112 protein-coding genes, 4 tRNA genes, 2 pseudogenes and 1 other annotated feature (2 of these 119 only partly in view) are annotated in these 112,102 nt (G+C 59.9%); of the genes and pseudogenes, 42 read left to right on the plus strand and 76 right to left on the minus strand.

From position 1 onward, the window contains the following. The 13 genes from rplP to rpsL all read right to left on the minus strand — a co-directional run. Positions 1 to 387, minus strand: the 5' portion of a protein-coding gene (gene rplP, locus I2G20_RS05305; RefSeq protein WP_196258632.1) for a 50S ribosomal protein L16. It extends 27 nt beyond the left edge of the window; 387 of the gene's 414 nt are visible here — the first part of the coding sequence; it begins with the start codon at positions 385 to 387; its stop codon lies off the left edge, out of view. A gap of 15 nt (positions 388 to 402) precedes the next feature. Beyond that, the gene (rpsC, locus tag I2G20_RS05310; RefSeq protein ID WP_196258633.1) at positions 403 to 1,113 is read right to left on the minus strand and encodes a 30S ribosomal protein S3; all 711 of its coding nucleotides are present in this window, start codon (positions 1,111 to 1,113) and stop codon (positions 403 to 405) included. Next, complete coding sequence (gene rplV, locus I2G20_RS05315; RefSeq protein ID WP_196258634.1) at positions 1,113 to 1,493, minus strand: 50S ribosomal protein L22; 381 nt, start codon at positions 1,491 to 1,493, stop codon at positions 1,113 to 1,115. Before rplV ends, rpsC begins: the two co-directional genes overlap by 1 nt. Before the next feature lie 2 nt (positions 1,494 to 1,495). Continuing rightward, positions 1,496 to 1,774, minus strand: coding sequence for a 30S ribosomal protein S19 (gene rpsS / locus I2G20_RS05320; protein WP_196258635.1), 279 nt, complete (start codon positions 1,772 to 1,774; stop codon positions 1,496 to 1,498). Positions 1,775 to 1,779: 5 nt separating this feature from the next. Further along, positions 1,780 to 2,619 carry a 50S ribosomal protein L2 gene (gene rplB / locus I2G20_RS05325; RefSeq protein ID WP_196258636.1) on the minus strand — a complete coding sequence of 280 codons (840 nt, stop codon included), beginning with the start codon at positions 2,617 to 2,619 and terminating at the stop codon, positions 1,780 to 1,782. 18 nt (positions 2,620 to 2,637) lie between these two features. Further along, positions 2,638 to 2,931, minus strand: coding sequence for a 50S ribosomal protein L23 (locus I2G20_RS05330; protein ID WP_196258637.1), 294 nt, complete (start codon positions 2,929 to 2,931; stop codon positions 2,638 to 2,640). Beyond that, positions 2,928 to 3,548 (minus strand): 50S ribosomal protein L4, encoded by a 621-nt coding sequence (gene rplD / locus I2G20_RS05335; protein WP_196258638.1) that lies wholly within the window; start codon positions 3,546 to 3,548, stop codon positions 2,928 to 2,930. The genes I2G20_RS05330 and rplD overlap by 4 nt, the downstream gene beginning before the upstream one ends. Further along, positions 3,548 to 4,249 (minus strand): 50S ribosomal protein L3, encoded by a 702-nt coding sequence (rplC, locus tag I2G20_RS05340; protein ID WP_196258639.1) that lies wholly within the window; start codon positions 4,247 to 4,249, stop codon positions 3,548 to 3,550. Before rplC ends, rplD begins: the two co-directional genes overlap by 1 nt. A gap of 89 nt (positions 4,250 to 4,338) precedes the next feature. Further along, the gene (gene rpsJ, locus I2G20_RS05345; protein WP_014130837.1) at positions 4,339 to 4,647 is read right to left on the minus strand and encodes a 30S ribosomal protein S10; all 309 of its coding nucleotides are present in this window, start codon (positions 4,645 to 4,647) and stop codon (positions 4,339 to 4,341) included. Between the two features lie 71 nt (positions 4,648 to 4,718). Next, complete coding sequence (gene tuf, locus I2G20_RS05350; RefSeq protein ID WP_196258640.1) at positions 4,719 to 5,909, minus strand: elongation factor Tu; 1,191 nt, start codon at positions 5,907 to 5,909, stop codon at positions 4,719 to 4,721. 55 nt (positions 5,910 to 5,964) lie between these two features. Then, positions 5,965 to 8,055 (minus strand): elongation factor G, encoded by a 2,091-nt coding sequence (gene fusA, locus I2G20_RS05355; RefSeq protein WP_196258641.1) that lies wholly within the window; start codon positions 8,053 to 8,055, stop codon positions 5,965 to 5,967. 12 nt (positions 8,056 to 8,067) lie between these two features. Further along, positions 8,068 to 8,538 (minus strand): 30S ribosomal protein S7, encoded by a 471-nt coding sequence (gene rpsG, locus I2G20_RS05360; RefSeq protein ID WP_196258642.1) that lies wholly within the window; start codon positions 8,536 to 8,538, stop codon positions 8,068 to 8,070. Positions 8,539 to 8,552: 14 nt separating this feature from the next. Further along, entirely contained in the window at positions 8,553 to 8,924 is a 372-nt protein-coding gene (gene rpsL, locus I2G20_RS05365; RefSeq protein ID WP_196258643.1) for a 30S ribosomal protein S12, read from the minus strand. 478 nt (positions 8,925 to 9,402) lie between these two features. Between rpsL and I2G20_RS05370 the strand changes: the two genes are divergently transcribed. Continuing rightward, positions 9,403 to 10,602, plus strand: a complete 1,200-nt coding sequence (locus I2G20_RS05370; RefSeq protein ID WP_196258644.1) for a Bcr/CflA family efflux MFS transporter — start codon at positions 9,403 to 9,405, stop codon at positions 10,600 to 10,602. Between the two features lie 77 nt (positions 10,603 to 10,679). Here I2G20_RS05370 and rpoC read toward each other — a convergent pair whose 3' ends face one another. The 8 genes from rpoC to secE all read right to left on the minus strand — a co-directional run bounded on the left by rpoC (position 10,680) and on the right by secE (position 22,633). Further along, complete coding sequence (gene rpoC, locus I2G20_RS05375) at positions 10,680 to 14,885, minus strand: DNA-directed RNA polymerase subunit beta' (protein WP_196258645.1); 4,206 nt, start codon at positions 14,883 to 14,885, stop codon at positions 10,680 to 10,682. 92 nt (positions 14,886 to 14,977) lie between these two features. Then, positions 14,978 to 19,123 carry a DNA-directed RNA polymerase subunit beta gene (rpoB, locus tag I2G20_RS05380; RefSeq protein ID WP_196258646.1) on the minus strand — a complete coding sequence of 1,382 codons (4,146 nt, stop codon included), beginning with the start codon at positions 19,121 to 19,123 and terminating at the stop codon, positions 14,978 to 14,980. Positions 19,124 to 19,359: 236 nt separating this feature from the next. Next, the gene (rplL, locus tag I2G20_RS05385; RefSeq protein ID WP_196258647.1) at positions 19,360 to 19,737 is read right to left on the minus strand and encodes a 50S ribosomal protein L7/L12; all 378 of its coding nucleotides are present in this window, start codon (positions 19,735 to 19,737) and stop codon (positions 19,360 to 19,362) included. Between the two features lie 64 nt (positions 19,738 to 19,801). After that, entirely contained in the window at positions 19,802 to 20,317 is a 516-nt protein-coding gene (rplJ, locus tag I2G20_RS05390) for a 50S ribosomal protein L10 (RefSeq protein ID WP_196258648.1), read from the minus strand. A 327-nt stretch (positions 20,318 to 20,644) separates the two neighbouring features. Beyond that, positions 20,645 to 21,340 carry a 50S ribosomal protein L1 gene (gene rplA / locus I2G20_RS05395; protein WP_196258649.1) on the minus strand — a complete coding sequence of 232 codons (696 nt, stop codon included), beginning with the start codon at positions 21,338 to 21,340 and terminating at the stop codon, positions 20,645 to 20,647. 5 nt (positions 21,341 to 21,345) lie between these two features. Beyond that, positions 21,346 to 21,774, minus strand: a complete 429-nt coding sequence (rplK, locus tag I2G20_RS05400) for a 50S ribosomal protein L11 (RefSeq protein ID WP_196258650.1) — start codon at positions 21,772 to 21,774, stop codon at positions 21,346 to 21,348. A 99-nt stretch (positions 21,775 to 21,873) separates the two neighbouring features. After that, a complete protein-coding gene (nusG, locus tag I2G20_RS05405; RefSeq protein WP_196258651.1) occupies positions 21,874 to 22,404 on the minus strand; it encodes a transcription termination/antitermination protein NusG in 531 nt (176 codons plus the stop codon). Between the two features lie 34 nt (positions 22,405 to 22,438). Further along, a complete protein-coding gene (gene secE, locus I2G20_RS05410) occupies positions 22,439 to 22,633 on the minus strand; it encodes a preprotein translocase subunit SecE (RefSeq protein ID WP_196258652.1) in 195 nt (64 codons plus the stop codon). Positions 22,634 to 22,983: 350 nt separating this feature from the next. Here secE and aqpZ point away from each other — a divergent pair, with 350 nt between their 5' ends. Then, a complete protein-coding gene (gene aqpZ, locus I2G20_RS05415; RefSeq protein ID WP_196258653.1) occupies positions 22,984 to 23,682 on the plus strand; it encodes an aquaporin Z in 699 nt (232 codons plus the stop codon). 22 nt (positions 23,683 to 23,704) lie between these two features. Here the strand turns inward: aqpZ and I2G20_RS05420 are convergent, their stop codons facing one another. After that, the gene (locus tag I2G20_RS05420; protein WP_196258654.1) at positions 23,705 to 24,013 is read right to left on the minus strand and encodes a hypothetical protein; all 309 of its coding nucleotides are present in this window, start codon (positions 24,011 to 24,013) and stop codon (positions 23,705 to 23,707) included. A 159-nt stretch (positions 24,014 to 24,172) separates the two neighbouring features. Between I2G20_RS05420 and I2G20_RS05425 the strand changes: the two genes are divergently transcribed. Continuing rightward, positions 24,173 to 24,550 carry a DUF2147 domain-containing protein gene (locus I2G20_RS05425; RefSeq protein ID WP_196258655.1) on the plus strand — a complete coding sequence of 126 codons (378 nt, stop codon included), beginning with the start codon at positions 24,173 to 24,175 and terminating at the stop codon, positions 24,548 to 24,550. A gap of 52 nt (positions 24,551 to 24,602) precedes the next feature. Here I2G20_RS05425 and I2G20_RS05430 read toward each other — a convergent pair whose 3' ends face one another. The 5 genes from I2G20_RS05430 to I2G20_RS05450 form a co-directional block, all read right to left on the minus strand. Further along, on the minus strand, positions 24,603 to 24,809 hold the full coding sequence (locus tag I2G20_RS05430) for a cold-shock protein (protein ID WP_196258656.1): 207 nt from the start codon (positions 24,807 to 24,809) through the stop codon (positions 24,603 to 24,605). A gap of 221 nt (positions 24,810 to 25,030) precedes the next feature. Beyond that, a tRNA-Trp gene (locus tag I2G20_RS05435) sits at positions 25,031 to 25,106 on the minus strand. Between the two features lie 155 nt (positions 25,107 to 25,261). Further along, on the minus strand, positions 25,262 to 26,452 hold the full coding sequence (tuf, locus tag I2G20_RS05440; RefSeq protein WP_196258640.1) for an elongation factor Tu: 1,191 nt from the start codon (positions 26,450 to 26,452) through the stop codon (positions 25,262 to 25,264). A gap of 109 nt (positions 26,453 to 26,561) precedes the next feature. After that, positions 26,562 to 27,791: a TadE/TadG family type IV pilus assembly protein gene (locus tag I2G20_RS05445; RefSeq protein ID WP_196258657.1), complete on the minus strand. Its 1,230-nt coding sequence runs from the start codon at positions 27,789 to 27,791 to the stop codon at positions 26,562 to 26,564. Between the two features lie 115 nt (positions 27,792 to 27,906). Continuing rightward, on the minus strand, positions 27,907 to 28,887 hold the full coding sequence (locus tag I2G20_RS05450; protein ID WP_246472850.1) for a class 1 fructose-bisphosphatase: 981 nt from the start codon (positions 28,885 to 28,887) through the stop codon (positions 27,907 to 27,909). A gap of 145 nt (positions 28,888 to 29,032) precedes the next feature. Here I2G20_RS05450 and I2G20_RS05455 point away from each other — a divergent pair, with 145 nt between their 5' ends. From I2G20_RS05455 to I2G20_RS05495, 9 genes are all read left to right on the plus strand, one after another. Next, entirely contained in the window at positions 29,033 to 30,859 is a 1,827-nt protein-coding gene (locus tag I2G20_RS05455) for a sensor histidine kinase (protein ID WP_196258658.1), read from the plus strand. After that, the gene (locus I2G20_RS05460) at positions 30,852 to 32,213 is read left to right on the plus strand and encodes a sigma-54-dependent transcriptional regulator (protein WP_196258659.1); all 1,362 of its coding nucleotides are present in this window, start codon (positions 30,852 to 30,854) and stop codon (positions 32,211 to 32,213) included. The genes I2G20_RS05455 and I2G20_RS05460 overlap by 8 nt, the downstream gene beginning before the upstream one ends. Before the next feature lie 243 nt (positions 32,214 to 32,456). Beyond that, the gene (locus I2G20_RS05465; RefSeq protein ID WP_196258660.1) at positions 32,457 to 33,416 is read left to right on the plus strand and encodes a TAXI family TRAP transporter solute-binding subunit; all 960 of its coding nucleotides are present in this window, start codon (positions 32,457 to 32,459) and stop codon (positions 33,414 to 33,416) included. Between the two features lie 3 nt (positions 33,417 to 33,419). Beyond that, the gene (locus I2G20_RS05470; protein ID WP_246472852.1) at positions 33,420 to 33,917 is read left to right on the plus strand and encodes a DUF1850 domain-containing protein; all 498 of its coding nucleotides are present in this window, start codon (positions 33,420 to 33,422) and stop codon (positions 33,915 to 33,917) included. Next, positions 33,911 to 35,941 carry a TRAP transporter permease gene (locus I2G20_RS05475; protein ID WP_207747542.1) on the plus strand — a complete coding sequence of 677 codons (2,031 nt, stop codon included), beginning with the start codon at positions 33,911 to 33,913 and terminating at the stop codon, positions 35,939 to 35,941. Before I2G20_RS05470 ends, I2G20_RS05475 begins: the two co-directional genes overlap by 7 nt. A gap of 279 nt (positions 35,942 to 36,220) precedes the next feature. Then, positions 36,221 to 36,850 carry a gluconate 2-dehydrogenase subunit 3 family protein gene (locus I2G20_RS05480; protein ID WP_196258661.1) on the plus strand — a complete coding sequence of 210 codons (630 nt, stop codon included), beginning with the start codon at positions 36,221 to 36,223 and terminating at the stop codon, positions 36,848 to 36,850. Positions 36,851 to 36,869: 19 nt separating this feature from the next. Then, positions 36,870 to 38,630 carry a GMC family oxidoreductase gene (locus I2G20_RS05485; RefSeq protein WP_196258662.1) on the plus strand — a complete coding sequence of 587 codons (1,761 nt, stop codon included), beginning with the start codon at positions 36,870 to 36,872 and terminating at the stop codon, positions 38,628 to 38,630. Continuing rightward, entirely contained in the window at positions 38,627 to 39,871 is a 1,245-nt protein-coding gene (locus tag I2G20_RS05490) for a cytochrome c (RefSeq protein ID WP_196258663.1), read from the plus strand. The genes I2G20_RS05485 and I2G20_RS05490 overlap by 4 nt, the downstream gene beginning before the upstream one ends. Then, positions 39,871 to 40,338 (plus strand): hypothetical protein, encoded by a 468-nt coding sequence (locus I2G20_RS05495; RefSeq protein ID WP_196258664.1) that lies wholly within the window; start codon positions 39,871 to 39,873, stop codon positions 40,336 to 40,338. Before I2G20_RS05490 ends, I2G20_RS05495 begins: the two co-directional genes overlap by 1 nt. 20 nt (positions 40,339 to 40,358) lie before the next feature. Here I2G20_RS05495 and I2G20_RS05500 read toward each other — a convergent pair whose 3' ends face one another. Together I2G20_RS05500 and I2G20_RS05505 are read right to left on the minus strand one after the other, a co-directional pair. Beyond that, positions 40,359 to 41,210: a fumarylacetoacetate hydrolase family protein gene (locus I2G20_RS05500; protein ID WP_196258665.1), complete on the minus strand. Its 852-nt coding sequence runs from the start codon at positions 41,208 to 41,210 to the stop codon at positions 40,359 to 40,361. Between the two features lie 22 nt (positions 41,211 to 41,232). Further along, a complete protein-coding gene (locus I2G20_RS05505) occupies positions 41,233 to 41,964 on the minus strand; it encodes an SDR family oxidoreductase (RefSeq protein ID WP_196258818.1) in 732 nt (243 codons plus the stop codon). A gap of 123 nt (positions 41,965 to 42,087) precedes the next feature. Between I2G20_RS05505 and I2G20_RS05510 the strand changes: the two genes are divergently transcribed. The 4 genes from I2G20_RS05510 to I2G20_RS05525 all read left to right on the plus strand — a co-directional run bounded on the left by I2G20_RS05510 (position 42,088) and on the right by I2G20_RS05525 (position 45,317). Beyond that, the gene (locus tag I2G20_RS05510) at positions 42,088 to 42,861 is read left to right on the plus strand and encodes an IclR family transcriptional regulator (RefSeq protein WP_196258666.1); all 774 of its coding nucleotides are present in this window, start codon (positions 42,088 to 42,090) and stop codon (positions 42,859 to 42,861) included. A gap of 11 nt (positions 42,862 to 42,872) precedes the next feature. Then, positions 42,873 to 43,712 (plus strand): amidohydrolase family protein, encoded by an 840-nt coding sequence (locus tag I2G20_RS05515; RefSeq protein ID WP_196258667.1) that lies wholly within the window; start codon positions 42,873 to 42,875, stop codon positions 43,710 to 43,712. A gap of 2 nt (positions 43,713 to 43,714) precedes the next feature. Beyond that, positions 43,715 to 44,044 (plus strand): L-rhamnose mutarotase, encoded by a 330-nt coding sequence (locus I2G20_RS05520; protein ID WP_196258668.1) that lies wholly within the window; start codon positions 43,715 to 43,717, stop codon positions 44,042 to 44,044. Between the two features lie 127 nt (positions 44,045 to 44,171). Next, positions 44,172 to 45,317, plus strand: coding sequence for an alpha-hydroxy acid oxidase (locus tag I2G20_RS05525; protein ID WP_196258669.1), 1,146 nt, complete (start codon positions 44,172 to 44,174; stop codon positions 45,315 to 45,317). A gap of 81 nt (positions 45,318 to 45,398) precedes the next feature. Here the strand turns inward: I2G20_RS05525 and I2G20_RS05530 are convergent, their stop codons facing one another. Then, a complete protein-coding gene (locus I2G20_RS05530) occupies positions 45,399 to 46,202 on the minus strand; it encodes an aldo/keto reductase family protein (protein WP_196258670.1) in 804 nt (267 codons plus the stop codon). A 220-nt stretch (positions 46,203 to 46,422) separates the two neighbouring features. Here I2G20_RS05530 and I2G20_RS05535 point away from each other — a divergent pair, with 220 nt between their 5' ends. Beyond that, complete coding sequence (locus I2G20_RS05535; protein ID WP_196258671.1) at positions 46,423 to 46,704, plus strand: hypothetical protein; 282 nt, start codon at positions 46,423 to 46,425, stop codon at positions 46,702 to 46,704. On the opposite strand, the gene I2G20_RS05540 is transcribed toward I2G20_RS05535, so the two are convergent. After that, complete coding sequence (locus I2G20_RS05540) at positions 46,699 to 47,202, minus strand: response regulator (RefSeq protein WP_196258672.1); 504 nt, start codon at positions 47,200 to 47,202, stop codon at positions 46,699 to 46,701. The two genes, I2G20_RS05535 and I2G20_RS05540, sit on opposite strands and share 6 nt — an antisense overlap. A gap of 182 nt (positions 47,203 to 47,384) precedes the next feature. Between I2G20_RS05540 and I2G20_RS05545 the strand changes: the two genes are divergently transcribed. Then, positions 47,385 to 48,113, plus strand: coding sequence for a Crp/Fnr family transcriptional regulator (locus I2G20_RS05545; RefSeq protein WP_196258673.1), 729 nt, complete (start codon positions 47,385 to 47,387; stop codon positions 48,111 to 48,113). Positions 48,114 to 48,172: 59 nt separating this feature from the next. Beyond that, complete coding sequence (locus I2G20_RS05550) at positions 48,173 to 49,198, plus strand: AI-2E family transporter (protein ID WP_196258674.1); 1,026 nt, start codon at positions 48,173 to 48,175, stop codon at positions 49,196 to 49,198. Here the strand turns inward: I2G20_RS05550 and I2G20_RS05555 are convergent. The 8 genes from I2G20_RS05555 to I2G20_RS05590 form a co-directional block, all read right to left on the minus strand. Continuing rightward, complete coding sequence (locus I2G20_RS05555) at positions 49,188 to 49,715, minus strand: superoxide dismutase family protein (RefSeq protein WP_196258675.1); 528 nt, start codon at positions 49,713 to 49,715, stop codon at positions 49,188 to 49,190. The two genes, I2G20_RS05550 and I2G20_RS05555, sit on opposite strands and share 11 nt — an antisense overlap. Next, on the minus strand, positions 49,700 to 50,149 hold the full coding sequence (locus I2G20_RS05560; RefSeq protein WP_196258676.1) for a CBS domain-containing protein: 450 nt from the start codon (positions 50,147 to 50,149) through the stop codon (positions 49,700 to 49,702). The genes I2G20_RS05555 and I2G20_RS05560 overlap by 16 nt, the downstream gene beginning before the upstream one ends. Positions 50,150 to 50,241: 92 nt before the next feature. Then, complete coding sequence (locus tag I2G20_RS05565) at positions 50,242 to 50,514, minus strand: hypothetical protein (protein ID WP_196258677.1); 273 nt, start codon at positions 50,512 to 50,514, stop codon at positions 50,242 to 50,244. A gap of 70 nt (positions 50,515 to 50,584) precedes the next feature. Beyond that, complete coding sequence (locus I2G20_RS05570; RefSeq protein ID WP_196258678.1) at positions 50,585 to 51,634, minus strand: DNA topoisomerase IB; 1,050 nt, start codon at positions 51,632 to 51,634, stop codon at positions 50,585 to 50,587. Between the two features lie 11 nt (positions 51,635 to 51,645). Beyond that, positions 51,646 to 52,494, minus strand: a complete 849-nt coding sequence (locus tag I2G20_RS05575) for an SDR family oxidoreductase (RefSeq protein ID WP_196258679.1) — start codon at positions 52,492 to 52,494, stop codon at positions 51,646 to 51,648. 64 nt (positions 52,495 to 52,558) lie between these two features. Beyond that, entirely contained in the window at positions 52,559 to 55,009 is a 2,451-nt protein-coding gene (ligD, locus tag I2G20_RS05580; protein ID WP_196258680.1) for a DNA ligase D, read from the minus strand. Between the two features lie 2 nt (positions 55,010 to 55,011). Continuing rightward, positions 55,012 to 55,848, minus strand: coding sequence for a non-homologous end joining protein Ku (gene ku / locus I2G20_RS05585; RefSeq protein ID WP_196258681.1), 837 nt, complete (start codon positions 55,846 to 55,848; stop codon positions 55,012 to 55,014). Positions 55,849 to 55,850: 2 nt separating this feature from the next. Next, positions 55,851 to 56,315, minus strand: coding sequence for a hypothetical protein (locus I2G20_RS05590; protein WP_196258823.1), 465 nt, complete (start codon positions 56,313 to 56,315; stop codon positions 55,851 to 55,853). 127 nt (positions 56,316 to 56,442) lie between these two features. Here I2G20_RS05590 and I2G20_RS05595 point away from each other — a divergent pair, with 127 nt between their 5' ends. Then, complete coding sequence (locus I2G20_RS05595; protein WP_196258682.1) at positions 56,443 to 56,727, plus strand: hypothetical protein; 285 nt, start codon at positions 56,443 to 56,445, stop codon at positions 56,725 to 56,727. A 423-nt stretch (positions 56,728 to 57,150) separates the two neighbouring features. After that, positions 57,151 to 57,666 carry a ferritin-like domain-containing protein gene (locus I2G20_RS05600; RefSeq protein ID WP_196258683.1) on the plus strand — a complete coding sequence of 172 codons (516 nt, stop codon included), beginning with the start codon at positions 57,151 to 57,153 and terminating at the stop codon, positions 57,664 to 57,666. Here I2G20_RS05600 and I2G20_RS05605 read toward each other — a convergent pair. Together I2G20_RS05605 and I2G20_RS17150 are read right to left on the minus strand one after the other, a co-directional pair. Beyond that, entirely contained in the window at positions 57,651 to 57,965 is a 315-nt protein-coding gene (locus I2G20_RS05605) for a hypothetical protein (protein WP_196258684.1), read from the minus strand. The genes I2G20_RS05600 and I2G20_RS05605 overlap by 16 nt on opposite strands. Positions 57,966 to 58,176: 211 nt before the next feature. Continuing rightward, on the minus strand, positions 58,177 to 58,485 hold the full coding sequence (locus I2G20_RS17150) for a DUF2934 domain-containing protein (RefSeq protein ID WP_207747543.1): 309 nt from the start codon (positions 58,483 to 58,485) through the stop codon (positions 58,177 to 58,179). A 212-nt stretch (positions 58,486 to 58,697) separates the two neighbouring features. Here I2G20_RS17150 and I2G20_RS05615 point away from each other — a divergent pair, with 212 nt between their 5' ends. The 5 genes from I2G20_RS05615 (at position 58,698) to I2G20_RS05635 (ending at position 65,394) form a co-directional block, all read left to right on the plus strand. Further along, positions 58,698 to 59,621 carry a PRC-barrel domain-containing protein gene (locus I2G20_RS05615; RefSeq protein WP_196258685.1) on the plus strand — a complete coding sequence of 308 codons (924 nt, stop codon included), beginning with the start codon at positions 58,698 to 58,700 and terminating at the stop codon, positions 59,619 to 59,621. 92 nt (positions 59,622 to 59,713) lie between these two features. After that, the gene (locus I2G20_RS05620) at positions 59,714 to 60,019 is read left to right on the plus strand and encodes a hypothetical protein (RefSeq protein ID WP_196258686.1); all 306 of its coding nucleotides are present in this window, start codon (positions 59,714 to 59,716) and stop codon (positions 60,017 to 60,019) included. 281 nt (positions 60,020 to 60,300) lie between these two features. Then, positions 60,301 to 61,782, plus strand: coding sequence for a sensor histidine kinase (locus tag I2G20_RS05625; RefSeq protein ID WP_196258687.1), 1,482 nt, complete (start codon positions 60,301 to 60,303; stop codon positions 61,780 to 61,782). A gap of 306 nt (positions 61,783 to 62,088) precedes the next feature. Continuing rightward, positions 62,089 to 63,183: a glycosyltransferase family 4 protein gene (locus I2G20_RS05630; protein ID WP_196258688.1), complete on the plus strand. Its 1,095-nt coding sequence runs from the start codon at positions 62,089 to 62,091 to the stop codon at positions 63,181 to 63,183. Between the two features lie 9 nt (positions 63,184 to 63,192). Beyond that, positions 63,193 to 65,394, plus strand: coding sequence for an amylo-alpha-1,6-glucosidase (locus I2G20_RS05635; protein ID WP_196258689.1), 2,202 nt, complete (start codon positions 63,193 to 63,195; stop codon positions 65,392 to 65,394). A gap of 86 nt (positions 65,395 to 65,480) precedes the next feature. Here the strand turns inward: I2G20_RS05635 and I2G20_RS05640 are convergent. After that, positions 65,481 to 65,554 (minus strand) — tRNA-Gly (locus I2G20_RS05640). Positions 65,555 to 65,611: 57 nt separating this feature from the next. Next, positions 65,612 to 65,696: transfer RNA gene (locus tag I2G20_RS05645), tRNA-Tyr, on the minus strand. A gap of 175 nt (positions 65,697 to 65,871) precedes the next feature. On the opposite strand from I2G20_RS05645, the gene rlmB reads away from it, so the two are divergent. Continuing rightward, positions 65,872 to 66,624, plus strand: coding sequence for a 23S rRNA (guanosine(2251)-2'-O)-methyltransferase RlmB (rlmB, locus tag I2G20_RS05650; protein ID WP_196258690.1), 753 nt, complete (start codon positions 65,872 to 65,874; stop codon positions 66,622 to 66,624). A gap of 2 nt (positions 66,625 to 66,626) precedes the next feature. Here rlmB and I2G20_RS05655 read toward each other — a convergent pair whose 3' ends face one another. From I2G20_RS05655 to xylF, 8 genes are all read right to left on the minus strand, one after another. Then, positions 66,627 to 67,028, minus strand: coding sequence for a DUF6157 family protein (locus I2G20_RS05655; RefSeq protein ID WP_196258691.1), 402 nt, complete (start codon positions 67,026 to 67,028; stop codon positions 66,627 to 66,629). A gap of 28 nt (positions 67,029 to 67,056) precedes the next feature. After that, positions 67,057 to 67,821: a polysaccharide deacetylase family protein gene (locus I2G20_RS05660; RefSeq protein WP_196258692.1), complete on the minus strand. Its 765-nt coding sequence runs from the start codon at positions 67,819 to 67,821 to the stop codon at positions 67,057 to 67,059. A gap of 211 nt (positions 67,822 to 68,032) precedes the next feature. Next, complete coding sequence (locus tag I2G20_RS05665; RefSeq protein ID WP_196258693.1) at positions 68,033 to 68,491, minus strand: YaiI/YqxD family protein; 459 nt, start codon at positions 68,489 to 68,491, stop codon at positions 68,033 to 68,035. A 2-nt stretch (positions 68,492 to 68,493) separates the two neighbouring features. Then, positions 68,494 to 69,621 carry an S-(hydroxymethyl)glutathione dehydrogenase/class III alcohol dehydrogenase gene (locus tag I2G20_RS05670; RefSeq protein ID WP_196258694.1) on the minus strand — a complete coding sequence of 376 codons (1,128 nt, stop codon included), beginning with the start codon at positions 69,619 to 69,621 and terminating at the stop codon, positions 68,494 to 68,496. Between the two features lie 85 nt (positions 69,622 to 69,706). Further along, positions 69,707 to 70,807: an FAD-dependent monooxygenase gene (locus tag I2G20_RS05675; protein ID WP_196258695.1), complete on the minus strand. Its 1,101-nt coding sequence runs from the start codon at positions 70,805 to 70,807 to the stop codon at positions 69,707 to 69,709. A 55-nt stretch (positions 70,808 to 70,862) separates the two neighbouring features. Beyond that, positions 70,863 to 71,648 (minus strand): ATP-binding cassette domain-containing protein, encoded by a 786-nt coding sequence (locus I2G20_RS05680; RefSeq protein WP_196258696.1) that lies wholly within the window; start codon positions 71,646 to 71,648, stop codon positions 70,863 to 70,865. 14 nt (positions 71,649 to 71,662) lie between these two features. After that, the gene (locus I2G20_RS05685) at positions 71,663 to 72,958 is read right to left on the minus strand and encodes a sugar ABC transporter permease (protein WP_246472905.1); all 1,296 of its coding nucleotides are present in this window, start codon (positions 72,956 to 72,958) and stop codon (positions 71,663 to 71,665) included. A 166-nt stretch (positions 72,959 to 73,124) separates the two neighbouring features. Then, positions 73,125 to 74,165 carry a D-xylose ABC transporter substrate-binding protein gene (xylF, locus tag I2G20_RS05690; RefSeq protein ID WP_196258698.1) on the minus strand — a complete coding sequence of 347 codons (1,041 nt, stop codon included), beginning with the start codon at positions 74,163 to 74,165 and terminating at the stop codon, positions 73,125 to 73,127. A 275-nt stretch (positions 74,166 to 74,440) separates the two neighbouring features. On the opposite strand from xylF, the gene I2G20_RS05695 reads away from it, so the two are divergent. The 3 genes from I2G20_RS05695 to I2G20_RS05705 all read left to right on the plus strand — a co-directional run bounded on the left by I2G20_RS05695 (position 74,441) and on the right by I2G20_RS05705 (position 76,788). After that, positions 74,441 to 75,676 (plus strand): ROK family protein, encoded by a 1,236-nt coding sequence (locus tag I2G20_RS05695; protein ID WP_196258699.1) that lies wholly within the window; start codon positions 74,441 to 74,443, stop codon positions 75,674 to 75,676. 88 nt (positions 75,677 to 75,764) lie between these two features. Then, the gene (locus I2G20_RS05700; protein WP_196258700.1) at positions 75,765 to 76,508 is read left to right on the plus strand and encodes a hypothetical protein; all 744 of its coding nucleotides are present in this window, start codon (positions 75,765 to 75,767) and stop codon (positions 76,506 to 76,508) included. A 204-nt stretch (positions 76,509 to 76,712) separates the two neighbouring features. Then, positions 76,713 to 76,788, plus strand: a tRNA-Thr gene (locus tag I2G20_RS05705). Positions 76,789 to 76,886: 98 nt separating this feature from the next. Here the strand turns inward: I2G20_RS05705 and I2G20_RS05710 are convergent. The 7 genes from I2G20_RS05710 to I2G20_RS05740 all read right to left on the minus strand — a co-directional run bounded on the left by I2G20_RS05710 (position 76,887) and on the right by I2G20_RS05740 (position 84,660). After that, a complete protein-coding gene (locus I2G20_RS05710) occupies positions 76,887 to 77,972 on the minus strand; it encodes a Gfo/Idh/MocA family protein (protein WP_196258701.1) in 1,086 nt (361 codons plus the stop codon). Next, on the minus strand, positions 77,969 to 78,835 hold the full coding sequence (locus I2G20_RS05715; RefSeq protein WP_196258702.1) for a sugar phosphate isomerase/epimerase family protein: 867 nt from the start codon (positions 78,833 to 78,835) through the stop codon (positions 77,969 to 77,971). Before I2G20_RS05715 ends, I2G20_RS05710 begins: the two co-directional genes overlap by 4 nt. Continuing rightward, positions 78,829 to 80,250, minus strand: a complete 1,422-nt coding sequence (locus I2G20_RS05720) for a CehA/McbA family metallohydrolase (protein WP_196258703.1) — start codon at positions 80,248 to 80,250, stop codon at positions 78,829 to 78,831. The genes I2G20_RS05715 and I2G20_RS05720 overlap by 7 nt, the downstream gene beginning before the upstream one ends. 12 nt (positions 80,251 to 80,262) lie before the next feature. Further along, on the minus strand, positions 80,263 to 81,366 hold the full coding sequence (locus I2G20_RS05725) for an ABC transporter ATP-binding protein (RefSeq protein WP_196258704.1): 1,104 nt from the start codon (positions 81,364 to 81,366) through the stop codon (positions 80,263 to 80,265). Between the two features lie 16 nt (positions 81,367 to 81,382). After that, on the minus strand, positions 81,383 to 82,213 hold the full coding sequence (locus tag I2G20_RS05730) for an ABC transporter permease subunit (protein WP_196258819.1): 831 nt from the start codon (positions 82,211 to 82,213) through the stop codon (positions 81,383 to 81,385). After that, the gene (locus I2G20_RS05735) at positions 82,213 to 83,121 is read right to left on the minus strand and encodes an ABC transporter permease subunit (protein WP_196258705.1); all 909 of its coding nucleotides are present in this window, start codon (positions 83,119 to 83,121) and stop codon (positions 82,213 to 82,215) included. Before I2G20_RS05735 ends, I2G20_RS05730 begins: the two co-directional genes overlap by 1 nt. Positions 83,122 to 83,298: 177 nt before the next feature. Beyond that, a complete protein-coding gene (locus tag I2G20_RS05740) occupies positions 83,299 to 84,660 on the minus strand; it encodes an extracellular solute-binding protein (protein ID WP_196258706.1) in 1,362 nt (453 codons plus the stop codon). A gap of 310 nt (positions 84,661 to 84,970) precedes the next feature. Here I2G20_RS05740 and I2G20_RS05745 point away from each other — a divergent pair, with 310 nt between their 5' ends. Together I2G20_RS05745 and I2G20_RS05750 are read left to right on the plus strand one after the other, a co-directional pair. Next, positions 84,971 to 86,011 (plus strand): LacI family DNA-binding transcriptional regulator, encoded by a 1,041-nt coding sequence (locus I2G20_RS05745; protein WP_246472855.1) that lies wholly within the window; start codon positions 84,971 to 84,973, stop codon positions 86,009 to 86,011. A gap of 20 nt (positions 86,012 to 86,031) precedes the next feature. Beyond that, positions 86,032 to 87,975 (plus strand): DUF5054 domain-containing protein, encoded by a 1,944-nt coding sequence (locus I2G20_RS05750; RefSeq protein WP_196258707.1) that lies wholly within the window; start codon positions 86,032 to 86,034, stop codon positions 87,973 to 87,975. Positions 87,976 to 88,669: 694 nt separating this feature from the next. On the opposite strand, the gene I2G20_RS05755 is transcribed toward I2G20_RS05750, so the two are convergent. From I2G20_RS05755 to I2G20_RS05765, 3 genes are read right to left on the minus strand one after another with little or no spacing between them, the layout of a single operon-like run. Next, entirely contained in the window at positions 88,670 to 89,581 is a 912-nt protein-coding gene (locus tag I2G20_RS05755) for a PAS domain-containing protein (protein ID WP_196258708.1), read from the minus strand. Positions 89,582 to 89,637: 56 nt separating this feature from the next. Further along, positions 89,638 to 91,236: a CRTAC1 family protein gene (locus I2G20_RS05760; protein ID WP_196258709.1), complete on the minus strand. Its 1,599-nt coding sequence runs from the start codon at positions 91,234 to 91,236 to the stop codon at positions 89,638 to 89,640. A 3-nt stretch (positions 91,237 to 91,239) separates the two neighbouring features. Beyond that, positions 91,240 to 92,436 carry a vanadium-dependent haloperoxidase gene (locus I2G20_RS05765; RefSeq protein WP_246472857.1) on the minus strand — a complete coding sequence of 399 codons (1,197 nt, stop codon included), beginning with the start codon at positions 92,434 to 92,436 and terminating at the stop codon, positions 91,240 to 91,242. Positions 92,437 to 92,804: 368 nt separating this feature from the next. On the opposite strand from I2G20_RS05765, the gene I2G20_RS05770 reads away from it, so the two are divergent. Beyond that, a complete protein-coding gene (locus I2G20_RS05770) occupies positions 92,805 to 93,581 on the plus strand; it encodes an NAD kinase (protein ID WP_196258711.1) in 777 nt (258 codons plus the stop codon). A gap of 57 nt (positions 93,582 to 93,638) precedes the next feature. Here I2G20_RS05770 and I2G20_RS05775 read toward each other — a convergent pair whose 3' ends face one another. The 3 genes from I2G20_RS05775 to I2G20_RS05785 form a co-directional block, all read right to left on the minus strand. Then, on the minus strand, positions 93,639 to 94,850 hold the full coding sequence (locus tag I2G20_RS05775) for a DUF2336 domain-containing protein (protein WP_246472907.1): 1,212 nt from the start codon (positions 94,848 to 94,850) through the stop codon (positions 93,639 to 93,641). 69 nt (positions 94,851 to 94,919) lie between these two features. Continuing rightward, positions 94,920 to 95,735: a transglycosylase SLT domain-containing protein gene (locus I2G20_RS05780; protein ID WP_196258713.1), complete on the minus strand. Its 816-nt coding sequence runs from the start codon at positions 95,733 to 95,735 to the stop codon at positions 94,920 to 94,922. Positions 95,736 to 95,784: 49 nt separating this feature from the next. Further along, positions 95,785 to 96,378, minus strand: coding sequence for a nitroreductase family protein (locus I2G20_RS05785; RefSeq protein ID WP_196258714.1), 594 nt, complete (start codon positions 96,376 to 96,378; stop codon positions 95,785 to 95,787). A 126-nt stretch (positions 96,379 to 96,504) separates the two neighbouring features. Here I2G20_RS05785 and I2G20_RS05790 point away from each other — a divergent pair, with 126 nt between their 5' ends. After that, complete coding sequence (locus I2G20_RS05790) at positions 96,505 to 97,515, plus strand: hypothetical protein (protein ID WP_196258715.1); 1,011 nt, start codon at positions 96,505 to 96,507, stop codon at positions 97,513 to 97,515. A 133-nt stretch (positions 97,516 to 97,648) separates the two neighbouring features. On the opposite strand, the gene thrS is transcribed toward I2G20_RS05790, so the two are convergent. From thrS to I2G20_RS05810, 4 genes are all read right to left on the minus strand, one after another. Further along, the gene (gene thrS, locus I2G20_RS05795; RefSeq protein ID WP_196258716.1) at positions 97,649 to 99,619 is read right to left on the minus strand and encodes a threonine--tRNA ligase; all 1,971 of its coding nucleotides are present in this window, start codon (positions 99,617 to 99,619) and stop codon (positions 97,649 to 97,651) included. A gap of 97 nt (positions 99,620 to 99,716) precedes the next feature. Beyond that, positions 99,717 to 100,115, minus strand: a complete 399-nt coding sequence (locus I2G20_RS05800) for a GFA family protein (RefSeq protein WP_196258717.1) — start codon at positions 100,113 to 100,115, stop codon at positions 99,717 to 99,719. Continuing rightward, a complete protein-coding gene (gene yidD, locus I2G20_RS05805; protein WP_196258821.1) occupies positions 100,102 to 100,422 on the minus strand; it encodes a membrane protein insertion efficiency factor YidD in 321 nt (106 codons plus the stop codon). Before yidD ends, I2G20_RS05800 begins: the two co-directional genes overlap by 14 nt. Beyond that, on the minus strand, positions 100,422 to 100,850 hold the full coding sequence (locus tag I2G20_RS05810; RefSeq protein WP_196258718.1) for an iron-sulfur cluster assembly scaffold protein: 429 nt from the start codon (positions 100,848 to 100,850) through the stop codon (positions 100,422 to 100,424). Before I2G20_RS05810 ends, yidD begins: the two co-directional genes overlap by 1 nt. A 171-nt stretch (positions 100,851 to 101,021) precedes the next feature. On the opposite strand from I2G20_RS05810, the gene folE reads away from it, so the two are divergent. Further along, positions 101,022 to 101,651 (plus strand): GTP cyclohydrolase I FolE, encoded by a 630-nt coding sequence (gene folE / locus I2G20_RS05815; protein WP_196258719.1) that lies wholly within the window; start codon positions 101,022 to 101,024, stop codon positions 101,649 to 101,651. A gap of 47 nt (positions 101,652 to 101,698) precedes the next feature. Next, positions 101,699 to 102,148: a phosphoribosyl-AMP cyclohydrolase gene (gene hisI / locus I2G20_RS05820; RefSeq protein WP_196258720.1), complete on the plus strand. Its 450-nt coding sequence runs from the start codon at positions 101,699 to 101,701 to the stop codon at positions 102,146 to 102,148. Here the strand turns inward: hisI and I2G20_RS05825 are convergent. Continuing rightward, complete coding sequence (locus I2G20_RS05825; RefSeq protein WP_196258721.1) at positions 102,136 to 102,885, minus strand: rhomboid family intramembrane serine protease; 750 nt, start codon at positions 102,883 to 102,885, stop codon at positions 102,136 to 102,138. The two genes, hisI and I2G20_RS05825, sit on opposite strands and share 13 nt — an antisense overlap. Before the next feature lie 190 nt (positions 102,886 to 103,075). On the opposite strand from I2G20_RS05825, the gene I2G20_RS05830 reads away from it, so the two are divergent. The 5 genes and pseudogenes from I2G20_RS05830 to I2G20_RS05850 all read left to right on the plus strand — a co-directional run bounded on the left by I2G20_RS05830 (position 103,076) and on the right by I2G20_RS05850 (position 106,323). Beyond that, a complete protein-coding gene (locus I2G20_RS05830; protein ID WP_196258722.1) occupies positions 103,076 to 103,729 on the plus strand; it encodes a PAS domain-containing protein in 654 nt (217 codons plus the stop codon). A 105-nt stretch (positions 103,730 to 103,834) separates the two neighbouring features. Next, the gene (locus tag I2G20_RS05835) at positions 103,835 to 104,467 is read left to right on the plus strand and encodes a PilZ domain-containing protein (protein WP_196258723.1); all 633 of its coding nucleotides are present in this window, start codon (positions 103,835 to 103,837) and stop codon (positions 104,465 to 104,467) included. A 271-nt stretch (positions 104,468 to 104,738) separates the two neighbouring features. Continuing rightward, positions 104,739 to 105,086 (plus strand): annotated as a pseudogene (locus I2G20_RS05840) (cell wall hydrolase); the annotation flags it as partial. 94 nt (positions 105,087 to 105,180) lie between these two features. Next, on the plus strand, positions 105,181 to 105,573 hold the full coding sequence (locus I2G20_RS05845) for a VOC family protein (RefSeq protein ID WP_196258725.1): 393 nt from the start codon (positions 105,181 to 105,183) through the stop codon (positions 105,571 to 105,573). A gap of 129 nt (positions 105,574 to 105,702) precedes the next feature. After that, complete coding sequence (locus I2G20_RS05850; RefSeq protein ID WP_196258726.1) at positions 105,703 to 106,323, plus strand: transglutaminase-like cysteine peptidase; 621 nt, start codon at positions 105,703 to 105,705, stop codon at positions 106,321 to 106,323. Positions 106,324 to 106,401: 78 nt separating this feature from the next. Here I2G20_RS05850 and I2G20_RS17570 read toward each other — a convergent pair. The 4 genes and pseudogenes from I2G20_RS17570 to I2G20_RS05865 all read right to left on the minus strand — a co-directional run. Continuing rightward, positions 106,402 to 106,464, minus strand: a pseudogene (locus I2G20_RS17570) (TraR/DksA family transcriptional regulator); the annotation flags it as partial. Positions 106,465 to 106,562: 98 nt separating this feature from the next. Next, positions 106,563 to 107,414, minus strand: coding sequence for a universal stress protein (locus I2G20_RS05855; RefSeq protein ID WP_196258727.1), 852 nt, complete (start codon positions 107,412 to 107,414; stop codon positions 106,563 to 106,565). A gap of 11 nt (positions 107,415 to 107,425) precedes the next feature. Further along, the gene (locus I2G20_RS05860; protein WP_196258728.1) at positions 107,426 to 108,910 is read right to left on the minus strand and encodes a SulP family inorganic anion transporter; all 1,485 of its coding nucleotides are present in this window, start codon (positions 108,908 to 108,910) and stop codon (positions 107,426 to 107,428) included. Between the two features lie 74 nt (positions 108,911 to 108,984). Further along, positions 108,985 to 109,040: a sequence feature (sul1 is cis-regulatory element that is thought to sense ions involved in sulfur or methionine metabolism; They are found in Alphaproteobacteria), on the minus strand. An 81-nt stretch (positions 109,041 to 109,121) separates the two neighbouring features. Continuing rightward, positions 109,122 to 109,448: a DUF6949 family protein gene (locus tag I2G20_RS05865; RefSeq protein ID WP_196258729.1), complete on the minus strand. Its 327-nt coding sequence runs from the start codon at positions 109,446 to 109,448 to the stop codon at positions 109,122 to 109,124. A gap of 133 nt (positions 109,449 to 109,581) precedes the next feature. Here I2G20_RS05865 and I2G20_RS05870 point away from each other — a divergent pair, with 133 nt between their 5' ends. Next, positions 109,582 to 110,253 carry a hypothetical protein gene (locus I2G20_RS05870; RefSeq protein WP_196258730.1) on the plus strand — a complete coding sequence of 224 codons (672 nt, stop codon included), beginning with the start codon at positions 109,582 to 109,584 and terminating at the stop codon, positions 110,251 to 110,253. Between the two features lie 105 nt (positions 110,254 to 110,358). Here the strand turns inward: I2G20_RS05870 and I2G20_RS05875 are convergent, their stop codons facing one another. The 3 genes from I2G20_RS05875 to I2G20_RS05885 all read right to left on the minus strand — a co-directional run. Further along, positions 110,359 to 110,577, minus strand: a complete 219-nt coding sequence (locus I2G20_RS05875) for a DUF3126 family protein (protein ID WP_196258731.1) — start codon at positions 110,575 to 110,577, stop codon at positions 110,359 to 110,361. A 104-nt stretch (positions 110,578 to 110,681) separates the two neighbouring features. After that, positions 110,682 to 111,503: a serine O-acetyltransferase gene (cysE, locus tag I2G20_RS05880; RefSeq protein WP_196258732.1), complete on the minus strand. Its 822-nt coding sequence runs from the start codon at positions 111,501 to 111,503 to the stop codon at positions 110,682 to 110,684. Positions 111,504 to 111,708: 205 nt separating this feature from the next. After that, a protein-coding gene (locus I2G20_RS05885) for an alpha/beta fold hydrolase (protein ID WP_196258733.1) crosses the window boundary here: on the minus strand, positions 111,709 to 112,102 show its 3' portion. The gene runs 365 nt beyond the window's last position; the window shows 394 of its 759 coding nt (coding positions 366-759); its start codon lies beyond the right edge, outside the window; it ends in the stop codon at positions 111,709 to 111,711.

Genomic DNA, 112,102 nt, shown 5'->3' on the forward strand with positions numbered 1-112,102 from the left:
CGTCTTGATCGGCAGCTTCATAGCCGCAAGACGCAGAGCTTCACGCGCAATCTCTTCACTCACGCCGTCGATCTCGAACATGATCCGGCCGGGCTTGACGCGGGCTGCCCAATATTCGGGAGCACCCTTGCCCTTACCCATACGGACTTCGGTCGGCTTGGACGACACAGGCACATCCGGGAAAACCCGGATCCACACACGACCAGCGCGCTTCATATAACGAGTCATCGCGCGGCGGGCGGCCTCAATCTGGCGGGCGGTTATACGCTCAGGTTCCTGAGCCTTCAAGCCATATTCGCCAAAATTGAGATCGAAGCCGCCCTTGGCGACGCCGTGGATCCGGCCCTTGTGGGCCTTGCGGAACTTTGTACGCTTCGGTTGCAGCATTTTTAAGTCTTCCTATCAGCTTGCAGCCGGACCGCGACGACCCTGCCCGCCAGAATCGCTACCTTCGGTAGCACGGCGCTCATGAGCCATCGGATCGTGTTCCATGATCTCGCCCTTGAAGATCCAGACCTTGATCCCGATGATCCCGTAGGTCGTGGCGGCTTCAGCGACACCGTAATCCACATCTGCACGCAGCGTGTGGAGCGGAACGCGGCCCTCGCGGTACCACTCGGTCCGTGCGATATCCGCACCGCCGAGACGACCGCCAACATTGACGCGGATACCCTGGGCGCCCATGCGCATTGCCGTCTGCACGGCGCGCTTCATCGCCCGGCGGAACGCCACGCGGCGTTCGAGCTGCTGGGCAATACCCTGGGCAACCAGGGTGGCATCGGTCTCCGGCTTACGCACTTCAACGATGTTGATGTGCACTTCCGAATTGGTGAACTTCTTGACCTTGGACCGAATCTTCTCGATGTCCGCGCCCTTCTTGCCGATCACGATTCCCGGACGGGCCGAGTGGATCGTGATGCGGCACTTCCGGTGCGGGCGCTCGATGACGATCTTGGACACCGCGGCCTGCTTGAGCTCTTCCTCGAGCATTTCGCGGATCTTGAGATCTTCCTGCAGGAGCGAGCCGAACTCACCCTTGTTGGCGTACCAACGGGAATCCCAGGTCCGATTGATGCCGAGCCGAAGCCCGATCGGATTGACTTTCTGGCCCATCAGACGGCCTCCTCGACTTCACGGACAACGATGGTCAGGTGCGAAAACGGCTTCTCGATCCGTGCGCCGCGACCGCGGGCGCGGGCATGGAACCGCTTCATCACCAACGCCTTGCCCACAAAAGCCTCGGCAACCACCAGAGAATCCGTGTCGAGACCATGATTGTTCTCGGCATTCGCGATGGCGCTCTCAAGGGTCTTCTTGACCGATTCCGAAATCCGCTTGCGCGAGAATTCCAGCACGGCCAGAGCCTTGTCGACCTTCTTGCCGCGGATCTGTGCGGCAACCAGGTTCAGCTTCTGGGGGCTTGTACGAACCATACGCAGGACGGCCTTGGCCTCATTGTCCTTGAGCGCACGTTCGTTCTTCTGCTTGCCCATAATTACTTCCTCTTCGCCTTCTTGTCGGCCGCGTGCCCGTAATAGGTGCGCGTGGGCGAAAATTCACCGAACTTGTGACCGATCATGTCCTCGGAAACATTCACCGGAACATGCTTCTGGCCGTTGTAGACGCCGAAGGTAAGGCCAACGAACTGCGGCAGGATCGTCGAGCGGCGGCTCCAGATCTTGATCACTTCGTTGCGGCCCGATTCACGGACCTTGTCTGCCTTCTTCAGCAGATACCCGTCAACAAACGGGCCTTTCCAGACGGAACGTGCCATGACTCTTACCTGCCCTTCTTGAGGTGCCGCGAGCGGACGATGAACTTGTCCGTCGCCTTGTTGGAGCGGGTGCGCTTGCCCTTTGTCGGCTTGCCCCACGGAGTGACCGGATGACGGCCACCCGAGGTACGGCCTTCACCACCACCATGCGGGTGATCGACAGGGTTCATCGCGACACCGCGAACGTTCGGACGCTTGCCAAGCCAGCGACTACGGCCGGCCTTGCCCAGATTGGTGTTCGAGTGATCCGGATTGGACACCGCACCAACGGTTGCCAAGCACGAGCCATGCACGAGGCGCTGCTCGCCCGAGTTGAGGCGAAGGATCGCCCAACCGGCGTCGCGGCCCACATACTGTGCGTACCCACCGGCCGAACGAGCAACCTGGCCACCCTTGCGCGGCTTGAGCTCGATGTTGTGGACGATCGTGCCCACCGGCATCTTCTCGAGCGGCATCGTATTGCCAGGCTTGACGTCGACCGCGTTGAGCGAGGAGACAACCTTGTCCCCGGCAGCAAGACGCTGCGGCGCAAGGATATAAGCCTGCTCGCCATCTTCGTAGTTGACCAGAGCGATGAATGCGGTCCGGTTCGGATCGTATTCAAGGCGCTCGACCGTACCCACGACGTCGAACTTGGTGCGCTTGAAATCGACCAGGCGATAGCGGCGCTTGTGCCCGCCGCCGCGCGCAAACGAGGTAACGCGGCCACGGTTGTTGCGGCCACCGGACTTGGTCAAGCCCTCGGTCAGCTTCTTGACCGGCGAGCCGTTCCAGAGTTCGGACCGGTCGATGCCGACGAGCTGGCGGCGGCCCGGCGAGGTCGGATTGTATTGCTTCAAAGCCATTGTTCTACTTCCCTAGCCTTAAAGACCGGTCGAAATGTCGATGGTCTGGCCGTCGACGAGCGTAACGATGGCCTTCTTCACGTCCTTGCGCTTGCCAAGGAAGTTGCGGAACCGCTTTACCTTGCCCTTGCGCACGATGGTGTTGACAGCCTTGACCTTGACCGAAAACAGCTGCTCGACGGCGGCCTTGATATCGGTCTTGGTTGCATCGATCGCCACGTCGAAAACGACCTGGTTGTTTTCCGAAGCCATCGTGGACTTTTCGGTCACGACGGGGTTGCGGATGATGTCGTATGCCTTGAGCGCGCTCATTGGAACCGGCCCTCCAGCGCAGCGAGAGCGTCCTTGGTGAGGACAAGCTTTTCGCGACGCAGAATGTCATAAACGTTGATGCCCTGGGCCGGCAGGACGTCGATCTGCGGAATGTTCCGCGCAGCAAGCGCGAAGTTCCGGTCGAGTTCTGCACCGCCGATGATCAGCGCATTGGCAAACCCGAGCTTGCCGAACGCAACCTTGAGGGCTGCGGTCTTGGGCTCGCTGGCAACGGCGCTGTCGAGAATGATCAGCTCGCCGGCCTTGGCCTTGGCCGAAAGCGCATGCTTCAATGCCAGCGCGCGGACCTTCTTGGGCAGATCGATCGCATGGCTGCGCGGGGTCGGGCCGAACGCACGTCCACCACCCCGGAAGATGTTGGACCGGCGTGAACCGTGACGAGCACCGCCGCCGCCTTTCTGCCGGCCGAACTTCTTGCCGGTCTGGGAGACTTCACCGCGGTTCTTGACGTCATGCGTGCCTGCCATCCGCTTCAGCAGCTGATAGCGAACCATGCGCTGGATGAGGTCGGCGCGGGGCTCGAGACCGAATACGGCATCGTCGAGCGTGACCTTGCCCGCGGCCTTGCCCTCAAGGGTTGTGACCTGGAGTTCCATTATGCGCTCTCCCCATTGGCAGCGGCAGCAGCCTTAAACGAACCGGGACGTGCAACACCTTCCGGAAGCGGCTTCTTGACGGCGTCGCGGATCTGGATCCAGCCGCCCTTGGCACCCGGAACCGAACCCTGAACCATGATCAGGCCGCGCTCGACGTCGGTCTTGACGACCTTGACGTTCTGGGTGGTGACGCGAACGTCGCCCATATGGCCGGCCATCTTCTTGTTCTTGAACACCTTGCCCGGGTCCTGACGACCGCCGGTCGAACCGTGCGAACGGTGCGAAACCGACACGCCGTGCGAAGCACGCAGGCCGCCAAAGTTGTGACGCTTCATCGCACCGGCAAAACCCTTACCGATCGAAGTCCCCGTCACGTCGACAAGCTGGCCTTCAAGGAAGTGATCGGCCTGCAGCTGGGCGCCGACGTCGATGAGATTATCCGCGGAAACACGGAACTCGACGATCTTGCGCTTGGGCTCGACCTGCGCTGCGGCGAACTGGCCGCGCTGCGCCTTGCTCACATTCTTGACCTTGACGGAACCGGCGCCGACCTGCAGCGCGACATAGCCGTCCTTATCCTGCGTACGCTGGCCCACCACCTGGCAGCCTTGCAGCGCCAGGACGGTAACGGGAACATGCGCACCGTCATCCGTGAAGATGCGGGTCATTCCCAGCTTCTGTGCGATCAATCCAGAACGCATCGGTTGTTACCTTTTCTTTTGGGCGTTTTTCCGGGTCATTGTTTCCCAAGAGGACCCACCGAAATGAAAAACGCTAGAAACTCATTTCTTTAGAGCTTGATTTCGACGTCGACACCGGCGGCGAGATCGAGCTTCATCAGTGCATCGACCGTCTGCGGGGTCGGATCCACGATGTCCAGAAGACGCTTGTGAGTCCGGATTTCGAACTGCTCGCGGCTCTTCTTGTCGACGTGGGGCGACCGGTTGACGGTGTATTTGTCAATTCGCGTAGGCAGCGGAATGGGACCGCGAACCTGTGCGCCCGTACGCTTGGCAGTGTTGACGATCTCGCGGGTCGAATTGTCGAGCACGCGATGATCGAACGCCTTGAGCCGGATGCGAATGTTCTGACCGTTCATCTTCGTTCTATCCCGAAAAAAGGACCGCGGTGCGCGTTAGCGGCGCACCGCACTCTCAATTGTATTTCCGCTTACTCGACGATTTTGGAGACAACGCCGGCGCCGACGGTGCGGCCGCCTTCGCGGATGGCGAAGCGGAGCTTTTCTTCCATCGCGATCGGCACGATCAGCTCGACATTCATCTCGACATTGTCGCCAGGCATCACCATCTCGACGCCTTCCTTGAGCGTCACGACACCCGTCACGTCCGTCGTCCGGAAGTAGAACTGCGGACGGTAGTTCGTGAAGAACGGGGTATGACGACCGCCCTCTTCCTTGGTCAGGATGTAGGCTTCGGCAACGAACTTGGTGTGCGGGGTCACAGAACCGGGCTTGCACAGAACCTGCCCGCGCTCGACCTGGCTGCGGTCGATGCCGCGAACCAGCGCGCCGATATTGTCGCCAGCTTCACCCGAATCGAGCAGCTTGCGGAACATCTCAACGCCCGTCACCGTCGTCTTCTGCGTCGGCTTGATGCCAACGATCTCGACTTCGTCGCCAACCTTGACAATGCCGCGCTCGACGCGACCGGTCACAACCGTACCGCGGCCCGAGATCGAGAACACGTCCTCGACAGGCATCAGGAAGGGCTGGTCCTTGGGACGCTCAGGCTGCGGGATGTAGTCGTCAACCGTCTCCATCAGCGCCAGAACCGCATCGCGCCCGATCTCGGGACGCTTGTCCTCAAGCGCCATCAGCGCAGAACCCTTGGTGATCGGAATGTCGTCGCCAGGGAATTCATAAGAAGAAAGAAGCTCGCGCACTTCGAGCTCGACAAGCTCCAGAAGCTCCTCGTCATCGACCTGGTCGACCTTGTTCAGGAACACAACAAGCGCCGGAACGCCAACCTGGCGCGCCAGAAGAATGTGCTCGCGCGTCTGCGGCATCGGGCCGTCGGCAGCCGAAACCACAAGGATCGCCCCATCCATCTGCGCCGCACCCGTGATCATGTTCTTGACATAGTCAGCGTGACCCGGGCAGTCCACATGCGCATAGTGGCGCTTGGCCGTCTCGTACTCAACGTGCGAGGTCGAAATCGTGATCCCGCGTGCCTTTTCCTCAGGCGCCTTGTCGATGTTGTCGTACGACGTGTACGTCGCACCGCCAGTCTCAGCCAAAACCTTCGTGATCGCCGCAGTCAATGACGTCTTGCCATGGTCAACGTGACCAATCGTGCCAATGTTGCAGTGCGGCTTCGTACGTGCAAACTTTTCCTTGCCCATCACTTATCTCCTATTCAGACAGCGCGACGGCTGCTGTTCGATTTCGTTTTTAAAATCAGGCGTATTTGGCCTGGACTTCGTCAGCAACCGCCTGCGGCACCTGCTCGTAGTGGTCGAACACCATCGTGTACTGTGCACGCCCCTGGCTCATGGAACGCAGGGAGTTCACGTACCCAAACATGTTGGCCAGCGGCACGAAGGCATTGACTACCTGCGCGATACCGCGGCTTTCCGTGCCCTGAATCTGGCCACGGCGGGAATTAAGGTCGCCGATAACATCGCCCATGTACTCTTCAGGGGTGACGACTTCGACCTTCATGATCGGCTCGAGAAGTTTGGCACCTGCCTTCCCGAGCGCTTCGCGGAAGCCCGCACGGCCGGCGATTTCGAAGGCCAGAACCGACGAGTCAACATCGTGGTAGGCACCGTCGATGAGGGTCGCCTTGACGTCGACAATCGGGAAGCCAGCAAGGATACCAGCGCCCATGACCGACTGGATGCCCTTTTCGACGCCCGGAATGTATTCCTTGGGAACCGAACCACCGACGACCTTGCTTTCGAAAGCAAAACCGGCGCCGGTTTCATTCGGCTCGATGATCAGCTTGATGCGAGCGAACTGGCCCGAACCGCCCGACTGCTTCTTGTGGGTGTAGTCCACTTCGGCCTGACGGGTAATGGTTTCGCGGTAAGCCACCTGCGGCTGGCCGATATTGGCCTCGACCTTGAACTCGCGCTTCATGCGATCGACGATGATGTCGAGATGCAATTCACCCATGCCCGAAATGATCGTCTGGCCGGATTCTTCATCCGAACGCACGCGGAACGAGGGATCTTCAGCAGCAAGACGCTGCAGGGCGAGACCCATCTTTTCCTGGTCGGCCTTCGACTTGGGCTCGACGGCAATGTCGATAACCGGATCGGGGAAGATCATGCGCTCGAGGATCACCGGAGCATTCGACGCACAAAGCGTGTCGCCCGTGGTGGTGTCCTTGAGGCCAACGATTGCAACGATGTCACCAGCGAAAGCCTCGGTGATCTGCTCGCGACTGTTCGAGTGCATCTGGAACATGCGGCCAACGCGCTCGCGCTTGCCCTTCACGGTGTTTTCCAGCGTCGCACCGGCTTCGAGGTGGCCCGAATAGATGCGGCAGAAGGTCAGCGAACCCATGTGCGGATCGTTGGCAATCTTGAACGCCAGCATCGAAAGCGGTTCGCTGTCGTCGGCATGACGCTCGATTTCCTCTTCCGTCCTGGCATCGATGCCCTTGATCGCAGGAATATCGATTGGCGACGGCAGGAAGTCGACAACTGCGTCAAGAAGCGGCTGTACGCCTTTGTTCTTGAAGGCAGAACCGCAGCACACACCAAAGAACTGAACCTCGCAGACACCCTTGCGAACAAGGCGGCGAATGGTATCGTTATCGGGCATCTCGCCTTCGAGATAGGCTTCCATCGCAGTTTCGTCGAGTTCGACGGCAGCTTCGATGAGCTTCTCGCGGTATTCTTCAGCGCGATCCTTGAGGTCGGCCGGAATATCGACGACATCCCATTTCGCACCGAGCTCTTCGCCGCTCCAGATAAGCGCCTTCATCTCGATGAGATCGACGACACCAGCAAACTCGTTCTCAGCGCCAATCGGCAGCTGCAGGCAAACGGCCTTGGCACCCAGACGGGTCCCGACCATTTCGACCGAGCGATAGAAGTCAGCACCGATCTTGTCCATCTTGTTGACGAAGATCAGACGCGGAACGTTGTACTTGTCGGCCTGGCGCCAGACGGTTTCGGTCTGGGGCTCAACGCCGGCATTGGCGTCAAGCAGGGCAACGGCACCGTCGAGCACGCGGAGCGAACGCTCAACTTCAATGGTGAAGTCCACGTGGCCCGGCGTATCGATGATGTTGAAGCGACGCTTCTTGCCATCACGACCCTGCCAGAACGTGGTCGTGGCAGCCGAAGTGATGGTGATGCCGCGTTCCTGCTCCTGCTCCATCCAGTCCATGGTGGCTGCGCCGTCATGGACTTCACCGATCTTGTGCGACTTGCCGGTGTAATAAAGGATGCGCTCGGTCGTGGTGGTCTTGCCGGCATCGATGTGCGCCATGATGCCGAAATTGCGATAGTCTTCGATATTGTATTCGCGGGCCATACTAGCGTCTCCTTACCAGCGGTAGTGCGAGAACGCACGGTTGGCATCGGCCATGCGATGGGTGTCTTCGCGCTTCTTGACAGCCTGCCCGCGGCCATTCATGGCATCGAGCAATTCGCCAGAGAGGCGACCGACCATGGTCTGCTCGCCGCGCTTGCGCGCAGCGTCGATCAGCCAACGAATGGCAAGAGCCTGCTGGCGGTCGGTGCGGACTTCGACCGGCACCTGATAGGTGGCACCACCAACGCGACGCGACCGGACTTCAACCGCGGGACGGACATTGTCCAGCGCGGAATGGAAGACCTGGATAGGGTCCTGCTTGGTACGCTCTTCGATGACGGAGAACGCGCCGTAGACAATGCCTTCAGCTGCGGACTTCTTGCCATCCTTCATGAGCGAGTTCATGAACTTGGAAACGACCAAATCCCCGAACTTGGGATCGGGGTTGATCTCACGCTTTTCTGCACGATGCCGACGGGACATGGTTCAGCTTCTCCTTATTTCGGCCGCTTCGCGCCATACTTGGACCGGCGCTGCTTGCGGTCCTTCACGCTCTGGGTATCCAGAACGCCGCGCAGCACGTGGTAACGAACGCCGGGGAGGTCGCGCACGCGGCCACCGCGAATGAGCACGACGGAGTGCTCTTGCAGGTTGTGACCTTCGCCGGGGATATAGGTAATGACTTCACGCTGATTGACCAGGCGCACCTTGGCCACACGACGCAGAGCCGAGTTCGGCTTCTTCGGAGTCGTCGTGTAGACGCGAGTGCAAACGCCGCGCTTCTGCGGGTTAGCCTCCATAGCCGGAACCTTGTTCCGCTTCGGCTTGGACTGCCGGGGCTTGCGGATCAGCTGATTAATGGTCGGCATATCGCTCGAACCCTCTTTTCATCCGAGTAAACAAAACCTTGTGTCAGACATAACAAGCGTGCGGCGCCCGCCCGAGGCCCCTTATCAGGACCGGCAGCGCCAGAAAGCAGAGGATCACCTCCCGGAAAGGAAGCGTTCGTGCGCCCAAGACTTGCTTCGTCTAAGTACCCGACAGTGTGTTTGATCCGCCTGGATGTGCCGCTTTGGGCGCGTACGCATCCGGTGCAAAATCACGACCGACCGCTTAGGTAGGGCGGGTCATACTGGGTTGATTCCGACTCGTCAAGGCTTATCGGGAAAAAAGCGGACATGGCGGCTTCCACCCTGCCCTGCGCCCGACGCATGGCAGCGGGCGGCAGCGAGATCGACCCAGATTGACCATCCCTGGGCGGAGGACTAGCATCGGGCAAATGCTCCTAATCGCGCACCCAGCCGACATCCCCGGTGTAAGGGTCCCTCTTTCCAAAGTCCCCGCCCAATGAGTGCCGCTCCTCGCCTCTCGACGCTTATTCTGCTTTCGGCGTTTTCGATTTTGCCATTGAGCATGTTCCTTCCGTCGCTTGCCAGCATCGCCCAGGAATTCGATACGGAGTATGGCGTTGTCAGCCTCGCACTGGCCGGCTATGTCGCTGTTTCAGCGGTGCTACAGTTGGTGCTTGCCCCGCTCTCCGACCGCTTCGGACGCCGCCCCATCATCTTGCTCGGGATTGTGATCTTTACCGGCGCATCATTCGGGTGCGCTCTGGCGTCCGATATCTGGACCTTCCTCGCTTTCCGGATGTTTCAGGCAGCGATCACATCGGGTTACGCCGTTGCGCTTGCCGTGGTGCGGGATACGACAACCAAGGAGCGCACGGCCAGCAAGATCGGCTACATCGCAATGGCCTGGTCGATCGCTCCCATGTTGGGCCCGCTGTTCGGCGGATTGCTCGACGAACTGTTCGGGTGGCGCGCATCTTTCTGGTTTCTAGGGATGACCGGCCTTGGGATGTTTGCCCTTTGCTGGATCGACCTCGGGGAAACCAATACACGCCGGGCTAACACCGTGGCCGAACAGTTCCGCCGTTACCCGTCGTTGTTGTGCTCCCCGCTCTTCTGGTCGTTCGCATTGTGCATGGCGCTGATCGCCGGAACATTCCATGCTTTCCTCGCCGGCTCCCCTCTCGTCGCCGCAACGATATTCAATCTCCAGCCCGCCATGCTTGGCTTTTTCATGGGCACCATAACGATGGGCTTTGCCTTTGGTAGTTTCCTGTCTGGGCGCCATTTCGGCGGCAAGAATCTGGCGACTGCACTTCTCACCGGTCGCATTATCGCCATTGCCGGTCCCGCCATCGGCCTGGTGCTCATCGCACTCGGAATCGAGCACGTGATGGCGTTCTTCGGCCCCTGCGTTCTGATCGGCATTGGAAATGGTATCTCCATGCCGAGCGCAAATGCAGGAGCACTCTCCATAAACCCCGAAATTGCCGGCACGGCGGCAGGTCTCGCCGGCGCCATAACGGTTGCAGGGAGTGCAGCCATCTCGTCGATCACGGGTGCCGCGCTCACGACCGATGGCGCCGCCTCGATGCTGCTGTTCATCTTGCTTGCCGTGACAACACTGTCGCTGCTGGCCGCAATCCTCGCCAGCAGGCTGGAGGGGCAAAGAACCGTAGCCGGTCGTTCGGCGAAGTGATCTTCCCGATTTGGCCCGGTCAACAAAAGAAAAAGGGGCCCTAAGGCCCCTTCCCCATATTCGCAATTACGGCCAGCTTACTCCGCAGGCGCTTCCGGCACGGCTTCGGCGGGAGCCGAAGGGGCTGGGATCGCTACAGTCTCAGCCTGGCGGCGGCGCTCCTCAAGGATGAGGTCGTCCCGCTTGGTCGCGATCTGGCGGATGTTGGTGATGCGCGCACCGGTACCCGCCGGAATGAGGCGACCGACGATGACGTTCTCCTTGAGTCCTTCGAGCAGATCGGCCTTGCCGGAAACTGCTGCTTCCGTAAGGACGCGAGTAGTTTCCTGGAACGACGCTGCCGAAACGAAGGAGCGAGTCTGAAGCGACGCCTTGGTAATACCGAGGAGAACCGGAACAGCCTCCGCGGGTTTCTTGCCGTCCGCAACGAGTTGCTCGTTGAGTTCGTCGAAGTCGATCTTGTCGATCTGCTCTTCCTTGAGCAGACCCGAGTCACCGGCATCGGTGATTTCGACCTTCTGAAGCATTTGACGGACAATCACCTCGATGTGCTTGTCGTTGATCAACACGCCCTGCAGGCGATAGACCTCCTGGATCTCGTTCACGAGGTACTTGGCCAACTCCTCGACGCCCTTGATCGCAAGGATGTCGTGTGGGGCCGGGTTGCCGTCGAGAATATACTCGCCCCGCTCGATCGGATCGCCTTCCTGGAGATGGAATGGCTTGCCCTTCGGGATGAGATATTCAACCGGCTCAAGACTCTCGTCACTGGGCTCAATGATGATGCGGCGCTTGTTCTTGTAGTCGCGTCCGAAGCGGATCGTGCCATCGAGCTCTGCGATGATGGCGTGATCCTTGGGACGGCGGGCCTCGAACAGTTCGGCAACACGCGGCAGACCGCCGGTGATGTCCTTGGTCTTGGCACTTTCGAGCGGAATACGCGCCAGAACGTCACCCGGTGCCACGCGGGTCCCCGGTTCAACGGTGATAACCGCATCGACGCTGAGCAGATACCGCGCATCGGTCCCACGATCAGTCTTGAAGGACTGGCCCTTCGAACCAACCGCGATAGCCGGACGCAATCCGTCGCCACGCTGGGTCGCGCGCCAGTCGATGACGAGACGCTTGGTGAAACCGGTGGTCTCGTCGGTCTGCTCGGAGACCGAAGCCCCGTCCACGAGATCCTCGAAAATCACCTCGCCCTCGACTTCCGTAAGGATCGGGCGGGTATAGGGATCCCACTCGGCCAGACGCTGGCCGCGCTTGACCTGTTCGCCTTCCGCCACCCTCAGGCGCGCACCGTAGGCTACCTTGTGCGACGAGCGTTCCTTGCCGTCGGCATCCACGATGACGATCTGGACGTTGCGGCCCATGACGACGGTCTGCTTGTCGGAGTTGGTCGCGATGTTCTTGTTGCGGAAGGCGATCTTGCCCTCGGCACCAGCCTCGAGATACGAGTTGTCCACGACCTGCGCGGTCCCGCCGATATGGAAGGTGCGCATGGTAAGCTGGGTGCCCGGCTCACCGATCGACTGAGCGGCGATCACGCCAACAGCTTCACCCATGTTGACCGGCGTACCACGCGCAAGGTCACGGCCGTAGCAGACCGCACAGCAACCCTGGCGCACTTCGCAGGTCAGCGGCGAGCGGATGCGGACAGACTGGACCTTGGCGGCCTCGATCCGGTCCACATCGTTCTCATCCATGAGCGTGCCCTTGGCCACGATGACGTCATCGGTGCCCGGGACAACAACGTCATCGGCGGAAACGCGGCCAAGGATACGCTGGCCGAGCGTGGCCACCACCTGACCGGAGTCGACAATGGCCTCCATCGTCAGGCCGCGATCGGTACCGCAATCGTCCTCGGTGATGATCGCGTCCTGCGCCACGTCCACGAGACGGCGGGTCAGGTAACCCGAGTTCGCGGTCTTGAGTGCGGTGTCGGCCAGACCCTTACGGGCGCCGTGCGTCGAGTTGAAGTACTCGAGAACGGTAAGGCCTTCCTTGAAGTTCGAGATCACCGGAGTCTCGATGATTTCACCCGAGGGCTTGGCCATCAGGCCGCGCATCCCTGCAAGCTGCTTCATCTGGGCGACCGAACCACGGGCGCCCGAATGGCTCATCATGTAGACCGAGTTGATCTTCCTCTGGCGGCCGTTGTCATCCTTCTCGACAGCGGAAATACGCTTCATCATCTCATCGGCAACCTTGTCGCCGCACTTGGCCCAGGCGTCGACAACCTTGTTGTACTTCTCGCCATGGGTGATAAGGCCGTCATTGTACTGCTGCTCGAATTCCTCGACCAACCTGCGGGTTTCACCCACAATGGAAGCCTTGGTATCGGGGATCACCATGTCGTCCTTGCCGAACGAAATGCCCGCGCGGCAGGCCTGCTTGAACCCGAGATCCATGATCCGGTCGCAGAAGATGACTGTCTCCTTTTGGCCGCAAGCACGATAAACCGTGTCGATGACCTTGGAGATATTCTTCTTTGTCATCAACTGGTTGACCGTATCGAACGGCACGTCATTTGGCAGAATCTGCCCGAGGATCATACGGCCAGGGGTCGTCTCGACGATCTTGGTCGAAAGCGAGCCATCCTCGGCCTGGACGCGTACGCGACCCTTGATCTTCGTGTGCAGCGTGATCGACTTGTTTTCAAGCGCGTGCTCGATTTCCGACATCGACGCGAACGCCATGCCTTCACCGGGCTCGCCCTCGGCCATCAGTGAAACATAGTAGAGACCAAGAACGATGTCCTGGCTCGGCACAATGATGGGCTGGCCGTTGGCAGGGTGCAGGATGTTGTTGGTCGACATCATCAGCACACGAGCTTCAAGCTGCGCTTCGAGCGACAGAGGCACGTGAACCGCCATCTGGTCGCCGTCGAAGTCGGCGTTGAACGCGGCGCAGACCAGCGGATGAAGCTGGATGGCCTTGCCTTCGATCAGGATCGGCTCGAACGCCTGGATGCCCAGACGGTGCAGCGTGGGCGCACGGTTGAGAAGAACCGGGTGCTCACGGATCACCTCGTCGAGAATATCCCAGACCTCGGGACGTTCCTTCTCGACCAGCTTCTTTGCCTGCTTGACGGTCGAGCTGAGGCCCTTGGCGTCCAGACGCGAATAGATGAAGGGCTTGAAAAGTTCGAGCGCCATCTTCTTGGGCAGGCCGCACTGATGCAATTTGAGTTCGGGACCCACGGTGATCACCGAACGGCCCGAATAGTCGACGCGCTTGCCCAAGAGGTTCTGGCGGAACCGGCCCTGCTTGCCCTTGAGCATGTCCGAGAGCGACTTCAGCGGGCGCTTGTTTGCACCCGTAATGGTGCGACCGCGCCGGCCGTTGTCGAACAGCGCATCCACGGCTTCCTGGAGCATGCGCTTTTCGTTGCGGATGATGATATCCGGAGCACGCAGCTCAATCAGGCGCTTTAGGCGGTTGTTACGATTGATGACGCGGCGATAAAGATCGTTGAGATCGGAGGTCGCAAACCGACCGCCGTCGAGCGGAACCAGCGGGCGCAACTCGGGCGGAATGACCGGAATGACCGTCATGATCATCCATTCGGGCTTGTTCCCCGAAACGATGAACTGCTCGACGATCTTCAAGCGCTTCGCGAGCTTTTTCGGCTTAAGTTCCGTCGTCGACTCAGCAATTTCCACGCGCAGATCGGCGGCGAGCTTTTCGAGATCGAGCGCAGTCAGCATCTCGCGCACCGCCTCTGCACCGATCATGGCGGTGAAGGCGTCAGGGCCAAAATTGTCCTGAGCGTCGAGGTATTCTTCTTCGGTGATGAGTTGGTACTGCGTGAACGGGGTCAAGCCCGGCTCGATCACCACGTAGTTCTCGAAATAAAGAATGCGCTCGACATCTTTGAGCGTCATGTCGAGAAGCTGCGAAATGCGGGACGGCAGCGACTTCAGGAACCAGATATGCGCAACCGGCGCAGCCAGTTCGATATGGCCCATGCGCTCGCGGCGGACGCGTGAAAGCGTGACTTCCACGCCGCACTTCTCGCAGATGACACCCTTGAACTTCATGCGCTTGTACTTTCCGCACAGGCACTCATAGTCCTTGGTCGGGCCGAAAATACGTGCGCAGAACAGGCCGTCACGCTCGGGCTTGAACGTGCGGTAATTGATGGTCTCCGGCTTCTTGATCTCGCCGTACGACCACGAAAGGATCTTCTCAGGGCTCGCGATGTTGATCTTGATCTGATCGAAAGACGGCGCACTGGCCTGCGAGTTGAACGGATCCATGACGTGCTGATGATGATTCATCTTTGGTCTCCTTGAGCCCTGGGCGATGCAGCAGAAATTCAGCGCACCGCCCGTTTCGGGCAAAGCATCGGTTCAGTGGGAAGCGCGGCGGATTATTCCGCCGCGTCCGCAGGAGGCGCGAGTTCGGGTTCTCCCGAAGGCTCCTCATCATTGGCGATTTCGATGTCGGTCAATTCGACATTGAGACCCAGCGACCGGATTTCCTTAACGAGAACGTTGAAGCTCTCGGGGATGCCCGCTTCGAAGGTGTCGTCACCACGCACGATCGCTTCGTAGACCTTTGTACGGCCAGCCACGTCGTCCGACTTGACGGTCAGCATTTCCTGCAAGGTGTAGGCGGCGCCATAGGCTTCGAGGGCCCACACCTCCATCTCGCCGAAACGCTGGCCACCGAACTGGGCCTTACCGCCGAGCGGCTGCTGGGTAACGAGGCTGTATGGACCGATCGAACGCGCGTGGATCTTGTCGTCCACCAGGTGATGCAGCTTGAGCATGTAAATATAGCCCACCGTCACCGACCGGTCGAAGGCTTCGCCTGTACGACCGTCGTAGAGCGTGGATTGGCCGGATGCGTCGAGCCCCGCCCTTTCGAGCAGTTCAACGATATCGGCCTCTTTCGCTCCGTCGAACACCGGCGTGGCAATCGAGACGCCCTTCGAAATCTGCTGGCCGAGACGGGCGATGCCGTCATCGTCGAGATCGGATACGAAATCGTCCCCCTCGTAGAGCGCAGAGATTTCCTTTTTGAGCGGCGTGATATCCTTGCTCTCGCGATAGGCCTGCATCATGGCATCGACTTTCCGACCCAGTCCCCGAGCGGCCCACCCCAGGTGGGTCTCGAGAATCTGGCCCACATTCATGCGTGAGGGCACGCCGAGCGGGTTGAGAACGATGTCCACATGCGTGCCGTCTTCGAGGAACGGCATGTCCTCGACCGGCATGATGCGCGAAATGACGCCCTTGTTGCCGTGGCGGCCAGCCATCTTGTCACCCGACTGGACCTTGCGCTTGGTCGCAACGAAGACCTTGACCATCTTCATCACGCCCGGCGGAAGCTCGTCACCGCGCTGGAGCTTGTCGACCTTGTCGATGAAACGCTGCTCGAGCAGGCGACGGCTTTCGTCGTACTGCGCCTGCAGGGCCTCGATCTCGGCCATCAGCTTGTCGTCTTCAACCGCGAACTGCCACCACTTGGACCGCGCATGGGCCTCGAAGATGGAGTCGTTGAGTTTGGTACCCGCGACATAGCCCTTCGGACCGGAGGTGGCAGCCTTGCCAAACAGCATTTCCTTGAGACGCGCATAGACGTTGCGGTCGAGGATCGACTGCTCGTCGTCGCGGTCCTTGGCCAGACGCTCGATTTCCTCGCGCTCGATCGCCATCGCGCGCTCGTCCTTATCGATGCCGTGGCGGTTAAACACACGCACCTCGACCACGATGCCGCCATCTCCCGGAGGAACCCGGAGCGACGTATCGCGAACATCGGAGGCTTTCTCGCCGAAGATGGCGCGCAGGAGCTTTTCTTCCGGCGTCATCGGGCTTTCGCCCTTGGGCGTGATCTTGCCGACCAGAATGTCGCCCGCCTGCACCTCGGCACCGATATGAACGATGCCCGCTTCGTCGAGGTTCTTCAGAGCCTCTTCAGAAACGTTGGGGATGTCGCGGGTGATTTCTTCCGGGCCGAGCTTGGTATCACGGGCCATCACTTCATATTCCTCGATGTGGATCGAGGTGAAGACGTCGTCCTGCACGATCTTTTCGGACAGCAGGATAGAGTCCTCGAAGTTGTAACCGTTCCAGGGCATGAACGCGACGAGCACGTTGCGGCCCAGAGCCAGGTCGCCGAGATCGGTCGAGGGACCGTCCGCCACGATGTCGCCAGCCTGAACGTGGTCGCCCACGACAACCAGCGGACGCTGGTTGATGCAGGTCGACTGGTTCGAGCGCTGGAACTTCATGAGGTTGTAGATATCGACGCCGGACTTGGACGGATCGGTTTCTTCCGTCGCCCGGATGACGATACGGGTGGCGTCCACCTGATCGACGATACCGGTGCGGCGGGCAACGATTGCCGCCCCAGAGTCGCGTGCTACGACCGATTCCATGCCAGTGCCCACGAAGGGCGCTTCGGCACGCAGAAGCGGCACGGCCTGGCGCTGCATGTTCGAGCCCATGAGCGCGCGGTTCGCGTCGTCGTTCTCGAGGAACGGAATGAGAGAAGCGGCCACCGAAACGAGTTGCTTGGGCGAAACGTCCATCAGGTCGATGGACTCTTTCGGCGTCAGCATCACTTCGCCGGAGTGACGGGCAACGACGAGATCGTTCACGAACTCGCCCTTCTCGTTCACTGTGGCATTGGCCTGCGCAACGTAGTGCTTGGCCTCTTCCATCGCCGAGAGATAAACGACGTCATCGGTGACCTTGCCGTCCACGACCTTGCGGTACGGGGTCTCGATAAAGCCGTACTTGTTGACGCGTGCGAAAGTCGCCAGCGAGTTGATAAGGCCGATGTTGGGCCCTTCCGGCGTTTCAATCGGACAGATACGGCCATAGTGCGTCGGATGCACGTCGCGGACTTCGAAACCCGCCCGTTCGCGGGTAAGACCACCCGGGCCAAGCGCCGAGAGGCGGCGCTTATGGGTGATTTCCGAAAGCGGGTTGGTCTGGTCCATGAACTGGCTGAGCTGGGACGACCCGAAGAACTCGCGTACAGCAGCCGCAGCCGGCTTTGCGTTGATGAGATCCTGGGGCATGACCGTGTCGATTTCGACCGAGGACATACGCTCCTTGATCGCGCGCTCCATGCGAAGCAGCCCGAGACGATAGTGGTTCTCCATCAACTCGCCGACCGAACGCACACGGCGGTTGCCGAGGTTGTCGATGTCGTCGATCTCGCCCTTGCCATCACGAAGTTCGACGAGCGTACGAACGACCTCCACAATATCTTCCTTGCGGAGCACGCGCATGGTGTCGGGCGCATCGAGGTCCAGCCGCATATTCATCTTGACGCGACCGACCGCAGAAAGGTCATAGCGCTCGGGATCGAAGAAAAGCGAATTGAACATCGCTTCTGCTGTTTCGATGGTGGGCGGCTCACCCGGGCGCATCACGCGGTAGATGTCGAACAGCGCGTCTTCGCGGCTTTCGTTCTTGTCCACAGCCAGCGTGTTGCGGATGTAAGGACCGACATTGACGTGATCGATGTCGAGAATGGGAAGCTCGGTGAAGCCCTTTTCAGCAAGCAGGGCGAGGTTCTTCTCGTCCAGCTCGTCGCCAGCCTCAACGAAAATCTCGCCGGATGAAAGATCGACGAGATCCTGTGCGACATACATGCCGTAAAGGTCTTCATCGGTCACCAACAGGTGCGTTACGCCCTTCTCGGCCAGCTTCTTTGCCGCACGTGCGGTCAAGCGAACGCCACCCTCATGCACAATGTCGCCAGTATCGGCGTCGACCAGGTCGAAGACCGGCTTGGTGCCCTTGAGCTTGTCGGCGTCGAACGGCTTGCGCCAGCCCTTCTCGCTCCGTGCATAGGTCTGGGTATTGTAGTAGGTTTCCAGGATTTCCTCGGCGTCAAGGCCCAGGGCCTTGAGCAGCGAAGTGACCGGGATCTTGCGGCGGCGGTCGATACGCGCATAAACCACGTCCTTGGCGTCGAATTCGATATCGAGCCAGGAGCCGCGATAGGGAATGATACGCGCAGCGAACAGCAGCTTGCCCGAAGAGTGGGTCTTGCCCTTGTCGTGATCAAAGAACACGCCGGGCGAACGGTGCATCTGGGAAACGATGACGCGCTCGGTACCATTAACGATGAAGGTGCCGTTCGACGTCATGAACGGCATGTCGCCCATATAGACGTCCTGCTCCTTGATGTCCTTGACGGACTTCGCGCCGGTGTCCTCATCGACCTCGAACACGATCAGGCGCAGCGTCACCTTGAGCGGCGCCGCGAAGGTCATGTCGCGCTGGCGGCATTCCTCGACGTCGTATTTGGGCTGCTCGAATTCGTAGCGCACGAATTCAAGGCTTGCAGTTCCGGCAAAATCGGTGATCGGGAACACCGACCGGAATACCGTCTGCAGGCCTTCATCGGCGCGACCGCCCTGAGGCTCGTCAACCATCAGGAACTGGTCGTAGGAAGCCTTCTGAACCTCGATCAGGTTCGGCATCTCGGTGACTTCGCGGATGGAACCGAAGGACTTGCGCACCTTGCGGCGCCCGTTGAACGTGGTAGCCATATACCCGTTTCCTCTCGTCTCGAATGTCTTCCGAGGCAGCTGTTCAAAGGATCGACTATCAGCCGTCGGTCCTCTGAACAGATGCCCTTGCAGAACTCATCTATGCACTATGGTCCGCAACTACGCCCTGCCCTTTGCGGGTGGCGTCCGCACCAAAAAAGCTGCTGCCCTTTTGAAACGGGAAAAGGGATGGCCCGAAAAAGGGCCATCCCAGATGTCGTGTTCTGTCAGTCGAACTACTTGAGCTCGACCTTGGCGCCGGCTGCTTCGAGCTTTGCCTTGACGTCTTCGGCTTCAGCCTTGCTGACGCCTTCCTTGACAGGCTTCGGAGCACCTTCGACGAGGTCCTTGGCTTCCTTGAGGCCGAGACCCGTGATGGCACGGACTTCCTTGATGACGTTGATCTTCTGATCGCCGGCCGAAGCCAGGATCACGTCAAATTCGGTCTGCTCTTCAGCAGGAGCCGCTGCAGCAGCGCCGCCGCCGACAGCAGCAACAGCCACAGGAGCGGCTGCAGAGACGCCCCACTTTTCTTCGAGCATCTTGGAAAGCTCGGAGGCTTCCAGAACGGTCAGTGCGGACAATTCGTCCACAAGCTTGGCGAGATCAGCCATTTCAGTACCCTTTTTTCTAAGGTTCTAGGTTTCAGTTTGAACCGTGGATTTGGTCGCGACGCCTTTAAGCAGCGCCCTTTTCCGAATATGCGGAGATGACCCGTGCGACCTGGCCGCCCGGCGCCTGCAGGACTGCTGCGATCTTGGCCGCAGGCTGCGTGAGCAGGCCGGCGATCTTTGCACGCAATTCGTCCAGCGAAGGCAGATCGGCCAGTGCCTTGACGCTGTTGGCGTCTAGTACGGTCGAACCCATTGCGCCGCCGAGAATTACGAACTTCGCGTTCTTATCGGCAAACGTCTTGGCGACTTTCGGCGCCGTAATGGGGTCTTCCGAATAGGCAAGAACCGTCGGACCGGTAAGAATGTCCGAGAAATCCGCTATTTCGGTTTCTTTAAGAGCGAGCTTGGCAAGGCGGTTCTTTGCGACCTTTACCTGCCCACCGGCCTGCTTCATCTGCCTGCGAAGGCTTTCGAATTCAGAGACCGACAGACCGGCATAGTGAGCGACGACAACCGCGCCCGAGCCGGCAAATGCCTGCTGGAGCGAGGAGACGACCTCAGCTTTTTCCGCTCTATCCACTGCTACTCTCCACGTTTAGCCCCCATCCCGAACGGATAGGAACCGTTGCAAATTGCCGCCCCGCGGACGGGACAGCGGTGCAGTGCCTGTAAACCGGTTTCGGGGCGAGCCCCTTGGCCAGTCCGGTTCAAACCAAAACGAGACGGCGCTCATCGCCTTCAAATCTCGTACCGGTCATCACCCCATCTATTGGTGGCCACCGGGAGCTCCCGGCATTTCGGATGATCCGCTGATCACCACCACGCAGTCTCGGACAGGACTTGAGCCATCGGGCCGAAGCCCTTTGGCACCCCGGGCGGCCGGAACCGCCCGGAATTCATTATCTCGTCAGTTGAGGACCGACGAGGGATCGACATGGACGCCGGCGCCCATGGTCGAGGAAACTGCGACGCGCTTGACGTAGGTACCCTTGGCGCCAGCAGGCTTTGCCTTGGTAACCGCATCCGCAAGCGCCTTGATGTTCTCGATGAGCTGGACTTCGCTGAACGAGGCCTTGCCCACACCAGCATGAATGATGCCGGCCTTTTCGACGCGGAACTCGACAGCGCCACCCTTGGCCGCCTTGACCGCACCGGCAACGTCCGGGGTAACGGTTCCGACCTTGGGATTCGGCATCAGGTTCCGCGGGCCGAGAATCTTGCCGAGACGGCCAACGAGAGGCATCATGTCCGGGGTCGCAATGCAGCGATCGAAATTGATGTTGCCCTTCTGGATTTCCTCGGCGAGATCGTCTGCACCAACAATGTCGGCACCGGCAGCCTTGGCTTCCTCAGCCTTGGCGTCCTTGGCAAAAACCGCCACGCGGACGGTCTTGCCCGTGCCGTTGGGGAGATTCACGACACCGCGGACCATCTGGTCGGCGTGGCGCGGATCGACACCCAGGTTCAGAGCGACTTCGACGGTCTCGTCGAACTTTGCGACCGCGCGCTCCTTGACCAGCTTGATGGCTTCATCAACGGGATAAAGCTTCTTGCGGTCAATGCCTTCGCGAATCTGCTTCGTGCGCTTTCCAAGATTTGCCATTGCCCTTAACCCTCAACCTGCAGGCCCATCGAACGGGCGGAACCGGCAACCATGCTCATTGCGGCTTCGATATTGTCCGCATTGAGGTCCTTCATCTTCTTTTCCGCGATCTCGCGCACCTGGGCCTGAGTCAGCTTGCCCGCGCTGTCGTGGCCCGGCTTCTTGGAACCGGACTTGAGATTGATCGCCTTCTTGATGAAGTAGGTGACCGGCGGCAGCTTCATCTCGAAGGTGAAGCTCTTGTCCGCAAATGCGGTGATGACGACCGGGATCGGAGCGTTCTTTTCCATCTCCTGCGTGGCCGCGTTGAAGGCCTTGCAGAATTCCATGATGTTGAGACCGCGCTGGCCGAGGGCTGGACCGATCGGGGGCGACGGCGTCGCGGCACCGGCAGGCACCTGCAACTTGATATAGCCTATAATCTTCTTTGCCATTTCTATCTCCTGTCAGCGCTCACGATTGAGCGAGTAGAACACTGTGGTGCGAGGCTTGCCCGGCGCTGGCATACGCCGTCCTCTCCCACAGGTTTGGGGTCAGACCTTTTCGACCTGACCGTATTCGAGCTCCACCGGAGTGGGGCGCCCGAAAATCGAAACTTCCACCTTGAGGCGCGCGCGCTCCTCGTCGACTTCCTCGACGACGCCGGAAAAGCTCGCGAACGGGCCGTCCGAAACGCGAACGTTCTCGCCAATTTCGAAGCTGACCGACGGCTTGGGGCGATCGACGCCCTCCTGCACCTGCTGCAGAATGGACATCGCCTCACGCTCGGAGATCGGCTGCGGCTTGTTGTCCGCGCCCAGGAACCCCGTCACCTTCGGCGTGTTCTTGATGAGATGGAACGTCTCGTCGGTCAGCTCCATCTTTACAAGCACATAACCAGGGAAGAACTTGCGCTCGGCATCGACCTTACGGCCCCGGCGCACCTCGGTAACCTTTTCGGTCGGAACCAGAACATCGTCAAACAGATGGTCAAGCCCGTTGGAAGCCACCTTACCTTTGATGTCTTCCGCAACCTTGCGCTCGAAGTTCGAGTACGCCTGAACAATATACCAGCGTTTGGCCATTACGCGTTTCGCTCCCGATCCCGACTTGCTGCAACTAGCGAATGGAAAGAACCAGACCCACAAAGAACTGGATGATCTGATCGGCAAGCAGGAAGAACACGCTTGCAAATACTACCATGACCAGCACCATGACGGTCGATATCAGCGTCTCGTTGCGGGTGGGCCAGACGACCTTGGCGATCTCGGACCGCACCTGCTGGATAAACGTAAAGGGATTAGTCCGGGCCATATACCGCTCGATACCTGATGTCAAATTTTGGGCTTAAGTCCATAAGCAATTGCCGCGCGAGTCGGGTCGCACGGCCAAGAAAGGCTTATCTAGACGCTCAACGTGTCCAAAGCAAGACCCCATCGGATGTTTTTTGCCAACCCGGGCGGCCCTGGCCAGGCCCTGACCGGTGCTGTTGTCGCAAATCCTGCCCCCCACCCAGGACAATCCGCGAAATTGCTGCAGCAAAGCTCATAAAACCCTCGGCACCGAAAACGATCCCTCGGCACGAGTTGTCAAATGCAGTATTTTTCTTCTGCTGATTCTCGCTGGATGTTGAACAACTATTTGATGATTATTGGGGAAATCACATGACACATACTAAAAAACTTGCAGCCGAAGCAGCCGGAACATTCTGGCTGGTCTTCGGTGGTGTAGGCAGTGCCGTTCTGGCCGCTGGCTTTCCCGAACTGGGTATCGGTTTTCTGGGCGTATCGCTAGCTTTCGGCCTGACGGTGCTCACGGGGGCCTACGCTCTCGGTCCTATTTCCGGCGGTCATTTCAATCCTGCCGTTTCACTCGGGCTGGCTATGGCCGGACGGTTCGGCTGGCGGGAGCTGCCGTTTTACTGGGTCGCTCAGGTAATCGGCGGCATCATGGGCGCAGCCGTTCTATTCGTGATCGCCTCCGGCGCTCCGGGCTTTGCGGCTGGTGGATTTGGCGCCAATGGCTATGACGCGCTTTCACCGGGTGGCTATTCCATGCTGGCGGTTCTTGTCGCCGAAATCGTGCTCACGGCGGTTTTCCTGATCGTTATTCTCGGCGCCACCGTCAAATCCGCACCGCTCGGTTTCGCACCGATTGCCATCGGGATGGCGCTGACCCTGATCCATCTGATCTCGATTCCGGTCAGCAATACTTCGGTAAACCCTGCCCGCTCCCTGGCTTCCGCAATCTTCGCCCAGACCGGAGCGCTGAGCCAGGTCTGGCTCTTCTGGGTCGCTCCACTGATCGGCGCCGCGCTCGGTTCACTTATCTGGAAATACCTCCTCGCCACCCGCGACGACTAGTTTGCTCCCGACCGGAGGGGCATTACACCTGGTCGTTGTAGTGCCCCTTGGTCTCTCCCACGAGTTTGGCAAGCTCGGTAAAGCCGCGCACGCCTCCGTCCTCGGCCTTGCGATTGGCAAGCGCGAGAAAACGCATGGGAAAGACCACCGCATCGCGATTTGCCGGGTGAAGATCCTCGACGAGCCGTTCCTCTCCAAGAACAACCTGTTCGACCTGCACGAGCGCGGTATCGATTTCCTCCCGCGTGAGCAGTCCCTTGGCGACAAGCGTTTCGTTGATGGCCGCAACGGCGAGATAGAGTCCCTGCAACTGCAGATTGGCGACGTTCATTTCGGCTCCTCCCAGATATGACCCCTGGCACCTAGCATGACCGCGAACATCGCCCAGGTCCAGACTTGATCCTTGGGTTAAGAGCGCGCGAACGGAGGCAACCTTTTGCAATTGCGCACGTTAGCCAGCCAACTTCTCACTGTACCGGATAGGTGAAATATGCGTATCGCAATCGCGCTGCTAATCGCAGCTACAACTTTGACGCCCGCGCTCGCACAAGAGGCATCGCCCGAAGGCGTGTGGCAGGATGACTGGGGCACCACCCTCGAAATTTCATTCTGCGGTGAAGATGCCACTCAGTTGTGCGCCGTACTGCTGGACGTGCAGGGCGAGTCCCGTACGGAAGAAAACCTTGCTTACGTGAATCAGCAGATCATGCAGGCGGATATGGTCGCCGAGAACCAGTGGCAGGGCACTGTCATATTCGAAGGCAATGAAGCTGAGGGCACGCTCACCCACGTCGCCGCCGATTCCATCGAAATCCGCGGCTGCCGGGCGCTGATTTTCTGCGAAACGCTTGCGTTCCAGCGAGTTTAGTACCGCCCCGCTCACGGCAAAAAAGGGCCGCCCGAAGGCGGCCCTTTAAAAATTAGACCGTCTGCAGGTTGGTTGCAGACACGCGACCGTCACGGCCCTTTTCGAGCTCGTAAGTGACAGCCTGTCCCTCGTTCAGGGTAGAAAGGCCCGAGCGCTCTACGGCGCTGATGTGCACGAACGCATCTTGGCCGCCCTGATCGGGCTGGATGAAGCCGAAGCCCTTGGTGCTGTTGAAGAACTTTACTTTGCCGGTGATCATTGAAACACCCTTTCATTGAGATTACTCGCGGGCGGTATGCGCGCAAGCCGATGCGTGCCAAGTGCCCGCATCTAAACGTTCAGCAATTCGGGGTATCCAAGTAACCGGTCAAGCCGGCAGATCAGGTAGCCAAGTGCATCTCACGTATGCGCGTACCCTACGAGCCATTTGCGTCCAAAGCAAGGCCTCGCTTCATTCCGGCATATCATTTGATAAGAAAATGGCAGGGGCGGAGGGACTCGAACCCCCGGCCCTCGGTTTTGGAGACCGATGCTCTACCAACTGAGCTACACCCCTGCAGCGCTTTAAGACAGCGCAAATGTGGGTCCATTTGGGACCGAGGCATGATCTAGTCGAGTTGGATTTAGAGCGCAAGCCTCTCATGCGGCTTTCAGCCAAAAAGAAAAGGGCGGCCTGCAGACCGCCCTTTGTCAAATCCGGTTGATCGCCCGTTACTCGACGATTTTGGAGACAACGCCGGCGCCGACGGTGCGGCCGCCTTCGCGGATGGCGAAGCGGAGCTTTTCTTCCATCGCGATCGGCACGATCAGCTCGACATTCATCTCGACATTGTCGCCAGGCATCACCATCTCGACGCCTTCCTTGAGCGTCACGACACCCGTCACGTCCGTCGTCCGGAAGTAGAACTGCGGACGGTAGTTCGTGAAGAACGGGGTATGACGACCGCCCTCTTCCTTGGTCAGGATGTAGGCTTCGGCAACGAACTTGGTGTGCGGGGTCACAGAACCGGGCTTGCACAGAACCTGCCCGCGCTCGACCTGGCTGCGGTCGATGCCGCGAACCAGCGCGCCGATATTGTCGCCAGCTTCACCCGAATCGAGCAGCTTGCGGAACATCTCAACGCCCGTCACCGTCGTCTTCTGCGTCGGCTTGATGCCAACGATCTCGACTTCGTCGCCAACCTTGACAATGCCGCGCTCGACGCGACCGGTCACAACCGTACCGCGGCCCGAGATCGAGAACACGTCCTCGACAGGCATCAGGAAGGGCTGGTCCTTGGGACGCTCAGGCTGCGGGATGTAGTCGTCAACCGTCTCCATCAGCGCCAGAACCGCATCGCGCCCGATCTCGGGACGCTTGTCCTCAAGCGCCATCAGCGCAGAACCCTTGGTGATCGGAATGTCGTCGCCAGGGAATTCATAAGAAGAAAGAAGCTCGCGCACTTCGAGCTCGACAAGCTCCAGAAGCTCCTCGTCATCGACCTGGTCGACCTTGTTCAGGAACACAACAAGCGCCGGAACGCCAACCTGGCGCGCCAGAAGAATGTGCTCGCGCGTCTGCGGCATCGGGCCGTCGGCAGCCGAAACCACAAGGATCGCCCCATCCATCTGCGCCGCACCCGTGATCATGTTCTTGACATAGTCAGCGTGACCCGGGCAGTCCACATGCGCATAGTGGCGCTTGGCCGTCTCGTACTCAACGTGCGAGGTCGAAATCGTGATCCCGCGTGCCTTTTCCTCAGGCGCCTTGTCGATGTTGTCGTACGACGTGTACGTCGCACCGCCAGTCTCAGCCAAAACCTTCGTGATCGCCGCAGTCAATGACGTCTTGCCATGGTCAACGTGACCAATCGTGCCAATGTTGCAGTGCGGCTTCGTACGTGCAAACTTTTCCTTGCCCATCGCTCACAACCATAAAAGAGAGTTAGAACTGCGGGGCCGTTTACCCGCTTGGGCAACGATAAACAAGTGGTTTTTCACGAAGCGGCTACAGGGCGCCATACGCCCTGCCTCACCCCACGAGTCGCGCGTTGCGCTCACCCACCTGCCGCTCTTCAGGACATTTGATGACCACGCGGATATCGTCATAGCTGCGGTCGGTCCAGGCGTAATGCTGCCAGCCCGCTTGAGAACCGGGAACACCCGGAGGACGGTCCTCCCAACCGTAATAGATATACTTTCCGGGGCTGCAGTCGGCGTTGGCCTTTTGGGGAATCCGGTTCGAGCCTTCGGGAATAATTCCGCCCTCGCTGATCGGCCTGCACTGCTCGATGCTGTCGCAGATGATCGTCTCGAGCATATCCACCTGCTGGCCGGTGCCGGGGTGAATCAGACCATTATAGGTCTCGGGCTGCCCGGCAATAATGACCGTGTCGGTATAATAGTTGAACCGACCGGTATGCCCGTCCCCGCCATTGTTCGGCCCGGCACCCGAATCCCAATATTGCGGCAGCGTGCGCGAGAAGCGGACATTCTCGAGCCGGTAGCTCATATAAGAGCCCGATGGGCAGCGTGGCATGAGATAATGGTACTGCCGCGGATTGCCATTGACCTGTCGCCAGATACCCTTTTCCCGTCCATCGAGGCCGTAGGTATAATCCTCTATCACCTGCTCGTATTCGCTACGCAGATGGTTATCTTGGTTGATATCTGTGACATGAAACTGAGTTTTTCCGTTTGGATCGTCATTCCCGGAATTGTCGGCTATGGGAACCATCTGGGTCCGCACTGGCCGTTCCGGGTCGTTCAACCCCACGCGGTCGGGCCAATAGCAGTAGAGCCACAAGCGGTTATAGTCGCCGGCATCGGGATTGAGATCGGAGAACACAGGCGCTTCGTAGATATATTCGGGCTCGATCAGACGCGCGATTGCCGCCACAACCACCAATTGTGTATCCGGAATCCCCGGAATGAGTTTCATGAACGCCAGTGGCACGTCGGCGTTTGCCGTGACACGAAAGTCATCGGCGTTTATCCATTCGCCCTGGACGTCGATATTTCGCGCCCAATCGCCGTTGTACTGGTTGCCGACTTCGCCCAACATCGCAAGCCGCCACTGCCCTTGCGGCGCATTTGGCGCCAGAGCGTGGATCGCGGCGGCATCGGCCTGAGCCTGCAGGAAATCCTTCACATGGATAAGGCGGATATAATCGACCGCCCAGCCCACGAGGGCGATGAACGGTACCGCCATCAAGGCGAATATGAGCGCGACCGCACCGTCATCGCGTCGCAGAAATCCCATAAGCGTGTCCCCCGAGGACTTCAGTCGCAGGAGATCACACAATATCGAAGCGAATTTTCGGTAAACTTAAGCCATTTCAGAAAATTGCGGTGGCCGAATTTGCAGTCCGCACCGATCAGGAAGAAGCATAATACGATACAGCACGCTCTACTTCCTCCCGAGATCCCATAATGACCCCGATTCGCTGATGCAGGTGATCCGGCACGACATCCAGAATGCGTTGTGCGCCCGTGGAAGAAGCGCCGCCCGCAGCTTCTACGATCATGCTCATCGGATTGGCCTCATAAAGCAGCCTCAGCCTGCCGCCTTTGGCTCGGGTGCCTTCGTCTTCAGGATATAAAAAAATCCCGCCCCGACAAAGGATACGGTGAAGGTCTGCAACCATCGCCGCGCACCACCGCATATTGTAGCTCTTGCCCAACGGACCGTTCTTGCCGGCAAGACAATCGTCGATATAGCGCCGTGTCGGGGCATACCATTGCTCGCGCCGCGAGGCATTGATAGCAAATTCGGACGTCTCCGGAGGGATCCGCACATTGCCGTCGACCACCACGAACTCTGCCTCCGCTTCATCGAGGCCGAACACGGCGACCGATTTCCCGGTGGTCAAAACCATCACCGTTGCCGGTCCGTAAAGCATATAACCAGCCGCCACCTGCCGATTGCCCGACTGCAGCACATCCGCAGCGACGACGCTCCTCGATTTGCCGACATCAAGGACAGAAAATATCGAGCCGACAGCGCCGTTCACGTCGAGATTGGACGAGCCGTCGAGGGGGTCGAAGACAAGGGCATATCGCGCATCCACGGGTGCATCCGCCACGAGAACAACATCGTCGAGTTCCTCTGAAACCATCGCCGCAAGAACGCTACTTGCCGCACCGCGACGAAGGAAAATCTCGTTAGAAACCACATCGAGCCGCTTTTGCGCTTCGCCCTGTACGTTGACATTGCCCGCAACCCCGGAATCGCCGCTTAGGGCCGCCATACGCAGGGCGACCGATATCTCAATGGCGCAATCGGCAACCGATTTGAACACGTCTCCCAATGCGTGCGGCATCGACATGGCGGCAATCCAGCGTTCGAGCGTCTGCATGGTGATAAGTAGCTCCCAGCGTTTGCAAAGCCTCTTCATGGACATGCCAACTGCGCAATGTCGAGAGCGACGATAGTCCAATCCGGGCGCCGGGGACGCATAACGGCTAGGCAATCCGTCCTCCCGCAGCTAGGCTGCCCGTCGGATGAGGAGACAAGCTGTCAAATACGCCCTCAGGGGCGTCCTGATCGCGCTGGCCGTTGCCGGAAGCGCGACGATGGCGCGTGCCATCTGGGAGACCACTGCCCTCGATGCCGCGCGGGCTACCGGCGAAACGCGCGCCAGCCTTGTCGCGGAAGCCATCAGCAACGCCATTGGCCAGAACGAGCATTTCCCCCTGGTAATGGCGCTCGATCCTGACGTGCAGGCGGCCTTGGCCAATCCCGGCGATCCTGTCCTTGCCGGTTTCCTCAACCGCAAGCTCGAAATGATAACTGCTGCCAGCAGTCCTGCTGCGCTCTATGTCATGAAACGCGACGGCACGACGCTCTCATCCTCCAACTGGAACAGCGAAGATAGTTTCGTGGGCCAGAACTATAGCTTCCGTTCCTATTTCACCGAAGCGATGGCAACGGGCAAAGGTTCATATTTCGGCATTGGCGCCACGACGGGCCGTGCGGGCTATTTCGTCTCACGCGCGGTTGGCGCGAACCCCGTTCTCGGCGTGGCCATTGCCAAGATCGAGTTCTACGATCTGGAAGCGACTTGGGAGCGCTCTTCCGAGCACATCATGGTTGCCGACAGTAGCGGCATCGTCTTTCTCGCCAGTCTTCCCGATTGGAAATACCGGACATTCGAACCTCTCGATGAAATCGCCGTGACGCGGATTGAACAGACCCGCCAATTTGCCGGTCGCGCAATTGAAGCGCTTGAACTTGAACAACGGGGAGCCGGTCCGGATCATATCTGGATCGCCGGCTTGCCCGAAAACAGGACTTATCTGCGCCAGACAGCCGCCATCCCCGAACTTGGTTGGACCGTGCTCCAGTTGTCCGACCTGCAGGGCGTTGCTGACGCCGGTCGCGACGGTATGGTGATCGGGGGAACGGGTGCGGCACTGCTGGTTGCTATACTGTTCTACCTTGCCCAGCGCCAGCACTCCTATCGCACCGAACGCCGCGCTCGTGAGGAGCTCGAAATCCGCGTGGCCGAGCGTACCAGTGAATTGAGCGAAGCCAACGCTATGCTCCATCAGGAGGTCGAGGAGCGCCGCCGCGCCGAACAGGAACTGCGCGCCACCCAGCACGATCTGGTGCAAGCCGGCAAGCTGGCCGCCCTTGGGCAAATGTCGGCTGCCATCGCCCATGAAATCAATCAACCCCTCACAGCAATGCGCACCTATATCGCGACCACCCGCATCTTTGCGCCCCTCGGCGATCCGCAACCCGTTCTCGACAATCTCGACAAGGTGGACGGCCTTGCCCAGCGCATGGGGCGCATTACCTCGCATCTCAAATCCTTCGCCCGCAAGGAAGGCATGGGAGCGCCCGAACTTGTTTCGGTTGACTGGGCGATCCTCCGGGCGGTCGATCTCGCCGAGGTGCAGGCGCGCGCCCTCGACGTCGCTTTCGATGTAGATATCCTCCCGACCTGGACGATGGGAAACGAAGTCCGCCTCGAACAAGTCATCCTCAACCTCGTCCGCAACGCGCTCGACGCTGTTGCGGAAACAGAAATGCCGTGTGTCCGGATAGCCGTCGTCCAAGAGGCAGGATTGGTAAGGATTTCGGTCCGCGACAACGGTCCCGGCTTCACCCCCGAAGTGCTGGAAACGCTTTTCGATCCCTTCGTAACCACCAAACCCTCCGGGGCGGGGCTAGGGCTCGGCCTCACTATCTCGTCAGAGATCGTGCGCGATTTTGGCGGCACCATCTCCGCCCGCAACCACCCTCAAGGCGGGGCGGAACTCACGGTTGAGCTCAAGTCGGAAGCAGCGCCGGCGATCAAGGAGGGAGTTCGCACCAATGCTTGAACGAAAAGCGGTCTTCATCGACGACGAACCCGCCATGCGGGAGGCGATAAGCCAATGGCTTGCGGTCGCAGGATATGAGGTGATGGCTTTCGCCGAAGCCGAAAAGGCCGCAGCCGCCATCGACCACCGCTTCGAAGGCATCGTCATCACCGACCTGCGCATGCCGCGCATGAACGGGCTTGAGCTTCTGCGCCGCATCCTTGCGGTCGACCCCGATATACCGGTGATCCTGATGACCGGCCAGGGTGATATCGACAGCGCCGTGGCGGCAATGCGCATGGGCGCTTACGATTTCATGGAAAAGCCGTTCGATCCCGAGCGCCTTGCCGAAGCGGTGAAGCGTGCCAGCGAAAAGCGACAGCTGGTGATGGAAAACCGGCGGCTCCAGAATGCCCTGCCTGGCGACGCGTTGCGCAACCGCATTCTCGGTACGTCCCGCGCCATCGAGCGGCTGCGCGAAGACATCGCGGAGCTGGCTGCAACCGAGGTATCGGTTATTCTTTACGGTGAGACCGGTGCCGGCAAAGATCTTGTCGCGCGCTGTCTCCATGACCTCGGCCGGCGTGCGAAAGGCCATTACGTCGCCGTCAACTGCACCGCCATCCCCGAAACGATGGTCGAGAGCGAAATGTTCGGCCATGAGGCCGGTGCGTTCACTGGCGCGACGGCGCGGCGGGCGGGCAAGATCGAGTACGCCAGCGGTGGTACACTGTTTCTGGACGAAATCGAATCCATGCCGCTAGCCATGCAGGCCAAGCTTCTACGCGTCCTGCAGGAGAAAAGCGTCGAACGGCTTGGATCGAACACGCTAATTCCCATTGATCTGCGCACCGTCGCCGCTGCCAAGAGCGATCTGCGCGCCGCGAGCGAGAAAGGAAGCTTCAGATCCGACCTCTATTTCCGCCTGTCGGTCGTGGAACTCCATATTCCCCCCTTGCGCGAGCGCCGGGAGGACATACCGCTGCTTTTCGAATTCTTTGCCTCTCGCGCCGCACGGGAGCACAATCGCGACCGACCGCCGATCTCTACATCCGCCATGGACGAACTGATCCACTACCAATGGCCTGGAAATGTTCGTGAATTACGCAATGTTGCCGAACGCCATGCTCTTGGCTTCGGCGTGTCGATCCTGCCCCAAGGGCATGCAACATCGACAGCACTGCTCGATGCCCTGCCGCTCACCCAACAGATGGAAGCCTTCGAGCGCCGGATCATAGAACGTGCGCTGGCCGATAGCGGGGGCCGAATATCCGACGTCATCGAGCGGCTGGGCGTGCCTCGCCGGACGCTCAACGAAAAAATGGCCAGACTTGGCATTGTCCGGCCAGCACCTGTCGACGCAGATCGGCAATAATCCGCCGACATCGGTCGTCTCGCGGGCAGGATTTTGCCTATTACGCTTGAACTGTCTAATCCATCCGTAACAATAAATTCTTGAAATTAATATGTTTTCCGCAACCTTGGAATATTGGCATAGCCTTTGCAGTTCGCTTACCGCCCGACGGGCTTTCTTGTGGAGCAGGTCGAGGAGCCTGCGAAACGCAAACTAGACAATTGGCTCGTGCCGGTTCCCGGCGCGCCAGTTTGGGAGGAAAAAATGAAACTTCTACCAGCGTGCGCCGTTGCCGGCGCGCTTGCCCTCACCGCACCCGCCTTCGGCCAGATGCAGCTTTCCATCGCCACGGGCGGTACCGGAGGAGCGTATTACCCGATCGGCGGCGGCCTGGCCGAATTGATAGGCCAGCACATCGACGGCTACGCGGCGGTTGCCGAAGTCACCGGCGCCTCGGTCGAGAACATGGCACTGATCCATAACGGCGGGGCAGACTTCGCCATTGCACTGGGCGATACGGTCTATCAGGCATATACGGGTACCGGCGCATTTGAAGTCGGCAAGGTGGATGCTCTCGCCCTCGCGGCGCTTTATCCCAATGCCGTCCAGATCGTCGTTCCCGCCGAATCCGACATCCAGTCTTTGTCCGACCTGCGCGGAAAGCGCGTTTCGGTCGGCGCCCCCGGCTCGGGCACCGAGATCAACGCCCAGGCCATCCTGCACGGCAACGGCATGAGCTATGAGGACCTTGCCTCTGCTCAGCGCCTCAACTTCAACGAAACTGCCGACGCCATTCGCGACGGCGACATCGACGCCGGTATCTGGAGCGTCGGCCCCCCGACGGGTTCGATCATCTCGCTGGCCGCCACCCGGTCGATCCGGCTGATCCCATTGACCACGGAAGAGATCGCCAATGCCAAGGAGCTTGAACCGATCTTTGCCGACTATACGCTGCCTGAAGGCATCTATGACGGCACGGCCCAGACCGCGACCGTCGGCATCCCCAACGCGCTCGTCGTTCCCGGCGACATGGACGATGACCTCGCCTATCAGGTGACAAAACTCCTCTTTGAGGAAGTGGAGTATTTGCGCTCGATTCACCCGGCGACCAACGACACGACGATTGAGTTCAGTCTCGGTGCCAGCCCGATCCCCCTCCATCCCGGCGCGATCCGTTACTATGAGGAAGTCGGCGCGACCGTGCCCGATCGCTTGCGCCCCTAGGGAATGACGTTCGCCGCAAATCTGCTCAGGGCGGGCATTGTGCTCGCCCTGTCCAGTACGCTTATGCTCGCGGACGAACCCGGCTCGCTGGCGATGCTAGACACCGAGGGGAAAGAACTGCTGACCTTCCCCGTGAAGGATGGCGATCGCTGGTGCCTTCACTGGAATCATTCGGTCGCCGGGTTTCTGGTGCGCGATTGCTTCATGGCCGTCGATGGACGCATGATGCTCGAAAGGAGCCATCAGCCCGATATCGCGGCAGGTCTCGGCCACATCCCGGGACGCGGAACCATGACCTCCGCCCCTGAGGGCGGATACTGGATCGAGACGATAAACGAATTTGTACCGGGCAACTGCTTGCGATTGCGGGTGGGCTCGATGGCGGTAAACCACAGACTGATAATCGGCAGCCACGAGGAGAGCCTGTCGGAGATCGCAGCGCGGCAACCGGTCCGCATCGTGCTGCGTCCGGTAGGGGCTGAGGGAGAGAGCACATGCTGAATTCGATGCAAGCGAGCGAAGGAAATACTGGAAAGCCGCCGATCCCGCCGGCCGAGCCCAGGCCGCGCCCGATCGTCATGCTGACCATCGCGCTCTCCGTCGCCCTATGTCTGTTCCAGATGTACACCGCCGGGATCAACCCGCTCGGCCTCTTCTACCAGCGCCCGATCCATCTGGGCTTCATCCTGATGATCACGTTCCTCGTCTTCCCCGTTTTCGGGCCGAACCGTAGACTCGCGCCCCTCGGCGCGTTGGTCGACACGATCTTTTTTGCCGCGGCAATCGTCTCCGGCTTTTACATCGTCGTCTTCCTCGACGACATCATTCGCCGTGCCGGTTTCTGGACCACCACCGACATCGCCGTGGGGATCATCGCCACTATTACCCTGCTCGAAGCCAGTCGCCGCGCCGTGGGCATTGGCATCACGATCATCGGCGTTGCCTTCATCGTCTATGCAATGGCCGGTCCACGCGGCCCCCTACCCTGGCTCGGCGAAATCATGCCGGGCATCTTGGCGCACCGTGGTTATGGGATCGATCGCATTGCTGCCGTGCTCTACCTGGGCCAGGAAGGCATATTCGGCCTGCCGCTGGGTGTCGCAGCAACCTACGTGTTCACCTTCGTGCTGTTCGGGGCGGTACTCGAGGTGACGGGCGCCGGCAGGTTCTTCATCGACATCTCCTATGCCCTCACCGGGCGGCGTCAGGGCGGACCTGCCAAGGCGGCCGTGCTGGCCTCTGCTGCGATGGGCTCGATCTCCGGTTCGACAATCGCCAACGTCGTCACCTCCGGCCCGTTCACCATCCCGCTGATGAAACGGCTAGGCTACAAACCTTCCCAGGCTGGCGGGATCGAGGCCGCAGCATCGACCGGTGGCCAGATCATGCCTCCGCTTATGGGCGCTGGAGCGTTCCTGATCGCCGAATACACGTCGATTCCTTACCTCCAGATCGTGCTCGTAAGCATCTTCCCCGCTTTCCTCTATTTCCTGACGGTCTACCTTTTTGTCCACATCATTGCGGTCAAACAGAACCTTCGCGGCCTGCCCGCGAGCGAACTGCCTGCCGTACGCGAGGTGATGAAGGGAGGCTGGCACTTCCTCGTCCCACTCGCCCTGCTCGTTTACCTGCTCATTGTGGGCATATCGCCACTGCGCGTCGGCTTCTGGGCGATCATTTCGGTCGTCGCGATCGCGGTCCTCAAATACAGCTACGATTGGCTACGCAACCGGCCGGGAGACGAAACACGGCTTCCCATTGGCGAAGCGCTGAAAGCCGGAGCCCTCATGCTCGTAACGGCCTGCCGGTTGGGCGCCCGTAACGCACTGACCGTCTCGATTGCCTGTGCCATCGGCGGCATCATCGTGGGCGTTATCGGCCTTACCGGGCTGGGACTGAAGTTCAGCGGCTTGATGATGACCTTTTCTGGCGGCAATATCATCCTTGCGCTCATTCTCGTCATGCTGGCCAGCCTGATCCTGGGTTTCGGCCTGCCCGTAACGGCAGCCTATATCGTGCTCGTCATTCTGGTCGGGCCGGCGCTGACCACCGAGTTCGGTATCCCGTTGCTGATCGTGCACCTCGCGGTCTTCTGGTACTCTCAGGACTCAAACGTAACCCCGCCAGTCGCCCTTGCAGCCTTCGCGGCCTCCGCGGTTGCCCGCAGTCCGGTTATGGAAACCAGCGTGCAGGCATGGAAATACGCCAAGGGGCTCTACATCATCCCAATGTTCATGGTGTTCAATCCCGAGATCATCGTCGGGGGACCCGTCGAAATCGTTCTTTGGAACGGTGCCTTGGCGCTCACGGGAACAATAGCCTTTGTGGCGGTGCTTGAGGGCTTTATGTTCACGCGCTTGCACCCAGCATTCCGCCCTGTCCTCCTGGCCGGAGGTATAGGGTGCCTCTCTCCCTATTTCGCCGCAGAAGCCGCCGGCATGGCTGCCATTCTCGGCATTCTTGGATACAATTTCCTCCGCGCGGTCCAAGACAACAAGGTGCCTCCTCAACCTCAAAGTTCGTAGAGTCCAGCGATCCTACCCGCGCACTTACCGATTAACCTGAGTTAATCGACGGGCTTTTTGCGCAGGTATTCGGCGTCGTTGAATGCTCACCAACAAGAGCGAATACCGCTTTCTCGGAACTTCCGCCCTCCGGTCCCATTCTGTACAGAGTAAATACGGCAGGGACACATGGCGGAGGGACTATCCAGACGAGCGGCTCTGCAGCTGCTGTTCATGACAACAACGGCGTTCGCGTTTCCTCAAACCCTGTTAAGCCGGGAGTATGGACGCGGCGAAGGTATGCCTTGGGGCGCTGCTGCCGGCGACGTTCCCTACTATGGCATCCCCGATCAGCGGTTTTTCAACGCAGATGAACTTTCGGCGGTGCGCGCCATCGCGGCACGGCTCATCCCGAGCGACGAGGACGGGCCAGGCGCCACAGAGGCGGACGTCGCGACCTTCATTGACCGTCAGATGGCTGGGTTCTACGGCCGGGCCCAGCATTGGTATATGCAGGGACCGTTTGAGGACGGCTTGCCGACGCAAGGTTATCAGAGCGAACATCCGCCAGCCCAACTCTACCGCTTGGCGCTCGCCGAGCTCGATGCTTATTGCGATGCCAATTTTGGCCTTCCCTTCAGCGGTTTGCCCGAAAACGAGCAGGACGGAATCCTGACCGGGATTGAAGACGAAGAAATCACCTTCGAAACGGTATCGGCAAAAACGTTCTTCGACCTCTTCCTCGAAAACACCATAGAGGGGTTCTTCGCAGATCCCATCTACGGCGGAAACCGGGACATGGTCGCTTGGCGCTACGTGGGGTTTCCTGGAGCCCGCTACGATTATCGTGACTTTGTGGGCCATAACGGCGCCCGGATCGACCTGCCCCCGGTGAGCCTTCTGGGCCGCCCGGGCTGGTCGCGCCAATAACGGAACTGGAGAGGAGCATATGGTAACGCGGCTCGAGAGCGTTGATGTGGTGCTGGTCGGCTTTGGCTGGACCGGGGCCATCATGGCGGAAAAACTGACCGATGCCGGTCTCGAAGTTCTAGCCATCGAACGCGGCCCTTGGCGCGACACCCCAACTCACTTCCCGACGACCTTTGCGCAGGACGAGCTTCGCTACTACTGGCGTCACGGCATGTTTCAGGAAACCGCACAGGACACCCTGACATTCCGCAACAATCGCTCCCAGACCGCCCTTCCGATGCGGCGCTGGGGTTCTTTCCTGCCCGGGAATGGGGTTGGGGGCGGCGGCGTGCACTGGAACGGACAGACTTTCCGTTTCCTGCCCTCCGATTTCGTCGCCAGGAGCCACAACGAAGAGCGGTACGGTCCCCTGCTCGAGGACATGACCGTGCAGGACTACGGCGTCACTTACGACGAGTTGGAGCCGCACTTCGACTATTTCGAGAAAATCTGCGGCATATCCGGACAGGCCGGAAACGTCAGGGGCGAATTTATCGAAGGCGGAAATCCTTTCGAAGGTGAACGTTCGGACCATTACCCCAATCCGCCGCTTCGTATGACCTTTTCGCAAGACCGATTTGCCGAAGCCTCGCGACAACTCGGGCTGCATCCTTTCCCCGGCCCCGCCGCCAACATGTCGCGTGCCTACGTCAATCCCTTGGGCGTGCATCTCGCCCCGTGCACCTATTGCGGCTTCTGCGAAAAGTTCGGCTGCGGCAATTATTCGAAGTCGGCGCCCCAGACTACGATCATTCCGGTTCTCATGCGGCGCAACAATTTCCGGTTGAAGACCAATGCCGAAGTCCTGACAGTGCAGCAGACTCCCGACCAGTCGATGGCATCCGGAGTGACCTATCTCGATGCCAATGGCGAAGAATACTTCCAGCCGGCCGATATTGTGGTCCTCTGCGCTTACCCGCTTTCCAATACGCGGTTGATGCTCCTCTCGGGTATCGGCGAACCCTACGACCCCGAAACCGGCCACGGTGTTGTCGGCAAGAACTATTGCTATCAGGTCATGTCCGGCGTCGATATCTTCTTTGAGGATGAATACACCAACGAATTTGTCGGTGCCGGCGCGCTCGGCATGATCGTCGACGAATATAACGGCGACAATTTCGACCACACGGGGCTTGGCTTTATCGGCGGCGCGTATATCGGCTGCTGGACCACCCACGCCCGCCCGATCGAAAGCCATCCGGTGCCCGAAGGCGTTCCCTCCTGGGGCAGCGAGTGGAAAAAGGCAGTCCGGGAAAATTTCCTCAAGCATACTTCGCTAAGCGTACACGGCGCTTCGATGGCGCATCGCACGAATTATCTGGATCTCGATCCCACCTATACCGATCGCCTCGGCCGCCCGCTCATGCGCATGACCTACGACTTCACGCTCAATGACCGGCGGCTGACCCAACATATTACGCCCATCGCCGAAGAGATTGCGCGAGGCATGGGGGGGCGCGAGATTACGGTCAACCATCGGCGCGGCTCCTACGACTCGATGCCCTACCAGACCACGCACAATACCGGGGGCACCATCATGGGCTCCACCCCGGTGGACAGCGTGGTCAACCGGTATTGCCAGAGCTGGGATCTCCCCAACCTGTTCATAACGGGGGCCGGGCTCTTTCCCCAGAATGCCGGATACAACCCCACGGGGACCGTCGCAGCGCTGGCTTATTGGTCAGCTGAAGCCATCGTCAACCAGTATCTGAGGACCGAAGGGCCATTGGTGCAGGCATGACGGACGGTAACCCAAATATCCCCGCCATCGGCGTGGTCGCGTTCGTAGCCGCTCTGGGTGGCACCGACATCATCGCCCAGGAGCTCAATTATACCCAGATCGAGCGCGGGCGTTACCTCGCGACGGCAGGAAACTGCGTCGCCTGCCATACCGATATCGAGAACGACGGCATCCCATTTGCCGGCGGTCGCGGCCTGGAAACGCCCTTCGGCATCATCTATTCGCAGAATCTGACCCCGGACGACGAGACCGGCATCGGCCACTGGACGCGTGACGATTTTTACAGGGCGATGAACGAGGGCGTCGACCGGCACGGCGAGCATCTCTACCCGGCGTTCCCCTATGTCTATTTCACGATCGTGACGCGAGAGGATGTCGACGCGATCTACGAATATCTGCGTACGCTCGAACCGGTCCAATCCGTCGTTCCCGAAAATGAATTGCCGTTCCCTCTCGATGTGCGTCAATCGCTTCTGGGGTGGAAAACATTGTTCTTCGAAGAGGCAGAATTCGTCCCCGATCCCGATCAATCGGAGGTCTGGAACAGAGGGCGCTATCTGGTCGATGGACTTGGGCACTGTGGCGCCTGTCATACAGGCAAGAACGCCCTTGGTGGTGACCAGGAGGATGAATACCTGCGCGGCGGCACGCTTGAAAACTGGTACGCACCGAATATCAGAGGCGGCCTAAATGGCGGCATTTCCCACTGGGAAATCGAGGATATCGTCGATTTCCTCGGTGTGGGACGCGCCAGGCACACGGCGCCCATGCAGCGAATGGGCGAGGTGGTTGGCCTTTCGACCCAATACCTGACGGAAGGGGACCTCGAAGCGATTGCCGTATATCTCAAAAGCCTCGATGACAGAGCCCCGGAGGTTCCCGATCCCGTCGATGAGGATAGATACCAGGCGGGAAAAGCCATTTACTTTGACAACTGCGCCGCCTGCCACGCCGCCGATGGGTCTGGTGTGCCCTATATTTTTGCCCCGCTCGACGGCTCCAACAAGGTCACCGCAGAGGATCCTTCGACAATGCTTCGTGTCATTCTGGGAGGCGCGAAGGCCGAACCGACTGATTTGGCTCCGGGACCCCTGGCAATGCCGCCTTTTGCATGGAAGCTCACCGACGAGCAGATTGCCGACCTCGCCTCCTACATGCGTCAGGCATGGAGCAACAGCGCGGGCGCGATATCTCCGGACGCCGTTGCTGACATGCGCGCCTACCTTGAGGAGCACAGGTGATGCGAGCACACCGTCTTCCGGCACTGTTCACCATTGGACTTTTCTCCACCGCGGCCGTGGCCCAGCCACTCTATCTGGGCGCTCAGGAAATCGACACAGCCGACCGGGACGCAGTGGCCGCCGTTATTGAGCGCTGCATAGAGCTAACAGAGGAGACCACCGACCTCGAAATCGTGACCCGCTTTACTCAAGCGCGGATTGAAACCGACGGAGAGATCCAGCCCAACGAGGAGACTTCCCCCCTCCTCGCTCAATCCCGTGAAGAAGGGCTCGGAGATATACCGATCTCACTCGACGTGGATGCGGTCGCTTCGGATGGGGACGACTCCGAAGCCGAGGGCGAAGGAGGCGGCGAAGGGCCAGAGCAGGAACAAGAGGATGACGGCGGGGACCAGTCCGAGGGCGACGGTCCCGATATGCAAGCGATCACACTCGAGGATTGCAAGGAAGCCGGGCTGATCTTTTGAACGCCCGGCTCCGCCAAGGCTCAGCCGCTATAGGCTACCGTCTTTTGCTGTTGCTCGCCAAGTCCGGCAACACTCAGACGCATGGTCTGGCCAGGCTTTAGGTAGATGGGCTCGGGCTTGATGCCAAGGCCGACGCCCGGAGGTGTGCCTGTCGTGATGATGTCACCGGGCTGCAGGCTCATGAAGTGCGAAATGTAGCTCACAAGGTGAGCGACGCCGAACACCATCGTGCGGGTCGAGCCGTTCTGATAGCGGTGTCCGTCGACCTCGAGCCACATGTCGAGGTTCTGCGGGTCCGGCACCTCGTCGCGTGTCACGAGCCAGGGGCCGATGGGACCGAATGTATCGGCTGATTTCCCCTTGACCCATTGGCCGGAGCGCTCCGTCTGGAATTCGCGTTCCGAGAGGTCGTTGACCACGCAATATCCCGCGACATGATCGAGCGCATCGGACTCCTCCACGTAGCGGGCTTCCTTGCCAATCACGACACCCAGTTCGACTTCCCAGTCGGTCTTTTTCGAGTTCTTGGGGATGATGACGTCGTCATTGGGGCCGCAAATGGCGCTGGTCGCCTTCATAAACAGTACCGGTTCGGGCGGTACGGCCATCCCGCTTTCGGCGGCGTGATCCGAATAATTAAGTCCGACGCAAATAAATTTGCCGACCCGGCCGACGCACGGTCCAATCCGCTCCGAAGCATCGAGCTGCGGCAATGAGGAATGATCGGCGGCGGCAATTCGCGCCAGCCCTTCGGGAGTCAACGCGCTCCCAGCAATATCATCGACCAGACCCGAAAGGTCACGGATAGTGCCGTCGTTGGCCAGAATGGCGGGCTTTTCGGCGCCTTTGGCGCCGACACGCATAAGCTTCATGTCAACTGTCTCCCGGTAAGGCTTAGGCGGTCCATCCGCCATCTATGATGTGAATATGTCCGGTCGTGTAGGTCGCGCCCGCGAGGTAAACGGCAAGGTCTGCGACCTCCTCGGGCGCCCCGATACGGCCGATGGGCTGGCGGGCGATAAAAGCTGCACGCGCTGCTTCATAGTCTCCCGTGGCTCGTAGGCGGTCTTGCAGCGAGGGGCTATCCACGGTGCCCGGACAGATTGCATTGCAACGGATGCCTTTCGCCACGTAATCGACGGCGACTGACTTCGTAAGGCCTATGACCGCTGCCTTTGATGCCGAATAGGCAAACCGGTTCGGGACCCCCGTAATCGAGGAAGCGACCGACGACATGTTGACGATCGAACCGTCGCCCCGCTCAAGCATGCCCGGCAGCACGGCCTTGATCGTGCGGATCTGCGCCTTGACGTTGAGATTGAACGCTAAGTCGATATCGCTGTCACTGGCTTCGAGGATTGCGCCATTGTGCACGACCCCGGCGCAATTGAAGAGTATGTCGATTTGTCCGATTTCAGCGACACCAGCATTGACCGATTCAGTCGATAGAACATCGAGCACCCGGGTTTCTATACCCGCCTCGCCGTCGAGCTCTCTAAGCTTTTCGGCATTGATATCGGTAGCAACCACGCGCGCTCCTGCCCTTGCAAAGGCCAGTGCAGAAGCATGGCCAATGCCTTGAGCAGCCGCCGTGATCAGACAAACCTTTCCCGCTAGATCGCTCATCCGGATACCCTTTTGCTGTGACATGCCTCAGAATCCTGTCGGCCACTTCCTAGTAAGGCTTGATCATCCATATTTGAAAAGTGTATTCGTATGCAAGCATAACGTGAAGCTGGACGACAAAGAATGGTATTGAAGGATGCTGACCGTTATCGCGCGCCGGCGCTGGACAAGGGCCTCGACATTATCGAGCTGCTGGCCGGTACCGAAGCAAGTCTCAGCCAGGCAGAGATATCCAAGGCCCTCGGCCGCACTCCGAACGAAATCTACCGCATGCTCGACCGATTGGTGCGACGCGACTATGTGCTTCGCACCAGCGAGGATCGCTACGAACTGACACTCAAGTTGTTCGAGCTTGCCCATTCCCGCCCCCCCATCAACCGTCTGGTCCGGCAGGCAACGCCCGTGATGCGCCACTTCGCCCGCGAATCCGAGCAGGCTTGCCACCTCGTGATCGAAGACCGGAACGCCCTGATCGTAGTGGCGCAGGTCGACGGCCCCGGTTACTGGAACATCTCGCTTCGTGTCGGCGCCCGCATGGCACTGGTCAATACCGGTTCTGGGCATGTGTTCCTTGCGCATGCGGCCCCGGACGAGCGGCTCCAAATGATTGAAGCGCATGGCTTGAACGCGTCCAAAACCCTGACCCACTCCCTTGCAGCCCGGCTCGATAAGGTTCGCGAGCAAGGCTACGAGAACATGCCTAGCGTCCAGGTTGGATCTGTCTATAACCTCTCGGTACCAGTCTTTGGCCCCTTGGGATCAGTGATTGCTGTCTTGACGTGCCCCTACACAGAACGCCTTGACCGCAAGGACGCACCGGACACGGAACGCACGATCAGGCTCTTGCGCGCGGCGGCTGCCGAACTCTCCCAACGATCAAACGCGGCCGGACAATAAGAGGAAACGACATGCGCATCATCGATACACATCTGCACCTGATCTATCCCGGCCGGTTCAGTTATCCGTGGCTTGCCGACTATCCCACCATCAACCGAGCCTGGCATGAGGAGGACTATTTCAACCTAGCGCGCGCGTTGGGAATCCAGGGTGCGTTGCATATGGAGGTCGATGTCGCGGAAAGAGATATCCTTCCGGAAACCGAGTTCGTCCTTGGCGCGCATCCGCAAATCCTTGGGGCTATCGCCTCCTGTCGTCCCGAAAATAAAGGTTTCGACGCCTTTCTCGACCGCGTGACAACGCTCGGAGAGGTCAAGGGGCTTCGCCGCATCCTGCACCAGTCGCCCAATGAGCTATCCCAATCCGAACTTTTCGCCGCGAACATCCGGAAACTGGCAGCCCGCGACCTCTCCTTCGATCTCTGCGTCCGCGCTGACCAACTCCCAGTAGGCATGGCCCTCATCGACAAGGCCCCTGAAGTCCAGTTCGTACTCGATCATTGTGGTGTCCCGGATATCGTGGGAGATGATTTCCAGGCATGGCGCGGTGCCATCACAGAAATCGCCAGACGCCCCAACCTCGCAGCGAAACTGTCCGGCATAGTTGCCTATGCAGGAGCTGATTGGACGTTAGCCGATCTCAAGCCCTACGCCGAACACGTCATCGCGGTTTTCGGATGGGACCGCGTGGTCTGGGGTTCCGACTTCCCGGTCTGCACACTCTTTGCCGATCTCAAACGCTGGGTCGAAGCTACCCATGCCCTGCTCGCTGGTGCGAGCGAGGACGAAAAGGCGCGGTTGCTGCATCGCAACGCTGAACGGATCTATAAACTCGAAAACCGGAGTATTTGAAAATGCAGCGTTATGGCTTTGTCCTGGGACTCAAGCACGACCAGATCGCCGAGTACAAGCGCATCCACGCCGATGTGTGGCCTGACGTGCTCAAGCAGATCAAAAAAAGCAATATCGCCAACTACTCGATCTTTCTCAAGGAACCCGAAAACCTGCTCTTTGCCTATTACGAATATATGGGGACCGACCACGATGCCGACATGGCCGCGATGGCCGAGGATCCGCGTACGCAGGAATGGTGGGCAATATGCATGCCCATGCAGAGCCCGCTCGAAACGCGGCGGGAGGGGGAGTGGTGGGCCGAGATGGATGAGGTTTTCCACATCGATTGATCGGCTCGGGCTGGTGGCGCGCTGCTAATCGGCCACATTTTCCGCCACACGAAAGGCTGATTGCACCGCGGCGTTCTCCGACGCATAGTCGCCACGATTTCTCCCTCAAATCACCACGGGACAAACGATGCGCCTCAAAGACTGCCATAACTTCCAAGACTTCCGGCGCATGGCGAAAAAGCGCCTTCCCGGCCCGATTTTCAACTATATCGACGGCGGTGCCGATGATGAAGTGACCTACCGGCGTAACACCGAAGCCTTCGACTCCGTAGATCTTGTACCCAACGTGCTGCGCGGGATTACCGACGTCGATATGTCGGTGACGGTGATGGGCCAGAAGCTGAGCATGCCCGTCTACTGCTCCCCCACCGCACTCCAACGCCTGTTCCACCACGACGGCGAGCGCGCCGTTGCAGGCGCGGCCGCGAAATACGGTACAATGTTCGGCGTATCCTCGCTCGGCACGGTGAGCCTTGAGGAAGCCCGGCGGCTTTCTCCCGGACCCCAGGTTTATCAGTTCTATTTCCATAAGGACCGCGGACTTAACCGCGAAATGATGGCGCGTGCCAAGTCGGCCGGCGTCGATGTGATGATGCTGACGGTGGATTCGATCACCGGCGGCAATCGTGAGCGCGACAAGCGCACCGGATTCTCCATTCCTTTCAGGCTTAATCTCGCAGGCATAACCCAGTTTGCGCTCAAGCCGGCTTGGGCAATCAACTATTTCACACACGAACCGTTCAAGCTCCCGCAGCTCGATAGCCACGTCGACATGGGCGGCGGCACGATGTCGATCTCCAAATACTTTACCGAAATGCTCGATCCGGCACTGTCATGGGCAGATGTGGAGGAGATGGTTGGCGAATGGGGCGGGCAGTTTTGCCTCAAGGGTGTGATGTCGGTCGAGGATGCGCGACGCGCCATCGATATTGGCTGCACCGGCCTCGTGCTTTCGAACCACGGCGGACGCCAGCTTGATGGATCGCGCACCGGCTTCGAGCAGTTGGGAACGATCGTCGATGCGGTCGGCGACAGGATCGACGTCATGATGGATGGCGGCGTGCAGCGCGGCACGCACGTGCTCAAGGCGCTTTCGATGGGTGCCAAGGCTGTCGGACTCGGGCGCTACTACCTGTTCCCGCTTGCCGCCGCGGGCCGCCAGGGCGTCGAACGCGCGCTCGATAACATGCGGATCGAAATCGAGCGCGGCATGAAGCTGATGGGGGTGTCGCGCCTTTCCGAGCTCTCCCGGAGCAATCTCTTTATACGCTGATCCACTGGCGACGAGGAAACGAAAATCTTTGCAGACCTACGCCCACGTATGACGCGTAGCAATCAGCTGATCGACAGACTTTCAAACGTACTGCAGCTCTCCTAGCGCCGAGTAATGCCGGTTGAACCCATCGATTACGTCCATATCGCGCTGCGATATCTCGAAGTCGAAAACAGCAAGGTTCTCCCTTCGATGGACACGCCTCGCGGCCTTGGGCAAGGGGATAGTGCCGCGCTGCAGATTCCACCGCAGGATCATCTGCGCTGGCGATTTGCCGTAGGCCCGCGCGAGTGTCGCGAGCCGCGCATCGCCCAGTTGCTCACCGCGCGTCAGGGGGCTGTAGGCCTGCACCACGATGCCATGCCGCTTGCAGAATTCCAGCATCTCATCGGAGAAACCGAAGGGGCTCCACTCGATCTGATTGACCACGGGCACCTCGCCACTCGTCTCCATGAGTGCCTCCAGCTGTTCGACGGAATAATTGGAGACCCCGATATCCCTAGTAATTCCTTCGTCGCGGGCGCGCTGAAGACCCTCCCACAGAGGTTCTCCCGCGCCATATTGCGGCGGACGATGTATGAGGATCAGGTCAGCATGTCCGATATCGAGTTGCCCAACATTGCGCTTGGCGGACTCAAGGGCATCTTCCGTTTCTTCCACCTTGGTCACAATGAAGATGTCGCCGCGCGTTACGCCCGCATGTCGTAAGCCTTCCGCGATACCCGGCTGGGTGTCGTAGTCGCCGGAGGTATCGATCATGGTGTAGCCTTCCTCGATCGCGAGCTCGATCTTTTCGGCAGTATCCTTGTCGAGTTTCCACGTGCCCAGCCCGATAAGGGGCATCGCCCGCCCCGTCCGCAAGGGAACTTTGGTGCTCCGATCCATCCGGCTTACTCCACCTTCCTGCAGGTAACAGGAGCGAACGGCGTCTCACAGTACGAAGTTCCCGAGCTACCGTGCGCGCCGCCGACGTTCCAAGATGCGGCTGGCGGCAATTAACATAGGTTAGCGCGTTTAGCTTTCACGCTTCAGCCGCGACTGGGAACGAATACGCGCTGACGTTCATTGCTGGGGAGGTACACCGAATAACGAGCAGGAGACGCCCATGAAATCGCCGGCGAATGACACTGCGCAACCTTACGCCAACGAACGCTCCCCCGATCCCCTCATCGACAGCCAGATGCCCGGCAGTCAGGACATATCGGAGCATGTGCGAACCTATGACAAGTTCGTGCATCTCTTGGGATGGTTTCTTGTTCACATACCGCTGTTGCTCATCGGGATTTATGTGATGACGCTCGGTGAAGCGCCTTTCGGCGGCGCTATCGTCATATTTGTGAGCATCGTCATCCTAATATATGGAGTGGGGCGGACGATGGCTTCATAGATGCCGGAGTCGGGTCGTACGCACAGCGCGTACCATGGCGCGCGCAAAGCGTTCCTGCAGGGAGAAGGCCGCTCCGACGCCCCTGTCGGCCCGGTTGGGCTGCGTTTTCGCGGGTCTGATCGCGACCGGTTTCATCGCTGCAATTCTAGCGACAAGGTTTTCGAACTGGAGGGGGCGCTCCATTACTTCGACCGCTCCTTCCACCTGAAGTATCCTCTCTCGTCCATCGGCCGTTGCAAGGAGTACGGGCACGCCGCTGCCGATTAGCACGTCGATGAACGCCCTTACGTCCTGGTCGGTTTGGTCGCAATCGAATAGGGCGCCATCCAGCTGTCGCCTGCCAATAATCAGCTGTGCGTAATGGACGGTGGGGGCGGGACCGACCACATTGGCACCGTATGCCTCAAGATGTCGGCACATCCTGCGCGCCAGTACCATATCTTCTCTAACCACGAGCAAAGATTTGCCCTTAAGCGCGTTCTCGGCTGCCCCCGTCATCATCGATCCTTTCTTCAGGTATAATCTACAACAATGCATTCAAGCTCGTTCTGTTTCGGTTGCTTTGCATGGAACGCCTATATCCCTGCTCCGTTCTAGGAGCGGGACCTGTCCCCGGCTTTCGCCGCAACATGACAGGTTGTTTCTGCCGATTAACCCATGTGCTCAGGAAGGCCACCGGAATGACCAGTGCCCTCGTCCGCAAGCTCGAATGCTATTTGCCGCTTTCGGACGTTGATCGGGCTGGTCTCGAAGCCCTGCAGTTCAAATTCCATTCAATTGCCGCGAAATCGGAAGTTGAAGCAATTCTGCCCGCTGGTGGCGCGGTCCATCAGATCCAGACCGGTTACGCCTGTCGCTACCGGCAGCTCCCTGATGGACGACGACAGATATCGGGGCTCATGATCCCTGGCGACTTCATTGATCTTCGAAAATTCGTCGTTACAGGCGCGGAACATGGCGTTTTCGGCCTTACCGAACTCGCGCTCATGGGATACGACGCCGCATCCTTGCTCCGGGTGCTCGAAGCCCGACCGCGTTCGGCCCAAGCCGTCTGGCGCGCGCTTTTGGCAGAAGAATCCATAGCCCAGGAGTGGCTCGTCAGCCTGGGCAAGCGATCGGCTCTCGAACGGGTGGCGCACCTCATCTGCGAGTTGTACGTCCGGCATACCGTCATGAACGAAGGCGCTGGGCGCACCTTCACATTGCCGATAACCCAACGCGAGATCGGCGATGCCATGGGTCTTTCGACCGTCCATGTAAACCGTACGCTGCGGGAATTGCGCCAACGCGGCCTTGCCAAGCTTCAGTCAGGTCAAATGGAAATCCTCAACTTCGAAAAACTCGCCGATCTTGCAATGTTTTCGCCTACTTACCTCCAGTTCCGCAACCGCACTGCGAACCGGCATTGAGGTGCTGATGATCCTTGCATTTGCGACAAGAACCGCTGTTCCCGGAGGCCAACCCGATCATGCCGTCTGACAACCACAAACTGCCCGACTGGCGTTGGCAGCTTCGGTTGGCTTTGGCTTTTGCCATCGCCGGTGTGGGCGTCTTCCTGCTATGGGAGTTGTCCTCTGTCCTGTTGCTGGTGTTCGGCGCATTAATTTTGACCGCCGTCATTCGCGGGTTTGCCGAGATCATTACGCGGCATACCCCGCTGGGCGAGCGAGCGGCGCAAGTCACCGCCATCATAATGCTGGCGCTCGGCTCGCTCGGTTTCCTGTTCCTGCTCGGCCAGCAAATCAAGGAGCAATTTGTCGAGCTCTTCGAGCAGATGCCCGACTTGATTGCCCTCGTTGGAGACACGTTCGGGATCGACGATATCGGCGAGGCGCTGGCTACAGTGTTGACTGAGTTCGTCGATCTTGGCGCATTTGCGGGTGGGATCGGGGCCGGCGTGATGGGTGTGGTCGGGGCGGCAAGCGCCGCGATTCTTGTCGTGGTGGGCGGCATCTATTTTGCTCTGGAGCTTAAAACCTATAGGCGGGGACTCATTTCTCTCGTTCCCCTGCCCCACAAGGATCGAATTTCTGATGCCTTGGACGCGTCGGCGGACGGCCTCAAACGATGGTTAGCCGGTCAGCTTCTTGCCATGCTCGTCGTCGGCATCGCGGTGACGCTGGTCATGATGGCGCTCGGCCTGCCTTCCGCCCTGGCAATAGGCATCATCGCAGGCGTGTTGGAGTTCATACCGTTTCTCGGACCGATCCTGGCCGCCATACCTGCCCTATTGGTGGCATTTTCGGAAGGCGAAGAGATGGTGATGTGGGTTCTCATAGCCTACGTGCTTATCCAGCAAATCGAGGGAAACGTGCTCGTTCCCCTCATACAGAAGCGTACCGTCCGCCTGCCACCGGCCCTGGGACTGTTCTCGATCCTTGCTTTCGGGATACTTTTTGGCGCTTGGGGCGTGGTGCTCGCCACGCCCCTCACCGTCGTTGTCATGATCATGGTACAGAAGCTGTACCTCAAGGAAGCGTCTTCTACTCAATAACGGCGCAGGCAATCCGGTCTCCAGCATGGCCCGAGGGCTGGCTGGAATAGTCGTCGGCGCCTTCATGGAACATGAGGCTGCGCCCGCGCGCGCCATTCTCTTCTCCGTCCAGGCTCACCAGATGATTGAAGACTTGCGCGAGCAGCGTCCCGTCCGCACCGACATACTGGTTCGGCATATCGCCTATATGCGGACCGCCCGAGGCAAAATAGCCGTGTGCCCTGTCATCGGGGTTGAAGTGGTCGCCGGCACTTTCAAACCCGTCCGCCGGATCGCACGCGCCGTGTTCATGAATGTGGAATGCAACCCAGCTGTTTTCCGGAAGCCCGCGGACGTCGAGTTCGATCAGCACGCCATCGCCGGAATCCAGCAGGCGAGCCGAACCGATCGCTTCCCCCGCAGCGTCGATGAAGGTTGCGTCGGCTTGGGCGTCCTGAGCCTTCGCGGGAACGCAAGCCAAGAGAAAAAGGGGAGCTAAAAATGCAAGAAGCGGTCTCACAATCACGCCCCCTGCCATTGGTCGGCCCGGCCGTTTCCGTCATGTCGCGATATGCCGCTCAGGGCGTCGGCCGCTTCTTCGTAGAGCGAACCTTCAATCGCCACATCGGCCAATGCGAGAACCCCGACCAGCCTCTTGTTGCTGTCGACCACCGGCAAGCGCCTGACCTGGATATCGGCCATGTTTGCTGTCACCTCGGCAATGTCGTCTTCGTCAAAGCAATATTTGACATCATCGGTCATCGCCTCGCCAACCCCCGTCTCCGGCGACTTTCCAAGGCACACCGCTCGTATGGCAATGTCCCGGTCGGTAAGCGTTCCGACCAGCCGCTCGCCATCCGTAACAGGCAGAAATCCGATATCGTGATCCGCCATGAGCCGCGCCGCTTCCCTCAGGCTATCCTGCGGGCCGATCAGTTGCACATCCCTGGTCATGAGGTCTCTTACACGCATGGTGTTGCTCCTTTCCTGGTTCAACCAAACCGAACGGAGGGCGCGGGAGGTGCGTTCCTGAGGGCCGGAGTATGGCAACATAGGTTGTGCTGCTAGGTGGCTACGACCACGAGCAGGAACGCTCCAAAGACGACTGCTGCGATAACGACATAAGCGGCCAGCGCCCCCCAACGCCATCGTTTGTGCGGCACACTACCCATGCGTTCGAGCGCAAGTTCGTCCGCAGTGGGGCTGTTGCCGGAAGCCTCCGCGTCCGTGCCGAGAGGCGCCGCGGCCGGGTCGGGGTGATCGACCTTATCCCCCTGCCCTTCGCGATCAATTGCGATGCGGAGCTTTTCGGTCGTGGGGGGTGCTTTGTCGATCATGGCGATGCCGGAACTGGTCAGGGATGAAAGAGAAACGGCCCGCCTCAAAATCCGGTTCCGGCCGGCACGATCAGCACTGCTTTTCCAGCCAACGCAAAGTCAGGCTTTCCGGACCGTCGAGCCCTTTCCGAGGGCGCCTGGAAAGCGCAGACACTTCAGCCTTGAGCCTGCCTTCCAGCCAGGCCTCCGGTATGGCCGGATGGATGTAGCACTTGCGGCACACCGCCCTTGTGTTGCCCAGATGTCTGGCGACGGCATCGATTGCGCTGTTGAGCGTAGCAGCGCGAGCACGCTGGGTATCGGGCACCTCGGTCTCCGCCAGCACCGACATGGCGCGGACGGTGCCTCCCCACGTCCGAAAATCCTTCGAAGAGAAAGCGCCTTTAACGCACTCCTGGATATAGGCGTTGACGTGGTTGGAGCCGACGCCTCGTCGCTGCCCATCGGAATCGATATACTGGAACAGCCGCTGACCGGGCAATTCCTGTATGCCGCGCAAAACGCGCGCGATACGCCGATCCACGAGTTTGAGCCGCCATAACTTCCCGGACTTACCCTTGAAGGCAAAGCGAAGCTTGGCGCCCTCGATCTCCACATGCCTGGTGCGCAGCGTCGTGAGCCCGAAGCTTTTATTCGTTTCGGCGTAGGCTGCGTTCCCGATCCTGATCATCGTTTGGTCGAGCAGCCAGACAATGGAAGCCAGCACGCGCTCGCGCGGGAGACCGCGGCGCCGCAAGTCCCTGTCGACCTGCGCCCTGATATCGGGGAGCGCGCGGGCAAATCCGATCAAGCTCGAGAATTTTGCAGCATCCCTGATAGCCGACCAGCGTTCGTGGTAGCGATATTGCTTGCGTCCTCGCTGATCGCGCCCGGTTGCCTGGATATGTCCGCTTTCGGTGGGACATATCCAAACGTCGGTCCAGGCCGGCGGAATGGCCAGCCTCCGGATCCGGCCAAGCGTCGCCTCGTCCCGCACCGGCTTGCCTTCGGGATCGCTATATCGAAAACCCTTGCCCGCTCGCCGACGCGCGATGCCGGGTTCTGCATCGGATACATAGCAAAGCTCGGCAGCCGCTGCTGCCAAGACCGGATCGTCACAGGCATCGCCCGTAAGGCTCACCCCATGCCACCCTAGCTGCTCGGGAGGCTCCCGCCGTTAACGTGGATCGTCTGGCCTGTAATGTAGCTCCCGTCTTCGCTCGCCAGTAGCAAATAGGCGGGCGCGACTTCATTGGGCTGGCCGGGACGTCCGAGCGGCGTATCCGTTCCGAATTCTGCAACCTTCTCCGCGTCGAAGCTGGCGGGGATGAGCGGCGTCCAGATCGGTCCGGGCGCGACTGCATTGACCAGAATGCGTTTGTCGGCCAGCCGCGTCGCGAGCGATCTGGTCAGCGCGACAATCGCGCCTTTGGTCATTGCATAGTCGATAAGCTCCGGATGCCCCCGATAAGCGACCACGGAAGCGGTGTTGATGATCCGGCCGCCGGGCTTCATGCGTTCCAGCGCAGCCTGAACCATATAGAAATATCCATATATGTTGGTCTGGAATACCCTCTGCATCGCCTCTTCAGGCACCGCCGAAAGGTCGTCGCGCACGTGCTGTTCGGCAGCATTGTTGACGAGGATATCGACCTTGCCGAAGGCCTCGACGGCATTTTCCACAAACCGCGTGCAAAATTCTTTGTCGCCGACGTCGCCTCTGACGAGAAGGGCCTCGCTGCCTTCAGCCTCCACACTCTTCTTGGTCTCCTGAGCGTCTTCTTCTTCATCGAGATAACCGATGGCGATTTTCGCGCCCTCCCGGGCAAACAGCACGGCCACCGCCCGCCCGATCCCGGAGTCTCCCCCTGTGATGATCGCCACCTTTCCAGCAAGGCGACCGCTGCCGGGATAGCGGGGCGCATATTTGGGTGCCGGATGCATCTCGCTTTCGCGCCCCGGCTGACGATCCTGATGCTGTGGGGGGTTCTCGGCGTTCATGGGAAGCTCCTGCGATTGTGGGTCCTCCAAGCAATGGCAAAGAGCGCCAATATGTTCCCTGCAGTCAGAGCTGCTCCAGAAGCGCTTTCGTAATGGCCTGACTAACCTTGGCGTAGCCCGGCCAGGGGGATGGCCCCTGGGCCCGCACCGCAGCTGTCGCAAGCGAGAAGCCGTTGGCCCGTTCAAGCGTTTCCACCTCCTCCCAACTCACCGGAACCGCAACCGGCGCCCCTTTCCGCGCGCGCGTCGAAAAAGGCGCAACGGCCGTCGAGCCACGCTCATTGCGCAAATAATCGATGAAAAGTTTGCCCTTGCGGGCCGCTTTGGAAAGCGTGGCGGTAAACCGGTCGGGTTCGTCCCGAGCCATTTTGCGCGCGAATCCGGCCGCGAAAGCCTTCACCTCCCGCCATTCCGTCCGGCGCGTGAGCGGCACAATGACATGAATGCCCTTTCCGCCTGTCACCATCGGAAAGCTCTCCAGCCCCATTGCCTTGAGCCGATCCCGGATATCGAACGCCGCGCGCTTGACGTCGGAGAAGTCCAACCTCTCGTCTGGATCGACGTCGAACACCAACCGGTCGGGCTTCTCGAGGTTGTCGACCCGCGAGCCCCAAATGTGGAATTCAAGAACTCCCATCTGAACCCCGGCCAGCAACCCGGCAAGATCGCGCAGATAGCGATAGGTGGTTTTCCCGCCCGATTTTTCAGTGATCTGGACCGGAAGCATCCCTTGCGGGAACCCTCCGGTATCGTGCTTCTGGAAAAAACAGGCTTTGGCACGTCCTTCGGGACAGCGGACGAGGCTGAGCGGGCGGTCCCTGACGTGGTCCAGCATGGCCGGTGCCACCGCCGCGTAATAGGCCGCAAGCTGGCCCTTGGTTACACCTTGTTCGGGGAACAGAACCTTGTCTGCGCTCGAGAGCTTGATGCCCACTTTGTGCGCATCTTCGACGCCTATTTCGCTCGTCAGCGGAATCTCGTCCGCTGCGGTGGTGGCCGTCTCCATGCCGATACCTTTCGCCGGTTTGTCTTCCCTCAGTCCCAGGAAGGAAGGATGACGAAGCGCACCGTCATCGGTAAGTTCGGTATAGGCAATCTCAACGACGAGATCGGGCCGTACCCAACGCGCGCTCCGCGCGATTTGCCCGGGCACCCCATCGAGCGGGGGTGACTTGCGCGCCCGCTTCCCGAGCCGTCCTTGCAGATCTTCGCGGGCGATTTCGTCAAAGCCGGTTCCCACGCGGCCCCGGTACACAAGTTTGCCGCCCTCCTCAGTCGCCAGAAGAAGCGATGCAAAACCACCCTGACGCTTGTCCGACGGCGACCAGCCAACGACGACAAATTCCTGGCGCAGCGTGCATTTGATCTTGAGCCAGGACTTGGTCCGCGCCGAAACGTATCGAGCGGCCCCGTCCTTGGCAATTATGCCTTCGTGGCCCGCCTGGCAGATCGCGTCGAAAACCTCCTGACCCTTGCCGGAGATCGTTGGCGAAAACTGCAAGGAATCGTGCCTCGCTCGTTTGCCGATGAGTTTCTCCAGCGCCTTCTTGCGCTCGGTCAGTGGGCGATCGCGCAAGTTCTTGCCATCGAGCTCCAGCAGATCGAAGGCGAAAAAAACGAGTGGCCCGCCATCCGAAAGATGCTTCTTGAGCACGGAAAAGCTCGTTCCGCCCTTGGGGCCGAACGCGCATATCTCCCCGTCGATCAATGCACTTTTTGTTTTAAGTCTCTCCAATGCCGGCACGACATGCCCGAACCGGTCAGTCCAATCCAGCCCGCTGCGGGTGAAGAGTCGCACGTGCCCATCGCTGACCGCGGCAATGCAGCGATACCCGTCATATTTCATTTCGAACAGCCAGTTAGCCCCGACCGGTACGCTGTCGACCAGAGTGGCAAGCTGAGGCTTTACGAAATCCGGCAGGGTTTTGGTGCTCCGGCGCGGCTTTCCCGTAGCGATCTCTTCCATCTTGCGCCCGGTTTCGACGCTCTTGTCGGCTTGGAGGATGTCCTCGCCGCCCGCGAAATCGTCGCGCTCCTTGATAAGCAGCCAGTTCTCCCGTTTATCGCCCTTCTTTTCCCGCATGCGGATGAGCGCCCATCCGCCCTTCATGCGCTCGCCTTCGAGGCGGAACTTGAGCCTGCCCGACTTCAACCCATCGTCCGGGTCGCCTTCGGGCTCCCATTCCCCGCGATCCCACAACATCACGGTTCCCCCGCCATACTCACCTTCCGGGATCGTACCCTCGAAGCTGCCGTAATCGATGGGGTGGTCTTCGGTGCGCACGGCGAGGCGCTTTTCCGCCGGATCCGAGCTCGGCCCTTTGGTGACGGCCCAGCTCTTGAGCACGCCATCATGTTCGAGCCGAAAATCGAAATGCAGCCGCCGCGCATCGTGCTTTTGGACAACGAACATGCGCCCCCCAGCCTTCTTGCCTTTGCGCCCTGCCGGCTCGCGCGTCTTCGCGAAATCCCGCTTTTGCCGATAGTCTTTGAGGAGGTCGGAGGGATCGGCCATCGTCAGCTCGCTTTCCGGGCCCGCGGTGAGGGCTTCTTTTTACCGCCTGACTTTTCGAGACTCGATTTGAGAGCGCCCATCAGGTCGATGACATTGCCCTTTTCCTGTGCCGCTGACGGGTCTTCCTTGTTGGACCTTATCTTTTTGCCGCGGCTTTTGATTTTCTTGTCGACGACCGCCCGTAGCGCTTCACGGTAATGGTCCTTGAATTGACCGGCGTCGAAAGGTGCGGACTTGCGTTCGATAAGTTCGGTCGCGACTGACACGAGGTCCTTTTCGGCCGCGGCCTTCTTGATCGAGGAAAAGAACGGGTCGGATTTGCGGATTTCATCCTCGTAGTGCAGCGTTTCCAGCAACATCCCGGAGCCGCACGGCTTGAGCGCCGTCAGGTATTCCCGACCCCGCAGGGCGATTTGACCGAGACCAACCGTCTGGGTCTTGCGCAGCGCATCGCGGACGACGCGAAATGCGTCCTCGGCCAGTTCATCCTGCGGCACCACATAATAGGCTTTGTCGAAATAGATCGGGTCGATATCGCAGGCACCGACGAACTGGACGAGTTCGAGCGTCTTGCGCGTCTTGAGCTTGACCGCGTCGATCTCAGCGTCGGTGAGCAGAACGTAGCTGCCCTTTTCGTATTCGAATCCCTTGATGATTTCGTCGGCATCAACTGGCCCGATGCCCGGCACGACTTTCTCGTATTTGACCGGCTTTCCCGATGGCTCGTGAATCTGGCGGAAGGCCAATCGCGCGCCCGCTTTGGAGGTCGAGTACAACTCGACCGGAATGGCGACGAGCGAAAGGCGGATCTGGCCTTTCCAAATGGGGCGCGAGACCATTTCTAGTATTTGGCCGGAGGGTCGCTGGCCGGGAAGGACTCGTCCACAGACTCGTCGACTTCGTCCCAGTCATCCGCATCGTCACGGGTAGAATCTGGGCCGGCCGGCCGGACCTGTACGTCCGCTTCTGCAGGACCTGCGGGTTCGGCATCCTTGAAGGCGGCCGCTCGCGGCCGGTCATCTTCGTCTTGTTCGTCTTGATCAACGGGTCCGGGAGCCGCACCGACTGGCCGCTCGTCGGCAATTTCCCTCGCCTTGTCCCATCCCGGCGCATTGTCCAGTCGCGAATTGTCATCGAGCCCCGGCAGATCGCCCTGCACCTCCATTGCTGAGCGGGGTTCCGCAGGTTCTTCGCGAACCGGGTGCCGCGCGGAATCGTGACTTTCCCGTATGGCGTCGATTTCCTCCGCTTCTGTTTGCTGTCGGGACCGCGAATCGGGGCCCATCGCACGCGTTTTGTCGGACATCATTTTTCTCCGCTCTTGGATTCGGTGAAAACTAACGCTGGAGAAATCGACATGTTCCGGGGCTCATTGCAGCCCGGTGGAACCTCCTGGAGCGGTTGTCCATTCCGCAATCAGAGCGGAGAACACCATGACTGACGGCGCCATGAGCATTGAGGATATCGAGGGACGACTTGCCGCGCAGCGCCAACTCCTGCAATGGCTATTGGCAAGAACCGTCACTTCATCCGAAATTTACGAAGATCTGCTGCTCCATATCGATGCCGGATCGGTCCCACTCGACCACCAGGAAGATCCCGGCGCCGTTCCTACGGCTGCTTTCGCAACGTTCGCAGCCACGTCCATCGAAATGCGCGCACTACTCGAGCCGCTCAAGTCCCGGTTTGCAGACGGGACGGAGAGCCCGAAGAAATAAACAAGCCCCGCCTCACTGCCCCATCAATGATTCCGGTAATCGTGAGGACGCGCTCCGCTATACGGCCTCCCTTGTTCCCTGGGGCGACGGCGCCCTTCGATTACGCCCGCAAAAATGATGATGCCCATCATCCCGACGAATACGAGGCCAGCAATGGCCAAAAGGCCGATCAAAAAATTCAGTTCCAAGGCACTCTCCTTAGGCAGGACCCCAACCGCCCGCAATGCGGAGCGGTTGCGGTTTTCTACTCCAAAGCGAGAAACCCGCAGCGGTTCCGCAACGCGAACGTGGAGCCGATCCAGCCTGCCTCGATTATCATATGTCATGAGGGGAAGAGGCGGCGGCAATGCCGCTGGCCTGGCCCGCAACCATTCCATTCCCCGCCCGTTGGGCTACACCTTTTACGCCAACTGGAGCGACACAATGAAAAATCCGGATGAGGTTCTTTCGGTCTTCGTTACGGGATTGAAAAATGCGCATGCGATGGAAAAACAAGCGCTCTCGATCCTCAAACCCCTAGCATCTAGGATCGAAAACTACCCTGACCTAAAGAACCGCATTGAGCGCCATATTACCGAGACGGAAGGACAAATATCCCGTCTCGAAACGATCCTTGACGAAGTGGACGAAAAGCACTCCGGGTTCAAGGACGCCGTCCTTTCGATGGGCGGAAGTATGGCGGCACTTTCCCACGCCGCGGCGAGCGACGAAATTCTCAAGGATACGTTCGCCAACTATGCTTTTGAGCATTACGAGATTGCCGCCTACAAGTCCCTCATCGACCTGTCCCGTCAACTCGATGGCAATACAATATGGCCCCTGCTCGAACAGAACTTGCAGGAGGAGGAAGAGATGGCCAACTGGATCGGAGATCACATCGGCGCCGTCACCGAACGGTATACCGAATTGAGGTCGATGGACGCTCAGGCCAAACGCTGACCGTCAACCCCAGTTAACCCCTCGAGCACCGCGCGCGGTCCCTCGGGGGGATAACCGGCGTCTTCGACCAACGATACGCCATAGAGCTTGTCGTCGGTGAATGCGCTCGTGCGCACCGAGAAAATATCGTTGTTTTCCTTTTTGCCTGCCGTTACGCCCGCTTCCGCTTCTGCGGCAACCAGGCGAGCGTCCCCACTGGAATGCGCGCGCACCAGCACGTGGCCTTGATATGCGCTCATCCTCCATCCCGGATCGCTACGCTCAGCGATCGGATAAAGCCGATAAATCCGCGTTTCCATCGGTGAACTCCCTTTGTCTCAAGGGCCTTACGGCAGCATCATCACCGGAACGAGGCAAATAGCGAAAATCACGCCAATCAGCCCAACTCCAACCCACAACGGGGCGAGGACACCCCCGCCCGGAGAAGACGTTGGGACCTCGGGAGGAGCGAACTGTCGCCGGTGCCGGTACCGGGTAAAATCTATGACTTTGTGTTCCACAGCCTGCGCTCTACTTGTTGGTGCGCCCACGTCTCCTCGGCTCGATCGAGCCGTCCGGTTCGGGATCGCTCATCACATCGCCTTCCAGGGTATTCTCACCGCGTATCGCCTCAAGACCGTCCCTCCCCGCGCCGCGTGAATACTTAATGCCAGGATCCTCCGACATTTCGTCGCTCAGCCCGGCATCCTCGTTTTCATCGGAGCCGCTCAACTCACGTTCGGCCTGCTTCCAATGATCGAGTTCTCTTCCCTCGGGTTTACCTTGTTGTTCCCACAACGCGTAGGCGCGCTGGCGTACATTCTCCTGGTCGATATTCATGGCCGTCCTCCTGGGTGATAGATGCGCTAATAAACGGATCATTGGCATGGACGTTCCCTGCCTAGCCGCAGGCCGGCGACCCACGCCTGTATTCGTCAATCCTATGTTAGCGAAAGGCAAGAAAGCGGAACGAGCGCTTCTGCGGGCCGTTCCATCCTTGAAGGCGACGCCGTTTCGCCACCAATCGAACATTCAAGGAAACTGGAGGAACAATGCCTCATATTTCTCTTCTCGCGCTCGCCGCCGCAACCAGCATGATGTTTACCGGAGGGGCGATCGCTCAGGAGACCACGCAGGACACCGCGCCACCCGATCCTACGCAGGAAACGGCACCCGTTCAGACCCTTCCTGCTGAAGGTCAGCCAGACCCGTTGGCTCAGACGGAAGGGCAAGCCGACCAATGTCGCCAGAATATGGCGGCCTTTGCCACCCAATTGAACGAAGACCAGTTCTGGATCTCCGGCTGGGCCGGAATGCCGGGTTATGGCTTCACCGACACCACGGCCCCCGTCGCCGAAACCCCTGCGGTTACGGGCGAGCCGGGACTGGCTGGGATGGGTCAATGGGAGCAGCGTGGTTATGAGTCCCCCCGTCGCCAGATTCAGGTGCTCCACGCCGCAGCGCAGGTCTTCGCCGCGCAGAACAATCAGGAAGCCTGTGACTATGTACTAGGGCAGTTGGCCTCGACATACGAGCGGTATCGGACCGACCTGGCCGATGCAGGGGTGCAGCCAGTGGAAATTACCGACTGGCGGCGCGAGCAGATTGCGCTCGCTGAGGGGGTGCAAGATATCGGCACCCTTAACAGGTTTACAGCGAACACCCTGATCGGCGCTGACGTTCGGACCCGCGCGGATGAAAATCTGGGTTCGGTCAACGACGTGATCGTGGATCCCGAGTCGGGAGAAATCAGCTATCTGATCGTAGCCCGTGGCGGCTTCTTCGGCTTTGGTGAAGAGTTGACCGCCGTACCTTGGCAAGCCTTCGCCGCGACGCCAGACTTGGGAACCCTGGTGCTCGACATCGAGCCAGCCCTTCTCGAAGGGGCTCCGACGACCGACAGCACCTTCTGGACCCAACAGGAGAGCTATCAGGGGCTCATTGAGCAAACCAACCAATACTGGCAGATTCAATAAAATCAGATGCCCTCGTTCGCCTTCCTTCCGGATCAGGCACGGGGGCATTTTGTTTTCTGCATAACATGCTAACGCCGCGGGTGACCTGAGTAATGCAACTCGTTGGGGTGTTTTTGCCCCTTGATACGAAGCATCAAACGCCGATTGCACCGGACGTGTTTGAGGGAATCTTCCGAGATCTAGCCCATCGTTTCGGGGGAGCGACGGCCTTTTCGCGAGCTCCCGCCCAGGGCCTTTGGAATGACGAAGGGCTCATGAAAAGCGACCGCCTGATCATCGTCGAAGTGATGGTTGAGGATGTGGATGAGTCCTGGTGGAAGGACTATCGCCTTTGGTTGAAATCAGAGCTTGAGCAGGACGAGATCATCATTCGAGCCACGCCATGCCGAAGACTCTGAGCATAGGCGGGCTCCAGAGCGCATATTTCCCTCAGCTCAGCCCAAACTCCGAACGTCCGCGGCTGAACACGAACCTATCCACCGCTGCAGTTCCCCGGTTGTAGGACGCCGGAGATCGTGCTTTTATGGCATGCCTTCAATAGGTTGCGGGCCATTTGAAGTATCGGGGGACGCGCGTGAGCGGCAGCACGGGCACGGCTACTGTTGAATCCCGTCGAGCTTTTGGCGCAGGCCGGGTTCAGATTGCGATTTGGCTCGGATCGGCTTGTATTCTGACTATCATGCTCATTCTGGGCTCGTTGGTGTGGCAGGCCTACAATGAGCGGCTAGCGCGCGCTCAGGCCACCAGCGCGGCCAATGTGAATCTGGTCGCGGTTCAGACGCGGTGGGTCGTGGAGACCAGCGCCCAACTGCTCCTGCGCATTCAGGATCGATTTGACAGCGGCGACCTCACCATCACGGACGCCGAAATCCATCATCTGGACCAGCACGTGCGCGAGCTTCCCGATCATTTGCGGATATCCATCTATGACGCCGCCGGGAACCTGACCCTCACCAATGCGGAACGGTCTGTAGGCTACAATATCGCCGACCGCGAGTATTTCTCACGGTTGGCCGGCGGGGAGAGCTTTGTCATTTCCTCCCTGCTCCGCGACCGCGCTACGGGGGAGAACGGCTTTGTTATAGCAAGGCGGCTGGAGGGTGCAGGAGCGTTTCTCGGTGTCGCCGCGATTTCGGTCAATAATTCCATGTTCGAGGAATACTGGCACCTGCTGGGGATTCCTCCGGGCGGCACCATCAGCGTCGTGACCGTCGATGGTTGGCTGGCTGCACGCTATCCGCCGGTCGAGGAACCGCTTTACGTCGGCGACCGTGAGCTTTTCACGCGACACCTCGCATCCGCGCCGAGCGGCACATACTTTTCGGCCGCCTCACCTATTGATAACGAGCCGCGCATCGTCGCCTACAGGGCAATCGATGGTGTGCCGCTCATCGCGATCTCGGCGATTTCTACGCGCGAGATTGCGGCCGGCCTCTGGGTCTCCACGCTTATTGTGCTGGGGCTTCTGCTTCCTCTGGCGGTAGGGTTGCTGTTGGCCTTATTCTGGATGGGCCGGTTGGTGCGCGATAAGGAAGCTGCGAGGCAGAAGCTGGAAACAACGCTCGACCACAACAAGCTGTTGTTTCGCGAGCTCCACCACCGGGTCAAAAACAATCTGCAGGCCGTAGCTTCCTTGATACGCCTGCAGGATCAGCCGGAAGCCCAGAAAGAGGAAATGAGCCGCCGGCTGGGGGCGATGATAGCCGTGCATGAGCACATCTATAAAACCGACCAGTTTCAGACAGTCGACGTCTCTGGATACATAAGGCGTTTGATATGCGAGATCGCCGAAAGCTTCGACTTGGCTGCCACGGTGAAGATCGATCAATCCATCGAAACGATTGTCGTTGATCGCGATCAGGTTCTGCCCATCGGCCTGATCATCAACGAAGTGCTCAGCAATGCCTTCAAATACGCTTTCCAGGGGCGAGAGTCCGGAACGATCGAGATATCGCTGCGGGAAATCGAAGACGGCCGTCTCGCCAAGCTTATCATAGCCGACAATGGTAACGGTTATGATGCCCATACCGTACGACGCGGAATGGGCAGTCGCCTGATTGAAGGCCTCTCGGCCCAGGCCGGAGGAACCATTCACATTTCGAGTGATAACGGCACCGTTTTCGAGTTCCGGTTTCCGACCGCGACTTCGGTCCCGGAGTGATCACCCGCCCCGCGAGGTATGCACATCAAACCGATTGGCTAGCCTCTGCTTCCGCACACGGTCGTTGCACTGACACTGACGGTCCCCCGGCCGATCCTCCTCCGCCACTCGTATTTTTTATTTGGTACCGCCGCGGGCGGGAACCGTTCCACCGCCCTCGCAGTTGGATACTCCGGTGTGGTCGAAGGTTTTGGGCGTTTTCGTCCTGACTTGCACGTGGATCGCTATTGCCCCGCATAAGGCGGCGCTCCGGCAGCTCCCACACTCTGAAGGGGCCTAGGCGAACGAGCAAAGGAGACTTCGACCATGAAAATCGCGCAGATCGCGCCCCTGGCTGAGTGTATTCCACCAAAGCTGTACGGGGGAACCGAGCGCATCGTGTCCTATCTCACCGACGCATTGGTATTGAAGGGCCATGATGTGACGTTGTTTGCAAGCGGAGACTCGCGAACGTTAGCAGATCTGGTGCCCTGCTCGCATATGGCGTTGAGGCTCAACCCCGAGATCCGTGATCCTCTCCCCTATCATGTGATGATGCTCGAGCAGGTTCGTCAGAGGGCCGACGAGTTCGACATCCTCCATTTTCATATCGACCTGCTCCATTTTCCGCTGGTCCGGGAAATTGCGAACAAGACACTGACGACGCTGCACGGGCGGCTCGACCTGCCCGACCTCCCTCCTTTCTATCGTACATTTCCCGAGTTTCCGTTGGTATCGATTTCAAACCACCAGCGCGAGCCGATGCCTCCGGTCAACTGGGCTGGTACTATCTATCACGGACTTCCCGCTGACCTGCTGCCGTTTACGGCTGCGCCCGGAGGAGGTTATCTCGCCTTCCTGGGACGAATTTCGCCCGAGAAGCGGCCAGACCGCGCGATCGAGATCGCTGCGAGAACCGGCATGCATCTCAAGATTGCAGCCAAGATCGACAAGGTCGATCAATCCTATTGGGACGAGGCAATTGCGCCCCTTGTTGAGACACACAGCAATGTCGAGTATGTGGGCGAGATCGGAGAGGAGCAGAAAGCGCATTTTCTTGGCAATGCAGCCGCGTTGCTCTTTCCGATCGACTGGCCCGAACCCTTCGGACTAGTCATGATCGAAGCCATGTCTTGCGGCACCCCCGTGATCGCGTTCCGCTGCGGCTCGGTCCCCGAAGTTATCGATCACGGCATGTCCGGCTTCGTTGTCGATACCATCGAGGAGGCGGTAGAGGCCGTTGGTCGAATCCCGGAATTGGACCGCCACCTGGTCAGGGCGCAGTTCGATGCCCGGTTCACCGCAGGTCGAATGGCGGCCGATTATGTGTCGCTCTATGAGCGTCGCCTGGCTGCCTTTGACGCCAACATCCCCTTCGTAAGCTCCGGCCCTGCCGAATTTGGCCAATCCATAACCGCGTAGGAGAACCACATGGAGGCTTTTGCCACCAAGGCGGAGGAGCCCCCGTCCCCGCTTGAGCCCGAGACGAACTACGGCGTTTCGGCGCGGGCGTCGCTTCAAGAGATCCGCAGTAGAACCCTCAAGCATGGGGATACCTTCGGGGTCTTTGACCACAACGGAGACATAGCCCTCACGGCTTCCGACGCCGAGGGGCTGTTTCATCGGGACACGCGACACCTGTCGCGCCTCTCCCTCCTGGTCAATGGCGCCCGTCCGTTGCTGCTGAGTTCGACCTTGCGCGACGATAATACAACTTTGACCTGCGATCTCACCAACCCCGACATCTTCGACGATGCCGAGCACCTCAAACTCGAGCACGATCTCGTGCATCTCCGGCGCTCGCGGTTTTTGTGGGAAGGCGCCTGCTATGAGCGACTTGCCGTCAGAAACTTTTCCAGCGACACGGTCACGATCACCATCGATCTTTCGTTTCGAACCGATTTCGCCGATTTGTTTGAGGTGCGGGGAACTCGGCGTACGCGATGGGGTCGCCATCATCCGCCTGAGGTCGAAAAGACATCCGTATCGCTTTCATATACGGGGCTCGACGGCCTGACCCGTCGCACCCATCTGACCTTCTCTCCTCAACCTGAAACGCTCACGTCGAATACCGCGCATTTTGTGCTCGATCTCAAGCCGGGTGAAACACAGTCCATATTCCTCACGATTGCGTGCCTTGGCACGGAACAGGACCGTCGGGAACCGGAACACTTCTTTACGGCCATTCGCCAAGCGCGCCGCTCGCTGCGCCGCTCGTCGTCGCGCGCAGCGGCAATCAACACGTCCAATGAAGTCTTCAACGAAAGTCTCCGCAGGAGCGTCTCGGATCTTTATATGCTCGTTACCGACACACCTGAAGGTCCGTATCCCTACGCCGGCGTCCCCTGGTTCAGTACGGTGTTCGGTCGCGATGCCTTGATCACAGCCTTCGAAACCCTTTGGCTCGATCCCGAGATAGCGCATGGCGTTCTTCACCATCTTGCGGCCAACCAGGCGAGGGATTTGGATCCCGCAGCTGATGCCGAGCCCGGCAAGATCCTGCACGAAGTGCGCTATGGAGAGATGGCGGAACTGGGGGAGGTTCCCTTTCGTCGCTATTACGGCAGCGTCGATTCCACCCCACTTTTCGTTATGCTTGCCGGAGCATACTTCGAGCGCACCGGCAACACCGGTGCCGCCCGGACGCTCTGGCCCCATGTCGAGGCCGCTCTCCAATGGATCGAAATCTACGGCGACCGGGACGGTGACGGCTATGTCGAATATGGGCGCAAGACAGAACACGGCCTGGCAAATCAAGGCTGGAAAGACAGCCATGATTCAATCTTTCACTCCGACGGAACACTCGCGGCGGGCCCCATCGCGTTGTGCGAGGTTCAGGCATACGTCTACGGGGCATGGATTGCCGCTCGAACGCTGGCCGGGGTGCTCGGCCTCGACGAGCAGGCGGAGGCCTGTGACAAGAAGGCCGCCGGCCTCTTCGAGCGGTTCAACAGGGACTTCTTCGACGACTCGTTGGGAACCTATGTTCTGGCCCTCGACGGCACCAAGATGCCGTGCCGGGTCGTGTCGTCCAACGCAGGACACGCATTATGGACCGGCATAGCGTCGCCTGATAACGCCCGATCGGTTGCCAACACCCTGATGAGCAGGCGGGCGTTCAGCGGCTGGGGTGTCCGTACAATTGCCGCTGGCGAGAGCCGCTATAACCCCATGAGTTATCATAACGGCTCAGTTTGGCCTCATGACAACGCCCTGATTGCGGCCGGCCTTTCCCGCTACGGCTTCAAGCAGGAAGCGAGTCGCATTCTCGAGGGGCTGTTTGCAGCATCTGCATACATCGACCTTCGGCGCCTTCCCGAGCTGTTCTGCGGTTTTTCGCGACTTAGGTCGCAGGGCCCGACGTTCTACCCGGTCGCGTGTATGCCGCAGGCCTGGGCGGCGGGAGCTCCGCTCTATGCGCTGCAGGCCTGTCTTGGATTGCGGTTCGATATAGGGTCGGGACACATCCTCTTTGACCGCCCTCTCCTGCCCCGCTTTCTCGATACGGTCAAACTGCGGCGGCTCAAGCTGGCGGATAGGGAAGTCGATGTCGCATTGCATCGTTCGCGGCAGACCGTCGTCGTCGAAGTTGAACGACGGGAGGGAGATCTTGAACTCGTGACGATCACCTGAGCCGGGCTTAGTAGACAACGGACGCGCGCGTACTGCCCTATAAGGACGAACGGTTCAGTTCGTTGAGACGTCAGGATGATGGAGAATGGAGCGGGTGAAGGGAATCGAACCCTCGTCGTAAGCTTGGAAGGCTTCTGCTCTACCATTGAGCTACACCCGCTCGAGGGTGACGCTTTTGCCAATGTGTCGTGTTCGAGCCTGTTGGGCAAGCGCGATCTGGTGGAGGGGGCTGGATTCGAACCAGCGTAGCCTAAGGCGTCAGATTTACAGTCTGATGGATTTAACCACTCTCCCACCCCTCCCCAATGTCGCTATTGGCGAAGCGAGGTGTGTTGCCGAGCCGTTTCCGATCCGCACCACGGCCCGGTTTATGGTGTCAGCGACCCTTTATGTCAACAGCTATCTCAAGGAAAGATATCGCTTTCCCGAACTCGCTTCGCGCTTGCCTATAAAGGGGCAAACGGCTACGCCAATCCCATGAGCAAGAACAAGTTTCCGCCCAAGAAACGTCCTGTGACAAGGCCCGAGGACGAGCCCGTCTATCTCTATGGGCTGCACACCGTGCGCGCCGCGCTGGATAACCCGCGCCGCAAGTACCGTGTCCTGCTTACAACTCCGAACGGGCTCAATCGCCTGCGCGAAAGCGGCCCCCTTCCCGAGCTCAGGATCGAAGAGAAATCCCCGCGCGATCTCGACAAGCTGCTCGGCGCGGACGCCGTGCATCAGGGCGTGGCGCTGGAGGTTGACCCAGTCAATCGATTCGGACTTGGCGATGTCGCCAATCTCGATCTAGTCGTAGTGCTCGATCAGGTAACCGATCCGCATAACGTCGGCGCCATTCTCCGCACCGCCTGTGCCTTCGGCGCCGACGCCGTGGTCACCACTGCCCGCTACGCCCCGCGGGAGACAGGCGTTCTCGCCAAATCTGCGTCGGGCGCGCTCGACATGATCCCCCTGATCGAAGTTCGCAACCTTGGGGAAGCCCTCGAGAATCTCAAGGCACGGGGACTTATTTGTCTAGGCTTCGATTCCGAAGCTCCCGGCCTGCTCAAGCCGCGTCCCGCCGGGCAGAAACTGGCCATCGTGCTTGGCGCGGAAGGCAAGGGCCTCAGGCAGAAGACCCGTTCGCTCTGCGACGAAATGGTCCGGCTCGACATGCCCGGTCCGATCAAATCGCTCAACGTCTCCAATGCCGCGGCGATTGCGTTGTACGCGGCTACGGCAGGTTGAATTCAGCCACGCTTGGTCCGTATCCCGGGCACGCATTTGATGTCGTGTCGATGTGTCATCTCCCGATAAGCATCGGTGTCGACGCCGACCATTGCAACCCTGCCCTCGGCATCATGGTGCAGGCCCCAGCCGAATTGCTTGACCAGCGGTGACGCACGAAGGCAGGCCTGCGGTTTCGAGAAGAAGGCCGCCCGGGCTTCGTCCCGCTTGGCCTCGTCTATGCCGTTCCGCTGCGCGTACACTTCAAACAGCAGGTCATCGCTGGTCATCTCGTACGGCCGCTCAGACAGCAGCGCATATTGCAGTTGCGCGATACTGCCCGGCTTTTCCGGCACCTTGCCGAAATTTACGGTCGTATCCGGAGAAGCAGTGATAAAGGTTTGCGTATAATTCGTCGTATGCATGATGCAATCGTATCCAACTCGCACGCGCTCACAAGGTCGTCGAGGACCCGTTCGTTCCCGCTGTTACCAGTGGTGTATCAAATGCCGTACCGCCAGTTGAACGCAAGGTGACAACCTTGTAGCCGCGTTCCTGCAGCGCCTCGAGGAAATCGGGGAGCATGGTGACCGTACGCATGTGAATATCGTGGAACAGGATGATCCCCTGACCCTGCGCATCGAGCCGCGCCAGCGTCCGTTCCATTACCGTACGAGCGCTGTCCTTGTAGTAATCCTTGGAATCGATATCGACATCGAGAATGATGAGATGGCTCTCTATCGCGCTTGCACGGATGAACCCCGTCTGAGCGAGGTAGGGGAACCGGAAAAAGCGCGATGGAACAAAGCCGGAGCCCGCCAATGCCCGCGCCACCGCCTCATGTCCCTTCTGCATTTCGGCCATCGCCTCTGCAAAGGCAAGAGTCGTGAGATTGGTGTGGGTAAAGGTATGCGAGCCGACCGTGTGTCCCCGCTGCGCCACCGTGCGCGCGAGGGCCGGATGCTGCTCCACAGTCTCGCCAAGCATCAGGAAGGTCGCTTTCACGCCATAGCGGTCCAACGTATTGAGAATTGCTTCCGTTTTGCCGGGCCGCGGCCCGTCATCGAATGTCAGCACCACTTCGCGCGGCCGTAGCACCAGTTGTTCGTTAGAGGCGACCGTGAGCGTCCGTCCCGACAACGACACCCCCGCTACTGGCGGCATAGGTTGGCCCAGGTCTGCCGTGAGCTGCGCCCTATCGACAATCGAACTCGTCACGATCGCATCACTCCGCTCGCTGTAAGCCGTGAGGTTTGGCGTTGAGGTGCGTGGCTTGGCACACCCTGCCCCCAATGCCGCAACCATAAGACAAACGCAAATATTCCGCAGCACTGTACGCCTCGACATGGGGACGATTACGATATCCCCAATCTTGGCGATTATGGTTAATAACTGGTTCCGCTAACCGAATATTATCCTTAACAAACAGTTACTTCCCCCGTTTTGCTTTGGCCGCCGCCTCATCGAGTGCCTGTAGAAATGCGGATCGGTCCCTTGCGGTAAAGCTGGCATTATAACCCTTGCTTTCTCCCGTTTCCCGCAAATGCTGATTGAGCTCTCGCATGGCCAGCGCCATCCCGATGGACTGCGCCGTAAAGGGTTTCCCTGTCGGCCCCAGCACATGCGCGCCCTTCTCCAGAACACGCCGCGCCAGCGGAATATCTGCCGTAACGACAATGTCGCCGTTTTCCGCGCGCTCCACGATCCAGTCATCCGCCGCGTCGGCCCCTTGCGGCACCATCACGTGCCTGACCATGGGGTCGCGCGACGGTCTGAGCCCGAAATTCGCGACCATCGTGACGACCAGCCCGTGCCGCTCTGCAACCCGCAGCACCTCGTCCTTCACAGGGCACGCATCGGCATCGACGTATATTTGCGGCACGGACACGGTCAGTAGATCACCACGCTGCGGATGGATTCCCCCTTATGCATCAGGTCGAACCCTTTGTTGATATCCTCGAGCCTCAGCGTATGGGTGATCATTGGGTCGATCTCGATCTTGCCCGACATGTACCAGTCGACGACTTTTGGTACATCTGTTCTTCCCCGCGCGCCGCCGAACGCCGTGCCCATCCATTGCCGCCCTGTGACGAGCTGAAAAGGACGCGTCGAAATCTCCTGCCCCGCCGCCGCGACGCCGATGATGATCGATTTGCCCCACCCGCGATGGCTCGCTTCGAGCGCCTGGCGCATCACGGTGACGTTGCCGGTGCAATCAAAGGTGTAGTCCGCGCCGCCGATCTGGTCGGCACCGCGTTTGGTCATGTTGACGATGTGTTGCACCACATCGCCTCCGATTTCGCGTGGGTTGACGAAATGCGTCATCCCGAAGCGTTCGCCCCACTCCTTCTTGTCATTATTGATATCGACGCCGATGATCATGTCGGCCCCGGCCACCCTGAGGCCCTGGATGACATTGAGCCCAATGCCGCCCAGCCCGAACACCGCCGCAGTGGCGCCCTGCTCCACTTTGGCCGTGTTGATGACGGCACCGACACCGGTCGTCACCCCGCAGCCCACATAGCAGACCTTGTCGAACGGCGCGCTTGCGTCGATCTTGGCCACGGCGATCTCGGGCATGACCGTAAAGTTCGAAAACGTCGAGCACCCCATGTAATGGAAGATCGGCTTGCCATTGTACGAGAACCGGCCGGTTCCGTCTGGCATCAGTCCCTGCCCCTGGGTCGCGCGAATGGCGGTACACAGGTTGGTCTTGCGCGACAGGCACGAAGGACACTCGCGGCATTCGGGCGTATAGAGCGGGATCACATGATCGCCCGGCTTGACGCTGGTAACGCCCGGCCCAACCTCGACGACGACCCCGGCCCCTTCATGGCCAAGTATGGCGGGAAACAATCCCTCGGGATCGGCACCCGACAGCGTGAACTCATCGGTATGGCAGATGCCGGTAGCCTTGATTTCGATCAGCACTTCTCCGGCTTTGGGGCCCTCCAGGTCGACTTCGACGATCTCCAAAGGCCGTCCCGCCTCGAATGCCACTGCCGCGCGTGTCTTCATCTCCGCCTCCTCAACCTGTTGATGCGATTTCGATTTCGCTCAGAGTGGCATGGCGACCGAAGGCACTGCAACGCCCTTTTCCAGTCTACTTTCGGAGCCAAGGGGGGCTGGCGGTATCCTGGGCAAGGATGAACCCGGATGCAAAGCGCTGCACGAACGGCCACGGCAATACGAACCGCGCGACAGTCTCTCGGAATGCAAGCGCGCCCATGTGCGCCTGCTCCGCCTGCCGAGTTTGGCGTTCGACTTGTGCAAGCACCCGACGAGCGGCAGGCAATCGCATCGCGCTATACCGGTGCAGCTGTCCCGTTTCCGTTAGCCAAGCGAAGGTCGCGGCGTCCTCGATCCCGCCGTTCATCCCGCGCGCTCCTGCCGGCGAGTGGATATGCGCCGCGTCGCCTGCGAGAAAGGTCGCCCCCTTTTGCATGGTGGCAGCCAGCTTGTGCGCGATACGGAATTGCGACCGCCAGAGAACCTCACCAAGTCGCACATCCGGCGGAACCAGTTCTTCAGGTGTTTCCGATGTCGCGACAAATCGCCAGACGCCTTCGGTCACCGGCAAAACGAACAGGCTGCCGGCCGCCGAGAGCATGAACCGTGCCTCGTCGGCGGGATATGGCCAGTCTGCCGCCACATCCATCAGCGTCCACCTATGGTCGTCGGTGCTACCCTCGAACCCGATGCCTGCATCCTCGCGCACCGATGATCGCGCCCCATCGCAACCAAACACCCGCTGCGCGAGGACAACCTCGTCTCCCCCCGTACCAACGAGCCGAAGAGCGGGAGCCTCTGCTGAGCCCTCATTGCCAACAAACCGCGTTCCGCGTTCGACCTGGATTCCAAGTCCGGCCAGAACCTCGGCGAGCAGGGCCTCCGTCCGCGCCTGCGGTAGCGCCGTCATGAATGGGAACCGGTGATTGATCGCCGAGAACTCGATGGTGCCCAGTGACTTGCCGCGCGAGACCAATCGCGCACGCCGGATGCGGATGCCCTCGGCGAGTATGCGCTCTGTCGCCCCGCTTGCCTCCATTATATCGAGCGTACGCGGGTTGATCCCCAATGCCCGCGATTCCGCAATGGACTGATTGCGCTGTTCGATGATCCGGACGCTACGCCCCCGCCGCGCAAGTTCGATCGCCGCCACAAGCCCTACCGGCCCTGCCCCGACCACCAGTGTCTCAAGCATAAGGTCCTCCCCGCGCGAGCCGGGAGGACCTTACACAGTATTCGCCATCAGACAATCAGGCGCGCATCGCTCCCGGGCCAGGAATGGCGCCTGGAGGACATTTGCCCATGATGATCATGCCGAGCACTTCGTCCTTGGTGACGTCCGTGGTCTTGGCTGTGCCTACGACCTGCCCGTTCTTCATCACGCACACCCGATCCGCGAGGTCGAAGACGTCGTGAATGTCGTGGCTGATGAGGAAGATGCCGATGCCCTCGGATTTGAGTTGCTTGATGAGATCGGCGACCTGTTGGGTCTCCTGCGGCCCGAGCGCGGCGGTGGGCTCGTCCATGATCAGGATGCGTGCGTTGAACAGGATCGCCCGAGCAATCGCCACCGATTGCCTTTGCCCACCCGATAGAGCCTTCACCGGATCCTTGAAACGGCGGAAGTTGGGGTTCAATCGCCCCATCACCTCGCGGGCCTTGGCCTCCATCGCCACGTCGTCGAGCGTGCCAATGGCAGTCGTCAATTCACGACCAAGGAACAGATTGGCCGCCGCATCGACGTTGTCGGCAACAGCGAGTGTCTGATAGATCGTCTCGATCCCATAGGCCTTGGCATCGCGCGGATTGTTGATCGTAGCGGTTTCGCCATCGATACGGATCTCGCCCCCGTCGCGGCGATAGGCACCTGAGAGGATCTTGATAAGCGTCGACTTGCCCGCGCCGTTATGACCCAGAAGGCCTACGACTTCGCCCGGATAGAGATCGACCGAAGCCCGGTCAACCGCCTTGATACCGCCGAAAGCGATGGAAATATCGTCGAGCTCGACAAGTGGTTTTGCTACACTTTGAGACATACTGGTCAAACCCCTCATTTGGCCCGGTTGCGGTAGAGCGTGTCGAGCCAGACCGCCAGGACGAGAACCAGACCCACAACGATGCTCTGAAGTGGGCTGTCCAGCCCCATCAGCACCATGCCCGATTGTAGCGACTGCATGACCAGCGCGCCGATCATCGCTCCAACGATGGTGCCGACGCCGCCCGAAAGCGACGTTCCGCCAATCACTGCTGCGGCAATTACATAGAGCTCGTCGAGCGTTCCCATCGAATTGGTCGCCGCATTGAGGCGTGCCGAAGATATCGAGGCTGCAATGCCGCAGAGCGCGCCCATCAGCATGAAAATCTTGACGGTGACCCAACGCGTATTGATCCCGGCGAGTTCGGCCGCTTCGGGATTGCCGCCGAGGGCGAATACGTAGCGTCCGAAACGCGTGCGCGTGGCAAGGAACGTCATGATGACGCCCACCGCTATGGCGATCAGCACCGGCAAGGCAATCCCGTGGGATATGAACAACCCGCCTTCCGGAACAGCAATATCGTTGGCCGCTGCATAGCTCGCGGCGATACGGACAGGCCAGGGATAGGCATTGAAAACCGCTACGGCGCCAAGCGCTATGCCGCAACCGGCAAGGCCGAGTACCACTTCAGCCCAGACCGGACGAAGGGGAAAGTTGAACCTGCGGCGCTGGCGCCGTGCATAAACGAGATACGCAACGATACCGAGGCAAGCCACCCCCGCAACAATCCAGCTCATCGTCGATCCGATGGAACCGGCGGGGCCCCCACCCATCAACTGGAACGTCGTATCGAGCGGGGCGACCGTGCGGCCCGACGTGACCCACCAGGCTGCGCCGCGCCAGACCAGCATCCCGCCGAGCGTTACAACGAAGGCCGGCACGCGCAGATAAGCGATAATCGTCCCCTGAACGCCACCGATGAGGGCACCGACCGCGATGCCGAAGGCAGTCGTCAGGATCCAGATCGCCGGATGTCCCAGCCCCAGCATCCGTGGCAGGAATTCCACCTGCATGACGCCCATGAGCATGGCCAGAACGCCCAATATCGAGCCCACCGACAGGTCGATGTTGCGCGTGACGATGACCAGCACCATGCCCGTCGCCATGATCGCGACTGAGGAAGTCTGGACCGAAAGGTTCCAGAGATTACGCGGTGTAATGAACAGCCCGCCGGACATGAAATGAAAGCCGATCCAGATCAGCAGAAGCGCGCCAACCATGCCCAGAAGCCGAGTATCGACTTCGGTCGCGGCGAGAAATCTCTGGACCGGATTGCCTTCGATCGTGAGTGAATTTGCCGAATTTGTCATGGCGTTCTGTTCTGCCATTTGCCTCTCCTCGCGCAATCCGTCGCCTATGCGATGCCCCAACGGGCCTCGGCGCGGAGACGGAGCGGCGGTTCCCCGGGAGTACCAATCAGGGTGTCGCGACGGTCTACACCGCGACACCCTTGTATTTGGCTCTGGATTACTGCGTTTAGTTGCAGGCCGCCACGGTGCCGGCTGCAACGCCCTGGCAGACGACGTCCTTGCTCACCCAACCCGCATCGATAACGATGTTGAGGTTGCTCTGGGTGATCGGAACCGGCGGCAGGAAGTACGAGTTCATCGTGACCCCGTTCGGGCCGCCATCGAACTTGACCGCGCCAGGAACGCCATCGAGCGGCGTGCCACCGGCGAGAGCCAGCGCGATTTCCGCAGCCTTGGCGCCGAGTTCACGCGCGTCCTTCCAGACCGAGACAGTCTGCGTGCCGAGCGCAACGCGGTTGAGCGCAGCATGATCGCCGTCCTGACCGGAGACGGGAACCGAGCCGGCAAGACCTTGTGCAGCCAGCGCAGCGACAACACCCCCGGCCGTACCGTCATTGGAAGCAACCACGGCATCGACTTCGTTGTTGTTGGCAGTCAGGAACTGCTCCATGTTGCGCTGTGCATTCTCGGGCAGCCAGCCGTCGGTGTAGGCTTCGCCAACATTGACGATGTCGCCTGCATCGATTGCTGCCTGAAGCACTTCGAGCTGGCCTTCGTGCAGGAAGTCCGCATTGGGATCGGTGCTCGAACCCTTGATGAAGACATAGTTGCCGGTCGGCTGCACGGCATAAACGGCCTGCGCCTGCAAACGACCCACGCCCTTGTTGTCAAAGGTCAGGTAGAAGGCGTCGGGGTTCTCGATGAGACGGTCATAACCGACCACCGGGATACCTTCCGCGACCGCCGCAGCAATGGCGGGGCCGATAGCTTCGGAATCCTGAGCCAGGACGATCAGGGCGTCGGCACCCTGGGCAATCAGGCTTTCCACGTCGGTGAGCTGCTTGGCCGGCGACGATTGGGCATCGGCCGAAATATAGCGGGCACCTGCGGCTTCGAGCGCCGCCTGAATGGCAGCTTCGTCAGTCTTCCAACGTTCTTCCTGGAAGTTGGACCAGGACACGCCCACGGTAATCTGCTGCGCATTGGCAGCGCCGACGCCAGCGAAGAGAACGGTCGTGCCGAGCAGGACCGCAGCAAGTTTTTTCATAATGTTTCCTCCTCCATGTCCCCTTGGATGGGAACGACGGTCTGAGATGAAAGGATCTACCTCCGGTTGGCGCGGGCGCCCTCGCAGGACCGCACCAAGAGTATTTTTTTAATACTCGAAAAAATCATTGGCATGCCGGTTTCTCTATGTCAACATCCCTTCCACCGCACTGAAAGGCAAATTGCTCGGCGCTCAAACTTGAAGCTGGTACAGCGGATAATAGCCGCCTATTGAGTGTAAGCACATTTGTCGAAAATCGTCGCGAGGAGGCTGATTTGGCGCGCGGTGTTGCCGACACCGAAATGATCCGGCGGCAGAACCGGGAACTGATCCTGGGGGTATTGCGACGCTCCGGTCCGCTTTCGCGCAGCGAGATTGCGATCGAGACCGGCTTATCCAACGCCACCCTCACCACCATCGCGGCCGAGTTCGTAACTCAAGGCGTGCTGATAGACCTCGACGCTCCTGCAGAGGAAGCCAAGGCGCGCGGACGCCCCAGCGTCAAGCTCACGCACAACCGCAAAGCCGGCTACATCCTGTTGATCGAACTGGACGTGACCCGTTGTAGGCTTTCGCTGCTCGATTATGGCGGCGTATTGGTCGACCGCGTGGAATCGGCGGTGACGCCTTCGACCTTCGCCGAAAGTCCCGCCCCCCACTACCTCGCAGAACGCATCCAACTCATCTATACACGCAATACGGAATTGGCAGATCGCCTCTATACGGTCGCGATTTCGGTACAGGGCATCCTCTATCCCGATGGCTCGGGCATGAAGTGGTCGCCGATCGCACATTTTGCCGGTCTTGATATTGTCTCGCCGCTGCAGGCTCGGTTTCCCATAACCGTAAAGCTCTATAAGCGTGGCCGGCTCATGGCCGATGGAATGCGTTGGCTTGAGCCCGAGCTTACCCACAAGACAGTGGCCACGGTCTTTATCGGATCGACCGTGGGCATGGGGCTCACCTTCCCCGATGCCGACCGCTTTGACAGCGATATCGGCACCGAATTTGGCCACATGATCCATATCCCGGACGGCGCTTTGTGCCGTTGCGGCGCCCATGGCTGCATTGAAGCCTATGCCGCCGATTATGGGATCCTGCGCTCTGCATATTCGGTGCCCGCGCGAACACCGCCCGCGCACGCCGTGCCTCCCGGCGATTTCCAGCAGATCATAACTCAGGCTCGTCTGGGAGATCGCAATGCTTTGCACGCCTTCAACCTGGCCGGCAGTGCCATCGGCTATGGCCTTAACCGGCTGATGTCGATCTTCGAAATCGGCCGCATCATCATCCTCGGACCCGGCACCGCTGCCTACGACCTGATGCTGTCTTCGCTCCGGGAAGGTGCTACATCCTCGCTCATGGGCGGCATAAACGGGTTGCCCCCGGTTACATTGGTCGCCGACGCCAGCGAACCGGTCTATCGCGGCTTATTGATGAAGGCTCTCACAGAACTGGACCGCAACGTTTTCGCCGCCATGAACCAGCAGGCACAATCGGTCGCAGAATAAGACCTCGCATGTCCCTGGAGTCCGCCGAATATGGTCTGGATTGACTTCTCCCTTTAGGGTTCTTAGGCTTGATTGCTTGGGAGCTCTTATGACTGATTATGCCGACGATGAAATATCGCTGCTCGATGTAGCCGTTTTCCTGGCCGAGCACTGGTTGCTCCTGGTAATCGGACCTGTCGTCGCGGCACTCATCGCTTACGCCATGGCTGCAACCACAGAGCAGACCTACACCTCATCGATCGATATCGAGATGCCCTATGCCCTGGCTCGTGAGGGCCAGATTGCTGATCCGCAGGCCATTTACCGAGAAGCCTTCGTGCCAAGAGACGCCGTTTCGATGACCGACATTAAGGACGGCGTCAGGATTACGGCAACTGGCGCGACGGCTGGCGAAGTTTCTGGAAGAGTATTGGAAGCGCGCCGCCAGTTCGTTGCGCCCGCAATCGAAGCACTCAGCGAGACGCGAGTATCGGCCCAACGCGCGATTGATATCCTTGCTCCCCTCGTTGAGCCGGTTTCGTCGAGCATTGATGGCGAACCTGAAGCCGCGCTCGTTTATGTACAACTCCGGGACGCGCTAGTTTCTGCCCGGCGCCATCTTCTCGATGTGGATAGGGCAATTGCAGCTCTCGCTACCGAACAACCGCCATCCGTGAGACGTGAAGGGCGCACGTCGGCCCTGGACGCCGCCCTGGCCGGCATCGGAGCGTTCATCATCCTGCTGGCCGCCGTAGCCATAAGGCGAGGCATAGCCGTTGCGGCGCGCGACGAACGTAATAGCGAACGGTTCGACCGTATTCGGGCGGCGTTGCTTTTCCGGCGTGGGCGCTAATCGGAGGCAACTTCTGCTGCCAGCACCCGGCCCCTTGCACTTTGCGGAGCGGCGTCGAAGGCGGGCTTTTTACAAATACGACAAGAGCAGTCGCAGTCGTCTTGCATGAGATGAGAGACGCGAAACAGCTTTCTCGCGCCTGTCTCGTCTGCTCCTTGCGAAATCGCTTGAAACCCCCGGTTTCCGGTGCTACCAGACCCGCGCGCCGGTATAGCTCAGTTGGTAGAGCATCTGATTTGTAATCAGAGGGTCGCGGGTTCAAGTCCTGCTGCCGGCACCACTAACTGCCCGAAATGTTAGCTTTTCACTTACCGATTCGCGGCGGCATCGAACCTTGCCGACCGTCAGACCGTGCCCATCGGCTTACGTCGCGCGCAGTCATGGACGCAGCAACACGATCTCGTTTTCTAGAAACGCCCGACCCACATTCCGGAACAGTTCGAGATCGAATCGGGAATCGGCAAGATCGGTCTTGGGCTGCCTGCCCGTTGTGACCGAGTGATGGAAGGCATCGAGTTCAATCCGGAACGGATCTTCGTAAAATGGTCCGATGGTCTCGGTTCCGGTGTCGCGCTGACTCGATGTAGTAATCTCCAGCTTCGTTGGCAGATTGCGGATATAGGGCGTGTCGTAGCCGATGGAAAATCGCTGGTTCTGCGTCAGGATCTCGATCCCCGAATCGAACACTGCGACATCGCTGATCACCGCCTCGTAAAGTGCGGTAAAGTGGCCATAATCGAACCATACCATCACCGTCTCGCCTCCGTGTTGGCGCGCGGCGGCTACCCGATGGGGCATTCCCAGAAGTTCGCGCATGGCGGAAAAGCTATGTGAGGCGAGGCCGGTCAGCACCTGATAAGCCCGCACTGCGTCGGCAGGCGCATCCTCTCCCATCACCTCCCTCAGCATTGCAACTGCGCGCGCGCGGCCCTCCGCGACCACGTCAGGATCGATATCCGTCGCACGCACGACCGGTCGCGTCTGGTCGATGAAGAACTGCGATTCACGGATAATGTCACGCACCCGTACGTGGCGGATTTTCTCGAGAGCGGGCATGCGTTTCTTGAGCGCTAGGAACGGCCGCGCATAGCGGCGCATATAACCCACGAACACGATCCGGGGATTGTCCTTGTGCAGCGCCAGCAGCGGCTCAAGCTGGTTGAGATTGAGGCAGACCGGCTTTTCGATAAAGACATGCTTTTTGGCCGCAATAGCCTGGGCCACGAGATCGGCGTGAAGGTAATCGGGCGTCAGGATGAAGACCGCTTCAACGGAGGGATCGTTGATGACCGCCTCGGGGCTTTCCGCTGCTCGCGCCCCGTAGCGCGCCGCCACATGCGTGGTGAGCCCCGGCGAGAGATCGTTGACCACCGCAATTCTGAACCGCGCGTCATCGGCCAGAAGCGGCAGGTGCATCAACTGGGCGACCTCGCCCAGCCCGATAAGTCCGACTGGAATGCTCATGGCTTAAGTGTCCCGACAATTCCGGCAACGAATGCCGCATTGCGGACCGCGAGCGATGCCGGGTGCAGGGCAGGATCGTCCGATGGGTCCTGCTCGACGATGATCGGACCGGAAAAGTTCCGCGTCACGAGCATTTCCAGCGCCGCGCCAATATCGACTACGCCATCGGGAAGCGGGCACATGACGCCTTGGGCGAAAGACTCCCGAACCCCCAGTTCGCCCGCAAGAACACGCGCGCGTACCGCACCATCCACGTTCTTGAGGTGCATATAGGCGATACGGTCCCAAACCTTTTCCATATAGGCCAGCGGGTCCTGATCCCAAAACGCGTGGTGGCCGGTATCGAAACACAGCGCTATTCCGGTCTCCTCAAGCAGCCTATCGATCTGCTCTTCACGTTCCACCGCGGTCGCGACATGGGGATGGAACGAGAGTGTCAGTCCCAGTTCGCCCTCGACGCGCTTACGGGCCTCTTCGATCATCGCACACATGGTGCGCCAACGGTCGGCATCGAGGATGCCGATTGCCTCTGCGGGATAAGCGTTCCCTTCATCCATGATGACGAGGTGTTTGCTGCCAAGTGCTTGCAGCAGCCTTCCGACTTCCATGAGTTTCGCGTCGAGTTGCGGCCCGCTAACAGGGTCGGAAAAGGCGTGGACGTGGACGGCCCCGGAAAGCGCCAGCCCACGCATTTCCAGAGCAGCTCCAAGTGCAGCCGAGTCGGTGGGGAGGAACCCGAAGGGCCCGAGTTCGGTCGCGCGATAGCCGGCACCGGCAACCTCATCGAGATAGGTTTGTGCGTCGATGCGATTGCCAAATGAATAAAAAATCCCCCATGAACAAGGGGCATTGCCGATCAACATCGGACCTCCGGATCGAAATAAATTGGGTTGGAAAGCGCCCGGCGAACAGGCTGGGCGGCAACAATGTCCTCGGTCAGCCCCCACGGCAGGGGGTTGTCCGCGAGCACCAGCCGCAGGTCGGCGAGAAGCTGCGACCGCGCCGCTTCCGCGACGACCTCGCAGCGGAGAAAACCCCGCGGCTCGGCATCCAGGGTCAGCAAGGCGTCATCGGATCGGATGACCTCGCGGGCTATTTCGCCCCCGGCATCGAGCCAGACTAGAATATCCCTGGCTGCGCATTTCACACGCGCAGTTGCCTTCACCCTCCCGGCGGGCAGGCTAGCACCCATAGGCGCGTCCCCGACGCTCAATTCGAGGTGTGGCCCGTCAGGGCTTTCGGTGACATATCCCCGGCCCGCTTTCATGGCGGCAAGCACCGCATCCTCCGACAGTTCCTCAAGCCAGAGCACGGTCGTGGGCCGCGCCAGGACGAGCGGGCCTTCGGGCAGCAGCCGGTCGGGTTGGTGATAATCGGATCCGCCGATGGCCGAAATCCTGAGTCCTGCGGCAAGACGCTGTTGATAGCGCTCGAGCGAAATCCAGTTCCAGGCCAGCCAGGTCGACTGCCAGACCTCCATCAAATCGGCATCCGGCCATTCATACCCCCAAGGGATGTCGGGTTTGTCGTGGTTGATCGAAAGCAGCCCTCCCGCCCCATGGACCATTTCAGCCAGCGTGTGGGCGTGTTCGGGCCGTGTCATGCGGAAGTCGATCCACTGGTCGGCGCCGAAAACGTTCGCGTGCCCAATCGCCGTCGTCACCTCCATCGCACGCACAAAAACCAGATCCGGCGAAGAGGCCGGGTGGAAATACCGCCGCTGCGTGATCGTGTTGTGATCGGCGACCGCGAGAAAGTCGAGGCCCGCCTGCCTGGCCGCGGCATGGAGCAGTTCAGGTCCCCCGCGCGCATCCGAATGGAAGGTGTGGCAGTGCAAGTCGCCCTTGTACCAGCCGGCCCCCTTCCGCACCGGAAATGTCCGCACGGGCTGTAATGCTTTCGGACGTTCCGCACTGTCGAGCGTGATGGAGAGTTCGACCGGCGCACCTTGGGGCGGCAGTTTATAAAGTCCGAGGATGACGTTCCAGTCTCCGACCGGGATTTCCCCATGCACATAGCCAGGCGTCGCATCGTCGCGCGCAACAAAGAACCTCTCGCGCGCGCCCCCGCTCCATCCGCGAAAGCCGGTTGCCGAAGGATAGCCCGTTGCCGTCGGATCGAAGCATCCAAGGTCAATGATGCAGTTTTCAGCCTTGGGATAGCTGAGCGCTACATCGATACGAGTGGTGCCATCGGGTACGGCGAAGGGCACGTAGTAATATGGGTCACTAGCCTGATCGGCGGGCGTGACCGTAAAGGAGCGGACTATACTCGCCATCCTGCGACCGCCTTACTCTCCATCGAGCGGCAAGCGCGCGCCATCGGGTCCGAAAAGATGAACGTGTGATACATTGAAGGTGAAGGTGACCCGTTGATCTAATCTGATCTCGTCGTCGGTGAAGATGCGGGCGGTGAACCGCGCGGCATCCTGCCGCTCGAGCGTCACCAGCGATTCAGGTCCCATATTCTCATTGGCAAAGAGACTGCCGGAAATCGTGTTGACCTCCCCGCCCGAAGCAATCGCGAGGTGTTCGGGGCGAATGCCCAGCATTAGGGCTCCACCCTCGCCGATTGCCTTCGCCGCAGCCTGGGAGACGGGCAGTCCCTCGATGCTCAGCCCTTCGGCCTTGAGCCGGATCGCGCCCTCCACAGTCATCGCTTCGACGGGCAACAGGTTCATGGGCGGGTTGCCAACGAAATTGGCAACGAAGGTGGTCGCCGGGCGGCGGTAGATTTCGATTGGGGGAGCGTATTGAACGATGCGCCCTTCGTCCATCACCGCGATGCGTGTAGCCAGGGCCATCGCCTCGGCCTGGTCATGGGTGACGTAAACCGCCGTCATGCCCATATCGCGCTGTAAATGGTTGAGAAAGCCTCGCGCTTCGAGCCTGAGCTTGGCGTCGAGATTGGAAAGCGGCTCGTCGAAGAGATAGACCTGCGAAGGATAGACCAGCGCACGCGCCAACGAAGTGCGCTGCTGCTGGCCGCCGGAAATCTGGCTTGGCATACGGTCGAGCAGATGCCCGATCTTGAGAATGTCCGCCACTTCGCGCGCCCGCCCGTGACGCTTGGCCTCGGCCTCGCCACGCACCTTGAGCGGATAGGCGATGTTGTCAGCAAGGTTCATGTGCGGATAAAGCGCGTAGTCCTGAAAGACCATCGAAATCTGCCGGTCCTTGGGGTGTTTCATCGTGACATCTACCCCGCCGATTTCGATGCGGCCCGAAGTTGGCGTTTCAAGACCAGCAATCATGCGCAGGCTCGTCGTCTTTCCGCACCCCGAAGGTCCGAGCAGACACACGAATTCCCCATCCCCGATTTCTAGCGACACATCCTTGACGGCGGTGAATTCGCCGAAGGTTTTCGTAACGTTATTGAATACTACCGAAGCCATTGAAAACCCTGAATGATCAAGCCTTGATGCCGCCAAAGAACCTGAAGCCGAAGCGCCAGCTCACGAACAGGTACAAACCGATGACGGGAAGCGAGTAGAGCAGCGCATAGGCCGCTAGCAGCGTAACGATCGGAGTGCCCGCTTCCGAATAGAACGAATAGATGGCCACCGCCGCGGGCATCTTGTCGGACGAGCGCAGGAGGATGAACGGGATGAGGAAGCTCCCCCAGATATTGACGAAGCTCCAAACGACAATGACCACCACGCCGGGCCTTATGACCGGCAATGCGACATCGAAAAAGGATTGCACCGGAGACGCACCCGCCACCATCGCGCTTTCCTCATAGCTTCTGGGGATGCCATCTATGAAATCGCGCAGGATGAACATCGCCGTCGGCAATAGTCCCCCGGCAAAAACCAGAATGACGGCGAAATGAGTATCGATCAGCCCCATCGAGTTGATGATGAGAAAAATCGGCACCATCGCCGCCGACCCCGAAACAACTGAGGAAAACAGGAGCAGCGTATAGGTGACCGCCCGCTTGCCGGGCAGGTTCGAGCGCGAGAGCGCATATGCGGCGAGCGTTGCCCCGATGCCGACAAGGATCACGCCGCCCACGCTGTGCAAGAGCGAATTCCACAGCCCGCGAATGGCGAACGCATTGTTGAAGACGGTCACGAAATTGGACAGCGTGAATGGATCGGGGATCGCCAGACCCAGTTCGGCCCGTGCGTTGAACGGCGCGAACAGGAACCAGATCAACGGCAGCGCGAACAGCGCGCCGATGATTGAGGCCAGCACCGAAAAGCCGATGCGCGTGAAATAGCGTGAAAAATAATCGCCCATCATGCGGCTCCCTTGTGCCGGCGCCGCGCTACCCACAGGTAGACGAGAGCAAAGGCAAGGTTGACCAACATAACGATGACACCCACCGCCGCGCCCTTGCCGAAATCGAAATCCCGGAACGCCACGCGATAGGTGTAGATCGAGAGCAACTCTGTCCTGTAGGACGGCCCGCCATTCGTGAGCAGGAACGGGGTGAAGGTATTGAAGGTCCACATAGTGATGAGGATCAGGTCCGTCACCACATGACCGCGGATGAGCGGCAAGCCGATATCGCGGAATTTCTGCCAGCTCGACGCCCCCGCGACATCCGCCGCCTGGAAATAACTCGGCGGGATCGACGCAAACGCAGAATTGAACAACATCATCGAGAAGGCCGCGCCGCGCCAGGTATTGAAGATGACAATGACCCAGAAGGGCTGTTGCAGCAGCCAATCGCCGGGCGGCAACCCGAGGCTGGTCAAGATACCGTTGAGCGTGCCGTTGTCATAATCGAGGAAGGCAAACCAGGCAAAACCGATCACCACCTCCGGCAATATCCACGCGGCGATGACCACGGTCTCGGTAAGCGATTTGACGGTCTTTGGCACCGATTGCAGCAGCCAGGCTAGTAACATTCCCAATAACGCCTGCCCGATCAGCGCCGAGATCAGGACGAACTGCGTGGTGAGAATCAGCGAGAAACCGAATTGGCCGCGCTGGAAGAATCCGACCGGGTTGAAAAGCGCGATGTAGTTGGCGAGCCCGACAAATTCGGGTTCGAGCGCAGTCCGCCCCAAAAGGGTTCGGTTGGTGAACGAAACGAAGATTACCCAGAAAAACGGTGCGATGACAAAGAGCGCAACAAGGATTCCCGCAGGCGTCATGAACGCCAGCCCTGCCCTGTTGGAAAGAAGAGAAAACCGCTTCACGCCCACCCCCGGGTCGATAGTTCTTTTCGAGGTCTCCGGTGCCGCCGGTCCCGCCGCAAGCCAGTTGACGCGGAATGGTTCTTGCCGCGCCGATGGAAGGGGGGCCGGACGGTCCGGGGAGGAACTTCCCTGATCGAGGAATGCGCCCGCTCGAAAGGGCGCATTCCCATGCCTGCGTTAGAGCAAGCTGACCGTATTCTCTTCACCCACAATGGCGGTTACAGCGGTCTTGTACTGCGCCATCGCCTCTTCAGGCGAAAGTTCGCCCGAGACAACGCTTTCCGTCATACGCTGGATTTCGAGCGAGACGCTGTTGTAGTGCGGGTCGTTGGGGCGGGCCGTTGTCAGCGGCAGCAGCGCCTGCGAGGTTTCCGTTAGGAACGGCGAGTTCGGGATCGGAACGTCGCTACGCGAGCGGATGCCAGGCTGGAAATCCTGGAAAGCCGTCATCTGCTCTCGGCTCATCATGAAGGCGAGAAACTCCCACGCCTCCTGCGGACTTGCCGTGTTGGGATTGATGACAAAGCCCGTTCCGCCCGAGATCGAGACGTGGTCCTGTCCGCGGAAACCTTCCCCCGGCGTCCGCGCCGGCATCTTCTTCCAGGTCATGACATTGTCGCGATCGTCCACCGCGAATTCCGCACCCGGCGCAGTCACCGAGCGATAGAACCAGTCGCCTTCCACCAGCATGGCCGTGCGGCCATCGCGGAAATTGGCGAACGTGCGATTGCGCCCGTCGGCCAGAAGCTGCGCTCGCTGGTCGCCCAGCCCCTCATCGACATAGATGGTCTTGTAAAGATTGAGCGTGTCGAGAATGCCCTGGCTCTCGACGATCCAGCGCCCGTCCTCATCGACGACGCCCTCCCCTGAACCGAGTAGCGCCATCCAATAGCCCTGCATGGTCGTGGCCTCGCCCATCGACACGCCGGCATTGAGCTGCAGCGGCGCATCTATGCCCGCTTCCTTGAGCGCACGACCAGCTTCGAGAACATCATCCCAGGACGACGGTTCCCAGCTTGCGGCATCGAGACCCGCCTCTTCGAAGAGGTCAGAACGCACAAAGAGCATGCGCACGTCGGTGCCAAGCCCGATACCGTAGGTCCCACCGTCATAAGAAAGAATGGAGCGGATGCCCGGCGAAATGTGGTCCCATCCTTCCCAGTTGATTGCAGGATCACCCACTAGATCCTCGAACGAGCGCAGCAGGCCCGCTTCGACAAAGGACGGGATCAGAAACCCGTCGAAACCCGAAATATCGGCACCCGCACCCGTCGAGAAGTCGAGCGCGAGCTGCTGGGTAAGCTGCTCGTCTGCACCGGCGAATTCGGTGAGCGTAACGCTGACGTCGCGCCCAGCCGCGGCCATTTCTGCCTCGAAGCCCGGGATCACGGATGTCTTGATCCACTGGGCGGTGGCTGAATTGACCCCGCCTTCGACGCAGCGGCAGGTGATGGTGAGATCAACGGCGAATGCGGGAGCAGAAAGCCCCGTAGCCGCCAAGAGGCCGAAGCCTGCTGCCAGAAGATGATGGCGTATCATTGTAGCGATGTACCTCCCATTCGTTGGCCCGGAGCGAAGCCCGCACCGGCCGTCGCTGCCCTTCGCCAAGTCCTCTTCCCGGGGAGCAGCGCACACAGCCAAGAATGAACACGTTTTCATTTTGAGTCAATCCCGGCACGTTTGAGGACAGGATTTTCCCGCGGAACGGGGTAAACTTCGCACGCCGAAACTACACTATTATGACAGCACTTCTGGGGTTTTTTGCCATGCCTCGCTTGACAGATGTCATCTTTTACAGCGACAAGTCATGTTGTTCACGATTACAAATTTGACGTATGGAACCGAACAGTTGAGCGACAATTTCACCCGTGAGCGCCAGAGGGCAACCGCCGATATGGTGGCCCAGGCCGCCAACGTTTCGCGCGTTGCGGTATCGCGCGCGTTCAATCCTGCCGCATCGCTCAAGCCCGAAAAACGCGAACGCATCCTGCGCATTGCGCGCGAGCTCAACTACACCCCCGATCACGCCGCCCGGGCCCTCGTGACACGCCGCTCACACCTTGTCGGTGTTATCGTGCCGGACGTCTGCAGCCCCTGGGAAAGCCAGGAAATCGACGCGCTGACCACAGCCTTGCAAGCGGAAGGTTTCGCCACGCTCCTTTTCAAGACCCGTACCGACCTCTCGATGGACGAAACCCTGCTCACCTATATGCGCGGGTTCAATCCCGATTCGATCATCGCCTTCGCCGAGAACGTCAAACCTGAAACGCTGGCCCGGGTTCTCGACCGTGCGGTACCCATTTACGTCACCTATGATAGCAAGGACGAAAAGCCTGCGGCCAATGACGGCTTCCTGTTCGACAGGCTCAACGTGCACCAGCACGCGGGCATGGATCAGGCCATCGCCCTATTGCAGGGCTATGGGGTACGCCGCATTGCTTATCTTTCTGGCAAGGCACGCTCTCGCGCCAATTCGGCCCGCCTTGCAACGCTTAAAGAAGTGATGCAGGCGCGCGGACTGGGCGAGCCGATCGTCTGCGAGGGTGACTTTTCCTACGACACAGCGCACGCGGCCATCGTCAACCTGTTCCGTATCAAGGGCAAGGTCGATGCCATCTTCTCGGCCAATGACGAAGGCGCCTTTGGCGCGCTCGATGCCCTGCGATACGAACTGGGACTTTGTGTTCCCGAGGACGTGAAGGTCATCGGTTTCGACGACATTTCCCAATCCCACTGGCGCAGCTACAACCTCACAACAGTCAAGGTCGATCTCGATACCCGCATCAAGGCACTGATCCGGCTGATCCTCAGACGCCTCGAATCTCCCACCCTTGCCCCACTCACCGAGCACGTACCCACGCGGCTGGTCGTGCGCGGCACGGTTGGGTAGTCGGAACGGACCCGGCCATCATGCCAGCCAGGACAATCCATCTGGTCTTCAAGACGCATCTCGATATCGGCTTTACCGACCACGCCGAAAAGGTGCGCCAGCTCTATCACACAAGGTTCATCCCGCAGGCGATCGACACCGGCCAATATTTTTACGCCGAGGATCCAGAAACCCCAAAATTCATCTGGACCACCGGCGCCTGGCTCATCCACGACCATCTCGCAACTCGGCCCAAAGAAGATGTCGAACGGCTGGAAAGGGCGATCGCCAAAGGCATAATCCGTTGGCACGGCCTGCCTTTCACGACCCATACCGAATTGATGTCCCCGGCTCTCTTCGAGGCAGGATTGTCCTACGCGCAAGAGCTCGACAAGCGTTTCGGCAAGACAACCATTGCCGCCAAGATGACGGATGTGCCCGGCCACACGCTCGGCATCGTGCCGTTGATGGCAAAAGCAGGAATCAAATTCCTGCATCTTGGCGTCAACAGCGCCTGCCCCGTCCCCGGCCTACCCCCGATCTTCCGCTGGCGTGCGCCGGATGGATCGGAAATTGTCGTCATGTACCAGAATTCCTATGGTGCAACCCACTTGCCCGAGGGGCTAGCCGACGGGCTCAGCTTCGCGCATACCAACGACAACATGGGCCCCCAGGCAATTCACCAGACCGTGGAAATTTACCGCGCGCTCGCCCATGCGCACCCCGATGCTAAGATCCGCGCCGCGGCGCTGGACGACTACGGGACCATCCTCTGGGACGAGCGCGAACGCTTTCCGGTGATCGAAACCGAAATCGGCGACAGTTGGATACACGGCGCGGCCGCCGACCCCGTCAAGGCAGCGCGCTTCCGGGCGCTGCAGCAACTCTATGATCAATTTGCCACCGAAGGTCTTTCCGACCAACGCCGTGCTTTTGGGCGCGGACTGACGCTGGTTGCAGAACATACTTGTGGCGTCGACATCAAGACTTTCCTGCGCGACGAAACGGCTTGGGATCGCGACGCTTTCGAGAAGGCGCGGCACAGCGACTATCGGTTCGGCTATTGCAAAGCCTCATGGGCCGAACAGCGGGCCTATCTCGAAAAGGCCGCCACCGCCCTTGCCGCACCCGACCAGGCACGTGTCCATCGGGCGCTCGCTGCGCTCGAGGTCCCGCCCGTGCTGGCCAGCAACCCACCGGCTTCAGGCGAAGCAGAAATCGGCGGCTGGAGGATCATGTTCGACCGGCTAAGCGGGGACATCGTCTCGCTCGAGAGCCCCGGCGGTACTGCACTTACTGGCAGACAGCACGGATTGATGGGCTATCGGCACGAAAGCTACGATGCCCGCGACATGGCCACGCACCTCGACAGCTATCTGGTGGAAAGGCCGGAATGGGCTATTCTCGACCACGACAAGCCCGGCCTCATCGCAGCCTCCAGCGCCCATTCGGCAAGTTGGGCGCCTGCGCTCACAGGGACCGCGCGCAATGGCAACACCCTGATCCTCAATATGGCAATGGCAGACCAGGCGAACGCCGCGCTCGGCGCTCCCCGGCGGATCGAATACCGTTTCACGGCCCACGAAGATGCGCTTGAGATCGCGCTCGTGCTGCGCGGCAAGCCCGCCAATCGAATGCCTGAAGCCGGCTTTTTTTCGCTGACCCCGGAGGCAGCACAAGACTGGCGACTGCTCAAGACCGGTCTTTGGCACAAGGCCGAAGCCGTCGCCCCGCGTGGAGGCGGGCAATTACAGGCCATCTTTGCCGCAAAGGCGTCCCTCCCCGGCAACACGCTCAACGTCGTTCCGCTCGACACCCCCCTTGTCGCACCGGCCGACTGGCCCTTCATGCGCTACAATCCCGCCCCGCCCGACTTCTCTGCCGGCGTCAGGTTCTGTCTCTACAACAACAAATGGGGCACCAACTTCCCCATGTGGTGGGACGGCGATCTCTTCGTGCGCTTCTCATTGCGGTTCAATGCGTAACATTCACTGAGCCCTGAGGGTTTCCACTAAAGACAGGCGTCGATCCGTCCTTTTTTCTTCAGTGATACGTCCGAGTTATCGGCCACAACGGGCGAACCCTGCCAGCGACACCTACGTTACGAATCCCATTGCTGCAGACGTTAGATCGCCGCGCAATTCTGGATTGGACCACAAAACCCACGCGCCAAACGCAATGGCAGCCAGCAGTGCCCATCCAAACAACTTGCGCATTATGGAGAAGACCAGCCACAAGAGCACTATCGCGCCCACGCCAAGTCCAATCAGAGTATAAGTGTCGGTTGGAATTTTCGGGCTCCTCGAAAGGACGGTTTCTGAGCGCCATAGTTGTACAGTCAAAAATGGCCGAGGTGAGACGAACTCAACTCTTGGGTTCAAGCCTTTGAATTGTCGCCAGGTACCATCGATTGCTGGTTAGGGTGCGCCGAATTCCTGCTTGCCGGCTTATCGTGGGACACTGGGCGATCGACAGGCTTTCGGCGGGTCTTCTGTCTCTTTGGGCATCGTCTGACACCTGCAGAGCATCTCCTGCGACAGGCTTAAGCGAACGAGGGCGTTTCGCCATTCGCGGGTCGCAATCGCGTCGTTGGAACCCGCATCGCCACAAAGAACTGAGGGGCAACGGTATCGGCCCCGAACCGGCAGGGGGAAGTCCACGGCCAGGGACAATCATCCGTTACAGACTGGCCAGTATCTTGAGGAACTCTTCTCGCGTGGGGAGTGGAGAGGTCGACTTTTCCTCTGGCAGTTTGTGTTCCGGGTCGACCGTGCCGAGCATGATTATCATCCCGCCGATCTTTTTGTCGGTCGTGTACCATGGGCACATGACGCAGGTCTGGGCGATGGGTTTGCCGGTCCGGTCGGTGAGAAACGCGCGCGGACGGCGCAGGGTATGGCCCTCGAGCACCATGCGGTGTTCCCGGCGAATCTCCTCGCCCAATTCGGGATGCACCTCGTAGTGCGACTTGCCGACCAGATCGCGCGGCGCCTTCATTCCGTGTCCGGCCGCCCAGAAGTCGCTGACCGCGAGATATCTCATCTCATTGTCGAGGATCGCGATTGCGGCGGGGATATTGTGCAGAAGCGCGCGCATGACGAGGCTGTGGCTCGATGACTTGGCGTTGACGGCTGCCCGTTCAGAGATGTCGCGCACCGTGCCTACAATGGCGATGATGTCGCCCTCCCGGTTGAGTTCGGCGTCTGCATGACATTCGATTGTCGAAACCCGCCCTGCCACGCTCACGTGCAGAATATCGCGATAGCCCTGTTTGCGGGCGATGGCTTGTTTCAATTGCTGGGCACTGTCGCGCTTGTCGCCACGCACCACCGCCCCGAAAACCGCACTGAGCGGCACCGGCTCACGCGTCGGCTCCAGCCCGAACATGCGGCATGCGAGGTCCGAGCAATAGAGATCGCCCGAAGGCAATTCGAGACGGAAGGTCCCCAGGCCGACGGTCTTCTCGAGCATCTGCAGGATGGCAGCCGCATTGAACAGATGCTTGCCCCAGCCCGCGTCGATCGGATCGTAGCCCGCGGGCAGTAATGATTTGGCTGTCGCATCAGCGGCGACCGTGACGTCAACCGACATTTGAAAGATCCCGGATGCTATCTGACATAGATAGCGTTCCGTCGGTGAACAGTTTGCTAACGTGTGTCGGCGTCGGCCGCCCAACGGGTGATCCCGGCACCGCGCGTAACGCGATAAAAGCCATTGGCTTCAACGCCATACCATTCGCTCGCCTCGCCTCCCGGCCAAAGGACGCGGATCTCGGCATCCTCGGCATCGCCCAGCCCGAAATGCCACCAGCCCGCGTGCCCGCTGACATGCCCGCCGCCCACGAAGACCTCGCGGCGCATGATCACTTCCCCGCGCCGGACCTCGGTCCACGAACCGATGCCATCCCGATTGCCGCCCTCCTGGTGGAGGGCCACCTGCAGCCAGCCGCCGGGAATGTCGCTTACGTTCTGCCAGAGTTGTGTCTCGGCATGCCGGTTGACCACAAGGATGTCGATTAGGCCGTCCAGGTTGAAATCGGCGAGCATCGCCCCGCGAGCCGTCAGCATACTGGCCACTCCGGCGATATCGCCGGCCTCCATGAAAGTCCCGTCGGGACGTTGGAGCAAGAGGTTGTTGGGATCTTCGAGCGCAAAATCGGGCATCTCCCAGACGTTGCCCTTGGCGATGAACAGATCCATCAGCCCATCGTTGTTGACGTCTTCGAACTGCGGATGCCAGGCCGTGCTGGGGCGGATCTCATCACCCGTATAGGGCCGGTGCGCCGTTACGCCGCGCGGAAACGCTGCCTCGACATAGGTCGGCAACGGTACCTCCCCTTCCCCAACCGGGGCGAGCACCTGAAGCCTGTTGTCGGTCATCGAGGTCAGGAAATACTCGGGATAGCCGTTGAAATCGAGATCTGCACTGGCGATCCCCATTCCCCAGATGCGCAACTGCCGCCAACCTTCGTCAGCGCCAAAGAGCGCAGGCGTTTCGCCCGGCCGGACCTTCCAGAGCTGTTCCTGCCCGCCCTTGTAATACTCGCGGTCATTGGAAACCCGTAGAGAGGGCGTGCCGGAACGGTCCCAATCGGTGAACATCATCGAAAGCGAACAATAGCTTGGCTTGAGCGCTATTGGCGCGGCGAACCCGCCCGCCGCGGGCCTATGCAGCCAGTTATCGGTGCACGATCCCCAGGGGAACATCGGCTCGCTGCGGTCGACATAATTGCCCACCGCCAGCGTCGGCCAGTCGCTGTCCCTTTCCCAGGTTGCCGCAAACGCCGTTGACCATGCATCGCCGCCGTCGAAACCCCACGCCTCATTGGCCCGCTCGAACCGGCATTCTCCCAGGCCGCGCATCAGAACGTTCTCGCCCACGCGCAGCACGACCACGTCCATGATACCGTCGCTATCGATATCGATTGGGTAGGCGCCGGTGACCGCATCGAGTTCGAGCCCGGATTGTTGGGCCTCGAACGCCAGCGCGCCTCCGGGTTCGGATTTGTTACGATAAAAGACCGCCGGCGCGGACCCGCCAGCCAGCAGCATGCCGGGCAATCCGTCTCCGTCGCAGTCAAAGACGGCAGCCCCGCCGCCGACCATATATTCCCACTCGCCCTCGAAAACGTGGGAAATTCCGGCCTTCGCCGTAACCTCTTCATAGCGCGGCACCACCGGGTCCTGCGCCCAAGCAGTCGAGACATACCCTGCCAGTGTCAGTCCAAAGACGATGACCCGCTGCATACCCTACCTCCGCGTTACCAACGCATTGGCATAGGCGCCTATGCATTCACCCTGATCGAGCCCGTTGTCGATTGCCATGCGATAATGGATACCGCCATAGAGCCGTGAGATGGCCGCCTCCTCGGCGGCGTGCCGGAAACTCGTAAAGGAGCGGGGCGCGAGCCCATCCGCTTCATGGGTTGCGTCGATGAAGGCAAAATCTTTTCCGAACAGGCGTTCGAGGACCATCGCCGCCGCACCCGATTGCGTCGAGTGTCCGCTTGGATATTCCGGGAAAGGAGGGGTAATCAGCACCGTTTCCCAAGCCGGATCGAACAGCCGTTTGATGTAGCTTACCGGACGAACGAGGTTGAACTGGTATTTCGCCTCCCAGCAGCCAATGAAGGCGTCCGCAAGCGCGACTCCCAGCCGGGCCAGCGTGTCGACGGTTGTTGGGAGATCGGCATCCTCGCTGGCAAGAACCTGGAGGGCGATGCTGACCCAGTGTCCCGGTGGGGTCGGCGACAGCATGGGGTCGTCTGACCAGAAGCGGGCAATGGTCCTCTGCTCCTCGGTCAGGTTCCTGACGGTATCGTAGACTTCGCGAGCCTGAACATAAAAAGCCACGCCCTCCGTTTCGCTATAGGGCACGTGGTCTGGCACCGGGCACGATGCACCATCGGGCATGGCAAATGGGCGATTGTCGCCCCAACCGGGAAGCAAGGGGGCCTGCTGGAGCCGGATGGCATTGGTGGGCCGCCAGAACTGGCCTCCCTCCGTGGGTGTGTATTCGTACGGAAATCCGAGGTTTTCGATGGTCGCGCCACCATCGTCGAGCGACCATTGAAGGATATGTTCCGCCACGGCCAATCCGTACGCCCGGCTCCGCTCCACTACATCCGCCGAAACGCTCGTCGCGAGGAGCCGCCCGATACCGTCGTCCATAGCCCGCATGGCGCGCTGGCCGGTCGGCCCGGTATTACCGAAGAAATTTTGGATGGTAGAAGCAAGCGCCGCATGCTGGACGACCGCTTCGTCATATTCCGCTCCGGCTTCACGCGGAGGGAATGCCATAAGCTCGTTCAATTGTCCGGCGAGGCTTTGGAGTTCCTCATCTCCCGAGGCCGCAGCCTCGTAAGCTGTAATAGCGAGATACGCAAATGCCCGGCTCGCCACAGGCGGTGTTTGCGTCGGTGTGTGGCGGACGAGTTCCAGTGCCATGCGATGCCAATTTAAGATGACATCCCGCGGTGCAAGTGGGACCTGAGCCGTAGCACCCGACGCAAATCCTACCAGAATCGAAAACAGGATCGCGCGTATCGCCCCCGTTCTCCATACCGAATACAGCCCCGGCATGGCTCCTCCAAATACCCGTGTCGCAGCGGTGGAATCCGCCTTTAAAGCGGTGGGCACCACGGCCCCCCTGTTTTGGCCCGACTATGCAGATCGTCGAAGGGTTCCGCAATGTATTTTTTCGACAGTTGAAATTATGGCCGCTACCGGCGAGGGCCGAATGAGCCCTTTTGCATTCTTCGCGCCGGTGGTAACCATCGATCCGGCATTGTCCATTGCGAGGAAAGGCTGAGGGCTTGGCACTTTATACCGATGGCAAAGTGGCGTTCGTCGCCAGCCCCACGGATGCCGCACAGGAGGCTCGCGAGGCGCTGGTGGCGCGCTATGGCGATGCGGGACTGGATAACGCCTCAATCGTCGTAGCGCTCGGCGGTGACGGGCTCATGCTCGAAACACTGCACAAGGTAATGGATCGGCATGTCCCGGTTTACGGGATGAATTTTGGCTCCGTCGGCTTTCTGATGAACGAATATGGCGTTGAATCGCTCGACGTCCGCCTCCGCGCAGCCATGCCTACAACCATCCATCCACTTACAATGCGGGTACTCGACGCCGAAGGGAACACGCGCGAAGCCCTTGCGCTCAATGAAGTTTCCCTTTTTCGTTCGACCTACCAGGCCGCCAAGGTCGAGATCCGGATCGATGGCGACGTCCGGCTCGAGGAGTTGACCTGCGACGGCGTGATCGTTGCGACTCCCGCGGGTTCGACGGCCTATAACCTCTCGGCCCACGGCCCCATTCTGCCGATCACCGCGCCCCTACTCGCGCTTACCCCGATTTCTCCGTTCCGTCCGCGGCGCTGGCGCGGCGCCATACTCTCGAACCGCGCCTCGATAACCTTTCTCATCCGGGAGGCCCAAAAGCGCCCGGTGAGTGCGGTGGCCGACAATATCGAATTCACCAATGTCCTTGAGGTCAACGTCCACGAAGATCGCCGCCATGCGGTGACGCTGCTCTTCGATCCCGGACACAGCCTCGATGAGCGAATACTGGTGGAACAGTTCCGCTACTAGAGCGTACCCAGGCAAATTGGGTCATGTCCGATACTGTGAACCGGGACCGGGCAACGGCTAGGCCGCCGGCAATGCCAAGGGTGTATCGTGCTGCAGATTCGGCACCATCTGGACATCCGGCGCCTCCGAGGCGAAGGCCGGCATCACGCCGCGCGCGGCCGCTCTCGCCAGTGCGATGTTCTGCTCGTTTAGATAGGCAAACGCCTCGTCGAGGGCGGGAGGAATATCGCCATCGTGCTCTGTGATCAGTTCCTCGATTAGCAGCGAAACGACGAAATGGCGGGCCGCCAGATCGTCGGCGAGGTCGGCATTCCGCGCGTGGAAAACCAGGCGCGCGAGCAAATTGCGTACCGCCGGGGAAAACCCGCAACGCGAAAAGACCGCGTTAAGCGCCGCCCGGGAACCGCTGTCCAGCAGGGTAAAGACCTTTGCGCGAGACGTCTCTGACAGGTGGGTAAGGCAATCGGCGAAAAACAGGACCTGGCCATGCACCAGCGCATGCAGCATAAGCCGCGAATTGATCTGATCCGCCTCGGCCATGGAGGCGACGTAGCGCGCCCTACCCTTTCCTGCCTCGCGCTCGCCGATGGTCGCCGCCGCTGCATCGCCCGCGTCACGCAGCAGCCTTTGCAGCCGGCGTGGCTGGATCGAGCCTTTGACGATGCGCATGCCGCCCAGCGCCTCCCGGACGCGTTCGACCAAGTATAGCCGCGCCAGACCCGGCAAATCCTTGCGCCGGAACAAGGCCCCGCGCACCTTTGCATCCTCGCCCCATTGCTCGGCCAGGGCCATCAGGTCGTCCTCGGGAAATTCGAGGTCGGGCCGCGCGAGGACCCGGATACAGATATCTGCGGAACCAATGCGCAATAAGGCCAGCGCCACGCGCAACGACAGCCTAGACCGCACCGTCATCACCGCGAGCATGTCGGGATCGCCCGAGCGGATGATACCCATGAGATCGGCATCGAGCAGGACCGGCGAATACTGCACGACCGCCCGAGAAATGACCGGCGCATCCTGGGCCAGCGAAAGCATGATCGGGCGCGGCGCGCGGTCGGAATGCAGGAGCCCATAGGCAAGAGCGGCGCGCACCCGCACCGATGCATCGTCGAGGAAATTGACGAGCGCGGCATAAAGCGCCGCCTGCTCATCAGCCGGCCCCCGGTGGTCAAGATAGGCAAGCGCCGCCAGATGGGCCGCCTGCCCGCGCTCCTCGCTATCGGTGGATTGAGAAAGCTCTACATAACGCTGATAGGCGACCATACGCATCCCCGGCACTCAACGGGCTCACCTTATGCGGGAAGGCTTAAGGATTGGTTCACCATAAATCCCGCAACCCTATTCCCCCGAATAGAAGCCGCTGAACAGCGTCCTTGGCTGTGGCGCCTCGACCGGCGCTCCCGGCGCGCCGTCGACCTCGGTTGAGAAGAGGGAGGAGAATGAGACACCGGGCGGGATCAAAGGACGATTGTCGAGTTCCATCCGAGACGGCAGGGGTTGCTGGTTGGCGTATTGCTGGGCCGTGAACCCGGCGTTGGCGGGTCCAGGCTGGGCGTGGTGCCGGGCGACAAGCACCTGATAGACCTCCCGCACCGTGCGGGGACGACCATTGTCGTAAAAGATGGTGCGGTTCGCCTCGGCCGGCCGGGGAAAAAGCTGCGCCGCGATCGCATCGGGTCGTTCGAGCCCCGCCTGGAAAAACCGCTCCGCCCCGCGGGCACCCAGGAAATGTGCGATGTAGAGCTCTCCGGGACTGGGCGTGCGCCCGAACTTCTGCTGTAAATAATCCCCGTTCCGGCGCGTAAAGGCAGCAGCGAGATCGGAAGCGACCTCAGGATCCTTGCGCAAATCGAGAATCTGCTGCCGGATCATCGGGTTACGGACAAAGAATTCGCCGTTGTACTCCTCGATATGATCGGCGAAGTCCTGATAGCCAAGCCGCGGCCCCTCATCCTTCATCACCTCGAACCACGTGCTCTCGATAAACTGGAACAAGCCGGTAGCCGTAGAGGTAGAAGCGCGGGCGTTGGGATTGAGACTGCTCTCGCGGATCGCCGTCTGCACGAGGTAATCGAAATCCACGCCATTGCGCTGCCCAGCCCTGTCGATGGCATAGGCGATAGGCGCGGGAATGTTCGAAATGGGCGACGCCATTGGAATCCGACTCGAGGAAAACCTATGGTTAATAGAATCCTACCAGAGGTTAACCACCCGTTAAGGATGGTGCCCAGAACACCGTTTTCGCCTTGACATCCGGCCGATCGCGCTCTTCGAGCCGGGTTTGCGGCGTGCCGATATGCACAAAACCGACAAACCGCTCTCCCGGCTGCGCACCAAGCATCGCCGCGGCCTCCTCGTCATAGGCAAACCACCGCGTCACCCAATGCGTGCCAAAGCCGAGCGCATTGGCCGCATGACAGAGATTGAAGCAGGCATTGCCGGCCGCCAGGAGTTGCTCGAACTCCGGGATCTTGACGTGCGGCGCGGCCATACTCACCACCCCCACCGTGACGGGCGCCGGCAGAAACTGATTGCGCTCGATCTCAAGCCGGTCATCGGCGGCCTCCGGCTCGCGTGATTTGATGAGATCGGCCAGCATTTCTCCAGCTTGTTTTCGCGCCTCGCCCGAAAAGACGATGAATCGCCAGGGAGCCAGCTTCCCGTGGTCGGGGACGCGGCAGGCGATCGTCAGAATTTCCTCAAGAGCTTCGACGCCCGGGCCCGGCTCAGCCAGGAACGGCGCGGTAACGGTACGGCGCGTGTGGAGATAATCGCGAAGGGCGGCATTGACGGTCATGACGGGTTGAAGCTCCGGAACTTGCTCGATGGGCGCGCTTATGACACAGCTTTTCCCGATTTCGGAATTAGGAATCGCGGCAGGAATGAAAACCCTTGCAGAGCAGCAAGCGGAAACGGCAGGCGAATGCGGTTATTGATAGCACTGAGCATATTGGCCCTTGGGCTTGCCCAACCGGCTGCGGCCCAGAATGGCGCCGAGGAAATGATCGCACCGGTTCCTCCCCCCCGCCCCGCGCATCTTGGCGGCACCGCCAATGACAATGAGTTCGATATCGAAAACCCTTTCGATGAAGATGAATTGCCTGAAGGCGTCATCATCGACGGGGGCACGTTTGACGACGAGTTCGATGCCCGTCCTGATTTTTCGGGCATAACCACGCCCCAGCCGCTGACGCTCTCGGCCCGCATTTCCTCCAATGGGCCCTACATACCCGAGGGACTGGTCTGGCGGATTTTCGACTCCCGCACCGATTCGAGTGGGGAACTGGCGATGGTCGCAAAATCCGAGGACGCCACCGCGACGTTCGGCCTCCCGCCGGGTGAATACATGCTGCATGTAGCTTTCGGCCGCGCGCAGGCGACGGACACCCTCTTCGTCGAACCCGGTCCCAACAACCGCACGATCATCTTCGAAGTCGGTGCATTGAGGCTCGATGCCCTCATCACCGGTGACATCGCCATTCCTCCGGGGATGCTGCGTTTCGACATCTATTCGGACGGCCCCAACGGTCGCATCACCGTGGCAGAAAACATTCCCCCAGGCGAACTCGTCCATCTCAATGCGGGGGTCTATTCGATCGTATCGCGCTTCGGTCCGATCAACGCCGTCATCCGCTCCGAATTACGGGTCGAGCCGGGTCAGGTCACAGAAGCGACGCTGTACCATAAGGCCGCCCAGGTCACTTTAAAGCTCGTCTCCGAAGAAGGTGGCGAGGCCATTGCGGATGTCGAATGGACAATCAAGACAGCTGGAGGCGAGACGGTCTTCACCGATATCGGCGCTTTCCCGGCGACGGTTCTCGCTGAGGGCCAGTACCTTGCGCTCGCCAAGCTCGGACCCACCGTCTACAACCGTGAATTCGAAGTGCGGCCTGGCTCGGCGCGCGAAATCGAAATCCTCACCACGGTATATTAGCGCCTTTACCTGAACGAATTGTACGAATTTCGTTCAATTCGTTCAGGTATATTTTTTGCTGCGCTTCAGCCGTCCAAGCGGCGTCGGGCTCCGAGCCTCGGCACCCAACATACCATGCAATAAATCCCCGGGATTACCCGGCCTTGCGCTGGAGGTCTGGCGGGGTCGCATCTGCAACCAGCGCGGCAATCGCCTCGTCGAGCGCCTTGATCGTCTGGCCTTGCGAGCCCAGTTGCCGGATTGAGAGGGTTTTTTCCTCAGCCTCGCGGCGGCCGGCGACGAAGATAAACGGCACCCGGCCCACAGAATGCTCGCGTACCTTGTAGTTGATCGACTCGTTGCGCGTATCGAGTTCTGCCCGGATGCCATTCGCCTGCAATCGGGCCACGACATCGCGGGCATAGTCGTCGGCATCCGACACGATGGTCGCAACGACCACCTGCACCGGCGCGAGCCAGAGGGGCAGCCGGCCAGCGTAGTGCTCGATCAACAGACCCATGAACCGTTCGAATGTGCCGAATACCGCGCGATGCAGCATGACCGGACGATGGCGAGCGCCATCTTCCCCGACATAGGTCGCATCCAACCGCTCAGGCAGCACATAATCGAGTTGGAACGTCCCGGCCTGCCAAGTGCGCCCGATGGCATCGGTGAGGTGGAACTCGAGTTTGGGGCCGTAGAACGCGCCGTCGCCCGCGGCGATATCGAAGGCAACACCTGCCGCGGTCAACGCATCGGCCAACGCTTTCTCGGCGCGGTCCCAGGTTGCGTCGTCTCCGGCACGCTGCTCGGGACGCGTAGCGAGCTTATATGAGATCTTCGTCATCCCCATATCGCCATAGACACGCGCGAAAAGATCGAGGAACCGCCGTGTTTCGTCGGTCACCTGGTCGTCTCGGCAGAAGATGTGAGCATCGTCCTGCGTCATCTGTCGCACACGCAGAAGGCCGTGCAGCGCGCCGTGTGCTTCATTGCGATGGCAACACCCGAATTCCGCCATACGCAGAGGAAGATCGCGGTACGACTTAATGCCTTGCTTGAAGATCTGGACGTGCGCTGGGCAGTTCATAGGCTTGAGAGCCAGCAGGTTCGCCTCGCCGGAAACGATCGGTCCATCGTCTTCGGTCGACGGAATCTCGTCGGGAACAACGAACATGTTCTCGCGGAACTTGCCCCAGTGGCCCGATTTCTCCCAAAGCTTGTTGTCCAGCAACTGCGGGGTCTTCACTTCCTGATAGCCGTCGGCATCGAGCTGGCGGCGAATATAGGCTTCGAGCTCTCGCCAGATGCGAAACCCTTTAGGATGCCAGAACACCGAGCCAAGCGCCTCTTCCTGGAAATGGAAGAGGTCCATTTCCCGGCCGATCTTGCGATGGTCGCGCTTCTCGGCTTCCTCGATCATCGTCAGATACTGATCGAGTTGCTCCTTGTTTGCCCAGGCCGTGCCGTAGATGCGCGAAAGCACCTCGCGGTTTGAATCCCCACGCCAATAGGCGCCGGCCACTTTGGTCAGCTTGAAGGCCTTACCGACATCCCTGGTCGAGCGCATATGCGGGCCTCGGCAGAGGTCGAACCATTGCCCCTGCTTGTAAATCTTGACCTGCTGGTCCACGGGAATGGCGTCGACGAGTTCAACCTTGAAATTCTCGCCCTTGCTGGCGAAAACCTTCTTTGCCTCGTCACGGCTCCACACTTCCCTGGTAAAGGCCGCACCGCGATCCACGATCTCTTCCATCTTCTTTTCGATGGCGCGCAGATCGTCCTCCGAGAACGGTTCGGAACGGTAGAAATCGTAGTAAAAGCCGTTCTCGATCACCGGACCGATCGTCACCTGCGTACCCGGCCACAGCTCCTGCACGGCCTCGGCGAGAACATGAGCAGCATCGTGACGGATGAGTTCCAGCGCGGCGTCATCGTCGCGCAGTACGAACTCGATCCGTCCGTCCGCTTCGAGTTCGTCCGAGAGGTCGGCCAGTTCGCCGTTCCAGCGCATCGCGACCGTCTTCTTGGCCAGCGATCTGGAGATTCCTTCGACGATGGTGGTCCCGGTGGTGCCGCGAGCGTAGTCACGCACTGCACCGTCGGGGAACGTCACCTTAATCATCGTAGGTCTCCATGAATGCCTATCGTGCGCGGAAATGCGCAAGGCGGCCTGATAGCACGAAACGGGAAGATTTCCAGCCCTGCCTTGGGTCGTGAAACTAGGTGGGGAACTCGTCATACTGCGGCAGGTCGTCAGTTATGTCGTACCAAGGGGCCTTCGAGCCCACGAACATATGGAACGAAGGTCGGGCCGAGGGTGCATCGACGAGGCTGCCCAGCGCGACGTGTGTGTTTCCGTTGTCGATGATCGAATAGAGGAACGAGCCGCAGAACCTGCAGTGAATATCGTGAGTTTCGTTGGGGTCGCCAAAGACCAGAAGCGTGTCCTCGCCGCGCGAAAGGGCGAGTTTCCCGGACGGTATCGATGCCATCGGTTTGAACGCGGACCCCGTCGTGCGACGGCACTTCGAGCAATGACAGTAAAAGGCGGCGCTGAAGGCATCTTCCACCCTGTACTCCACCGCACCACAAAGACACATGCCCCTAAGCGTGTTCATGGGTGTCCCCACGCCACCGCGCGTACCGCCAAGGCATATACCACCGCGCCTGTTCCGGCACCATCTCGGGTACCGGGTCGTATCCGTGCGTACCGCCCGGACGGCAGCGCCAGATGCGGCCTGCGCCCATCCAGCCGCCGGGCCAGAAACCGTGCTGGAGGATCGCATCGCGCGTGAATTCCGAACAGGAGGGCGCATGGCGACAGTTGCGACCCATGAAGGCCGAGAACGTATAGCGATAGAACTGGATCAGGGCATACGACATCCACTTGAAGGGGAAATCCAGGACCGTCCAGAAAGTTCTCATCACGCGCCCGCCCGGTCGAGTGCCTCGGCGACGGCATCGAAGACGAGCAGTGTCGATGCATGGCGTGCCGGAAAGCCTCGGACGGGCTCGAGATACTTGAGATCGTCCCAGCGGCCGTTGGGGGGTGGACCGTCGGACTTCAGCATCGCCGTCATCCGGTCACGCAAGGCGCGCAATTCGTCCGGCGTCGAGCCTACGATATTGCCCGCGACGATCGCCGCGCTCGTCTGCCCCAATGCACAGGCCGAAACATCGGCACCATAGGCGGAAACCTTGCCGTCCTCGATCTTGAGGTCGACCTCGATGGCCGAACCGCAAATGCGGGAAACCTTGCGCGCGGACCCATCGGGATTCCCGAGCCGGGGCATCAGCCTGGCCGAACCGGCAATTTCAAGAATCTTCTGGCTGTAGAGATCGGAAAAGTTCATTGCGCGCGTCCGAGCCAAAGTAGAATAAGACTATCGTTCGACAACACCGGCCGATCTGTTTTCTTGTCGAAAGCCTATCGCAGCCTATATAAGGGGCCTCGCCCCGACCTGCAAAGCAATATGGCCCGGGCGTCATCCGGCGGCTTCGCGCCGTTGCGAGAGGGACGACTGATGGATTTGAACGCCAAGCCCAAGGCTGTTGCCGCCACTGCGCTGGAGCGCGTCCTCAACCGCCCCAGCCGCGAGGAAGCTGAAGCCGCCGTGCGGACGCTGATCGCCTGGGCCGGTGACGATCCGACGCGCGAGGGATTGCTGGACACCCCCCGCCGCGTTGTCGACGCCTATCGCGAGTTCTTCGGGGGCTACGACGAAGACGCCGCCGCCATCCTCCAGACCACCTTTTCCGAGGTGGGAGGGTATGACGACATCGTGCTCGTGCGCGATATCCCCTTCCACTCTCATTGCGAGCATCACATGGTGCCGTTCGTCGGCAAGGCGCATATCGCCTATCTGCCCCATGACGGCGTTGTTGGGCTGTCCAAGCTCGCCCGCGTGACCGACGTGTTCGCCAAGCGCCTGCAGACCCAGGAAAACCTCACTGCCCAGATCATCGAAGCCATCAATGAGGCGATCAACCCGCGCGGTGCGGCCGTGATGCTGGAAGCCGAACATATGTGCATGTCCATGCGGGGCATCAGAAAGCATGGCGCTTCGACCGTCACCCACCGCTTCACCGGCGTCTTTGCGGAAGATCGCCAGGAGCAGGACCGCTTCTTCGCTCTGATCCGTGCCGGACGATAAGCCCAAATCCACTGGCGCGGCCGGACCCGAACCGATAAGACCGCGCCATGACCAAGTTTGCAGATCCTAAAACGCTCTCCAAGGCCGAGCTCGAAGATGGGGCCGTGTACGCGCCGAAATTCGACGCCAGCGGTCTTGTGACCGCCATAACCCTCGACGCCGCCTCGCACGAAGTGCTGATGGTGGCCTTCATGAATGCGGAGGCTATCGCCGAGACGCTCAATTCGGGCTACGCGACCTACTGGTCCCGCTCGCGCAACGCGCTCTGGAAAAAGGGCGAGACGTCGGGCGAACTGCAGGAACTGGTGGAAATGCGCACCGATTGCGATCAGGACGCCATCGTCCTCGTCGTCAATCAGCTGGGACATGGCGCGGCATGCCACACTGGCCGCAAGAGTTGCTTTTACCGCAAGGTCGTTCGTCGGGACGGCGAGTTCGTCCTTGAAGATGTCGGCGGGCCTGCCCTCTTCGATCCCGAAAAGGTCTACCCCCGGTAACGCCTGGCCCGCGCGTCGAAAAGCGAGGGCATGAGAAGCCCTGCAACAAATCCCCCGATATGGGCTTCCCAAGCAATGGGAATCTGGACGTCCAGAAAGAGCGGCGCGAGCGGAATCAGCAGGTTGAGCCCGATCCACACAATGATGAAGGCGCGGCTGCGCGGATCGGTGAAAAGCTGACCCAGGGTTGCAGTCTGGCGCCCCAGAATCACGCGCTCGCCCGTCGTCGGATCCTCTCCCACAACCACCGGCTGGAAGATGAACCGCATCGCTGCTCCGGTGAGTGCGGCGACTCCGCCCGAGGCCCCGATCAGCACGCTGAATTGGTTAACAAAAGCGAGTTGAATCACCGCAAGCAGCACCGCGCCCGCCAGCGCGCCTAAAAAGAAGACGGCGAAGAACCGACCCTTCCCGTAACGGCGCGCGACCGGTGTCCCGAAGACGACAAGCCAGGCAGTGTTGACGATTAGATGCATGGCATCGACATGCAGGAGTGCATGTGTGAACCCCGTCCACAAAAGCGGCAGATAGCCACCGGGCAAGAGGTCCGGAGCGCTCAGACGGAACGGGATAAAACCGAACCATATCCGTAGGTTACCCAGACCATGCACATCGAGAACCAGGCCCGCACTCACATGGATTGCAACCAGGAGCCCGGCCAAGGCCGCTACGCCGCCGGGAACGAGAAAAATCGGCTGTCTTCCCCCGCCCTCTCCACTCGGAACGTTTTGGCTCATCGAATATTTCCCTTGCTCCACAATGGCTTGGACGCAGGCGGTGAACCTGTCCACAATTGGGCGGTGGAAATTAACCTTAATGATTGTTTAAGGGCGATTTTTCCGCGCCGTTTTGCGAGTGTAGTTCGGTAAGTTTCGGCAAGACCCGCCCCTAGGGAGCGGCATACCCGGTGAAAGAACGTTAGGCCACATGCAACAGCGCAGCACAAGAACGCTTTACGCGTATTGGAACGAAATCCGGGGCGCCCGCTCGACGCCCGAGAGACGCGACATCGATCCTACACGGATTCGGGAGGCTCTTGCCTATACCTTTATACTCGAATCCGACGACGGGCTGGATTTTGACTTCCGGCTGGCCGGTTCTCATCTGTGCTCGACCTACTGCCGCGAACTCAAGGGGCGTCCTTTCGCTTCGCTCTGGTCCGGCAAGGACCGCGATGCCCTCGACACCCTCATCCGTGCGGTGACAGAGGATCATGCCGTAGCGCTCGTTACCTTCGAAGGCAAATCGGACCGGGGCGAGACCGCCACTTTCGAAACAGTGCTGTTCCCGCTCCGCCACAACGGTGTGACAACCGCACGCATCATGGGCGGCCTCACTGCACTCGATACCCCCTACTGGCTTGGAATTCATCCCGTTACCGAACAGCGGATCACCGGGCTTCGGCTGATCTGGCCGGATGACCACGACACCGCAGCGACCCGAGAGATCACGGCCAGCGCCGTGAACGAAATGGCCGGCGCAATGCATGCGGGCAACATGCCGCCGATTCCGGTGACCGTCGCCGGCTCCTCGGCGCGCCGTTACGCGCATCTCGCGGTCATCGACGGGGGAAAAGCCTGATCCGCCGCGATTTTCGGCAATTCCGCCAGACAGGGATTACCAAGCATTAACGCAAAATGCCCTATTGTTCGGCTTTAAGACCTAACAATATGGCGGACGCGTTTGATGCTTATTCATGACCTGACATTTGATAATGAACGTCAGGCCGTGCAGCAGGCTGCCGAAGACGACCGGTATCAAAGCGTTCGCGTCTCGGTTCTCGGCCGCTACATGCTGGCAGACCGCCGCGAATTTCCCTGCCAGATCATCGACATGTCGCCGGGCGGTGCGCGGGTGATCGCGCCTGTCTCGGGAGATCCCGGTGAAAAGATAATCATCTATCTCGATCACCTCGGACGCGTTGAGGGTACGATTACGGGACTGATCGACGGCGGGTTCGAGATGACTCTCGTGTCGTCCCCGCGCAGGCGCGACAAACTGGCAGCCCAGCTCACCTGGTTGGCCAACAAGGATCTCCTGAATCTTCCCGAAGACCGGCGCCATGAGCGCGTCGTACCCGATATACGGCACTCCTCGATCCTCCTCGAGGACGGGCGTCGCTACAATTGCAAGATTACCGACATTTCCCTTTCGGGCGCCGCCGTCGAACTTGATGTACGGCCTGCACTCGGCACGCCGGTGACCCTCGGCCGCATGCGGGCCCGTGTCGTCCGGCATTTCCAGGACGGCATCGCGGTGGAATTCGCCTCGGTCCAGGAAATGCTCACGGTCGTGCAGCAGAACCTCTCGATGAACTGAGAATTGTCCGTGGCTGCAAGTGCCCCGGAAACGCCTGCGCCAATACGTAGCGTGAACAGATACTTAACCTCATCGCCTGTATTCTGATCGCAGTTTATGCACATTGGCGGTCCCGGGGGCCGGATCGCAGGTGCACCCTGTCCGCGTATTCTGGATCGTTTGTGCCATGCGTATAGTAAGAAAAGCCGCTGCGCTTTTGACTGCCCTTGTCGCCCTCACCTCCCTTTCCGGCTGCTTTTCGTTCGGCTGGTTCGGTGCGCGGTCACCGCATGAATGCATGACGCGTGTCATGTATTTCGAATCCAACCGCTCGAGCGAAGAAGGGATGCTGGCCGTGGGCACGGTGGTGATGAACCGGCTTTACGCCAAGGGCTATCCCAACGATGTGTGCGGCGTTGTCGGTCAGAAGAACCAGTTTGCCGAGGGTGTTCTAAGAAAGCCCATGACCGAACCGCGCAGCGTACAACTCGCGTCGCGGGTCGCCCATCAGGTGCTCAATGGCGCCCGCCACCCCGGCGTCGGCAATGCCATGTTCTTCCACACCGCCGGCCTGACCTTTCCGTACAAGAACATGTACTATGTACTGGTTGCGGGCGGGAACGCGTTTTACGAGCGGCGCTAACGACACGCACAGTTCATCCCCTGTCGGGAAACTGGCGGGCGGTGCGTCCTTTGGTTCAAGACCGCAAACCGCTCACGACAGGAATGAACCCATGGAACACCAGATCAGGGACAATGTAAGCATTGACGTGCCCTCGCTCGAAGCCGGGCTTCACTTCTACGGTGCCGACTTCGGCTTCAAGGAACTTGCCCGCCCGTTTCCCACAATGGCAGTGCTCGACGGCGGCAACCTGACCATATGCATGCACGGAAAGGTCGAAGGCACCGAGAGTTCGGAAGGCAGTGGAGAGAAGCGGCACTACACACGCCACTGGACGCCGGTACATCTCGACTTTCACGTCCCTTCTCTCTCCGATTTCGTCGAGAAAATCCGCGCCAATGGCGGCTCTATCGAACGGGAATTCAAGTCTGAGGGCCCAAAGCCTGCCGCCTTTTGCGCCGACCCCTTTGGAAACGGATTTTGCGTGATAGCCGAAAGCCTGTGAAGGCCGAGGCGAGTATGCCTAACCACAAGTAAATCAAGCATATAAAACTCGATTCAAAACTGCGTTGTAGTTTTGGCATCGGGGAAATTTGCCCCGCTTAACGTGATTTCCGTCGGGGAGATCACGATAATGAAAAAAACAAACGTATTCATTTCCGGGCTCATTGCCCTGTTTGCTTCGCTGGGTGCATCCGCGCCTGCGAACGCTGTCGAAACCCATGCGGCCTTTGCTTCGGTGGGCAACCAGACCTCCATTCCGGTCGGACATGCCGAATATTGCGTGCGGCTGCCCCACGAGTGCCAGCCGCTGGAAAAGGTCGCGAACATCGCGCTGACCGACGCTCTCTGGCGCGATCTCCAGGAGGTCAACAACCATTACAACACCACGATCACGGCCGCGAGCGACCGCGACATCTACGGTGTCGATGAGTTCTGGACCTACCCCAGCCGCGGATACGGCGATTGTGAAGACTTCGCGCTTGCCAAGCGCGCCGCGCTGATCGAGCGTGGATGGCCGGCCTCGACGCTCCTGATTTCGGTCGTCATGCAGCCGAACGGCGAGGGCCATGCGGTCCTGATGGTCCGGACCGATCGCGGCGACCTGATTTTGGATAACCAGGAATCGCTCATCAAGGTCTGGACCGACACGCCCTATACCTTCCTCAAGCGCCAGAGCCAGGCCCATGCCGGCCAGTGGGTCGACATTCTCGATGCGCGCGACAACATCGTGACGGCAACGGCTGGTCACTAACGAAACGCAACCGAATACCTCAATCGCCCCGACAGGCGAAAACTCGAAGGCCGTTTCCATCAAGGGAACGGCCTTTTTTTACGCGCAGCGGATGCAACGTGTTACTGCCGGATCGATTTCCAACCGCTTTTCGGCAATCGGCCGGCGGCTGTCCGGGCCTGCTCAACCGCTTCGGCCAATTCGCGTTGGATACGGGGGCGAAATCGCGCGCCGAGGACGTCGGATTCTATCGCTAACCCCTATCTGAAAAGGAGTACCGGCACCATGCAGGACCGCAGCATCTCGGTGGTCGTGGAGCCAATCAGCAGGTTTCGGATACGAGAATGACCATAAGCACCCATGACAAGGAGGTCAAAACCTTCACGTTCCACCGCCGATGCTATAACAACCTCGGGCTGACCGTTCCTGATCTCGGAAACCGCGCTCACTCCCGCCTGCTCCAGTTTGCCGCGCGCATAATCGAGCTTGCGCGCAGTATCGTCGCCTTCGCCGCCCACCGTCAAAAGCGTGATGTCTAGCCCTCGAAACAGAGGACTCACCGCAATGTGGTCGACAGCCTTGATGTTGCTAACGCCACCATCGAATGCAACTAACACCTTGCCGATCGGCCTGAACGCTCGCGATGCCACAAAAACCGGTTTTTGCGACGCGCGAACGACGCGTTCGAGATTGGAGCCCAAATGCAGTTTTGCGAAATCGGCGGCTTCTCCCCGTTTGCCGATAACCATCATCGCAGCGCCGGCTTCCAATTCGCCGACTGTCTCGAGGATGTCGCCGGATACAAGCCGGGTTGTCACTTGGCTGACGCCGGCCTTCAAAACGATACTTTGCGCATCCTCCAGGATTACCCTGCCCCGCTCGCGGGCCAGTTTGGCGCGTTGGGCGTCGAGTTCGCTGAGCTGTTCGAGCAGGGCCGAACGGGTGCCGAGGGCGATCGCTCCGCTCAGATCGGACGGCGGGGTCTCGCGCCTTCCAAGCACATGCAGAATCTGCACGGACGAGCCCATACGCTTGGCAAGCCAGGCGGCGTGCTCGCAAACGCTTTTCGAGTAAATCGAACCATCTACAAATGCGACGAGGGGGTTGGACATATCGCCTGCTCCTAATGGGCCATCAGCTTGTCGAGTGCGCCGGGCTTGTCGTGTACGGCAAGCCGGTCGACAATCGTCTCGCTCGCTTCATTGAGGCCGACAATTTCAACCTCCGCACCGTCACGGCGGAATTTGAGCACGGCCATATCCAAAGCTGCAACGCTGGAAATATCCCAGATATGAGCGCGGGAAACATCGATGGTGACCTTTTCGAGCACTTCCTTGAAATCGAATGCGGCCATGAAGTCTTCGGTGGATGCAAAGAAGAGCTGGCCTTCAACGACATAGGTGCGATGCCGCCCATCGTCGGAAACCATCGACGTAACGCGGAACAGCTGGGCGATCTTCCACGCAAAGAAGATGCCCGAGAGCAGCACGCCAGCCAGAACGCCGATGGCAAGGTTGTGGGTGTAGATCACCGCCACAACGGTGACGATCATCACGACCGAGGAGGATCGCGGATGGTCGCGCAGATTCTTGATCGATGACCATGAGAAGGTGCCAATCGATACCATGATCATGATGGCGACCAGCGCTGCCATAGGAATCTGCGCAACGAGATCGCCCAGCACCACGATCATGAATAGCAGCAGTACGCCAGCGGTAAAGCTCGATAGCCGGCCGCGGCCGCCGGATTTCACGTTGATGATCGACTGACCGATCATCGCGCAACCGGCCATGCCGCCGATGAACCCGGTTGCCGTGTTGGCGATCCCTTGGCCAATACATTCCTGGTTTTTGGCAGATGGCGTATCGGTGAGATCATCGACAATCTGCGCTGTCATCAGGGATTCGAGCAGCCCGACCACCGCAACGGCCGCCGAATAGGGGAAGATGATCATCAACGTTTCGAAGTTGGGCGGGATGTCGGGAATGAGGAATACGGGGAGCGTCGAGGGCAACTCGCCCATGTCTCCCACTGTACGCACATCGAGACCGAAGGCGGTTGCAACGCTGGTCAGGACCAAGATGCAGACCAGCGGCGACGGTATTGCCTTGGTCAGGCGAGGGAAAAGATAAATGATCGCAAGGCCGGCTGCGACCATGACGTAGGTGAGGTGGGGCACACCGATCAGTTCCGGAACTTGCGCGAGAAAGATCAGGATCGCCAAGGCGTTGACGAACCCTGTCATTACCGAACGCGATACGAAGCGCATGAGATTGCCCAGCTTCAGCAGCCCTGCCCCAATCTGTAGCAGCCCCGCAAGTACCGTTGCCGCAAGGAGGTATTCGAGCCCGTGATCGCGGACCAGTGTGACCATCAGAACCGCCGTAGCGGCTGTGGCTGCCGAGATCATGCCTGGCCGCCCGCCCGTGATCGCCGTGATGACAGCAATCGAGAACGAAGCATAAAGGCCGACTTTGGGATCGACACCGGCGATAATCGAAAAGGCGATGGCTTCGGGAATAAGCGCGAGCGCGACAACCAGACCGGCGAGCATGTCGCCGCGAATGTTGCCAAACCACTGCGCGCGGTAGGCGTTCAGATAAAACATTGAATATCCGGAATGTGAGAAACCAAACCAGCGGGCAAGACGCACCGCGACGGGCAGGAGAAGGCTGTCGGTTTAGTTATCCGGCGGATCGGCGGCCGGAAGAGACACCCGGGTTTTCACCGAGTCCAACGTTCGTGGGGACCTTTTTGCCGTATTTGCCCACGAGCGCAAGGAATAGCTGCCATGCGCTCAATGCATGGCTGGTTTGCTGCTACACCAGAGCTCGTATCACCGTGACGTAACTGCCGAGGATAATCAGCCCGGTAACGAAGCTCCAGGCGAACGCGATGAAGGCGGCAAGTAACACGTTCAGGACGGAGATCTGCCCCGCCTCCCCGCTCTGCCAGCCCAGCCGCAGCATGATATAGGGGCCGCAGAAGAAGGTGGTGACAAGATTGAATAGCCCCCGCGCCGGAGACGCTCCATAGATGCGGATACCGGCGGTCTCGCGGAAAAGCCCCTGGTAAAGATGCGTCAGCATTCCCGCCGTGCACAAGCCGACACCGATGATGAACAGCGCAAGAACGAGCTGGGACACGAAGCACCTTTGAGCCAAACCGCATGACAGGCGGCAAGATTAACACTTTGTTAAGCATAACCGGCGCCAAACTGCTTGTCATGCCTGCAGCAGCGGCATGGTTAATTGCGGTTTCAGCTTGGGGAAAACGCGGGTGTCTAAAGCAAATCCGGCACGGCAAGTGGAGACGGAGAACGTCTTTTACACCCTGGCCGTGCTTACCCTGATCGTCGCAATGCTTGGTTTGGGTGGCGCATATGCGGTGGGCGCCTGGCTGGATGCGGCGCGCGAGGAGCCGGCAAACCCTGCTCTCACCGCGACGCACCTCGTCACCATAGGCGCGCAACACTATGTGGTGCCGGCTGCGCTGATGTCCGACCCCATCCAGCGGAGGGACGGATTTTCGGATCGCCTCGACATGGCGCTGGCCTTGCCGCTCGGGGCGGGCGGACGGCTGACGATGGTCGACGTCACGATCATGCCGCGAGGGCGTATCCGCACAAGCGCCAACCTGCTCGACAGCGTCTATTTGCGCCAGTTCGCCAATGCACAGCTTCAAGGTCCGCCAGGGCTTGTGGGCAAACCACTCGCGGGTGATGCGGGAACGGTGGGTGAGACGGTTTGGTACGACCCCCTAAGCCCCACCCCGTTCGTCGCCAAATGTGCGGTGCCGGTCGCTATGGGCGGCGAGCAGAAAACCTGCATCCGCACCGTACAACTCTCGGACCGCAACACCGCCGTGTTCGCCTTCGAGCCATCGGTGCTCGACAATTGGCGCCGGTTCGACGAAACGGTGGAGAGTTGGCTGGCAGGGCTGCGCAAGTAGCCGTCATCTACGGTGGAGGCGAAGGCGGGAACCCGGCCACTCAATATATGACGAAATGCCGGGACCCAGAGAACGGAAGAGAGGCGACTGCCCTGGTGGAGGTGCCTAGTTCACGTCCTCGAGATCGATGTCGAGGATCGAAATCTGCACCATGTATGATTTCTCGCCTTCGTCCTCGTCGACATAGATCAGCCCGAGAAATTCCTCGCCCAAGTACAACTCCACCGAGTCGTCCTGCTTGGGCCGGGGGCGGACATCGATATTGCGGTTGGCGAACGTTTTCTGCAGATACTTCTGCAGCTTGATAATTTCGTCGTGCTTCACGAACTCTCTCCAATGGGTGTTAGCCGATGCATACCGGCCCTGTACGGCCTCTGCAATGCCACAAGGCGATTTCCCCATGAGAGGTTGCGAGAGGTTTTGGCCTATCAGTCGCGCGGCACCATGACGATCTGGTCCATCACAGTCGATGGCTGGTTGCAGCCCGCTTCGCCGACGACCTTGGCGGGGACGCCCGCAACCGTTGTGCGCGGCGGCACCTCCTTAAGCACGACGGACCCGGCGGCGACGCGCGAGCAGTCGCCCACCCTGATATTGCCGAGGATCTTCGCACCTGCCCCGATCAGCACGCCATTGCCGATCTTGGGATGGCGATCTTCATGGGATTTCCCGGTGCCGCCCAGCGTTACGTCCTGCATGATGGAACAGTGATCGCCAACCACGGCCGTCTCGCCAACGACAAACCCCGTCGCGTGATCGAGCATGATACCCTTGCCGATCCGGGCCGCGGGATTGATATCAACCTGGAAGACGATGCTCGCGCGGCTCTGCAGATAGAGGGCGAAGTCCTTGCGCCCGTCGTTAAGCAACGCATGAGCGAACCGATGCGTCTGGATCGCCTGATAACCCTTGAAATAAAGGAAAGGAACCACTGCCCGATCACACGCGGGATCGCGCTCGAGCGTTGCGGCAAGGTCGGCCCGTGCCGCTTCACCAATTTCCGGATGATCGGCCAGGACATCTTCGAAGGACTGCCGTATGAGATCGGCAGGTACGTCCGCATGGTCCAGCCGCGCCGCCAGCCTGTGAGCGAGCGCAGATTCGAACGAGTCGTGGTTGAGCACAACGGACACAGCCAACTGCGTGAGCGAGGGCTCCGCGGTGCATATTTCCCGCGCCTCGGCAACGATTGTCGCCCATACGGGGTCGACCGAACTGAGCTTGCCGGACTTTATGACGGGACTGGTCATGGTGCACTCCAAGTTGGCACATGCCTCGATATAGAGCAGGCATTCTATCAAACAAAGGGTTTCAAGGAAAATTGGTTCACGGATTCCCTTGCTGGTGAAACGGCGGAGAAAAGGCCGGTGTCCGTCGATCCGCTCTCCAGCTGGGTGATTTGTGACGTCCCGCTTCTCCGGGCTATCACAGGAGCCGGCACTATCATCCTGGCGCTCAGGTCGGGTAAACGCGCGCCAGGAATTCGAGAGCGCCTTTCTTGAATTGCGGATCGCCGGTCGCGCGCATGTGGTCGCGGCGCTCGATAACCAGCGATTCGCCATTTGGCAGCATATCCGCGAGAGTCTGCGCATCGCCGCCTACCGTATCCTCGCTGCCTACAGCAACGAGGACCGGCGCAACGATACCCCGCAGGTCCTCTACCGGCACGGGCGTGCGCGAGCCGGCCATGCATGCAGCGAGCGCCTTGCGATCGCTCTTGGTGTGATCGGCGAAGATGCGAAATTGGCGGCCCGTGGGGTGTGTCACTTCGGATAGCGATGGGGCATCGAGCGCAGCGATGATTTCGTCACTGTCGAGCGTCGGCGTCGGCATATTCGCGCCCAGCCCG

The sequence above is a fragment of the Pelagibacterium limicola genome (genome assembly GCF_015694405.1).
GTDB classification, from domain to species: Bacteria; Pseudomonadota; Alphaproteobacteria; order Rhizobiales; family Devosiaceae; genus Pelagibacterium; species Pelagibacterium limicola.

Excerpts from the sequence above, each read along its gene's own strand:
- rpsG (WP_196258642.1), bottom strand. The coding sequence starts at position 8,538 with ATGTCCCGTCGGCATCGTGCAGAAAAGCGTGAGATCAACCCCGATCCC.
- I2G20_RS05765 (WP_246472857.1), bottom strand. The coding sequence starts at position 92,436 with ATGGCACTGGAACTCGTCCGCCACACACCGACGCAAACACCGCCTGTG.
- I2G20_RS05760 (WP_196258709.1), bottom strand. The coding sequence starts at position 91,236 with ATGCAGCGGGTCATCGTCTTTGGACTGACACTGGCAGGGTATGTCTCG.
- I2G20_RS05500 (WP_196258665.1), bottom strand. The coding sequence starts at position 41,210 with ATGAAGCTTATGCGTGTCGGCGCCAAAGGCGCCGAAAAGCCCGCCATT.
- xylF (WP_196258698.1), bottom strand. The coding sequence starts at position 74,165 with ATGAAAAAACTTGCTGCGGTCCTGCTCGGCACGACCGTTCTCTTCGCT.
- I2G20_RS05545 (WP_196258673.1), top strand. The coding sequence starts at position 47,385 with ATGACCAGTGCCCTCGTCCGCAAGCTCGAATGCTATTTGCCGCTTTCG.
- I2G20_RS05330 (WP_196258637.1), bottom strand. The coding sequence starts at position 2,931 with ATGAGCGCGCTCAAGGCATACGACATCATCCGCAACCCCGTCGTGACC.
- I2G20_RS05630 (WP_196258688.1), top strand. The coding sequence starts at position 62,089 with ATGAAAATCGCGCAGATCGCGCCCCTGGCTGAGTGTATTCCACCAAAG.
- I2G20_RS05525 (WP_196258669.1), top strand. The coding sequence starts at position 44,172 with ATGCGCCTCAAAGACTGCCATAACTTCCAAGACTTCCGGCGCATGGCG.
- I2G20_RS05615 (WP_196258685.1), top strand. The coding sequence starts at position 58,698 with ATGCCTCATATTTCTCTTCTCGCGCTCGCCGCCGCAACCAGCATGATG.
- I2G20_RS05655 (WP_196258691.1), bottom strand. The coding sequence starts at position 67,028 with ATGCATACGACGAATTATACGCAAACCTTTATCACTGCTTCTCCGGAT.
- rpsJ (WP_014130837.1), bottom strand. The coding sequence starts at position 4,647 with ATGAACGGTCAGAACATTCGCATCCGGCTCAAGGCGTTCGATCATCGC.
- I2G20_RS05750 (WP_196258707.1), top strand. The coding sequence starts at position 86,032 with ATGCCAGCCAGGACAATCCATCTGGTCTTCAAGACGCATCTCGATATC.
- rpsS (WP_196258635.1), bottom strand. The coding sequence starts at position 1,774 with ATGGCACGTTCCGTCTGGAAAGGCCCGTTTGTTGACGGGTATCTGCTG.
- I2G20_RS05450 (WP_246472850.1), bottom strand. The coding sequence starts at position 28,887 with ATGCAGACGCTCGAACGCTGGATTGCCGCCATGTCGATGCCGCACGCA.
- I2G20_RS05595 (WP_196258682.1), top strand. The coding sequence starts at position 56,443 with ATGACTGACGGCGCCATGAGCATTGAGGATATCGAGGGACGACTTGCC.
- I2G20_RS05810 (WP_196258718.1), bottom strand. The coding sequence starts at position 100,850 with ATGAACTTTTCCGATCTCTACAGCCAGAAGATTCTTGAAATTGCCGGT.
- rplB (WP_196258636.1), bottom strand. The coding sequence starts at position 2,619 with ATGGCTTTGAAGCAATACAATCCGACCTCGCCGGGCCGCCGCCAGCTC.
- I2G20_RS05715 (WP_196258702.1), bottom strand. The coding sequence starts at position 78,835 with ATGTTGATCGGCAATGCCCCTTGTTCATGGGGGATTTTTTATTCATTT.
- I2G20_RS05575 (WP_196258679.1), bottom strand. The coding sequence starts at position 52,494 with ATGAACGCCGAGAACCCCCCACAGCATCAGGATCGTCAGCCGGGGCGC.
- I2G20_RS05710 (WP_196258701.1), bottom strand. The coding sequence starts at position 77,972 with ATGAGCATTCCAGTCGGACTTATCGGGCTGGGCGAGGTCGCCCAGTTG.
- I2G20_RS05475 (WP_207747542.1), top strand. The coding sequence starts at position 33,911 with ATGCTGAATTCGATGCAAGCGAGCGAAGGAAATACTGGAAAGCCGCCG.
- I2G20_RS05625 (WP_196258687.1), top strand. The coding sequence starts at position 60,301 with ATGCTCATTCTGGGCTCGTTGGTGTGGCAGGCCTACAATGAGCGGCTA.
- I2G20_RS05830 (WP_196258722.1), top strand. The coding sequence starts at position 103,076 with ATGCAACAGCGCAGCACAAGAACGCTTTACGCGTATTGGAACGAAATC.
- rplK (WP_196258650.1), bottom strand. The coding sequence starts at position 21,774 with ATGGCAAAGAAGATTATAGGCTATATCAAGTTGCAGGTGCCTGCCGGT.
- rpoC (WP_196258645.1), bottom strand. The coding sequence starts at position 14,885 with ATGAATCATCATCAGCACGTCATGGATCCGTTCAACTCGCAGGCCAGT.
- I2G20_RS05470 (WP_246472852.1), top strand. The coding sequence starts at position 33,420 with ATGACGTTCGCCGCAAATCTGCTCAGGGCGGGCATTGTGCTCGCCCTG.
- hisI (WP_196258720.1), top strand. The coding sequence starts at position 101,699 with ATGACCAAGTTTGCAGATCCTAAAACGCTCTCCAAGGCCGAGCTCGAA.
- I2G20_RS05785 (WP_196258714.1), bottom strand. The coding sequence starts at position 96,378 with ATGACCGTCAATGCCGCCCTTCGCGATTATCTCCACACGCGCCGTACC.
- yidD (WP_196258821.1), bottom strand. The coding sequence starts at position 100,422 with ATGAGAACTTTCTGGACGGTCCTGGATTTCCCCTTCAAGTGGATGTCG.
- I2G20_RS05505 (WP_196258818.1), bottom strand. The coding sequence starts at position 41,964 with ATGAGCGATCTAGCGGGAAAGGTTTGTCTGATCACGGCGGCTGCTCAA.
- aqpZ (WP_196258653.1), top strand. The coding sequence starts at position 22,984 with ATGACACATACTAAAAAACTTGCAGCCGAAGCAGCCGGAACATTCTGG.
- I2G20_RS05780 (WP_196258713.1), bottom strand. The coding sequence starts at position 95,735 with ATGGCGTCGCCCATTTCGAACATTCCCGCGCCTATCGCCTATGCCATC.
- I2G20_RS05725 (WP_196258704.1), bottom strand. The coding sequence starts at position 81,366 with ATGGCTTCGGTAGTATTCAATAACGTTACGAAAACCTTCGGCGAATTC.
- I2G20_RS05850 (WP_196258726.1), top strand. The coding sequence starts at position 105,703 with ATGAAAAAAACAAACGTATTCATTTCCGGGCTCATTGCCCTGTTTGCT.
- I2G20_RS05480 (WP_196258661.1), top strand. The coding sequence starts at position 36,221 with ATGCCTTGGGGCGCTGCTGCCGGCGACGTTCCCTACTATGGCATCCCC.
- I2G20_RS05495 (WP_196258664.1), top strand. The coding sequence starts at position 39,871 with ATGCGAGCACACCGTCTTCCGGCACTGTTCACCATTGGACTTTTCTCC.
- rplV (WP_196258634.1), bottom strand. The coding sequence starts at position 1,493 with ATGGGCAAGCAGAAGAACGAACGTGCGCTCAAGGACAATGAGGCCAAG.
- I2G20_RS05550 (WP_196258674.1), top strand. The coding sequence starts at position 48,173 with ATGCCGTCTGACAACCACAAACTGCCCGACTGGCGTTGGCAGCTTCGG.
- I2G20_RS05730 (WP_196258819.1), bottom strand. The coding sequence starts at position 82,213 with ATGGGCGATTATTTTTCACGCTATTTCACGCGCATCGGCTTTTCGGTG.
- I2G20_RS05485 (WP_196258662.1), top strand. The coding sequence starts at position 36,870 with ATGGTAACGCGGCTCGAGAGCGTTGATGTGGTGCTGGTCGGCTTTGGC.
- I2G20_RS05535 (WP_196258671.1), top strand. The coding sequence starts at position 46,423 with ATGAAATCGCCGGCGAATGACACTGCGCAACCTTACGCCAACGAACGC.
- I2G20_RS17150 (WP_207747543.1), bottom strand. The coding sequence starts at position 58,485 with ATGAATATCGACCAGGAGAATGTACGCCAGCGCGCCTACGCGTTGTGG.
- I2G20_RS05460 (WP_196258659.1), top strand. The coding sequence starts at position 30,852 with ATGCTTGAACGAAAAGCGGTCTTCATCGACGACGAACCCGCCATGCGG.
- I2G20_RS05860 (WP_196258728.1), bottom strand. The coding sequence starts at position 108,910 with ATGTTTTATCTGAACGCCTACCGCGCGCAGTGGTTTGGCAACATTCGC.
- rpsL (WP_196258643.1), bottom strand. The coding sequence starts at position 8,924 with ATGCCGACCATTAATCAGCTGATCCGCAAGCCCCGGCAGTCCAAGCCG.
- I2G20_RS05560 (WP_196258676.1), bottom strand. The coding sequence starts at position 50,149 with ATGCGTGTAAGAGACCTCATGACCAGGGATGTGCAACTGATCGGCCCG.
- I2G20_RS05445 (WP_196258657.1), bottom strand. The coding sequence starts at position 27,791 with ATGGGATTTCTGCGACGCGATGACGGTGCGGTCGCGCTCATATTCGCC.
- I2G20_RS05520 (WP_196258668.1), top strand. The coding sequence starts at position 43,715 with ATGCAGCGTTATGGCTTTGTCCTGGGACTCAAGCACGACCAGATCGCC.
- I2G20_RS05605 (WP_196258684.1), bottom strand. The coding sequence starts at position 57,965 with ATGGAAACGCGGATTTATCGGCTTTATCCGATCGCTGAGCGTAGCGAT.
- I2G20_RS05540 (WP_196258672.1), bottom strand. The coding sequence starts at position 47,202 with ATGACGGGGGCAGCCGAGAACGCGCTTAAGGGCAAATCTTTGCTCGTG.
- tuf (WP_196258640.1), bottom strand. The coding sequence starts at position 26,452 with ATGGGCAAGGAAAAGTTTGCACGTACGAAGCCGCACTGCAACATTGGC.
- I2G20_RS05510 (WP_196258666.1), top strand. The coding sequence starts at position 42,088 with ATGGTATTGAAGGATGCTGACCGTTATCGCGCGCCGGCGCTGGACAAG.
- I2G20_RS05465 (WP_196258660.1), top strand. The coding sequence starts at position 32,457 with ATGAAACTTCTACCAGCGTGCGCCGTTGCCGGCGCGCTTGCCCTCACC.
- I2G20_RS05600 (WP_196258683.1), top strand. The coding sequence starts at position 57,151 with ATGAAAAATCCGGATGAGGTTCTTTCGGTCTTCGTTACGGGATTGAAA.
- I2G20_RS05530 (WP_196258670.1), bottom strand. The coding sequence starts at position 46,202 with ATGGATCGGAGCACCAAAGTTCCCTTGCGGACGGGGCGGGCGATGCCC.
- I2G20_RS05790 (WP_196258715.1), top strand. The coding sequence starts at position 96,505 with ATGCGGTTATTGATAGCACTGAGCATATTGGCCCTTGGGCTTGCCCAA.
- I2G20_RS05755 (WP_196258708.1), bottom strand. The coding sequence starts at position 89,581 with ATGTCGGTTGACGTCACGGTCGCCGCTGATGCGACAGCCAAATCATTA.
- rplA (WP_196258649.1), bottom strand. The coding sequence starts at position 21,340 with ATGGCAAATCTTGGAAAGCGCACGAAGCAGATTCGCGAAGGCATTGAC.
- I2G20_RS05775 (WP_246472907.1), bottom strand. The coding sequence starts at position 94,850 with ATGCGTATGGTCGCCTATCAGCGTTATGTAGAGCTTTCTCAATCCACC.
- rpoB (WP_196258646.1), bottom strand. The coding sequence starts at position 19,123 with ATGGCTACCACGTTCAACGGGCGCCGCAAGGTGCGCAAGTCCTTCGGT.
- I2G20_RS05420 (WP_196258654.1), bottom strand. The coding sequence starts at position 24,013 with ATGAACGTCGCCAATCTGCAGTTGCAGGGACTCTATCTCGCCGTTGCG.
- tuf (WP_196258640.1), bottom strand. The coding sequence starts at position 5,909 with ATGGGCAAGGAAAAGTTTGCACGTACGAAGCCGCACTGCAACATTGGC.
- I2G20_RS05565 (WP_196258677.1), bottom strand. The coding sequence starts at position 50,514 with ATGATCGACAAAGCACCCCCCACGACCGAAAAGCTCCGCATCGCAATT.
- I2G20_RS05555 (WP_196258675.1), bottom strand. The coding sequence starts at position 49,715 with ATGGCAGGGGGCGTGATTGTGAGACCGCTTCTTGCATTTTTAGCTCCC.
- cysE (WP_196258732.1), bottom strand. The coding sequence starts at position 111,503 with ATGACCAGTCCCGTCATAAAGTCCGGCAAGCTCAGTTCGGTCGACCCC.
- I2G20_RS05370 (WP_196258644.1), top strand. The coding sequence starts at position 9,403 with ATGAGTGCCGCTCCTCGCCTCTCGACGCTTATTCTGCTTTCGGCGTTT.
- ku (WP_196258681.1), bottom strand. The coding sequence starts at position 55,848 with ATGGTCTCGCGCCCCATTTGGAAAGGCCAGATCCGCCTTTCGCTCGTC.
- I2G20_RS05855 (WP_196258727.1), bottom strand. The coding sequence starts at position 107,414 with ATGTCCAACCCCCTCGTCGCATTTGTAGATGGTTCGATTTACTCGAAA.
- I2G20_RS05835 (WP_196258723.1), top strand. The coding sequence starts at position 103,835 with ATGCTTATTCATGACCTGACATTTGATAATGAACGTCAGGCCGTGCAG.
- secE (WP_196258652.1), bottom strand. The coding sequence starts at position 22,633 with ATGGCCCGGACTAATCCCTTTACGTTTATCCAGCAGGTGCGGTCCGAG.
- I2G20_RS05635 (WP_196258689.1), top strand. The coding sequence starts at position 63,193 with ATGGAGGCTTTTGCCACCAAGGCGGAGGAGCCCCCGTCCCCGCTTGAG.
- thrS (WP_196258716.1), bottom strand. The coding sequence starts at position 99,619 with ATGATTAAGGTGACGTTCCCCGACGGTGCAGTGCGTGACTACGCTCGC.
- I2G20_RS05685 (WP_246472905.1), bottom strand. The coding sequence starts at position 72,958 with ATGACAAATTCGGCAAATTCACTCACGATCGAAGGCAATCCGGTCCAG.
- rplL (WP_196258647.1), bottom strand. The coding sequence starts at position 19,737 with ATGGCTGATCTCGCCAAGCTTGTGGACGAATTGTCCGCACTGACCGTT.
- I2G20_RS05720 (WP_196258703.1), bottom strand. The coding sequence starts at position 80,250 with ATGGCGAGTATAGTCCGCTCCTTTACGGTCACGCCCGCCGATCAGGCT.
- I2G20_RS05700 (WP_196258700.1), top strand. The coding sequence starts at position 75,765 with ATGACTGATTATGCCGACGATGAAATATCGCTGCTCGATGTAGCCGTT.
- I2G20_RS05740 (WP_196258706.1), bottom strand. The coding sequence starts at position 84,660 with ATGATACGCCATCATCTTCTGGCAGCAGGCTTCGGCCTCTTGGCGGCT.
- I2G20_RS05590 (WP_196258823.1), bottom strand. The coding sequence starts at position 56,315 with ATGTCCGACAAAACGCGTGCGATGGGCCCCGATTCGCGGTCCCGACAG.
- rplC (WP_196258639.1), bottom strand. The coding sequence starts at position 4,249 with ATGCGTTCTGGATTGATCGCACAGAAGCTGGGAATGACCCGCATCTTC.
- I2G20_RS05425 (WP_196258655.1), top strand. The coding sequence starts at position 24,173 with ATGCGTATCGCAATCGCGCTGCTAATCGCAGCTACAACTTTGACGCCC.
- I2G20_RS05455 (WP_196258658.1), top strand. The coding sequence starts at position 29,033 with ATGAGGAGACAAGCTGTCAAATACGCCCTCAGGGGCGTCCTGATCGCG.
- rpsC (WP_196258633.1), bottom strand. The coding sequence starts at position 1,113 with ATGGGCCAGAAAGTCAATCCGATCGGGCTTCGGCTCGGCATCAATCGG.
- rplD (WP_196258638.1), bottom strand. The coding sequence starts at position 3,548 with ATGGAACTCCAGGTCACAACCCTTGAGGGCAAGGCCGCGGGCAAGGTC.
- I2G20_RS05825 (WP_196258721.1), bottom strand. The coding sequence starts at position 102,885 with ATGAGCCAAAACGTTCCGAGTGGAGAGGGCGGGGGAAGACAGCCGATT.
- folE (WP_196258719.1), top strand. The coding sequence starts at position 101,022 with ATGGATTTGAACGCCAAGCCCAAGGCTGTTGCCGCCACTGCGCTGGAG.
- I2G20_RS05680 (WP_196258696.1), bottom strand. The coding sequence starts at position 71,648 with ATGTCTCAAAGTGTAGCAAAACCACTTGTCGAGCTCGACGATATTTCC.
- I2G20_RS05675 (WP_196258695.1), bottom strand. The coding sequence starts at position 70,807 with ATGCTTGAGACACTGGTGGTCGGGGCAGGGCCGGTAGGGCTTGTGGCG.
- I2G20_RS05490 (WP_196258663.1), top strand. The coding sequence starts at position 38,627 with ATGACGGACGGTAACCCAAATATCCCCGCCATCGGCGTGGTCGCGTTC.
- I2G20_RS05620 (WP_196258686.1), top strand. The coding sequence starts at position 59,714 with ATGCAACTCGTTGGGGTGTTTTTGCCCCTTGATACGAAGCATCAAACG.
- I2G20_RS05670 (WP_196258694.1), bottom strand. The coding sequence starts at position 69,621 with ATGAAGACACGCGCGGCAGTGGCATTCGAGGCGGGACGGCCTTTGGAG.
- ligD (WP_196258680.1), bottom strand. The coding sequence starts at position 55,009 with ATGGCCGATCCCTCCGACCTCCTCAAAGACTATCGGCAAAAGCGGGAT.
- I2G20_RS05845 (WP_196258725.1), top strand. The coding sequence starts at position 105,181 with ATGGAACACCAGATCAGGGACAATGTAAGCATTGACGTGCCCTCGCTC.
- rlmB (WP_196258690.1), top strand. The coding sequence starts at position 65,872 with ATGAGCAAGAACAAGTTTCCGCCCAAGAAACGTCCTGTGACAAGGCCC.
- I2G20_RS05515 (WP_196258667.1), top strand. The coding sequence starts at position 42,873 with ATGCGCATCATCGATACACATCTGCACCTGATCTATCCCGGCCGGTTC.
- nusG (WP_196258651.1), bottom strand. The coding sequence starts at position 22,404 with ATGGCCAAACGCTGGTATATTGTTCAGGCGTACTCGAACTTCGAGCGC.
- fusA (WP_196258641.1), bottom strand. The coding sequence starts at position 8,055 with ATGGCCCGCGAATACAATATCGAAGACTATCGCAATTTCGGCATCATG.
- I2G20_RS05800 (WP_196258717.1), bottom strand. The coding sequence starts at position 100,115 with ATGAACACGCTTAGGGGCATGTGTCTTTGTGGTGCGGTGGAGTACAGG.
- I2G20_RS05430 (WP_196258656.1), bottom strand. The coding sequence starts at position 24,809 with ATGATCACCGGCAAAGTAAAGTTCTTCAACAGCACCAAGGGCTTCGGC.